Source organism: Pseudomonas sp. NPDC090755, from assembly GCF_044769005.1.
Taxonomy (GTDB): domain Bacteria; phylum Pseudomonadota; class Gammaproteobacteria; order Pseudomonadales; family Pseudomonadaceae; genus Aquipseudomonas.
On sequence record NZ_JBIVXC010000006.1, the window covers coordinates 143821 to 257775 of the forward strand.

101 protein-coding genes, 1 pseudogene and 2 riboswitches (1 of these 104 only partly in view) are annotated in these 113955 nt (G+C 64.5%); of the genes and pseudogenes, 67 read left to right on the forward strand and 35 right to left on the reverse strand.

Annotated elements, in window-relative coordinates:
* Positions 1-115: 115 nt before the first annotated feature.
* Both ACIQUS_RS11920 and ACIQUS_RS11925 read right to left on the reverse strand, forming a co-directional pair.
* Positions 116-610 carry a DUF934 domain-containing protein gene (locus ACIQUS_RS11920; RefSeq protein ID WP_403047133.1) on the reverse strand — a complete coding sequence of 165 codons (495 nt, stop codon included), beginning with the start codon at positions 608-610 and terminating at the stop codon, positions 116-118.
* A complete protein-coding gene (locus tag ACIQUS_RS11925) occupies positions 594-2246 on the reverse strand; it encodes a nitrite/sulfite reductase (protein ID WP_403047135.1) in 1653 nt (550 codons plus the stop codon). Before ACIQUS_RS11925 ends, ACIQUS_RS11920 begins: the two co-directional genes overlap by 17 nt.
* 217 nt (positions 2247-2463) lie before the next feature.
* On the opposite strand from ACIQUS_RS11925, the gene ACIQUS_RS11930 reads away from it, so the two are divergent.
* Both ACIQUS_RS11930 and ACIQUS_RS11935 read left to right on the forward strand, forming a co-directional pair.
* Positions 2464-3546 carry an ABC transporter substrate-binding protein gene (locus tag ACIQUS_RS11930; protein WP_403047138.1) on the forward strand — a complete coding sequence of 361 codons (1083 nt, stop codon included), beginning with the start codon at positions 2464-2466 and terminating at the stop codon, positions 3544-3546.
* Positions 3547-3616: 70 nt separating this feature from the next.
* Positions 3617-7693 carry an NEL-type E3 ubiquitin ligase domain-containing protein gene (locus ACIQUS_RS11935; protein ID WP_403047141.1) on the forward strand — a complete coding sequence of 1359 codons (4077 nt, stop codon included), beginning with the start codon at positions 3617-3619 and terminating at the stop codon, positions 7691-7693.
* A 233-nt stretch (positions 7694-7926) separates the two neighbouring features.
* On the opposite strand, the gene ACIQUS_RS11940 is transcribed toward ACIQUS_RS11935, so the two are convergent.
* Positions 7927-8145 (reverse strand): DUF2970 domain-containing protein, encoded by a 219-nt coding sequence (locus tag ACIQUS_RS11940; RefSeq protein WP_403047144.1) that lies wholly within the window; start codon positions 8143-8145, stop codon positions 7927-7929.
* A 99-nt stretch (positions 8146-8244) separates the two neighbouring features.
* Positions 8245-11952: a methionine synthase gene (gene metH / locus ACIQUS_RS11945; protein ID WP_403047147.1), complete on the reverse strand. Its 3708-nt coding sequence runs from the start codon at positions 11950-11952 to the stop codon at positions 8245-8247.
* Between the two features lie 155 nt (positions 11953-12107).
* Here metH and ACIQUS_RS11950 point away from each other — a divergent pair, with 155 nt between their 5' ends.
* Entirely contained in the window at positions 12108-14408 is a 2301-nt protein-coding gene (locus tag ACIQUS_RS11950) for a fatty acid cis/trans isomerase (protein WP_403047149.1), read from the forward strand.
* 125 nt (positions 14409-14533) lie between these two features.
* Positions 14534-15118: a Fe-S biogenesis protein NfuA gene (gene nfuA, locus ACIQUS_RS11955; protein WP_285862946.1), complete on the forward strand. Its 585-nt coding sequence runs from the start codon at positions 14534-14536 to the stop codon at positions 15116-15118.
* 72 nt (positions 15119-15190) lie between these two features.
* Here nfuA and ACIQUS_RS11960 read toward each other — a convergent pair whose 3' ends face one another.
* The 3 genes from ACIQUS_RS11960 to ACIQUS_RS11970 form a co-directional block, all read right to left on the reverse strand.
* A complete protein-coding gene (locus ACIQUS_RS11960; RefSeq protein ID WP_403047152.1) occupies positions 15191-16108 on the reverse strand; it encodes a LysR family transcriptional regulator in 918 nt (305 codons plus the stop codon).
* A 19-nt stretch (positions 16109-16127) separates the two neighbouring features.
* The gene (locus tag ACIQUS_RS11965) at positions 16128-17102 is read right to left on the reverse strand and encodes a quinone oxidoreductase family protein (protein ID WP_403047155.1); all 975 of its coding nucleotides are present in this window, start codon (positions 17100-17102) and stop codon (positions 16128-16130) included.
* A gap of 121 nt (positions 17103-17223) precedes the next feature.
* A complete protein-coding gene (locus ACIQUS_RS11970) occupies positions 17224-18093 on the reverse strand; it encodes an alpha/beta fold hydrolase (protein WP_403047157.1) in 870 nt (289 codons plus the stop codon).
* A 169-nt stretch (positions 18094-18262) separates the two neighbouring features.
* Between ACIQUS_RS11970 and ACIQUS_RS11975 the strand changes: the two genes are divergently transcribed.
* The 9 genes from ACIQUS_RS11975 to ureG all read left to right on the forward strand — a co-directional run bounded on the left by ACIQUS_RS11975 (position 18263) and on the right by ureG (position 24639).
* On the forward strand, positions 18263-18868 hold the full coding sequence (locus tag ACIQUS_RS11975) for a CGNR zinc finger domain-containing protein (protein WP_403047160.1): 606 nt from the start codon (positions 18263-18265) through the stop codon (positions 18866-18868).
* Positions 18869-19101: 233 nt separating this feature from the next.
* Entirely contained in the window at positions 19102-19935 is an 834-nt protein-coding gene (locus ACIQUS_RS11980; RefSeq protein ID WP_403047162.1) for an urease accessory protein UreD, read from the forward strand.
* A 9-nt stretch (positions 19936-19944) separates the two neighbouring features.
* Positions 19945-20247, forward strand: coding sequence for an urease subunit gamma (locus ACIQUS_RS11985; protein WP_403047164.1), 303 nt, complete (start codon positions 19945-19947; stop codon positions 20245-20247).
* Positions 20248-20256: 9 nt separating this feature from the next.
* Positions 20257-20574 (forward strand): urease subunit beta, encoded by a 318-nt coding sequence (locus ACIQUS_RS11990; RefSeq protein WP_403047166.1) that lies wholly within the window; start codon positions 20257-20259, stop codon positions 20572-20574.
* The gene (gene ureC, locus ACIQUS_RS11995) at positions 20571-22274 is read left to right on the forward strand and encodes an urease subunit alpha (protein ID WP_403047169.1); all 1704 of its coding nucleotides are present in this window, start codon (positions 20571-20573) and stop codon (positions 22272-22274) included. Before ACIQUS_RS11990 ends, ureC begins: the two co-directional genes overlap by 4 nt.
* A 10-nt stretch (positions 22275-22284) precedes the next feature.
* Positions 22285-22764, forward strand: a complete 480-nt coding sequence (gene ureE / locus ACIQUS_RS12000; protein ID WP_403047172.1) for an urease accessory protein UreE — start codon at positions 22285-22287, stop codon at positions 22762-22764.
* Between the two features lie 21 nt (positions 22765-22785).
* On the forward strand, positions 22786-23331 hold the full coding sequence (locus tag ACIQUS_RS12005; protein WP_403047175.1) for a HupE/UreJ family protein: 546 nt from the start codon (positions 22786-22788) through the stop codon (positions 23329-23331).
* A complete protein-coding gene (locus tag ACIQUS_RS12010; protein WP_403047178.1) occupies positions 23331-24005 on the forward strand; it encodes an urease accessory protein UreF in 675 nt (224 codons plus the stop codon). The genes ACIQUS_RS12005 and ACIQUS_RS12010 overlap by 1 nt, the downstream gene beginning before the upstream one ends.
* A gap of 10 nt (positions 24006-24015) precedes the next feature.
* Complete coding sequence (gene ureG / locus ACIQUS_RS12015; RefSeq protein WP_403047181.1) at positions 24016-24639, forward strand: urease accessory protein UreG; 624 nt, start codon at positions 24016-24018, stop codon at positions 24637-24639.
* Between the two features lie 201 nt (positions 24640-24840).
* Here ureG and ACIQUS_RS12020 read toward each other — a convergent pair whose 3' ends face one another.
* Positions 24841-25179 carry a cupin domain-containing protein gene (locus ACIQUS_RS12020; RefSeq protein WP_403047424.1) on the reverse strand — a complete coding sequence of 113 codons (339 nt, stop codon included), beginning with the start codon at positions 25177-25179 and terminating at the stop codon, positions 24841-24843.
* Positions 25180-25342: 163 nt separating this feature from the next.
* Between ACIQUS_RS12020 and ACIQUS_RS12025 the strand changes: the two genes are divergently transcribed.
* The 4 genes from ACIQUS_RS12025 (at position 25343) to chrA (ending at position 30243) form a co-directional block, all read left to right on the forward strand.
* Positions 25343-26323 carry a response regulator transcription factor gene (locus ACIQUS_RS12025; RefSeq protein ID WP_403047183.1) on the forward strand — a complete coding sequence of 327 codons (981 nt, stop codon included), beginning with the start codon at positions 25343-25345 and terminating at the stop codon, positions 26321-26323.
* 81 nt (positions 26324-26404) lie between these two features.
* Complete coding sequence (locus ACIQUS_RS12030) at positions 26405-28147, forward strand: amidohydrolase (protein WP_403047185.1); 1743 nt, start codon at positions 26405-26407, stop codon at positions 28145-28147.
* Positions 28148-28230: 83 nt separating this feature from the next.
* Positions 28231-28971, forward strand: coding sequence for a TorF family putative porin (locus tag ACIQUS_RS12035; RefSeq protein WP_403047188.1), 741 nt, complete (start codon positions 28231-28233; stop codon positions 28969-28971).
* Between the two features lie 87 nt (positions 28972-29058).
* Positions 29059-30243: a chromate efflux transporter gene (gene chrA, locus ACIQUS_RS12040; protein WP_403047191.1), complete on the forward strand. Its 1185-nt coding sequence runs from the start codon at positions 29059-29061 to the stop codon at positions 30241-30243.
* Between the two features lie 128 nt (positions 30244-30371).
* Here the strand turns inward: chrA and ACIQUS_RS12045 are convergent, their stop codons facing one another.
* The 4 genes from ACIQUS_RS12045 to ACIQUS_RS12060 all read right to left on the reverse strand — a co-directional run bounded on the left by ACIQUS_RS12045 (position 30372) and on the right by ACIQUS_RS12060 (position 34017).
* Positions 30372-30659, reverse strand: a complete 288-nt coding sequence (locus ACIQUS_RS12045; protein ID WP_403047194.1) for a hypothetical protein — start codon at positions 30657-30659, stop codon at positions 30372-30374.
* 162 nt (positions 30660-30821) lie between these two features.
* Positions 30822-31208: a hypothetical protein gene (locus tag ACIQUS_RS12050; protein WP_403047196.1), complete on the reverse strand. Its 387-nt coding sequence runs from the start codon at positions 31206-31208 to the stop codon at positions 30822-30824.
* Positions 31209-31285: 77 nt separating this feature from the next.
* The gene (gudD, locus tag ACIQUS_RS12055) at positions 31286-32626 is read right to left on the reverse strand and encodes a glucarate dehydratase (RefSeq protein WP_403047199.1); all 1341 of its coding nucleotides are present in this window, start codon (positions 32624-32626) and stop codon (positions 31286-31288) included.
* Between the two features lie 29 nt (positions 32627-32655).
* A complete protein-coding gene (locus tag ACIQUS_RS12060) occupies positions 32656-34017 on the reverse strand; it encodes an MFS transporter (protein ID WP_403047201.1) in 1362 nt (453 codons plus the stop codon).
* A gap of 319 nt (positions 34018-34336) precedes the next feature.
* Between ACIQUS_RS12060 and ACIQUS_RS12065 the strand changes: the two genes are divergently transcribed.
* The gene (locus ACIQUS_RS12065; RefSeq protein ID WP_403047203.1) at positions 34337-35062 is read left to right on the forward strand and encodes a FadR/GntR family transcriptional regulator; all 726 of its coding nucleotides are present in this window, start codon (positions 34337-34339) and stop codon (positions 35060-35062) included.
* On the opposite strand, the gene ACIQUS_RS12070 is transcribed toward ACIQUS_RS12065, so the two are convergent.
* Positions 35059-35793 (reverse strand): hypothetical protein, encoded by a 735-nt coding sequence (locus ACIQUS_RS12070; protein WP_403047206.1) that lies wholly within the window; start codon positions 35791-35793, stop codon positions 35059-35061. The two genes, ACIQUS_RS12065 and ACIQUS_RS12070, sit on opposite strands and share 4 nt — an antisense overlap.
* Before the next feature lie 126 nt (positions 35794-35919).
* Here ACIQUS_RS12070 and ACIQUS_RS12075 point away from each other — a divergent pair, with 126 nt between their 5' ends.
* On the forward strand, positions 35920-36477 hold the full coding sequence (locus tag ACIQUS_RS12075; RefSeq protein WP_403047209.1) for a MarR family winged helix-turn-helix transcriptional regulator: 558 nt from the start codon (positions 35920-35922) through the stop codon (positions 36475-36477).
* A 6-nt stretch (positions 36478-36483) separates the two neighbouring features.
* The gene (locus tag ACIQUS_RS12080; RefSeq protein ID WP_403047212.1) at positions 36484-37170 is read left to right on the forward strand and encodes an MOSC domain-containing protein; all 687 of its coding nucleotides are present in this window, start codon (positions 36484-36486) and stop codon (positions 37168-37170) included.
* Positions 37171-37230: 60 nt separating this feature from the next.
* Here ACIQUS_RS12080 and ACIQUS_RS12085 read toward each other — a convergent pair whose 3' ends face one another.
* Positions 37231-38046, reverse strand: a complete 816-nt coding sequence (locus ACIQUS_RS12085) for a gamma-glutamyl-gamma-aminobutyrate hydrolase family protein (RefSeq protein ID WP_403047214.1) — start codon at positions 38044-38046, stop codon at positions 37231-37233.
* A 284-nt stretch (positions 38047-38330) separates the two neighbouring features.
* Positions 38331-39947, reverse strand: a complete 1617-nt coding sequence (locus ACIQUS_RS12090) for a glucan 1,4-alpha-maltotetraohydrolase domain-containing protein (protein ID WP_403047217.1) — start codon at positions 39945-39947, stop codon at positions 38331-38333.
* A gap of 250 nt (positions 39948-40197) precedes the next feature.
* Here ACIQUS_RS12090 and ACIQUS_RS12095 point away from each other — a divergent pair, with 250 nt between their 5' ends.
* A complete protein-coding gene (locus tag ACIQUS_RS12095; RefSeq protein WP_403047220.1) occupies positions 40198-40488 on the forward strand; it encodes a hypothetical protein in 291 nt (96 codons plus the stop codon).
* 78 nt (positions 40489-40566) lie between these two features.
* Here the strand turns inward: ACIQUS_RS12095 and ACIQUS_RS12100 are convergent, their stop codons facing one another.
* From ACIQUS_RS12100 to ACIQUS_RS12125, 6 genes are all read right to left on the reverse strand, one after another.
* Complete coding sequence (locus tag ACIQUS_RS12100) at positions 40567-41355, reverse strand: amino acid ABC transporter ATP-binding protein (protein ID WP_403047222.1); 789 nt, start codon at positions 41353-41355, stop codon at positions 40567-40569.
* An 18-nt stretch (positions 41356-41373) separates the two neighbouring features.
* Entirely contained in the window at positions 41374-42615 is a 1242-nt protein-coding gene (locus tag ACIQUS_RS12105) for an NAD(P)/FAD-dependent oxidoreductase (protein ID WP_403047225.1), read from the reverse strand.
* 26 nt (positions 42616-42641) lie between these two features.
* Entirely contained in the window at positions 42642-43352 is a 711-nt protein-coding gene (locus ACIQUS_RS12110) for an ABC transporter permease (protein WP_403047230.1), read from the reverse strand.
* A complete protein-coding gene (locus ACIQUS_RS12115; protein ID WP_285862978.1) occupies positions 43349-44068 on the reverse strand; it encodes an ABC transporter permease in 720 nt (239 codons plus the stop codon). Before ACIQUS_RS12115 ends, ACIQUS_RS12110 begins: the two co-directional genes overlap by 4 nt.
* A gap of 103 nt (positions 44069-44171) precedes the next feature.
* The gene (locus tag ACIQUS_RS12120; RefSeq protein WP_403047233.1) at positions 44172-44930 is read right to left on the reverse strand and encodes a transporter substrate-binding domain-containing protein; all 759 of its coding nucleotides are present in this window, start codon (positions 44928-44930) and stop codon (positions 44172-44174) included.
* A gap of 31 nt (positions 44931-44961) precedes the next feature.
* Entirely contained in the window at positions 44962-45831 is an 870-nt protein-coding gene (locus tag ACIQUS_RS12125) for a MurR/RpiR family transcriptional regulator (protein WP_403047235.1), read from the reverse strand.
* Between the two features lie 151 nt (positions 45832-45982).
* Between ACIQUS_RS12125 and ACIQUS_RS12130 the strand changes: the two genes are divergently transcribed.
* On the forward strand, positions 45983-47011 hold the full coding sequence (locus tag ACIQUS_RS12130) for an Ldh family oxidoreductase (protein WP_403047238.1): 1029 nt from the start codon (positions 45983-45985) through the stop codon (positions 47009-47011).
* A 45-nt stretch (positions 47012-47056) separates the two neighbouring features.
* Here ACIQUS_RS12130 and ACIQUS_RS12135 read toward each other — a convergent pair whose 3' ends face one another.
* Both ACIQUS_RS12135 and ACIQUS_RS12140 read right to left on the reverse strand, forming a co-directional pair.
* Positions 47057-47542, reverse strand: coding sequence for a hypothetical protein (locus tag ACIQUS_RS12135; protein WP_403047241.1), 486 nt, complete (start codon positions 47540-47542; stop codon positions 47057-47059).
* 62 nt (positions 47543-47604) lie between these two features.
* Positions 47605-48666: a hypothetical protein gene (locus ACIQUS_RS12140; protein ID WP_403047243.1), complete on the reverse strand. Its 1062-nt coding sequence runs from the start codon at positions 48664-48666 to the stop codon at positions 47605-47607.
* A gap of 254 nt (positions 48667-48920) precedes the next feature.
* Here ACIQUS_RS12140 and ACIQUS_RS12145 point away from each other — a divergent pair, with 254 nt between their 5' ends.
* From ACIQUS_RS12145 to ACIQUS_RS12230, 18 genes and pseudogenes are all read left to right on the forward strand, one after another.
* The gene (locus tag ACIQUS_RS12145; protein ID WP_403047246.1) at positions 48921-49184 is read left to right on the forward strand and encodes a response regulator transcription factor; all 264 of its coding nucleotides are present in this window, start codon (positions 48921-48923) and stop codon (positions 49182-49184) included.
* Positions 49136-49363: a response regulator transcription factor gene (locus ACIQUS_RS12150; protein WP_403047249.1), complete on the forward strand. Its 228-nt coding sequence runs from the start codon at positions 49136-49138 to the stop codon at positions 49361-49363. The genes ACIQUS_RS12145 and ACIQUS_RS12150 overlap by 49 nt, the downstream gene beginning before the upstream one ends.
* A gap of 90 nt (positions 49364-49453) precedes the next feature.
* On the forward strand, positions 49454-50647 hold the full coding sequence (locus ACIQUS_RS12155) for an aromatic amino acid transaminase (protein WP_403047251.1): 1194 nt from the start codon (positions 49454-49456) through the stop codon (positions 50645-50647).
* 216 nt (positions 50648-50863) lie between these two features.
* A complete protein-coding gene (locus ACIQUS_RS12160) occupies positions 50864-52141 on the forward strand; it encodes a serine/threonine transporter (RefSeq protein ID WP_403047254.1) in 1278 nt (425 codons plus the stop codon).
* 163 nt (positions 52142-52304) lie between these two features.
* Complete coding sequence (tpx, locus tag ACIQUS_RS12165; protein WP_403047256.1) at positions 52305-52805, forward strand: thiol peroxidase; 501 nt, start codon at positions 52305-52307, stop codon at positions 52803-52805.
* Between the two features lie 219 nt (positions 52806-53024).
* A complete protein-coding gene (locus ACIQUS_RS12170) occupies positions 53025-54317 on the forward strand; it encodes an MdtA/MuxA family multidrug efflux RND transporter periplasmic adaptor subunit (RefSeq protein WP_403047259.1) in 1293 nt (430 codons plus the stop codon).
* On the forward strand, positions 54314-57415 hold the full coding sequence (locus ACIQUS_RS12175; protein ID WP_403047262.1) for an MdtB/MuxB family multidrug efflux RND transporter permease subunit: 3102 nt from the start codon (positions 54314-54316) through the stop codon (positions 57413-57415). Before ACIQUS_RS12170 ends, ACIQUS_RS12175 begins: the two co-directional genes overlap by 4 nt.
* A complete protein-coding gene (locus ACIQUS_RS12180) occupies positions 57412-60519 on the forward strand; it encodes an efflux RND transporter permease subunit (RefSeq protein WP_403047264.1) in 3108 nt (1035 codons plus the stop codon). Before ACIQUS_RS12175 ends, ACIQUS_RS12180 begins: the two co-directional genes overlap by 4 nt.
* Positions 60516-62003, forward strand: coding sequence for an efflux transporter outer membrane subunit (locus ACIQUS_RS12185; RefSeq protein ID WP_403047267.1), 1488 nt, complete (start codon positions 60516-60518; stop codon positions 62001-62003). Before ACIQUS_RS12180 ends, ACIQUS_RS12185 begins: the two co-directional genes overlap by 4 nt.
* A gap of 265 nt (positions 62004-62268) precedes the next feature.
* Entirely contained in the window at positions 62269-62775 is a 507-nt protein-coding gene (gene tssB / locus ACIQUS_RS12190; RefSeq protein WP_403047425.1) for a type VI secretion system contractile sheath small subunit, read from the forward strand.
* Between the two features lie 32 nt (positions 62776-62807).
* Positions 62808-64325 carry a type VI secretion system contractile sheath large subunit gene (tssC, locus tag ACIQUS_RS12195; RefSeq protein ID WP_403047269.1) on the forward strand — a complete coding sequence of 506 codons (1518 nt, stop codon included), beginning with the start codon at positions 62808-62810 and terminating at the stop codon, positions 64323-64325.
* An 893-nt stretch (positions 64326-65218) separates the two neighbouring features.
* Positions 65219-67057 (forward strand): annotated as a pseudogene (locus tag ACIQUS_RS12200) (ImcF-related family protein); the annotation flags it as partial.
* Positions 67030-68673: a type VI secretion system protein TssA gene (tssA, locus tag ACIQUS_RS12205; RefSeq protein ID WP_403047427.1), complete on the forward strand. Its 1644-nt coding sequence runs from the start codon at positions 67030-67032 to the stop codon at positions 68671-68673. The pseudogene ACIQUS_RS12200 and the gene tssA, both read left to right, overlap by 28 nt.
* Entirely contained in the window at positions 68670-69722 is a 1053-nt protein-coding gene (gene tssG, locus ACIQUS_RS12210) for a type VI secretion system baseplate subunit TssG (protein ID WP_403047272.1), read from the forward strand. The genes tssA and tssG overlap by 4 nt, the downstream gene beginning before the upstream one ends.
* A complete protein-coding gene (tssJ, locus tag ACIQUS_RS12215; RefSeq protein ID WP_403047274.1) occupies positions 69703-70239 on the forward strand; it encodes a type VI secretion system lipoprotein TssJ in 537 nt (178 codons plus the stop codon). Before tssG ends, tssJ begins: the two co-directional genes overlap by 20 nt.
* Before the next feature lie 12 nt (positions 70240-70251).
* Complete coding sequence (gene tssE / locus ACIQUS_RS12220; protein WP_403047276.1) at positions 70252-70683, forward strand: type VI secretion system baseplate subunit TssE; 432 nt, start codon at positions 70252-70254, stop codon at positions 70681-70683.
* Positions 70684-70701: 18 nt separating this feature from the next.
* Positions 70702-71817: an OmpA family protein gene (locus tag ACIQUS_RS12225; RefSeq protein ID WP_403047278.1), complete on the forward strand. Its 1116-nt coding sequence runs from the start codon at positions 70702-70704 to the stop codon at positions 71815-71817.
* Between the two features lie 108 nt (positions 71818-71925).
* A complete protein-coding gene (locus tag ACIQUS_RS12230) occupies positions 71926-74010 on the forward strand; it encodes a putative bifunctional diguanylate cyclase/phosphodiesterase (protein ID WP_403047281.1) in 2085 nt (694 codons plus the stop codon).
* A gap of 5 nt (positions 74011-74015) precedes the next feature.
* Here ACIQUS_RS12230 and ACIQUS_RS12235 read toward each other — a convergent pair whose 3' ends face one another.
* On the reverse strand, positions 74016-74276 hold the full coding sequence (locus tag ACIQUS_RS12235; protein ID WP_403047283.1) for a DUF1652 domain-containing protein: 261 nt from the start codon (positions 74274-74276) through the stop codon (positions 74016-74018).
* Between the two features lie 320 nt (positions 74277-74596).
* Here ACIQUS_RS12235 and ACIQUS_RS12240 point away from each other — a divergent pair, with 320 nt between their 5' ends.
* On the forward strand, positions 74597-75787 hold the full coding sequence (locus ACIQUS_RS12240; RefSeq protein WP_403047285.1) for a pyridoxal phosphate-dependent aminotransferase: 1191 nt from the start codon (positions 74597-74599) through the stop codon (positions 75785-75787).
* Here ACIQUS_RS12240 and ACIQUS_RS12245 read toward each other — a convergent pair.
* Complete coding sequence (locus ACIQUS_RS12245; protein WP_403047288.1) at positions 75780-76412, reverse strand: DUF1345 domain-containing protein; 633 nt, start codon at positions 76410-76412, stop codon at positions 75780-75782. The genes ACIQUS_RS12240 and ACIQUS_RS12245 overlap by 8 nt on opposite strands.
* A gap of 280 nt (positions 76413-76692) precedes the next feature.
* Between ACIQUS_RS12245 and xerC the strand changes: the two genes are divergently transcribed.
* Positions 76693-77607, forward strand: a complete 915-nt coding sequence (xerC, locus tag ACIQUS_RS12250; protein WP_403047291.1) for a tyrosine recombinase XerC — start codon at positions 76693-76695, stop codon at positions 77605-77607.
* 512 nt (positions 77608-78119) lie between these two features.
* On the opposite strand, the gene tenA is transcribed toward xerC, so the two are convergent.
* The 4 genes from tenA to gspG form a co-directional block, all read right to left on the reverse strand.
* Complete coding sequence (gene tenA / locus ACIQUS_RS12255; RefSeq protein ID WP_403047294.1) at positions 78120-78779, reverse strand: thiaminase II; 660 nt, start codon at positions 78777-78779, stop codon at positions 78120-78122.
* A 10-nt stretch (positions 78780-78789) separates the two neighbouring features.
* A complete protein-coding gene (locus tag ACIQUS_RS12260; protein ID WP_403047296.1) occupies positions 78790-79431 on the reverse strand; it encodes a TenA family protein in 642 nt (213 codons plus the stop codon).
* A gap of 114 nt (positions 79432-79545) precedes the next feature.
* Positions 79546-80733, reverse strand: a complete 1188-nt coding sequence (locus ACIQUS_RS12265; protein WP_403047298.1) for a type II secretion system F family protein — start codon at positions 80731-80733, stop codon at positions 79546-79548.
* A 15-nt stretch (positions 80734-80748) separates the two neighbouring features.
* Positions 80749-81171, reverse strand: coding sequence for a type II secretion system major pseudopilin GspG (gene gspG, locus ACIQUS_RS12270; RefSeq protein WP_403047302.1), 423 nt, complete (start codon positions 81169-81171; stop codon positions 80749-80751).
* A 178-nt stretch (positions 81172-81349) separates the two neighbouring features.
* Between gspG and ACIQUS_RS12275 the strand changes: the two genes are divergently transcribed.
* The 20 genes from ACIQUS_RS12275 to ACIQUS_RS12370 all read left to right on the forward strand — a co-directional run bounded on the left by ACIQUS_RS12275 (position 81350) and on the right by ACIQUS_RS12370 (position 103256).
* Positions 81350-81958 carry a lytic transglycosylase domain-containing protein gene (locus ACIQUS_RS12275; protein ID WP_403047304.1) on the forward strand — a complete coding sequence of 203 codons (609 nt, stop codon included), beginning with the start codon at positions 81350-81352 and terminating at the stop codon, positions 81956-81958.
* 237 nt (positions 81959-82195) lie between these two features.
* On the forward strand, positions 82196-88060 hold the full coding sequence (gene mnxG / locus ACIQUS_RS12280; RefSeq protein ID WP_403047306.1) for a manganese-oxidizing multicopper oxidase MnxG: 5865 nt from the start codon (positions 82196-82198) through the stop codon (positions 88058-88060).
* Between the two features lie 17 nt (positions 88061-88077).
* Complete coding sequence (locus ACIQUS_RS12285; protein WP_403047309.1) at positions 88078-90057, forward strand: cytochrome D1; 1980 nt, start codon at positions 88078-88080, stop codon at positions 90055-90057.
* Entirely contained in the window at positions 90054-90701 is a 648-nt protein-coding gene (locus ACIQUS_RS12290; protein WP_403047312.1) for an SCO family protein, read from the forward strand. Before ACIQUS_RS12285 ends, ACIQUS_RS12290 begins: the two co-directional genes overlap by 4 nt.
* A complete protein-coding gene (locus ACIQUS_RS12295) occupies positions 90698-91342 on the forward strand; it encodes an SCO family protein (RefSeq protein WP_403047315.1) in 645 nt (214 codons plus the stop codon). Before ACIQUS_RS12290 ends, ACIQUS_RS12295 begins: the two co-directional genes overlap by 4 nt.
* Before the next feature lie 5 nt (positions 91343-91347).
* The gene (locus ACIQUS_RS12300) at positions 91348-92883 is read left to right on the forward strand and encodes an ABC transporter substrate-binding protein (RefSeq protein ID WP_403047318.1); all 1536 of its coding nucleotides are present in this window, start codon (positions 91348-91350) and stop codon (positions 92881-92883) included.
* A complete protein-coding gene (locus ACIQUS_RS12305) occupies positions 92880-93524 on the forward strand; it encodes a SurA N-terminal domain-containing protein (protein WP_403047321.1) in 645 nt (214 codons plus the stop codon). The genes ACIQUS_RS12300 and ACIQUS_RS12305 overlap by 4 nt, the downstream gene beginning before the upstream one ends.
* 230 nt (positions 93525-93754) lie before the next feature.
* Positions 93755-94288: a response regulator gene (locus ACIQUS_RS12310; protein ID WP_403047324.1), complete on the forward strand. Its 534-nt coding sequence runs from the start codon at positions 93755-93757 to the stop codon at positions 94286-94288.
* 53 nt (positions 94289-94341) lie between these two features.
* Complete coding sequence (locus ACIQUS_RS12315; protein ID WP_403047327.1) at positions 94342-96045, forward strand: GspE/PulE family protein; 1704 nt, start codon at positions 94342-94344, stop codon at positions 96043-96045.
* Positions 96026-96814: a hypothetical protein gene (locus ACIQUS_RS12320; RefSeq protein ID WP_403047329.1), complete on the forward strand. Its 789-nt coding sequence runs from the start codon at positions 96026-96028 to the stop codon at positions 96812-96814. The genes ACIQUS_RS12315 and ACIQUS_RS12320 overlap by 20 nt, the downstream gene beginning before the upstream one ends.
* Position 96815: 1 nt before the next feature.
* Positions 96816-97358: a PilN domain-containing protein gene (locus tag ACIQUS_RS12325; protein WP_403047332.1), complete on the forward strand. Its 543-nt coding sequence runs from the start codon at positions 96816-96818 to the stop codon at positions 97356-97358.
* Complete coding sequence (gene pilO, locus ACIQUS_RS12330; protein WP_403047335.1) at positions 97345-97893, forward strand: type 4a pilus biogenesis protein PilO; 549 nt, start codon at positions 97345-97347, stop codon at positions 97891-97893. Before ACIQUS_RS12325 ends, pilO begins: the two co-directional genes overlap by 14 nt.
* Positions 97893-98390, forward strand: a complete 498-nt coding sequence (locus ACIQUS_RS12335) for a hypothetical protein (protein WP_403047337.1) — start codon at positions 97893-97895, stop codon at positions 98388-98390. The genes pilO and ACIQUS_RS12335 overlap by 1 nt, the downstream gene beginning before the upstream one ends.
* Entirely contained in the window at positions 98387-100216 is a 1830-nt protein-coding gene (locus tag ACIQUS_RS12340; protein ID WP_403047339.1) for a secretin N-terminal domain-containing protein, read from the forward strand. Before ACIQUS_RS12335 ends, ACIQUS_RS12340 begins: the two co-directional genes overlap by 4 nt.
* Positions 100217-100219: 3 nt before the next feature.
* Positions 100220-100693 (forward strand): type II secretion system protein, encoded by a 474-nt coding sequence (locus ACIQUS_RS12345; RefSeq protein ID WP_403047341.1) that lies wholly within the window; start codon positions 100220-100222, stop codon positions 100691-100693.
* 5 nt (positions 100694-100698) lie between these two features.
* On the forward strand, positions 100699-101073 hold the full coding sequence (locus ACIQUS_RS12350; RefSeq protein ID WP_403047343.1) for a type II secretion system protein: 375 nt from the start codon (positions 100699-100701) through the stop codon (positions 101071-101073).
* Entirely contained in the window at positions 101048-101578 is a 531-nt protein-coding gene (locus ACIQUS_RS12355) for a type II secretion system protein (protein WP_403047346.1), read from the forward strand. The genes ACIQUS_RS12350 and ACIQUS_RS12355 overlap by 26 nt, the downstream gene beginning before the upstream one ends.
* Entirely contained in the window at positions 101575-101970 is a 396-nt protein-coding gene (csgE, locus tag ACIQUS_RS12360; RefSeq protein WP_403047349.1) for a curli production assembly/transport protein CsgE, read from the forward strand. Before ACIQUS_RS12355 ends, csgE begins: the two co-directional genes overlap by 4 nt.
* Positions 101967-102386 (forward strand): curli assembly protein CsgF, encoded by a 420-nt coding sequence (locus tag ACIQUS_RS12365; protein WP_403047351.1) that lies wholly within the window; start codon positions 101967-101969, stop codon positions 102384-102386. The genes csgE and ACIQUS_RS12365 overlap by 4 nt, the downstream gene beginning before the upstream one ends.
* 27 nt (positions 102387-102413) lie before the next feature.
* A complete protein-coding gene (locus tag ACIQUS_RS12370; RefSeq protein ID WP_403047353.1) occupies positions 102414-103256 on the forward strand; it encodes a CsgG/HfaB family protein in 843 nt (280 codons plus the stop codon).
* An 86-nt stretch (positions 103257-103342) separates the two neighbouring features.
* On the opposite strand, the gene ACIQUS_RS12375 is transcribed toward ACIQUS_RS12370, so the two are convergent.
* From ACIQUS_RS12375 to ACIQUS_RS12395, 5 genes are all read right to left on the reverse strand, one after another.
* Complete coding sequence (locus ACIQUS_RS12375; RefSeq protein WP_403047354.1) at positions 103343-103582, reverse strand: DUF1272 domain-containing protein; 240 nt, start codon at positions 103580-103582, stop codon at positions 103343-103345.
* 66 nt (positions 103583-103648) lie between these two features.
* Positions 103649-104395, reverse strand: a complete 747-nt coding sequence (cobM, locus tag ACIQUS_RS12380) for a precorrin-4 C(11)-methyltransferase (protein ID WP_403047355.1) — start codon at positions 104393-104395, stop codon at positions 103649-103651.
* A gap of 27 nt (positions 104396-104422) precedes the next feature.
* Positions 104423-104824, reverse strand: a complete 402-nt coding sequence (locus ACIQUS_RS12385) for a cobalamin biosynthesis protein (RefSeq protein WP_403047356.1) — start codon at positions 104822-104824, stop codon at positions 104423-104425.
* 5 nt (positions 104825-104829) lie between these two features.
* Positions 104830-105522 carry a CbtA family protein gene (locus ACIQUS_RS12390; protein WP_403047358.1) on the reverse strand — a complete coding sequence of 231 codons (693 nt, stop codon included), beginning with the start codon at positions 105520-105522 and terminating at the stop codon, positions 104830-104832.
* 10 nt (positions 105523-105532) lie between these two features.
* The gene (locus ACIQUS_RS12395) at positions 105533-105718 is read right to left on the reverse strand and encodes a CbtB-domain containing protein (RefSeq protein ID WP_403047359.1); all 186 of its coding nucleotides are present in this window, start codon (positions 105716-105718) and stop codon (positions 105533-105535) included.
* A 97-nt stretch (positions 105719-105815) separates the two neighbouring features.
* Positions 105816-106043: riboswitch (cobalamin riboswitch) on the reverse strand.
* A 60-nt stretch (positions 106044-106103) separates the two neighbouring features.
* Positions 106104-106302: riboswitch (cobalamin riboswitch) on the forward strand.
* 95 nt (positions 106303-106397) lie between these two features.
* Between ACIQUS_RS12395 and cobW the strand changes: the two genes are divergently transcribed.
* From cobW to ACIQUS_RS12415, 4 genes are read left to right on the forward strand one after another with little or no spacing between them, the layout of a single operon-like run.
* Entirely contained in the window at positions 106398-107465 is a 1068-nt protein-coding gene (gene cobW / locus ACIQUS_RS12400) for a cobalamin biosynthesis protein CobW (protein WP_403047360.1), read from the forward strand.
* A 3-nt stretch (positions 107466-107468) separates the two neighbouring features.
* Positions 107469-111230, forward strand: a complete 3762-nt coding sequence (cobN, locus tag ACIQUS_RS12405; protein ID WP_403047361.1) for a cobaltochelatase subunit CobN — start codon at positions 107469-107471, stop codon at positions 111228-111230.
* 1 nt (position 111231) lies between these two features.
* Positions 111232-112230 (forward strand): ATP-binding protein, encoded by a 999-nt coding sequence (locus tag ACIQUS_RS12410; RefSeq protein WP_403047363.1) that lies wholly within the window; start codon positions 111232-111234, stop codon positions 112228-112230.
* Positions 112231-112277: 47 nt separating this feature from the next.
* Positions 112278-112892: a VWA domain-containing protein gene (locus ACIQUS_RS12415; protein WP_403047364.1), complete on the forward strand. Its 615-nt coding sequence runs from the start codon at positions 112278-112280 to the stop codon at positions 112890-112892.
* Positions 112893-113025: 133 nt separating this feature from the next.
* On the opposite strand, the gene ACIQUS_RS12420 is transcribed toward ACIQUS_RS12415, so the two are convergent.
* A complete protein-coding gene (locus ACIQUS_RS12420) occupies positions 113026-113292 on the reverse strand; it encodes a hypothetical protein (protein ID WP_403047365.1) in 267 nt (88 codons plus the stop codon).
* 315 nt (positions 113293-113607) lie between these two features.
* On the opposite strand from ACIQUS_RS12420, the gene ACIQUS_RS12425 reads away from it, so the two are divergent.
* Positions 113608-113955: the start of a sigma 54-interacting transcriptional regulator gene (locus ACIQUS_RS12425; protein ID WP_403047367.1), read on the forward strand. Its footprint extends 978 nt past the window's final position; the window shows 348 of its 1326 coding nt (coding positions 1-348); the start codon lies at positions 113608-113610; its stop codon lies beyond the right edge, outside the window.

The window sequence follows — 113955 nt, forward strand, 5'->3', positions numbered from 1 at the left end:
CCCGGACGGGGGGGTGTTACGCCCGCGGGGGCCCCCGGCGCGCCCCCCCCCCCCCCCCCCTGGCGGGCGGGGGCCGGCGCGCGCCCCCCACTGCCCCCGCGATCAGGCTGAAGGATCAGCGACGACGGAACAGCGGTTGCGGTTCGTCAGTGGCGGCCTGGTAGGTCACCGAAAAGTCTTGCAGGCTTTGCAGTGCTTCTTCCGGATCCTTGTCGGCACGCAAGGCGAAGGCGTCGAAACCGCAGCGTTTCATGTAGAACAGCTGGTCACGCAGCACATCGCCAATGGCACGCAGTTCACCGGTGAACTTGTAGCGATCACGCAGCAGGCGCGCATTGGAGTAGTTGCGCCCGTCGGTGAAAGCCGGGAAGTTCAGGGCGATGACCTGGAACTCGTTGGCGTCTTCGCCGATTTCTTCGGCTTCTTCATCGGCGTCCAGCCACACACCCAGGCCGCCGTCGCGGGCCTTGAGCATACGGCTGTGCTCACGCCACAGCTGCAACGGCACGATGTAGTCGTCGCAGTTGGTCACCTCGTCGATGCTGAAGTCCTTGGGCAGCAGGTGCCAGGTTTCGTCGACGATCGCGTTGTTCTTAATGATTCGCTGCATAGACGCGTTCCTTGAAGGGGTCGATGCCAATTCGCTGGTAGGTGTCGATGAAGCGCTCGTCTTCGGTACGTTTTTCAACGTAGACGGCGATCAGCTTCTCGATCACATCCGGCATGTCGTCCTGGGCGAAAGAAGGGCCGAGGATCTTGCCCAGGCTGGCGTCGCGGCTGGCGCTGCCACCGAGGGAGACCTGGTAGAACTCTTCGCCTTTCTTGTCCACCCCGAGAATGCCGATATGGCCGACGTGGTGGTGACCACAGGCGTTCATGCAGCCGGAGATGTTCAGGTCCAGTTCACCGATGTCGAACAGGTAGTCCAGGTCGTCGAAACGGCGCTGGATGGATTCGGCGATCGGGATCGACTTGGCGTTGGCCAGGGAGCAGAAGTCGCCGCCCGGGCAGCAGATGATATCGGTCAGCAGGCCGATGTTCGGCGTTGCGAAACCGTTCTCGCGAAGTTCGAGCCACAGCGCGTGCAACTGGCTTTGCTCGACGTCGGCGAGGATGATGTTCTGCTCGTGGGAGGTGCGCAACTGGCCGAAGCTGTAACGCTCGGCAAGGTCGGCCACGGCATCGAGCTGCTTGTCGGTCAGGTCGCCCGGGGCAACGCCGGTGGGCTTGAGCGACAGGGTCACGGCAACGTAGCCCGGCTTCTTGTGTGCCAGGACGTTGCGGGCGCGCCAGCGGGCGAAGCCCGGGTGCTGTTGTTCCAGCTCGCTGAAGTCGAGGTTGTCCAGCGCCTTGTAGTCCGGGTCGACGAAGTGCTTGGCCACGCGCTGGACTTCGGCTTCGGTCAGGGTGCTGCTGCCGCCGCGCAGGTGGACCATTTCGGCCTCGACCCTCTCGGCGAAGACTTCCGGCGTCAGGGCCTTGACCAGGATCTTGATGCGCGCCTTGTACTTGTTGTCGCGACGGCCATAGCGGTTGTACACCCGCAGGATCGCGTCCAGGTAGCTGAGCAGGTCCTGCCAGGGCAGGAACTCATTGATGAAGGCACCGACCACCGGGGTACGGCCCAGGCCGCCACCGACCAGGACACGGAAGCCCAGCTCGCCGGCGTCGTTGTACACCGGCTCCAGGCCGATATCGTGCACTTCGATGGCCGCGCGGTCGCTGGACGCGCCGTTGATGGCGATCTTGAACTTGCGCGGCAGGTAGGCGAATTCGGGGTGGAAGGTGGTCCACTGACGGACGATCTCGCACCAGGGGCGCGGGTCGATCACTTCATCGGCAGCGACACCGGCGAACTGGTCGGTGGTGACATTGCGCAGGCAGTTGCCGCTGGTCTGGATCGCGTGCATCTGCACGGTGGCAAGTTCAGCGAGGATGTCCGGGATGTCTTCCAGCGCAGGCCAGTTGTACTGCACGTTCTGCCGGGTGCTGATGTGGGCGTAGCCCTTGTCGTAGTCGCGTGCGATCTTCGCCAGCATCCGCGTTTGGCGGGAGGTCAGCTGGCCATAGGGCACGGCGACCCGCAACATCGGGGCAAAACGTTGGACATAGAGGCCATTTTGCAGGCGCAGGGGGCGGAACTCTTCTTCGCTCAGCTCACCGGCCAGGTAGCGGCGGGTCTGATCACGGAACTGCTTGACGCGGTCCTCGATGATCCGCTGATCGTACTCGTCGTATACGTACATAGGGGTCCTGTTCTCAAGCTGCTTGCAGCTAATCGCGCGCACGGCCGCGCACTCCCAAGCGGAGCCGAAGCAAGATAGCAGTTTGCGTTTATGCGCAAAAGTGATGTTTTTGCATATGAAAAGAACCATTTGGACTAAGTGAGATTGACTGGCATTTGGCCCGAACCGCAGTGCGGCAGGGTATGATTGGCGGTTTGATCAGCAGGAGTGAATCGGCATGCTCAAGGCCCTGTGCCGCAGCCTGTGCCTGAGCTTGCCACTGGCGACCAGCGTCCAGGCTGCCTCGGTGGTGTTTCTCAATCCGGGTTATTCCAACGAGACCTTCTGGGTCGATTACTCGCGTTTCATGCAGGCCGCCGCGAGCGACCTGGGCATGCAACTCACCGTGAAGTACAGCGAGCGGCGTGCTGACCTTGCGTTGAGCCAGGCGCGTCAGGTGCTCACGGGTACTGCGCGTCCGGATTATCTGGTGCTGGTCAACGAGCAATATGTCGCGCCGGAGATCATCCGGCTGTCACGGGACAGCGGGGTCAAGCTGTTTCTGGTCAACAACGGCCTGACCCCGGGGCAAGCCGAACTGATCGAGTCCCACCCGGAAAAATACCCGCCCGTACTTGGCACACTGACCAGCAACGATGAGCAGGCCGGTTACCAGATGCTCAAACAGTTGATCAGCCAATTGCCTGTTTCGGCGGCGGTTGAGCCTGTCGAGATGTTGGCGTTTTCCGGTATCAGCACTACGCCGGCGGCCAGGTTGCGCGAGCAGGGCATGCGCCGGGCGCTGGCCGAACACCCCGAGGTACGCCTGCGCCAGGTGGTCTATGGTGGCTGGCGCAGGGACCGGGCCCATGAGCAGGCCCGGCAGTTGCTACAGCGCTATCCGGGTATACGGCTGGTGTGGTCGGCCAATGACGAGATGGCCTTCGGTGCCATGCAGGCGGCTGTCGAAGCCGGTTATGTACCGGGCAAGGACATCCTGTTCAGTGCCATCAACAGTTCGCCAGAAGCCTTGCAGGCACGTATCGACGGGCGTTTGAGCGTCCTGCTGGGGGGGCACTTCTCCCTGGGGGGCTGGGCCATGGTGCTGTTGCACGATGATGCATTGAAGCTGCCGATCACCCGCGACGGGCGCCACGCATTCCAGGTGCCGGTGCTGCAGGTGATCGACGCCGCACGCGCCCAACGCTGGCTCAAGCTGCAGGGCAAGGTCGACTATGGGCTGGACTTCAGGCATTTCAGTGCCCAGGGGCAGGGGACTGATTACCGGTATCCCTTCCTGCGCGCACCCGTCGACTACTAGATAAATAACTACGCCCCGGGACTCTCGACAAACTGGTGTCGTACCGCTTTCCCAAAAGCAGGTACCTGCCATGACAACGCTACTTCGTCCCGCCGACCACATTGACGCGCTGATCGCCCGCCGATTGCCCGCCTGGCTTGCCCAGGCAAGCCCCGATCAACTGACCCTGTTTCACCGCAGCCTGGCACTGCAGCAGCGTGCCCAGCAGCACCTGGCACCGCTGATCCAGGCAATACCGCCACTGGATGCCTTTGCCGCACCCTTGCTGGCCGAAGCGTTGGCCGCGCACCTGGGGCGCCCGGTGGATGTCCATCGCGCGACGATAAATCTGGTCTGGCAAACGCGCAGCACCGGCCTGCAATTCATCCAGGATGCGAATTACCGTTTTTCCCAGAGCCTGCTGGCGGCAGCCTTGCACAACTTTGCGCCTGAAGAAACCAGTCCAGGGAGCTTTTCCGAGCAGAGCAGGCTGTTGGATGAGCAGGGGGGGGAACTGAATATCGCCCCCCATGTGTTTGCCCAGATCTGCCGCATGCTGGATCTGGGCAAACAGTACCAGGACGTGCTCACGGCGCAACTTTCGACCGATGCGGTCGCAGCAAACGTCAATGCGCGCTTTGAAGAAGGAATACGCGCGGACATGGAAGTGGCGGTCCGAAGTGCGCGGCTGAAGGGGGAGATCGATGAGCTCACCCAGGCGCAGATCGTGCGGTTCATCTTGCCCAGGCCTGCAGTGCCCAGTGACTACAGGGTCGTGGAGTTTCGCCAGCTGTACTTACTGGGCAAACCGATTATTGGAACCGTGGTCGCACAGGTACTGAGCGACAACAGCAAATCGGCGGTTGTGGAGGGAGTGGTTGCCTACGTGCCGGGCGATCCCATGGGGGCGGTCCGACGCTATGCCAGTTGGGCCGAGCTGTATGCCGCATTTGGCTTGCGCTTCAGACAGGATGGGTATCCTGCGTTCTTCCAGCGATTTATCCGGGAACGGGATCGCTCCGCGTTTTTCCACACACTCGAACGCCTGTTGGCATCAGGCGCTCGCAGCGAGCCGCTGGTGCTGGATGGGCGTCACTTTGCGTTGAGCGCGCCCTTGATAAAAGGCTTGCGTGCCGCTCGGCTTGACAAGATCAAGGACGATGCCGGTTTTCTCGCGATCTCCACGGCGGCGGCCGATCGTGCGGCACGTGTCGCACAAGTGAGGGGGTACCAGCAGCTCGGTCTCACCCTGCTCAACCTGGCGGCCTTCTTCTCGCCCGGCCTGGGCTTGTTGATGCTGGGCGTGGCAGCGCTGGAATTGGCTGATGACGTTTACGAAGGCTATCAGGACTGGCAGCTGGGAGATCGCGAAGGGGCACTGGATCATCTGTTCAATGTGGCGAAGACAGTGGCCATTGGTGGCGCCCTGGCCGTTGGTGGTGCGGTGGTGGGACAAGTGCTCAAGCGTTCCGCTTTTGTCGACAACCTGGTCCCGATTCGAAATGCGGCAAATCAGCCGCGGCTGTGTGCCAAGGATCTTCCTGGTTACCGGTTGAACAACGCCGAGGGTGTAGCGGGAACGGTTACCGACTGGGAGGAAGGGCAGCAATTGCGACTGTCGCAGCACACCTATCAGGTGGAACAGGACCTGCAGGCGGGCACCTGGTGCATCCGTCACCCACAGGATGCGCAGCGCTACAAACCGCGCCTGGTGCACAACGGCGCCGGAGGCTGGCGACATGAGTTCGAGCGACCCCATCATTGGGAGGGTGAAGGTTACTTGCTGCGCCGCCTGGGGCATCCATTCACCGAGGTAACGGACGAACTGGCGCACAGCCTGCTGCTGACCACAGGCTACGAGGAAGCACAGTTACGTCAACTGCTGCTGGAAAATGCCCCGGTACCGGCTCGACTGGGGGATGCCATGGACCGTTACCGGGTGTATCGGCAGTTGGAGGCGTCTGAGGGCGGCTTGTCGTTCGAACAGCAGTACCAGGCTTTGCAGGTCGACGACGAGGGGACGGGTTTGTTGCGGCGCCAGTTTCCCGGACTGTCGGTTCGGGGGGCACGCCATCTGCTGGCGTTGGCCGACCCGGCGGAGCGGGTAAGCCTGTCCGTCGGCAAAGTACCGTTGGCGTTGGCCGAACAGGCACGCTGGTTGTTACGTGAAAGTCGGATCGACCGTGCCTGTGCTGGGTTCCAGCAACGTGCGGCGGTCAATAACGACACGGTCAAGCTGGCATTGGGCATGCTCGACAAGCAGGCACCCTGGCCGCGTCATATTGCTGTCGAGGTACGCGATGCCACCCTGGACAATGTTGTCATCGCCCGATCGGGAGCCACCCGTGCGACAGAGACCCGCGTACTGTGCAGAGTCTCGAAAGGGTATCTCGCCATGGATGCCCAGGGCGCAACGCTCTCGCAAGCACGCGAGGGCGAGAGCCTGTTGGACGCCTTGTTGCGGATGCTCGACGGGCATCAGAAAGCAGCGTTGGGAGATCCCGAACTGACGGCTCAGGCGCTGGGCGAGGTGCTTGCCGGGCAGGCTGCGCGATCGCGTGAAGAGGCGGGTGTCATGATCGGTCTTGCGCCGCTGCGCGGCGGTTTCCTGCCACCCTCGCGGCTGGGTGACGGTCGCCTCGGTTATGCGCTTGGCGGGGCCGGCGCCTGGGAGTCCGAATGGCTTCGGGAAGCGGTGCGCAACAACTTTCCCGAATTTACCGAAGAGGAAGTGGAGGCCTATATCGACAAGCTTGTCCGATCAGGCGTGGACGTCTGGACCCACTTCGTCCGTCAGCCACAGTTGGCCGCGTTTCGACAGACCCTGGCCGACTGGGCTGTTCAGGGTGCAGGGGCGGCGCAGATCAAAAGCCGTCTGCGGGTTGCGGCGGCGCTGGCAGAGGCGGTAAGTACGGGGGCTGTCAGGTGGCGTGGCGGCTATGCCGTGGCCATCAGTGATGAGCGAATCGGCAGCCTGCCGCTGCTGCCCGTGCACCTCGCGTTCGGCCATGTCACTTCCTTGAGCCTGCGCAATGTCGGCTTGAGTGAGCTGCCGGATACCTTTCTGGCGAGCTTCCCCAGCCTGCGCAGGCTTGATCTGGCCAACAATCAGCTGAGTCGGGTGCCGGTGGATATCTGGCACTTGCCGGAGCTGAGTGAGGTCGATCTGTCGGGCAATCCATTGCCCAGCGACAGCCAGGCGCGTTTGCGCGCATTCTTTGCAGATGAAAGTGCTCCGGCAGAAGCTGAGCCTGCGCCATTACCCGAGCCTCAGCCGGGGCCAAGCAGGGCCACTGCGCGGGAGGACTGGCTGCAGCTCGTCGAGCCAGGCGAGCAAGCACAGCGCCAGACACTATGGGACAACCTTGCGCAGGCCCCCGACGCGCATGAGTTCATCCAGTTGCTCTCTGACCTGCGCTCCAGTGCAGACTATGTGGCACGACGGCCGCAACTCGGCAGGCGAGTCTGGCGCATGATCGAACATTGCGAGCGGCATACGCAATTGCGCAGATCGGTGTTCGACCTGGCGGGCCGGTCCCGGGGACGGCTGCCCGACGTAGGTGCTCGCTTCGACTGGCTGGAGATCCAGTTGCTGGCCACTGCGGCGGTCGGTGAGCAGCAGGGCGCCATCGCCGAGGTCGAGTTGATACGGTTGGGGCGTTCGCTGTTTCGGTTGCACGAGCTGGACGGTGTCGTTGAGCAGGACCTTTTCCGCCGGGCGCAGCGCGGTCTGGACCACGATGCCTACAATGTACGGCAAGCGTATCGTTCGCAGCTGGCGGCAGTGCTGGAGCTGCCCGTTTCGTCGTTCGACGTGACCGTGAACGCTGACGCCGGGGTGACATCCTTGCAACTGATCGCTGCCCGCGCCCAGGTGTTGAGCAATGAGCAGACCGGCCGGCTGGCGACGTCATTGAGTGAGCGGTACTTCTGGCGCGAGCATTTGCGTCGAAGCCACCCGCGGGCGTTCCGCGCCTTTTACGACCAGGCCTCGCGGCAGCGCGATGTGCTGGAGCACCAACTGCGGCGCGCCAGAATCACACCGGTTGACTACGCCCGTGGGCTGAACAGGGTTGCCCAGGCCCAGGACGAAGCCGTCAATGCGCTGGTCCTGCGCCTGACCCGTGAAGCCCTGGAACGCTTTGGTGGACGGCCGAAAAAGGGATGATTGCAAAACCCTGCTTGAGCAAAGGGCATTGCTGAACTTAACTGCTGAAGGTGAAGTGCATTCCCATAACCACTACAAGAGGCGATGCAATGGGAGACTCGACCAAAGCGGGCAAGACTGACAGCCGTGTCGACGCCTGGGCGATACTTAGCCTGATCATCCTGGCAGTGGTGACTGCCGTGTATTGGGTCAGCCATCAGTGACAGCGGGGGGAAGGAGCGGGGCGCCCGCTCCTACCGTGCCGTGAGGTGCAGGGCCAGTTGCACCAATCCATATAGAATCAATATGAACACCAGGGTAAACGCCGTGCCCATGGCAATGAAGTGCGACGCTTTGCCGTGGGTGAAGTCGCGCGCGCGGTTCTTGCCACTTTGCACCCCGAATGCCGCCGCCAGAATGCTTTGCAGCATCTGCCAGAAGGTCGGGGGTTTGCCTTGGGCGGGTTCGTCCATGAGGGGCTCCTTGTGAAAGGCATTTTCCTCAAGTGTAGACCGCATCGCGGGGCAAGCCCGCTCCTACAGGGGTAGGAGCGGGCTTGCCCCGCGACGGCGTCAGTTGTCGTAACCCAGGTTCGGCGCCAGCCAGCGCTCGCTGACGCTCAGGTCCTGGCCCTTGCGCGCGGTGTAGCTCTGCACCTGGTCCTTGTCCACCTTGCCCACGGCGAAGTACTGCGCCTGCGGGTGGGCGAAGTACCAGCCGCTGACTGCCGCCGCCGGGAACATGGCGAAGTGGTCGGTGAGGAATACGCCGCTTGGGCCGGTCTCGCCGATTTCGGTACCGTCGAGCAGGCGGAACAGGGTGGCCTTCTCGGTGTGGTCCGGGCAGGCCGGGTAACCCGGGGCAGGGCGGATGCCGCTGTACTGCTCCTTGATCAGGGCTTCGTTGTCCAGGTGCTCGTCCTTGGCGTAGCCCCAGTAGTCCTTGCGCACCTGCTCGTGCAGCCACTCGGCGCAGGCTTCGGCCAGACGGTCGGCCAGGGCCTTGACCATGATCGAGCTGTAGTCGTCGCCCTTGTCCTGGTAGGCCTTGGCCACTTCCTCGGCACCGATGCCGGCGGTGGTGATGAAGCCGCCGACGTAGTCGGTGATGCCGGATTCCTTCGGCGCGACGAAGTCGGCCAGGCAGAAGTTCGGCTTGTTGTCCGGCTTGATGGTCTGCTGGCGCAGGTGGTGCAGTTTCGCCAGCGGTTGGCCGTCGACGCCGTAGACCTCGATGTCGTCGTGGTCGACCTGGTTGGCTGGCCAGAAGCCGAGCACCGCGCGGGCGCTGATCAGCTTCTCGTCGATCAGCTTGGCGAGCATGTCCTGGGCATCCTGGAACAGCGCGGTGGCCGCTTCGCCGACCACCTCGTCGGTGAGGATACGAGGGTACTTGCCAGCCAGGTCCCAGGAGATGAAGAACGGCGTCCAGTCGATGTACTGGGCCAGTACCTTGAGGTCGATATCCTCCAGCACCTTGACCCCGGTGAAGCTCGGCACTGCAGGCTGGTAGCCGGCCCAGTCGTACTGCGGCTTGGCGGCGATCGATTGTTCGTAGCTCAGGCGTTCGGTACGGGCGCTGCGGTTGGCGGTGCGCTCGCGGACTTCGACATACTCCTGGCGGGTCTTCTCGACGAAGCCGGGCTTGAGTTCCTTGGACAACAACTGCGTGGCGACACCCACGGCACGCGAGGCGTCGGTGACGTAGACCACTGCATCGTTGCTGTACTTGGGCTCGATCTTCACTGCCGTGTGGGCCTTGGAGGTGGTTGCGCCACCGATCATCAGCGGCAGGTGGAAGTCCTGGCGCTGCATCTCGCGGGCGACGTGGACCATCTCGTCCAGCGACGGGGTGATCAGGCCGGACAGGCCGATGATGTCGCACTTCTGCTCGCGGGCGGTCTGCAGGATCTTCTCCGCCGGGACCATCACGCCCAGGTCGACGATGTCATAGCCGTTGCAACCGAGCACCACGCCGACGATGTTCTTGCCGATGTCGTGCACGTCGCCCTTGACTGTGGCCATGAGAATCTTGCCCTTGGCTTGGGGCTTGTCGCCTTTCTCGGCTTCGATGAAGGGGATCAGGTGGGCCACCGCCTGCTTCATCACCCGGGCGGATTTGACCACCTGGGGCAGGAACATCTTGCCGGCGCCGAACAGGTCGCCGACCACGTTCATGCCGCTCATCAGCGGGCCCTCGATGACCTCGATCGGACGCGCGCATTGCTGGCGGCATTCTTCGGTGTCTTCGACGATGAAGGCGGTGATGCCCTTGACCAGCGCGTGTTCCAGGCGCTTGTCGACCGGCAGCGAGCGCCACTCTTCGTTCTCCACTTCCTTGGTGGCGCCGCCGCCCTTGTAGTCATCGGCGATCGCCAGCAGGGCATCGGTGCCGTCCGGGGTGCGGTTGAGCACCACGTCCTCGACCTTCTCGCGCAGGGCGGCGGGGATCTCGTCGTAGATCTCCAGCTGGCCGGCGTTGACGATACCCATGGTCAGGCCATTCTGGATCGCGTGGTAGAGGAACACAGAGTGGATCGCCTCTCGCACCGGGTTGTTGCCACGGAACGAGAACGACACGTTGGACACCCCGCCCGAGCTCAGGGCGTAGGGCAGGTGGTCGCGGATGTAGGCGCAGGCTTCGATGAAGTCCACGGCGTAGTTGTTGTGCTCTTCGATGCCGGTGGCCACGGCGAAGATGTTCGGGTCGAAGATGATGTCTTCCGGCGGGAAGCCCACTTCGTTGACCAGGATGTCGTAGCTGCGCTGGCAGATTTCCTTCTTGCGTGCGGCGGTGTCGGCCTGGCCGACCTCGTCGAAGGCCATCACCACCACGGCGGCACCGTAGCGCTTGCACAGCTTGGCGTGATGCTTGAAGGCGTCGACGCCTTCCTTCATCGAGATCGAGTTGACGATGCCCTTGCCCTGGATGCACTTGAGGCCTGCTTCGATCACTTCCCACTTGGAGGAGTCGATCATGATCGGTACGCGGGAGATGTCGGGCTCACCGGCGATCAGGTTGAGGAACTTGACCATGGCCGCCTGGGAATCGAGCATCCCTTCGTCCATGTTGATGTCGATCACCTGGGCGCCGGCCTCGACCTGCTGCAGGGCGACTTCCAGGGCCTCGGTGTAGTTCTCTTCGCGGATCAGGCGGGCGAACTTGGCGGAACCGGTGATGTTGGTGCGCTCGCCGACGTTGACGAACAGCGAGTTGCGATCGATGGTGAACGGCTCCAGGCCCGACAGCCGGCAGGCCTTGGGAATGTCCGGGATCGGGCGCGGTTTGTACTTGGCCACGGCCTCGGCGATCGCCTGGATATGCCCCGGGGTCGTGCCGCAGCAACCGCCGATGATGTTGAGGAAGCCACTGGCGGCGAATTCCTCGACCACCACGGCCATCTCGGCCGGGGTTTCATCGTATTCGCCGAAGGCGTTCGGCAGACCGGCGTTGGGGTGTGCGGACACGTGGGTGCCGGCCTTGTCCGACAGCTCCTCCAGGTAGGGGCGCAGGTCCTTGGCGCCGAGGGCGCAGTTCAGGCCCACCGAAATCGGGTTGGCGTGACGCACCGAGTTCCAGAAGGCCTCGGTGGTCTGCCCGGACAGGGTCCGCCCGGACGCGTCGGTGATGGTGCCGGAGATCATGATCGGCAATTCGACGCCGTCGTCCTCGAACACCTGCTGCACGGCGAAGATCGCCGCCTTGGCATTGAGGGTGTCGAAGATGGTCTCGATCAGGATCAGGTCGGCGCCGCCCTCGATCAGGCCGCGGGTGGCCTCGACGTAGTTTTCCACCAGCAGGTCGAAGGTGACGTTGCGAAAGCCCGGGTCGTTGACGTCCGGGGAAATGGAGCAGGTGCGGCTGGTCGGGCCGAGCACGCCGGCGACGAAGCGTGGCTTGTCCGGCGTTTCGAGGGTCTTGGCGTCGGCCACCTGGCGGGCGATGCGCGCGCCTTCGACGTTCAGCTCATAGACCAGCGACTCCATGCCGTAGTCGGCCTGGGAAATCTGCGTGGCGTTGAAGGTGTTGGTTTCGAGAATGTCGGCACCGGCATCCAGGTAGGCCTTCTCGATGGCCGCGATCACGTCCGGGCGCGAGAGCAGCAGCAGGTCGTTGTTGCCTTTGACGTCGCTTGGCCAATCGGCGAAGCGCGTGCCACGATAGTCGTGTTCCTCCAGGCGGTAGCTTTGGATCATAGTACCCATGCCGCCATCGAGAATCAGGATGCGCTCTTTGAGTGCTTGCTGAAGTGCTTGGAAACGAGCGCTGCGGTCAGACATAGGACTACCTGGTCGGGCAAAGACAAAAGTTGCGGAATAATAACAAAGCTGCGCGGTTTTTAGACGCGTCGAGGTTTTACATGAATTTCATTCATGTTGACGTGCCGCCAGCACCGGTAGAATCGTGAAGCTTTCAAATCCAGGACATTCGGCACATGGTGCATCGATTACTTGCCGGCGCTTTCGCCCTGCTCATCAGCGGCGTGGCGTTGGGGCAAGCCCCTCAATCCAGCCCGGCTATTTCCTATACCCGGGATATCCAACCGATCTTCACCGAGAAATGCGTCGCCTGCCACGCCTGCAACGATGCCGCCTGCCAGTTGAACCTGGGCAGCGCCGAGGGGGCCTCGCGGGGCGCCTCCAAGGTGCCGGTGTACCAGGGTGACCGCAGCAAGGCCGTGCCGCCGACCCGGTTGTTCTTCGACGCCCAGAGCACCGAGGCCTGGCAGCGCAAGGGCTTCTATTCGGTGCTCGACAACCAGGGCAGCCAGGCGGCGCTGATGGCGCGGATGCTGGAGCTGGGCCACAACACGCCGTTGACACCCAACGCCAAGCTGCCCGAAGAGATCGTCCTGGGCCTGAATCGCAACAATATGTGCCCCTCGCCGGATGAGTTCGATGCCTACGCCGGTGCCCACCCCAAGGAGGGCATGCCGCTGGCGGTCACCGGCCTTACCGATGCCCAGTACCAGACCCTGCAACGCTGGCTCAAGGCCGGTGCGCCGGTGGAACACAACCCGATCCAGCCAAGCGCCAAAGAGGCCGCACAGATCGCCGAGTGGGAGGCGCTGCTCAACAGCCCAGGCTCGACCGAGGCGCTGGTCGGCCGCTGGCTGTATGAGCACCTGTTCCTGGCCCACATCCACTTCGTTGGCGGCGAGCCTGGGCATTTCTTCCAGTGGGTGCGCTCGCGCACGCCCAGCGGCCAACCGGTCGACCTGATCGCCACGCGCCGCCCCAACGATCCGCCGGGCACCGACTTCTATTACCGCCTGGTACCGGTGCAGGGCGTGATCGTGCACAAGACCCACATCACCTACCCGATGGGGCCGCAGAAGCTCAAGCGCGTCAAGCAACTGTTCTACAGTGGTGACTGGCACGCCACCGCGCTGCCCGGCTATGGCCCGCGCCACCGCGCCAACCCGTTCGAGACCTTCGAGGCGATCCCGGCCGTGGCCCGTTACCAGTTCATGCTGGATAACGCCGAATATTTCGTGCGCACCTTCATCCGTGGCCCGGTGTGCCGTGGCCAGATCGCCACCGACGTGATCCGCGACCACTTCTGGGCACTGTTCCAGGAGCCGGCCCACGACCGCTACCTGACCGATGCCGAGTACCGTGGCCAGGCCACGCCGCTGCTGGCCATGCCTGGGCAGATCGACGACGTGGGCAGCATCCTGAGCCTCTGGCACGCCTACCGCGACAAGCGCAACGAGTACGAGAAGTTGCGCCGCGATACCTATGCCGACATGCCGGCACCGAGCTGGTCGACCCTCTGGGCCGGCAACGACAACGCGTTGCTGACCATCTTCCGCCACTTCGACAGCGCCTCGGTGACCAAGGGCCTGATCGGCGATGTGCCCAAGACTATGTGGTTGTTCGACTACCCACTGTTCGAGCGCACCTACTACCAGCTGGCGGTCAACTTCGATGTGTTCGGCAACGTTTCACACCAGGCGCAGACACGGTTGTACTTCGACCTGATTCGCAACGGCGCGGAGGTCAACTTCCTGCGCCTGATGCCGGCCGATGCGCGGGGCGCAATCCTCAGCGACTGGTACCAGAACAGCGGTAAAGTGAAGATGTGGATGGACTACGAGGAGATCGACACCGACACCCCGAGCGCGCTCAAGCTCGATGCGGCCGATCCCAAGCGTGATTTCGGCCTGAGGCTGATCCAGCGCACCGGCAGCCTCAATGCCGCGCCCGACCCGATCAACCGCTGCCAGGGCGCCTACTGCTCGCGGCCGCAAATGAACGAAGTGTTCCGCGGCGTGGAGCAGGGCCTGAGCCGTCTGGTGTCGCGTCCGGCAGCGGGCCTGAAGGTGATCAACCAGCTGCCTGAGGCCACCATGCTGCGTATCGAAGGCCCGGGTGGCCAGCGCCAGGTCTACAGCCTGCTGCGCAACCGGGCCCACAGCAACGTGGCATTCATGCTCGGCGAGGCCCACCGCTACCAGCCGGGCCTGGACACCCTGACGCTGGTCCCGGGCGTGCTCAGCAGCTACCCCAACTTCATGTTCAACATTCCGGCCAGCGATGTACCGGAGTTCGTCGAGGACATGGAAGCGGCGCGGGACGACACGGCCAGGTTCGAACGTATCGTCATGCGCTGGGGCGTGCGCCGCAGCCACCCGCAGTTCTGGCAGTACTTCCATGACCTGGACCGCTACATCCAGGAGACCGACCCGGTGGAGTCGGGCGTGCTGGACATGAACCGCTACGAGAACCTGTGAGGATGGCTGCCGGGAAGGTCGCGAGACCTTTCCCGGCAGCCTGCGTTCTTTCCCTACTTAAATACTAGGACTTTGTTCGGCGGCCAGGTTGGCGTAAACTGCGCCCAAGTCTGTGAGGAACTTCCATGAGCGCCATAACTATTACCGACGCCGCGCATGATTACCTGGCCGATCTGCTGTCCAAGCAGAACACCCCGGGTATTGGCATTCGCATCTTTATCACCCAGCCGGGCACCACCTACGCCGAGACCTGCATCGCCTACTGCAAACCGGGCGAAGAGAAGCCGGAAGACACCGCCGTGGGTCTGAAAAGCTTCACCGCCTACCTGGACGCGGTCAGCGTGCCGTTTCTCGAAGACGCGGTGGTCGACTACGCCACCGACCGCATGGGTGGCCAGCTGACCATCAAGGCGCCGAACGCCAAGGTGCCGATGGTCAACGAAGACAGCCCGATCAACGAGCGCATCAACTACTACCTGCAAACCGAAATCAACCCGGGGCTGGCCAGCCACGGCGGCCAGGTCAGCCTGATCGAGGTGGTCGAGGACGGCATCGCCGTGCTGCAGTTCGGTGGCGGCTGCCAGGGCTGCGGCCAGGCCGACGTTACCCTGAAGGAAGGCATCGAGCGGACCTTGCTCGAGCGCATTCCCGAGCTCAAGGGTGTGCGGGACGTGACTGACCACAGTCAGAAAGAGAACGCTTACTACTAAGTTTGCTGGCCTCTTCGCGGGGCAAGCCCGCTCCTACCGGTAGGAGCGGGCTTGCCCCGCGATTCGTTTACGCTACCGCCAGGGCGCACCCTGGGCAAACTGCTGTTCGATCCACTGCTTGAAAGCCGCCAGCGCCGCCGTATTGAACCGCGCCCCCGGGCGAACGAAATAGATACCGGCATCACGGTCCAGTTGCCACTGTGGCAGCACGCGCAGCAGGCGCCCGCTGTCCAGGTCCTTCTTCATCATCCAGTCCCCGCCGGCAACAATGCCCAGGCCCGCACGGGCGGCGCCCAGCAGCGCCTCGTTGTCATTGCTCTGCATCGATCCGTGGATCTTCACGCTGTGCACTTCATCGTGCCGGTACAGGTGCCACTGCGGATAGCTGCGCAGGCCGGTAAAACCCAGGCAGTTATGCTCGCCCAGGTCGTCGGGCGACTGTGGCTGCCCGTGACGTTCGAGGTAGACGGGCGAGGCGCAGAGGATGCGCCGGTGATCGCACAGCTTGCGCGCCACCAGGCGGCTGTCGGCCAGCTCGCCGATGCGGATGGCGGCGTCGAAGCCTTCGCCGACCAGGTCGACGAAGCGCTCGGCATATTCGGTTTCCAGCGTCACCTGCGGGAAGGCCAGGGCGAACTCGGCCAGCAGGGTGCTGAGCCAGAGCCTGCCCAGGTTCGCCGGCAGTGCCAGGCGCAGGCGTCCGCGCACTTCGGTCGCGCCCTGGCCGGCTTCCCGTTCGGCGTCATTGATCAGGCTGGCAGCATGCTGCAGGCGTTCGACCAGGCGCGTGCCTTCGTCGGTGAAGCGCAGTTGGCGGGTGGTGCGCTCGACCAGGCGAATGCCCAGGCGCTGCTCCATCGCCCCCAGGCGCTTGGACAGCACCGAGGGATGGCGTTGCAACTGCCGGCCCGCGGCGGCGAACGAGCCGTGGGCGAACAGGGCGAGGAGCGTGGCCAGTTCATCGGCCTGGCGACTGTCGAACGGGTCCATGTCGGTAGAGCGTCTCGTTTCAGGGGGTGAGGATGATCGCGCCCTGTGACCGTCCCTGCTGCAGGTCGTCGTGGGCGTTGGCCACCTCGGCCAGCGGGTAGCTGCGCCAGATGTGCGGGGTAATGATACCTGCGGCCACCGCCATCAGCACATCCTGCGCACGATGCTGGTACTCCTGCGCCGTGGCGGTGTGGGCCGCCAGGGAAGGGCGGGTGACGAACAGCGAACCCTTGGCGTTGAGGGTGCCCATGGCCAGGGGCTCGGGCGCGCCAGAGGTCACGCCGTAGGACACCAGCAAACCCCGCGGGCGCAGGCTGTCGAGCGAGGCATCGAGCGACACCCGGCCAACCGAGTCGTAGACCACATCGACCTTGTGTCCCTGCGTGGCGTCCACGACCTGCGCGGGCAGGGTGTGCGCGTCGAACACCAGCACCTCATTGCAGCCTGCGGCCTTTGCCCGGGCCACGCTTTGCACCTTGGAGACCACACCGACCACAAAGGCGCCCAGGTGCCTGGCCCAGGACACCATCAACTGGCCGAGCGCACCGGCGGCGCCGTAGATCAGCACCCGGACACCGGGACCCACCGGGTAGGTACTCTTGAGCAGGTACTGGGCGGTAATGCCCTTGAACAGCACGGCAGCGGCATCGGTGGCCGCCAGCCTGTCGGGCAGCTTGACCAGGCGATCGGCCGGGAACAGGCGGGCGCTGGCGTAAGCCCCCAGCGGGCCGGTGGCGTAGGCCACACGATCGCCGGCCTGCACGTTGGTCACGCCCGGGCCGACAGCGGCGACTGTCCCGGCCCCTTCAAGGCCCAGGCCCGAAGGCAGGGCGATGGGCACATCGCCCTTGCGCTGGTTGACATCCAGCGGGTTGACGCCGATGGCCGCCTGTTCCAGCCAGACTTCGCCAGGACCGGGCGTTCGAGTCTCGGCGTGTTCGAGTTGCAGGACGTGCGGGGCACCGGTTTGGTGGAGGCGGATGTGCATGACCATGGCTTGGCTCCTGAAGCACTGAAGAAGAGTGTTCGAGGGTAATTACCAAGCCATGGCTCAACAATCAGGTTGATTGCAGTTCATTGCTGCAATCCATGCACGTATCCAGTAGGCGCGGCGATCAGGCCAACACTTCACCTATCCGGCGGGCGATGTACGCCGCGTGGGTCTCCAGGGCGAAATGCCCGGTATCGAGCAATTCGACCACGGCATCGGGATTGTCGCGCTTGAAGGCCTCAGCACCCGGCGGAATGAAGAACGGGTCATGCTTGCCCCAGATGATCAGCGAAGGCACCCGGGTTTCACGGAAGAACGCCTGGAACTGCGGATAGCGCTTCAGGTTGTTGGCGTAGTCGAGGAACAGGTCCAGCTGGATCTCCTTGTTGCCAGGCCGTTCCATCAACAGTGCGTCAAGGGTGTAGGACTCCGGCGCCACCCGGGTCGGATCGGCAACACCGTGCAGGTACTGCCAGCGGGTGGCCTCAAGGTTGAGCACCGCGTCGCCCACGGCCTTGCGATTGGCCGCCGAGGGCTCGTCCCAGTAGGTGCGGATCGGCGCCCAGGCGTCACCCAGGCCTTCGAGGTAGGCATTGCCGTTCTGCGAAACGAACCCGGTCACCCGTTCTGGGTGCTCGACCGCCAGGCGCAGGCCGGTCGGGGCGCCGTAGTCGAACACGTACAGCGCATAGCGGCGCAGGCCCAGGGCGTCGACGAAGGCACCCAGGGTCTGTGCCAGGGCATCGAAGCTGTAGCGGTAGTCGCGTTCGGCCGGCACTTCGGTAAAGCCGAAGCCGGGCAGGTCCGGGGCAATCAGGTGGAAGCGTTCGGCCAGCAGCGGGATCAGTTCGCGGAACTGGTGCGAAGAACTGGGAAAGCCATGGAGCAACAGCAGTACCGGCAGGCCGGGGCTGCCGGCCTCGCGATAGAACACACGGACGCCGTCGGCTTCGACGAACTGGTAGCGGATGGCGCTGGAGGCTGGAGTATTCATGAAGGCAGTCCTATGTAACCGGTTAAATTGATTTACTGGGTTACTGCGCAAACAAAAATTGCATGGGTTTTGTAACCTGTCAAATAATTTATAAGGGTTACATTGGCGGCGCGATCAACGGCGTTCCAGGCTCATCTTGTAACTTGCTAAAGACCTCAGAAGGGTTACCATGGATCTATCCCACCAGGCGGCACCGACCATGACCGACAACCTCAGCGAACCCTTTGTACTGGCTGATCACCCGGTGCTCGACATGCTCAACACCCAGGCCATCGTCGAAGGCCAGGTCACCGACTTCTGGCGCAGCGATGCCGATGTGTTGGCCTGGCTGCAACGCCTGGGTCTGCATGAGGGGTCGGCGCCACGCCTTGCCAGGGGCGTGTTGCTGGAAACGGCCCGGCGCCTGCGCGAGGCGGTGCGTGTGCTGGTCGAGCAGCGCAAGGCCGGCGGCTGGGGCGATCCGGTCGTGCTCAATGGCTTCCTGCAGCAGGCGGCCAGCCACGCCCAACTGGTCTGGAGCAGGCACGACGGCCCCCGCTTGCAGCGGGTCGCCGAACACCGCTCGGCCGAGCAGTTGCTGGCGCCGCTGGCGGAGCAGGCCGGTGAACTGATCGCCACCGGCGACTTCACCCTGGTCAGGCAGTGTGAACACAGTGAGTGCATTCTCTGGTTCTACGACCGCACCAAGTCCCATCGCCGCCGCTGGTGCAGCATGGCCCTGTGCGGCAACCGGCATAAGGTCGCCGAGCATCGCAAGCGCTTGCGCGAAGGCTGATGTCGGCCGTTTCTGGCGCAACGGATTAAACACATCCCGCTGCAACAGCGCTAACCCGGTGCAACGCATCCGTTTGGCCATTTCCTGCTGCGCGCCATTCTGGCCCGCTATGTGCTTTGCCTCCTGCATCGATTGCTGATCGATTGGTCAAACCTTCAAGTTCTTAATTCGAATACTTGAGTAAGACCAATCCTTCAAATACGTCGGACTCCGTATTTACAGGGATCAGATGCATGACGCTTGCCCAACCACTCGACCTCATGGCCGGCGATTCTGGCTGGAGTGCCGAATTGATGCTGCGCTTTGTTCGTCGCGGGGCGAAGACCTGTATTGGTGCGCGGCGGCATTTCGGTCCTCTTTTGGTGCAGCGGCCGTTCTACCCGGAGGGCGGGCCTTGCCACGTTTATGTGCTGCACCCGCCCGGTGGGGTGGTCGGGGGCGACAAGCTGGTGCTCGATGTACACCTGGAGCCCGGCAGCCATGCGCTGCTGACCATGCCCGGGGCCACCAAGTTCTACCGCAGCGGTGGCGACACCTCGACCCTCGGCCAGCATTTCCACCTGGCGCCCGGCAGCGTGCTGGAGTGGCTGCCCCAGGGCAGCATCTGCTTTCCTGGCGCCCGCGTGCGCCTTCACAACCGCTTCAGCCTCGCCCCCGGCGCTCGTTTGCTGGCGTGGGAGACGTTGTGCCTGGGGCGCCCGGTGATGAACGAAGCGTTCAGTCATGGTGCCGTGGACAGCCGCCTGCACATCGACCTGGCCGATGATCCCGGCCTGCACGAACGCCTGCGCATCGATGGCGGGCAACTGGACAAGCTCGCCGGCTACCCGTTGCAGGCGACGTTCTGCGCCTATCCGGCCGACGAATCCTTGCTCGAACAGGCCCGTGCACTGATCGACGAACTGCGCGTACCCAGCGGCGCGACCCTGCTCGGTCAACTGCTGGTGGTGCGCCTGCTGGATCACGATAACCAACGCCTGCAACTCACCCTGCAGCGGCTCTGGCATGCCCTGCGACCGGCCGTGGTCGGCCTGGCGCCATGCCCGCCGCGGATCTGGGCCACCTGAGAGAACACCATGGAGCTGACCCCGAGAGAGAAAGACAAACTGCTGTTGTTCACCGCCGCGCTGCTCGCCGAGCGCCGGCTGGCACGCGGCCTGAAGCTCAACTACCCGGAAGCCGTGGCGCTGATCAGCGCCACGGTGATGGAGGGCGCCCGTGACGGGCGTACCGTCGCCGAACTGATGAACCTGGGCCGCGAGGTGCTCAGTCGCGACCAGGTGATGGACGGTGTGGGCGACATGATCACCGACGTGCAGGTGGAAGCCACCTTTCCCGACGGCACGAAGCTTGTGACCGTGCATGAGCCGATTGTCTAGGAGCGCAGGATGATTCCCGGAGAAGTACAGGTCGCCGACGGCGACATCGAACTCAATGTCGGTCGCCCGACCCTGAGCGTCACCGTGGCCAATCACGGCGACCGCCCGGTGCAGGTCGGCTCGCATTATCACTTCTATGAGGTGAACGACTGCCTGGTGTTCGAGCGCCAAATCACCCGCGGCTATCGCCTGGATATCGCCGCCGGCACGGCGGTGCGCTTCGAGCCCGGCCAGGCGCGCAGCGTGAACCTGGTGGCCTATGCCGGCAAACGTGAGGTCCATGGCTTCCAGGGCAAGGTGATGGGCAAGCTGGAGGCGCAGGCATGAGCCGGATTTCGAGGCGGGCCTACGCCGACATGTTCGGCCCCACGGTGGGAGACCGGGTGCGCCTGGCCGATACCGAACTCTGGGTGGAAGTGGAGAAGGACTTCACGCTCTACGGCGAAGAGGTCAAGTTCGGCGGCGGCAAGGTGATCCGCGACGGCATGGGCCAGGGCCAGATGCTGGCGGCCCAGGCCATGGACCTGGTGCTGACCAATGCCCTGGTCATCGATCACTGGGGCATCGTCAAGGCCGATATCGGCGTGAAGAACGGGCGCATCTTCGGCATCGGCAAGGCCGGCAACCCGGATGTGCAGCCCGGGGTGACCCTGCCCATCGGCGCCGGCACCGAAGTGATCGCCGCCGAAGGCAAGATCGTCACCGCCGGCGGCATCGACTCGCACATTCACTTCATCTGCCCGCAGCAGGTGGAGGAGGCGCTGACCTCGGGCATCACCACCTTCATCGGTGGCGGCACCGGGCCTGCCACCGGCACCAACGCCACCACCTGCACCTCCGGGCCCTGGTACCTGGCGCGCATGCTCCAGGCCGCCGACGAGCTGCCGATCAATATCGGCCTGCTCGGCAAGGGCAATGCCTCGCAGCCCGACGCCTTGCGCGAGCAAATCCATGCGGGCGCCGTGGGGCTCAAGCTGCACGAGGACTGGGGCTCGACCCCGGCTGCCATCGACTGCTGCCTGAGCGTGGCCGACGAACTGGATGTGCAGGTGGCCATCCACACCGACACCCTCAACGAATCCGGCTGCGTCGAAGACACCCTGGCGGCTATCGGCGATCGCACCATCCACACCTTCCACACCGAAGGGGCGGGCGGCGGGCACGCGCCGGACATCATCCGCGCCGCGGCCTTCGCCAACGTGCTGCCATCCTCGACCAACCCGACCTTGCCCTACACGGTCAATACCGTCGACGAGCACCTGGACATGCTCATGGTCTGCCATCACCTGGACCCGAGCATCGCCGAGGACGTGGCCTTCGCCGAGTCGCGCATCCGCCGCGAGACCATCGCTGCCGAAGACATCCTCCATGACCTGGGCGCGTTCTCGATGACCTCATCCGACTCCCAGGCCATGGGCCGGGTCGGCGAGGTGGTGCTGCGCACCTGGCAGGTGGCCGACCAGATGAAGCGCCGGCGTGGCCCACTGGCGCCGGACAGCAGCTACAGCGACAACTTCCGGGTCAAACGCTACATCGCCAAGTACACCATCAACCCGGCGCTGACCCACGGCATCGCCCATGAAGTGGGCTCCCTGGAGGCGGGCAAGCTGGCCGACCTGGTGCTCTGGTCGCCGGCCTTCTTCGGTGTCAAACCGGCCCTGGTGATCAAGGGCGGAATGATTGCCATGGCGCCCATGGGGGATATCAACGGTTCGATCCCGACCCCGCAGCCGGTGCATTACCGACCGATGTTCGGCGCCCTCGGCGCGGCGCGCCACGCCACGCGCATGACCTTTGTGTCGCAGTCGGCGCTGGCGGGCGGCGTGCACCAGCAACTGGGCCTGCGCAGCCTGATTGGCGTTGCCAGGGGCTGTCGGCAAGTGCGCAAGGGCGACATGGTCCACAACGGCCTGCTGCCGTTGATCGAGGTCGATTCGCAGACCTACGAGGTACGCGCCGACGGCGAACTGCTGGTGTGCGAACCCGCCACCGTGTTGCCGATGGCGCAACGTTATTTTCTGTTCTGAAGGAGCGAGCATGATTCTGTTGACCCGTCGGCTGAGCGAGGCCGAACGCATCAGTGGCACCGTCACCCTGAACGTGGACACGCGGATCAAGAGCCGTGTGCGCGTCACCCTCGATGATGGTCGCGAGGCCGGCCTGATGCTTGAGCGCGGCCAGTTGTTGCGCGGTGGCGAACTGCTCGCTGACGAGCGGGGCGGTGAAGTGATCCGCGTACTGGCAGCGGCCGAGCAGGTGTCCACCGTTCACTGCACCGATCCCTTGCTGTTGGCCCGTGCCAGCTACCACCTGGGCAATCGCCATGTGCCCCTGCAGATCGAGCCGGGCCTGGTGCGTTACCAGCACGATCATGTGCTCGATGACATGGTCCGCGGCCTGGGCCTGCAGGTGACGCAGGAGCAGGCGCCGTTCGAGCCTGAGGCAGGTGCCTACCAGAGCGCCCCCCACAGCCACGCGTTTTCCGATCACCCCTTTGTTCGTGTTGCCCAGCACTGATTCTGTCAAGGAGATAGCTTCATGAGAAATACCCTCGTTCTGGCCCTTCTGCTGGTGGCCGCACCGGCTTTCGCCCACCCCGGGCACGACGCCACCCCCCTGCAGGATGGCCTGCTGCACCCGCTGACGGGCCTTGATCATTTGCTGATGCTGCTGGGCACCGGCGTGCTCGCCGCCCTGACCGGTCGCACCTTGGCCTTGCCGCTGTTGACCTTGTGCGCCATGTTCGGCGGTGCCTTGCTGGGTCACCTGTTCGGCGCTGTACCGGGCATGGAGCCGATGATCATCGGCTCGTTGCTGGTGGCGGGCGCTGCATTGCTGTTCAAGCGCCGGCAGTTGGTATTGGCCCTGGCCATGCCGCTGTTCGCCCTGTTCCATGGCTGGGCCCATGGCGTCGAGGCCAGCCCGGGGGCGTTCTGGGTGTTCAGTGCGGGCTTTGTCAGCGTCAGCGGTCTGTTGCTGGTGGCAGGCTTTGCCGTTGGCGGCCTGCTACGCCGTCATAGCGGTCTGCAAAAAGCCTTTGGCGGCGGCCTGCTGGCCGGCGCCGCAGTGGTCCTGGCCGGTTGATGAGCCGTGAACTGAAGCTGCTACGCCTGCTGCAGCTGGCCAGCCCGAACCTTCCGGTGGGTGGCTTCACCTACTCGCAGGGGCTGGAGTGGGCGGTGGAGTCGGGCTGGGTCAAAGGCGTCGATGGCTTTCGCGCCTGGCAGCGCCAGCAGGTGCACGACAGCCTTGGGTTTCTGGACTGGCCATTGCTGGCGCGGTTGTACCAGGCCTGCCTGGACCAGGATGCCGAGGCGTTCGCGCACTGGAGTCGGTTCCTGCTGGCCAACCGCGAAACCGCCGAACTGCGCCTGGAAGAACGCCAGCGCGGGATGGCCCTGGCCCGGTTGCTCGATGGCTGGCAACTGTGCCAGGCACCCGAGTGGCGCAGTTCGCTGGAATTGAGCCAGCTGGGTGGTATGGCCTGGCTGGGGGCGCACTGGGAGATCCCTTTGCGCGACCTGGCCCTGGGCCACGGCTTCGCCTGGCTGGAAGGTGCGGTGATGGCCGGGGTCAAGCTGGTGCCGTTCGGCCAGCAGGCAGCCCAGACCCTGCTGCACGACCTCGGCGAAGCACTCCCGGCGGTACTTGAAACGGCCCTGGCCCTGGCCGACGACCAGCTCGGCGCAAGCCTGCCACTGCTGGCGATCGCCTCGGCCCGCCACGAAACCCAATACACCCGATTGTTCCGATCCTGAGGAAAGTCCCATGCAAAGCTACCAGCAACCCCTGCGTGTCGGTGTCGGCGGCCCGGTCGGCTCCGGCAAGACCGCGCTGCTCGAAGCCCTGTGCAAGGCCATGCGCGATCATTATCAGATTGCCGTGGTCACCAACGACATCTACACCAAGGAAGACCAGCGCATCCTTACCGAGGCCGGCGCACTGGAGCCCGAACGCATCGTCGGCGTGGAAACCGGCGGTTGCCCGCACACCGCCATTCGCGAAGACGCCTCAATGAACCTGGCGGCGGTGGAGGCGCTGGCGCGCAAGTTCGGTAACCTGGAAGTGATTTTCGTCGAGAGCGGCGGCGACAACCTCAGCGCCACCTTCAGTCCGGAACTGGCGGACCTGACCGTCTACGTCATCGACGTGGCCGAAGGCGAGAAAATCCCGCGCAAGGGCGGGCCGGGGATCACCAAGTCGGACTTCCTGGTGATCAACAAGATCGACCTGGCGCCCTATGTCGGCGCCTCGCTCCAGGTGATGGAGAGCGACACCCGGCGCATGCGCCCCGAGCGCCCCTGGACCTTCACCAACCTCAAGACCGGCCAGGGGCTGCAGCGGGTGATCGACTTCATCGTCGAGCGCGGCATGCTGAACGCTGTGCGATAGGGGCGCCATTGGAGGGTATGGGGCTTGCGATCGCCGGCGGGAACAACTGTCTTGATTGCCTGATGGTGTAGCCGCTGCCGCCAGGCTGCGATCGGTCGCGAAGCGACCGTAAAACCTGGCGACTTCAGTCTGCCAGGTACAACGAGGTGATCGGCTTGCGCCTGCTGCGCAGTCGATCGCAGCCTCGTTCCTCGGCAGCGGCTACGGGAAGTCGTCGGCTGTACCGAAATGCACCGCCAGCCAGACCGTCGCCTGCTGGCTGTCGGTCCATTGCACCCGATGCCGGCAGTGGGCGGGAATCTCGACATGATCACCGGGCCCCAGCACCCGCTCGTGGGCCTCGTGTTCCAGGCGCAGGCCGGCCGATCCACTGAGCACCAGCACCCATTCGCCCTGTGGCTGGTCATACCAGAAGCCTGGCGGGCTGGCCTGGCCAAAGGAGACGATGCGTTCGATACGCAGTCCCGGGCGCGCCAGGAGCGGATCGAACTGTTCCTGTACCAAGGCATCGGGGAGCGGGTTGAACAGGTTGTCTGGCATCGCGGCTGGGCCCTCGTCTGATACTGCAGTGTGGTTGAAAATGACGCACAGCGCCCCCTGGCCATGGACGCTGTTGCGCCGCTGTGGCATCGTCCGGGCCCAGGTCAGCAGGGGCAGGGCAGCAGTGATGATGGCGGTCGAAGCAGGCAGCACGCAGGTGTCGATGGCAACGCTCGAAGCGTTCAATCGCTGCGTCCTTCAACTGGCCAGCCTGGCCCGGCAAGAGGGTGGCTCGCATTTTATCGCCGACGGCCTGCGCGCCTTTCGCCAATTGGTGCCGTTTGCCTCGGCCTGGTGGGGCGAGATGTCCGCGGGGGCTGCACGCGTAGCGCCGCGCAACTGGATGCATGGGCGCATCGACCTGCCGGCTTCCTTCGCCAGCGAATGGCCGCAGGTTGCGGGCATCGACAGCTTTGCCCACGACACACTGGCAAGGCCGGGGCAGGTGATACGCGACAGCGAGTTCACCGATCCTGTCGAGGCGGTCAATGACTTTGCCCGTCGCTACGACCTCTACCATTTGATGTGCATCACTTTCGAGCTGCCCGAGAGTGGCCTGAACTTCTTTGTGTGCCTGTACCGGGGCGTGAACGATGTGGCATTCGATGCCAGCGAGGACGGCCTGTTCGCGGCCTTCTGTGCCCACTTGCTGCAACTGTGGCGCTTTCAGGTCCAGGACATGATCCGGGTCGATACCGGCAACGCGGCCGCTGATTTTGGCGTGGCGCGCCTGGACGGCAGCCTCCTGTACGTGGGGGCGCGCCTGTGCGCGGCCATCGAGCGCGAAGTGCCGGGCTGGAACGGCTCGCTTCTGCCACCGCAGGTGACCGCGCAGTTGTCCAGGGTCCCGTGCGTGATGCGCCTGGGGCGCTGTGCGCTGACCCTAAGCCCCAACGCCGAGCATGTGATCCTGTCCCTGGAAGCGCCACCGCCAGGCGTGGTCCTGGCCCCCCGTGAACGCACTGCCGCGATGCTGTTCGCCGCCGGTCACTCCTACAAGGAAATTGCCCGGATCCTGTCGTTGAGCCCGGCTACGGTGCGCACCTACCTGCGCAATTGCTATGCGCAGCTGGGGGTCAAGAGCAAGGTGGAGCTTGGCTGCGCCTTACGCACGGGGGCGCCTGGCGCGGAAAAAACCACCTGACCCTCCTCATTTGCGGAGGTCCATCGAAGTGTCATGCGCGCTAGGGTGTGGTCAGCCCGATAACAACAAGAGAGCGCTTCGATGCAACGACTGATTCCCAATCTGCTGGCCGCCGCGCTGGCCTGTTCCTCACTGCCGGCACTGGCCGCCGCCGACCTGGTGCTGGTCAACGGCAAAGTGTTCACGGCCGAGCCCGGCCAGGGGCTGATGCAAGCGGTGGCGGTCAAGGACGGCAAGATCCTGCAAGTGGGCAGCGACGCCCAGATCAATGCCCTGGCCGATGCCAGCACCCAGCGCATCGACCTGGGGGGCAAGGTATTGATGCCCGGCATGATCGACACCCACAGCCACCCGGTGACGGCCGCCTTCGATAGCCTGGGGGCCAACCTGCAGGACGAGGTCAAGTCCATGCCGGAACTGGAGCGATGGATTGCTGCCGAAGTCGAGCAGGGACGGGGCCGTGCCGCCGATGTGATCAACATCACCGGGGTGAGCTCGGCCTACTGGGAGAAAAGCCGCGAGTTGGGCCAGGTGTTCAACCAGGGGCGCTGGGCGGACCAGCCGTTGGTACTGAGTGGCATCGACGGCCACACCGGCTGGGCCAACAAGGCCATGCTCAAGCGCCTGAACATCGATGCGGCGCAGGTCAGGGGGCTGTCGGAACGCGACCGCAGTTACGTCGGCCACGACCCGGACTTCACCCCCAACGGCTTTTTTTCCGAGTCGCGCTGGGACCAGGTACGCAGCCAGATTCCGCCCGCCGGCGAAGCGGTCATGCTCAAGGCCGCACGCGAAGCGGTGAGGATCAACAACCAGTACGGCGTTACCGCCTGGATGGATGCGGCGTCGAACGCCGGCAGTGGCGACTCGCTGTTCGATTTCAAACCCACCGCCAGGAGTGTCGGTGTGCTGCCGTTGTACCGCACCCTGGCCGAGCAGGGCGAACTGACCGCCCACGTGGCGGCCTTGATGATCGCCAACCCCAAGAGCCGGCCGGCGGACCTGGAGGTGTTGGCACAGGTGGCCAAGCAGTTCGACGGCGTGCCGAACCTGAGTTTTCCGGGTATCAAGGTGTTTGTCGATGGCGTGCTGGAGTACCCCGGGCAGACCGCAGCCATGCTCACGCCGTACAAGAACAGCGGCAAAGTCGGTCAGTTGCTGATCGAGCCCGAGCATTTCGGCGAACTGGTGGCGGCGGCGGAGCAGCGTGACTGGATCGTGCACATGCATGCGGTGGGCGACCGCGCGGTGCGCGAGTCGCTCAATGGCGTGGCCTACGCCCGCTCGCTCGACAGCAAGGCCCGGGCACACAGCATCAGTCACCTGCAACTGGTCGATCCCAAGGACTTCCCCCGCTTCAAGCAACTGGGCGTGATGGCCTCGATGCAATTGCTCTGGGCGACCGGGGAGAGCTACACCGTCGAGCTGGTCAAGCCTTACATCAGCCCCGAGGCCTACCGCTACCAGTACCCGGCCCGGTCACTGCAGCAGGCCGGTGCGCTGATCGCCGGTGCCAGCGACTGGCCGGTGTCCAGCCCCAACCCCTGGAACGCCATCGCCCAGGCCATCACCCGCAAAGGACCATTGGGGGTGTTGAATGCCAAGGAAAGTGTCGATCGCCAGAGCATGTTCCTGGCCTACACCCTCAACGCCGCCAAGACCCTGCGCCTGGAGCGGCAGATCGGCTCACTGGCAGCGGGGAAACAGGCCGACCTGATCGTGCTTGATCGAGATGTGTTCAAGGTCAGTAACCAAGAGCTGTCCGATACCCGGGTGCTCAAGACCTTCTTCGCCGGCAAGCAGGTGTACGGCCCCGCCTCCTGATACCTGTCCTGCCAATACCGGCTCCTCGCTGGCGAGGGGCCAGGTAGCGCCTGCCCGCATTCCCATAACAATAAGGGTTACCCATGAACGCACGTGTCCTTTGCACGGTCGCCGGCCTGCTGCTGGCACCTTTGAATTGCCAGGCCCTGACCCTGGGCGACAATTTCACCCTGGAACTGAGCCTCGCTGGCGCCAGCGACTACCGCAGTCGCGGGGTCTCGCAGACCCTCGGCGATCCGGCGTTGCAGGCCGGCGCCACCTTGATGCACACAAGCGGCCTGTACCTGGGGGCCTGGACCTCGAATGTCGATTACGGGTTCGACTACAAGACCCGCCAGGAGCTCGAGTACTACGCCGGCTACTACTGGCAAGCGACCGAGAACATCAGTCTTGACCTGGGCTACCTCAAGTACAGCTACCCCAAGGAAGGTCAGTTCAACATGAGCGAGGTCTACGCCATCCTCGATGTCTACGGGTTGATGTTGGGCGCCTATTACTCAAACGATGCGCCCAACGCCTTCGGTGAGGATCAGGACACGTTGTACAGCTACCTCGGTTACCGTCTGGCCTTGCCGGCCGAAGTCGGCCTGGAGCTGCGCGCCGGGCGCAATGATGTGAAGGATCCGGCGTTCTGGTCCACCAGCGGTGACAGCCGTGAGACCTACTACGAGTGGGAGGCGAAGCTTTCCCGCGAATTCTTCGGCGTCACCTGGGCGCTGAGCTACGTCGACACCGACCTGTCGAAAAGCGAATGCTTCAGCTGGTACGGCTACGACGATCTGTGTTCGGCCACCGTGGTGGCCAGTGCCAGCAAGACGTTCTGATCCGCTGCTGCGGGCGTGCCCGCAGCAGGCTACAACGACGTGCTGATTGAGCTATTGTGCGCTCAGTCGTCTTTTGGAAGTCAGCACATGCACGCGACTCATCCCTGCAGCCCATGGCAGGTGTTTCTCATCTTCCTGCGCCTGGGACTGACCTCCTTCGGTGGCCCCATCGCCCACCTGGGTTACTTTCGCGATGAGTTCGTCACCCGCCGTGGCTGGCTGGGTGAGCGCAGCTACGCCGACCTGCTAGCGCTCTGCCAGTTCCTGCCGGGGCCGGCCAGCAGCCAGGTGGGCATTGCCCTGGGGTTGTCACAGGCGGGCTACCGTGGCGCGCTGGCGGCGTGGCTCGGCTTTACCCTGCCGTCGGCTGCGCTGCTGACCGGCTTTGCCCTTGGGCTGGCGAGCCTTGGTCACGCCATGCCCGCCGGCGTGTTGCATGGCCTGAAGGTCGTGGCGGTGGCGGTCGTGGCCCAGGCGGTCTGGGGCATGGCGCGCAACCTGTGCCCGGACGCACCGCGCATCGCACTGATGGTCCTGGCCACCGTCCTGGTGCTGCTGGTGCCTTCGGCCTGGGTGCAGGTGGGCGTGATTGCGGCGGCGGGCGTTGCCGGTCTGGTGATGTTCAAACCGGCGCAGCGCCAGGCGCATGAGCCGTTGCCGGTCGCCGTCAGCCGGCGTGCAGGCCTGGGTTGGCTCACGCTGTTTTTTCTCCTGCTACTGGGCATGCCGCTGCTGGCCGGGCTCTGGCAGGAGCCGACCCTGAGCAGGCTGGAGGCCTTCTACCGCAGCGGTTCGCTGGTGTTCGGCGGCGGACATGTGGTGCTGCCGTTGTTGCAGGCTGAAGTGGTGTCGCCTGGCTGGGTCAGCAATGAGACTTTCCTGGCCGGCTATGGCGCAGCCCAGGCGATGCCGGGGCCCTTGTTCACCTTTGCGGCGTTTCTGGGGGCGTCGATGCAAGGGGTATACGGCGCTGTGCTGTGCCTTGGTGCTGTTTTCCTGCCGTCATTCCTGCTGGTGTTCGGTGCGCTGCCGTTCTGGGCGCAGTGGCGGCGCAACCTGCGCATGCAGGCGGCGATGCTCGGTATCAACGCGTCGGTGGTGGGGCTTTTGCTCGCGGCGCTGTATCAGGCGGCGTGGAACGCCATCCTCCAGTTGCAGGACTTTGTGCTGGCGATCGTCGCCTTGTTGGCACTGATGGTCTGGAGGTTGCCGCCCTGGCTGGTGGTCATCGGCTGTGGCGTCGCCGGCTGGCTGCTGGGTGTCCTGCCCTGAGGTGTAAAGCAGGATCAACGACAGAAAATTCCGTTCAGCCCTGAAAAGTGGCGAGCCTGCTGGCGCAAAGCACCCTGGATGAGGTGCTAAAACGCCAGTTGTTCTGATCGGTCGTCGCAGGAGGTGGCTTATCCTGCGTAGCGATCGGCCTTCATCAGCAGGCGTTCGACCTGGGCCAGTTCCCAGGTGCTGAGCAAACTCACCGGATCGGTATCGCGCGGCCAGCTATCCAGCGACCCCTCACGGCCATCGGTGCTACGGCAATACAGGCAGTGGTGCAGACGGGTACCGTCGAAGTCCAGGATCAGGTGCCAACCTTCGATTTCCACCTCATCGCCGAGACGGCGCAACGGGCGCAGTCCCAGGGCGGCGTCGCGCAGTTGCTGGTAGACCTCGCGGGGGTTGAGGGTAGGCATCGGCAGTGTGCTCGGTAATGGCATGGCCCTCAGGATAGCGCGGAGCAAGCCTGCGCCCAAAGCATCCGTGATGCTTGGTAGGAGCGGGCTTGCCCCGCGATGCGATGTGACTCACGGCCCGCGATCGCGGGGCAAGCCCGCGCCTACAGATCAAGGACATCCTCAGGCGTCGCGCAGCAAGTCCTGGGCATCGAGCAAGCGCCAGGCAATCTCCGGTCGACGCTCAAGGGCCCGGCGAATGGCGGCAGGGATGTTCTGCCGGGTCTTGCGACACAGGCCCGGCAGTTCGTCGATCTGGATGTTGAAGCCACGCATGGTTCGCACTTCATTGTCGCTGGGGCTGATCTGCAGGCGAATGCCGAGGTTCTCGTACAGCTTGCGCTGCATGTGCTCCAGGTCCGCCAGGCTCTGCAGGTTTTCCAGGCGCTCGAGCAGGCGCTTTTCCTCCTGGCGGGTCAGCAGCAGGATGCGCAGGTCCTGCAACGTCTCGCGCCCGCAATTGCAGGCGCCGGGCGGGCAGGGGGAGCGGGTCGGCAGGGTTGCATTCATGCCCCAAGCATAGCGATGGCGGGCGGCTTTTGCCCAGAGGCGAGCCGCTGCCTGTCGTCGGGCGGCTCGCCTTGTGCTCAGCGCACCAGGCAGGGTTGCTTGTTGTCGAAGCGCCAGCCCGGGATCAGGTACTGCATGGCCACGCTGTCATCTCGCGCACCCAGGCCCATGCCCTTGTACAACTCATGGGCGCGGCCCACGGCGTCCATGTCGATGTCCACGCCCAGGCCCGGCTTGCTCGGCACCTCGACATGGCCGTCGACGATCTGCAACGGGTTGTGGGTCAGCTGCTGGCCGTCCTGCCAGATCCAGTGGGTGTCGATGGCGGTGATCTCGCCCGGCGCGGCGGCGGCCACCTGGGTGAACATGGCCAGGGAAATGTCGAAATGGTTGTTCGAATGCGAACCCCAGGTCAGGCCCCAGTCATGGCACATCTGTGCCACCCGCACCGAGCCTTGCAGGGTCCAGAAGTGCGGGTCGGCCAGGGGGATGTCCACCGACTGCATCTGGATCGCATGGCCCATCTCGCGCCAGTCGGTGGCGATCATGTTGGTGGCGGTGGGCAGGCCGGTGGCGCGGCGGAACTCGGCCATCACCTCGCGGCCGGAATAGCCGTTCTCGGCACCGCAGGGGTCTTCGGCATAGGCCAGGACCTTGTGCTGGTCGCGGCACAGGGCGATGGCCTGCTTCAGGGACCAGGCGCCGTTCGGGTCGAGGGTGATGCGCGCCTCGGGGAAGCGCTCGGCCAGGGCAGTGACGGCGAGGATTTCCTCTTCGCCGCGCAGTACGCCACCCTTGAGCTTGAAGTCGTTGAAACCGTAGCGGGCCTGGGCGGCCTCGGCCAGGCGTACCACGGCTTCGGGGGTCATTGCCGCTTCATGACGCAGGCGCAACCAGTCGTCTTCGGCATCGACCTCGTTGCGGTAGGCCAGGTCGGTCTGCTGGCGATCGCCGATGTAGAACAGGTAACCGAGCATCTTGACCCGCTCCCGTTGCTGGCCTTCGCCAAGCAGGGCGGCCACCGGCACCTCCAGGTGCTGGCCGAGCAGGTCGAGCAGCGCCGCTTCCACGGCGGTGACCGCATGAATGGTGATGCGCAGGTCGAAGGTCTGCAGGCCGCGCCCGGCAGCGTCGCGGGCGGCGAAGGTCTGGCGCATCTGGTTGAGGATGCGTTGGTACTGGCCGATGGGTTGGCCGACGACCAGGCTGCGGGCGTCCTCCAGGGTCTCGCGGATGCGTTCGCCGCCGGGCACTTCGCCGACCCCGGTGTTGCCGGCGTTGTCCTTGAGAATCACGATGTTGCGGGTGAAGAAGGGGCCGTGGGCGCCGCTCAGGTTGAGCAGCATGCTGTCGTGGCCGGCCACCGGAATGACCTGCAGGCTGGTGATGACCGGGGTTTGCTGTTGTTGTGTGTTCATCAGGCGTGTCCTGGAAGGGCCAAAAGGGATCAGTGGGATTTGCCGAGGGTGGTCTGTGCCGGACTCGCCTCGAGCGGTTGTTCATGAGTTGCCCGCCGGGTACGGGCGAAGAACACCAGCACGGCGGCGATGGCCGAGGTGCCGGCCAGGCCGTACAGGCCGCCCTGGATGGAGCCGGTGCTCTGTTCGAGAAAACCGAAGGTGGTCGGGGCGACGAAGCCGCCAAGATTGCCGATGGAGTTGATCAGGGCGATGACCGCCGCTGCGATGCGCGCATCCAGGTAAGCCTGGGGGATCGGCCAGAACAACGCCGAGGCCGACTTGAAACCAATGGCGGCAAAGCACAGGGCAACGAAGGCGAAGATCGGCCCGCCGGTGGTGGACAGGAACATGCCGGCGGCAGCGATCAGCAGCGCAGTGGCCACCCACGCCTGCTGGGCACGAAAGCGAGCCGACAGCGCCGCGAAGCCGTACATCGCCAGGATCGAGATCAGCCAGGGAATGGAGTTGAAGAAACCGACCTGCAGGTCACTGATGTCGCCCATTTTCTTGATGATGCTGGGTAGCCAGAAGGTCGCTGCGTAGATGGTCAGCTGGATGCAGAAGTACAGCACGCAGAACAGCAGGATCTGGCCGTCCTTGAGCAACTGGCCGATGCTCGGTTTGACCCGGGTCTGGGCGTCGCGCTCGCGTTGCTCGGCGTCGATGGTGTCGACCAGGGCATCCTGCTCCTCGCGGCTGAGCCATTTGGCGTCGTGGGGCCTGGAGTCGAGCCAGAACCAGACGAAGAAGCACAGGAATACCGAGGCCAGGCCTTCGATCAGGAACATCCACTGCCAACCATGCAGGCCCAGGCCTTCGATCTGCAACAGCGCCCCGGCCAAGGGGCCGGAAATCAGCGAGGCCAGCGCCGAGCCGCTGAGGAAGATGGCAATGGCCTTGCCGCGTTCGACACCCGGCAGCCAGCGGGTGAAGTAGTAGATGACACCTGGGAAGAAGCCGGCTTCGGCGATGCCCAGCAAGAAACGCAGGATGTAGAAGTGGGTTTCGTTCTGGATGAAGGCCATCAGTGTCGCCACGATGCCCCAGGTGAACATGATCCGGGTCAGCCAGATCCGTGCACCGACCTTCTGCAGGAGCATGTTGGAAGGGACTTCGAACAGGGCATAGCCGATGAAGAACAGGCCGGCGCCCAGGCCATAGGCGGCTGCGCCGATGCCCAGGTCGTGCTCCAGGTGGGTGCGGACAAAGCCGATGTTGACCCGGTCGATGTAGTTGACGATGAACATGATGACGAACAGCGGCAGTATGTGGCGCTTCACCTTGGCCACGGCGCTGGCCAGGGTGGGGTCGCGCTCGGCTGCCGTCGATGCAGGGCGTTGAGTAGTCACGTTGCCAATCTCCCACTCGTTGTTGTTATGCGGGGTTGTCTGTTGGTGGCGATTTTTCGGGCATGATGCGCATCATGTTGCTAGACATCGTACAAGTGGTTTTTCGACTGCGCAATCGCTCTGCACGATTTTTTATCGCTTGCGTGCAATGAAATTGGGCTTATAGGGGAAGTGTGGCGCTGTGTGGCATATTTGTCAGCAGCATTGGAGGTCGTGAATCTGATGGATGTCATACAAGTTGATTGTTGTCTGGCCTCTACCTGATCCCCGGGCGGTGGTAAGCTCGGTCTGGCGTCAATTTTCCTCGCACAGGTACTTCATGGACAACCTCACTTCAGGCAACGGTGTTGCGCGGCGACGGGCAGGCAGCCTGGCCCACGAGCTGGTCGAACAGTTGAGCCAGCGCATCCTGTTGGGGCAACTCAAGCCGGGGGAGAAGCTGCCTTCGGAAACCACCATCGTGCGAGAGCATGGGGTCAGTCGCACCGTGGTGCGCGAAGCGCTGTCCAGGTTGCAGGCCTCCGGGCTGGTGGAAACCCGTCATGGCATCGGTACCTTCGTGTTGGCGCGTGAGACCTCGATGGGGCTGCGCCTGAATGTCGATACCGCCGCCAGCGTGCGCGGCATTCTCGAATTGCGCATGGGCCTGGAGGTTCAGGCCGCCGCCCTGGCTGCGGCACGGCGCAGCGACGAGCAGTTGCGGCAGATGCGCAAGGCCCTGGACGATTACCAGGCGTCGCTGGAGAACAACGATTGCTGCGTCGAGCAGGACAAGCGCTTCCACCAGTTGATCGCCGAAGCCACCGGCAACCGCTACTACACCGACATCATGCAGCACCTGGGTACTTCGATGATCCCGCGCACCCGGGTCAACGCCGATGAGCGGGGCGATACCGACTTCTCGCAACTGGGCTACCTGGCTAACCTTGAGCACGAAGCGATACTCGCCGCGATCGCTCGCCAGGATCCGGATGCGGCGCGCGCCGCCATGCTGCTGCACTTGAGCAACAGCCTGGCGCGGTTGTCCGGTCGCGGTAGCGCTTAATTGTCCTTGAGCTTCCAGGTGCCTGGCAGTGACAGGTCGCCGGAGCTGATATCCCACACGCTGCTCACGCACAGCAGCGGGTTGTGCAGGTCGGCATTGACCTTCAGCGCGGCGGTCACACCGTCGTAGTTGAAACTCTGCGGGAAGCCCACGGCGGCCAGTGGAACGCTGATCCGTGCGGCATTGTTGTCCAGGCTCAGGTCGTAACCGGGGGAGTCGATGTAGATCGGTGCTCCGGGCCAGGTGGCCGGCAGCTTCGGTTTCACCCCTTCGGGAATATCGCGCACCTTCAGCCCGCTCGGGCCGCAGCTTGCGTCCTTGCTCAGCACCACCCAGTGCGAGTGCCACAGGCCGCCGTCGTTGTCGTTCTTGCCGTCGCGGTTTTCGTCCAGTTTCGGCGTGTCGTCGAAGTCCGGGTGCGAGGTCAGGGCCAGGGCCAGGATACCGGCCTGGGCCTCGAAGCCGACACTACTGCTGTCAAGGCTGGTGGGCCAGACATAGCTGTACACCTCGGCGCCGGCAAAGGCGCCCTTGGCGGTGGGCAGGCGGCTGCCGGCCTTGCCGTCGACCAGTTGCTCGAATACCAGGTTGTCGCCTTGCTTGAAGACCCGGGTCTGGACCAGGTCGAAGGCGGCCTCGGCATTGCCCTTGGCGCTGTCGATGCCTGGACTTTCATGGGCCCAGGCCTGGGTGGCGAGTAGGCCGAGAGTGAAGGCTAGGGTGCGTTTCATGGGGTGACTCCTTTGTGGGTTTATGGTTTCGATTCGATACCAAGCAGCCTAAACCCATGCTGCGCTTTGTCAATATGGTTTTTATTCGATACTATCTATCGAGATCATTAACCGAGGCCGCCTGCCGTGCTATTCGACCTGTTGGAAAGGCTGTCGAGCCTGACCCGTGTCTGGTTTCGCCAGCACCCGCTGCTGGCCGACCTGCAGCCGATCCAGCTCAGCGCCTTGCTCTACCTGTCGCGCTGCAACCGTTACTCCAATACGCCCCTCGCGGTCACCGAGTACCTGGGGCTGACCAAGGGTACGGTGTCGCAATCGCTCAAGGCCCTCGAGGCCAAGGGCCTGATCGTCAAGACCCAGGACCAGGCCGACAAACGCAGCGTGCACTTGAACCTGACCGAGCCCGCGCGCGCGCTGCTTGGCGCGGTCATGCCGCCGCAATTCCTCGCCACCGCCAGCGCACGCATGGGTGAGCGTGCCGCTGACCTGGAGGCGCTGCTGGCTGACCTGCTGCGCACCATCCAGCAGCACGAGGATGTGCCGGGCTTCGGCTTGTGCAAGACCTGCCGCTTTCACCGCAGGACCGCCACCGGTGGTTTTTGCGAACTGACCCAGGAGCCGCTGGCCCCAGCCGAGCGTGAACTGATCTGCCGCGAGCACCAACTCGCCGAACTGACGGAGTGAGTGCTGATGAAGCTTGAGACCATCCTGACCGGCAAGGCCGTGCCCTACACCCGCCCAGGTTCCTGCAGTGCCATCGCCAAGCTGCCCCGCAGTGGCGCGCTGGCCGTGACCGAACTGGGCCTGGCCGGTGACGAGCAGGGTGACCTGCGGGTGCATGGCGGTAAGGACAAGGCGATCCATCATTACCCCCGTGAGCACTATGCGCAGTGGCGTGCCGAGCTGGGCGAGCATCCGCTGTTGCAGGCGCCAGGGGCCTTTGGCGAGAACTTCAGCAGCCATGGCCTGACCGAGGCCGAGGTCTGCCTGGGCGACCGCTTTCGTGCGGGCACGGCATTGCTGGAGGTGTCCCAGGGGCGTCAGCCGTGTTGGAAGCTCAATGATCGTTTTGCCGTGAAGGATATGTCGCTGCGGGTCCAGCAAAGTGGTCGTACCGGCTGGTATTACCGGGTGCTGGAAGAGGGGGTTGTGGCGGCGGGGTCGGCTTTCGAGCTGATTGCGCGGCCCTGGCCGCAGTGGTCGGTGGCGCGCTTGTCGGCGGTGTTGTTCGACCGGCAGGTCAATGCCGAGGTGATTCGCCAGTGTCTTGAGTTGCCGCTGGCGCCATCCTGGCGCAGGACACTGGAGCGTCGCCTGGAAAAGGCCGAGGTGGAGGATTGGGCGCCGCGGTTGCAAGGGCCCGCGACAAGCGTTTAAACGCATCGCGGGGCAAGCCCGCTCCTACGCCCGGTAGGAGCGGGCTTGCCCCGCGATTCATTACGCCGCCGAACTAAAGGTCTTTACACCCTGGGCCTTCGCTACCTGCTTGCGGCAGGCCTCACCGAAGGCTTCGAACATTTTCACCGAGTCCGGGTTCTTCGCTGCTTGCCACTCCGGATGCCATTGCACGGCAAACAGGAACGGCGACAGGCTGGGTGCGTGGATCGCTTCAACCAGGCCGTCTTCGGCCCAGGCCAGTGGCTCGATGCCCTTGCCCAGCTTGTTCAAGCCCTGGCCGTGCAGCGAGTTGACGCGGATCTCGTCGCTCTTGAGCAACGTGTGCAGCCAGCTGCCTTGCTCCAGACGCACGCCGTGGACGGCGCTGTACTGGACGTCTACCGGATCCTCGGGGTTTTCCCGGTGATCGTTGAAGCCAGGCTCGGCGTAGACCTTCTGGTGGATGTCACCGCCCAGGGCCACGTTGATTTCCTGCATGCCGCGGCAGATGCCGAAGATCGGCAGGCCACGGGCGAGGGCAGCTTTGACCAGGGGCATGTCGAACAGGTCGCGATCGCGGTCCTGGCCCTTGCCCGGGGTCTGGTTTTCCTGGCCGTACAGGGCCGGGTCGATGTTGCTGCCGGCACCGGTCAGGTACACGCCATCGGCCATGTCCAGGTAGGTTTCCAGGTCTTCGATGCCGCAGCAGGTCGGTACTAGCACCGGTACGCAACCAGCATGTTCAACCAGCGGCACGATGTATTTGTGGGTCATGACCTGATAATCGTGACCTTTGCGCTCCTGGGCGCCCATGGTCATCAGGACGACGGGTTTGCGAAGTGTTTGTTTCTTATTGCCAATGTTGCTGTTGGGCATATGTCACCTTGGGACAGGCGCGGCCTGTCATTATTGTGCAGGTGCGCAACTTGAACCCTGCGCTACCTGAGGTTTCGAGCACTGCCGGAACGCCGCTTGGGGCCAGTATTTCCGGTCGAAACCTGTATTAAGCTTGCCAGAGCCGTTTAATATGTCAAACGACTTCAGATTGCGCGGGCGAAGCTTGTCATTGCTTGAATGCAATGATCGGGCTGCAGGCAAAAGAGACTGCAGAGGTTGGGGGGGAGCAAGGGTCAATAATAATTAACGGCTTACGGGGCTGTTCAAAACCGGCCGGAGGTGGCCGCTCCCGCAGTCGGCATCGCCGTGTTGTTGGCGCCGGGCTGCCACTTGAGTGGTGGACTTTGCGCGTCGCTTTCCCGGCGTACGATGCATTTCCATTGCAGCTCCGGCTGTGCAGGCACCCTGATCATGCCCTTCCACAGCGGGTACTCGCTGGTGTCGTCCAGGCGCACGGCGTGGGCCGGGTTCCATTCGCCCAGTTCCGCCCCGGTGCCGACGGCATAGACACTTTCACCCGGTTGGGTGTGGCCCTCGTAGCAACTGAACAGCACGGGCACAGAGGGCTGCACCTCTGCGCTGCGCCACAGCCTGATCCGACCGTTATCGTGGGTCAGTGCCTGGGTGAACTGTGCCGGGGCGGACTGCAGGTCGGCGTCCAGGGCCATGAGCACTGTGCCCTGGGTGCCGGTGGTCCTGGCGACCAGCCCACTGTAGTTGTCGAGGAACTCGATCGGCGAGTCGGCCTTGATGCCTGCCTCGCGACGTAACCCGATCAATTGGCGAATCAGGTCGCCCCGAGACCAGACGTACATGTCCGGCCAATACACGGTGGGGGTTCCCGGGCTTGAGAGGATGTAGGCATAAGCCAGGTTGCGTTGTTCCTCAGGCAAGGCCCAGTGGTGTTGCCCGTTATTGGCGCCGGGCGAATAGCCGGTGTCATGGTTGTCGACGAAGGTCACCGCCACCTCGCGCCAGCGCGGTTCGGGGTTGCCATTGAGGCCATGGCGCCACTGGCGGATGTCGCCGCTTTGCATGCGGTTTTTCAAGGCGAAGTCGAACACGCTGCAGTTGGCGCGGCTGGACCAATCCTTGAGTGCATCCTGCCAGTCCTTGTCGTGGCGCCAATCGGTGGGCGGGTATTCGTTGGGGGCCTTCCAGAGCTCGCCGACACAGAAATCAAGGCCGGGGATTCCTTGCATCCAGCTGTCGACGCGTTCGGCGGCATAGCCTTTGACGAAATCGAAACGCAGCCCGTCGGCGCCATAGTGGTCGCGCAGGTTCTCGAACTCCTGGCGAAACAGGCCGTAGACCACCGGGTTGGCGGTGTTGAGGTCGGCATCGCCCTGCATGAAGCCTTCGCCGTCGTCGCAGGCCGGGCAGTCGTTGCGCCAGAACTGGCCGTTGTTTTTGCGCAGATCGGTTTTCAGATCGGGCGATGTGCCGGCACTATGGTTGGGCACCACGTCGTAGATCACCTTGACGCCCGCCTGGTGCAATGCCTTTACCGCCAGCTTGAGTTGTTCGTCATTGCCGTAGCGGCTGTTTTTGTCGAAGTCACGCCAGAAGTAACCTTCACCGCCGCCGGATACGCCGTTCGGATCCCCCCAGTGGGATTCGTCGCGCCAGGGGGGTGGCATCCAGACTGCGGTAAAACCGTCTGCACCGATCTGCTTGGCCGCCTTTTCAAGGCTTGAATACCAGGTGCCGGACCGGCTCGAATTCCAGTGAAATCCTTGCAGCAGGATCTCGTCGCCGCCGTCATAACGCACGCCTTGAGGGCTGGCACTGCGATTGTCCTGTGCCTGGGACCAGTCCAGCGGAGCGAGTAGTGCTGGAAGTAATGCAATCAAGTGCCACGGGCCGACGCGAGTGTTCATGGAGCGGTCCTCGAAACAGGTGTGACTGTGTGCATGCTAAGAGGCGGGGGCAGGGGCGTAACCTGGCATTTTTACCAGGTGCGGATCGAGCGCTGGCTTTGGCGCACTGGCCCTGCGCTACCTATACTGTGTCCTTCGGCAACAGCCCGCTGTCGTTGACCGGGTCGAGACGCCTCTGATCCTGTGGTCGTGCCTTTAGTAGTCGGTGGATGCGAGTCGTCATCTCTCAACGCTACATGGGGTTCACGTCATGGATATCGTCAGTCTGGTGGTTCAGATCATTGCCGGTGTGGTGGGTGGCAACGCCGTCGGCATGAGCAAGCAAGGCATGGGGGCGGGGCTCAACTCGATCGTCGGGGGCATCGGCGGGGTGGTGCTGGGGCAGATCGTCGCGGCGATTACCGGTGAGCCGGGTGCTGCGGCGGCGGGCGGGGCAGTGGACCTGCCGTCGCTGATCAGCAGCGCTGTCGGCGGCGGTGCCGGTGGTGCGGTGCTGACCTTTATCGTGGGTTTGATCAAGTCGAAGATGCATCCGCAGTAAGCCCGATCGCGGGGCAAGCCCGCTCCCACTGAGAGATGGTCTGTGGGAGCGGGCTTGCCCCGCGATCAGGTCTACCCGTCAGTGCAGGATTTGTGCGAGGAACCCCTGCGCCCGCGCACTCTGCGGATTGTTGAAAAACGCTTCGGGGCTGGCGTCTTCGATGATCTGCCCGCCATCGAGAAACAACACGCGTTCGGCCACCTGGCGGGCGAAGCCCATTTCGTGGGTAACGCACAGCATGGTCATGCCGGTGTCGGCCAGTTTCACCAGCACGTCCAGCACTTCGGCCACCATTTCAGGGTCCAGCGCCGAGGTCGGTTCGTCGAACAGCATGATCTTGGGCTTCATGCACAGCGCCCGGGCAATGGCCACCCGCTGCTGCTGGCCACCGGAGAGCTGGCTGGGGTATTTGCCGGCCTGGCTTTCGATGCCCACCTTGTTCAGGTAGAAACGCGCACGCTCCTCGGCCTCCTTGCGCGACAGGCCGCGCACGGTCATGGGCGCCAGGGTGCAGTTGTCCAGCACGCTCATGTGCGGGAACAGGTTGAAGTGCTGGAACACCATGCCGATTTCACTGCGGACCTCGGCGGCCTGGCGGGTGGTCAGGGCCAGGTCCGTGTCGTGGACACGGATGGTGCCGCCTTCGGCGATTTCCAGGCGGTTGATGCAGCGGATCAGGGTCGACTTGCCCGAGCCGGAGGGGCCGCACAGGACGATGCGCTCGCCCTCGCGCACGTTCAGGTTGATGTCGCGCAGCACATGGAAGGCACCGTAGTGCTTGTTCAGGCCTTCGATGGTCACCACGACCTTGCGCAGGTCGGAGTGCGGGACAGGGGTGGAGGCTGCAAGGCTCAGTGAAGCGGTCATGTTGTTATTCTCCCGCGATCAATTGAAGCGTGCCGCGCTGTAGGGCGCAGGGTCGGTAAAGGTGTCGGCGCCGGTCATCATTTCCGCCAGCAGGCGGCCGCTGACCGGGCCCAGGGTCAGGCCGTGGTGGGCGTGACCGAAGTTGAACCACAGGCCCTTGTGGCGCGCCGCCGGGCCGATCACCGGACGCATGTCCGGCAGGCAGGGGCGGCGGCCCAGCCAGGGCTTGGGGTCGAGGCGCTTGCCCAGCGGGAAGATCGTGCGGGCGAGCACTTCACAGCGCTGGAGCTGGATCTCGTTGATGGCATCGCTGCTGGCGGCAAACTCGATGCCGGTGGTCAGGCGGATGCCCTGAGCCATGGGCGCCAGGACATAACCGCCCTGGGCGTCACAGATCGAATGCTTGAGCTCGGCGCCATCGCGGCCCTGGTAATGCATGTGATAGCCGCGTTTGATTTCCAGCGGGATCGTGTACCCCAGCGGCCTGAACAGATCGCCCGACTGCGGGCCGAGGGCGACTACCACGTCTGGAGCGGTGATCGGTCCCTGGCGGCTGTCGACCTGCCAGTCGCTGCCGACCTGGCGCAGGGTGCGTGCATCGCCATGGATGAACTGGCCGCCGCGTTTGACGAACAACGCCGCATAGCCACGGGTCAGGCCGCCGGGGTTGGTGACGGTCTTGGGGTCGAGCCAGTGGATGCCGCCGACCACGTTTTCGGTCAGGTCCTGTTCGCGCTCACGCAACTGCCGGCGATCGAGGATCTCGTAGCTCAGGCCGAACGACTTCAGGGCATGGGCATCGGCCTGGGCCTTGTTGAATGCGGCGTCGTTATGAAACACCTCGATCCAGCCATGGGCCTTGACCAGGTCGGCCAGGCCGGCCGCCTTGATAAGGGCATCGTGTTCTTCCACGCAGCGCTGTACCAGCGGCAGCATGGCCCTGGTGGCCACAGCCAGGCCCGCGGCGGAGGAGTTCTGCCAGTACTTGAACAGCCAGGGGGCGATCTTTGGCAGGTGCATCGGGCTGTAGCGCACGTCGGATTGGCGGTTCAGGCCATAGCGCAACAGGCTCGACAGCTCCCGCGGGAAGGCATAGGGAATGACGCTCGAGCGTTCGATCAGCCCGGCGTTGCCGTGGCTGGTGCCGCTGCCCGGCTCCTCGCGGTCGATGAGGATCACCTTGCGGCCGCGGGCCTGCAGGTGCAGCGCCGTGCTGACGCCGACGATGCCGGCGCCCAGAACGATGGTTTGACAGTGCATTGGAACGGTCCTCACAAATCAGGCAATCAGCGCAGGTGGCGGCCCAGTCGGGCTTCGATGTGTTTGAGGCTGCGCCGCACGATCTCGACGATCAGCAGGTAGAGCACGGCGGCCCACAGGTAGATCTGGAAGTCGAAGCTGCGCGAGAAGGCAAGCTTGGTCACCCCCATCAGGTCGTAGATGGTCACCAGCGAGGCAATGGCGCTGGCCTTGATCATCAGGATCAGTTCATTGCCCAGCGGGCCGATGGCGACGATCAGCGACTGCGGCAGGATGATCTTGAAGAAGGTGGTCGAGCGCTTGAGGCTCAGCGCCTTGGCCGCTTCGTACTGTCCGGGGGCGACGGCCAGCAGGGCGCCACGGAAGATCTCGGCCTGGTAGGCGGCGGTGTTGAGCACGAAGGCCAGCAGGGTGCAGTACCAGGCTTCGCGGAAGAACCACCACAATCCGACGTCCTGCCAGAAACCCTTGAGCGAGCCCAGGCCGTAGTACAGCAGAAACAGCTGGGCCAGCAGCGGCGAGCCACGGAAGAAGTAGATGTAGCCGGCGCTCAGGCGTTGCAGCAGCAGGTTGTTGGACAGGCGTGCCAGGGCCAGGAGCATGCCCAGCAGCGCGCCGAGGGTGAAGGATATGGCGACCAGTTTGGCGGTGACCAGCAAACCGTCGATAAAGCGTGGACCGTAGCGTTCCAGCAGGTCGGGGTCGAGAACGAAGGCCAGCAGTTGATCGAAACTCATGTCCGGGCACTCCGCAGGTGACGGCTGAAATACTGCTCGATGAACACGAACACCCGACCCGACAGCGCCGAGAACAGCAGGTAGCCCAGGCATGCCACGCCGTAGAAGAACATCGGCTCCTTGGTCACGCTGACTGCAAGGTTGGTCTGGCGCATCAGGTCGACCAGGGAAATGGTCGAGACCAGCGAGGTGTCCTTGAGCAGCGACAGCCAGTTGTTCGACAGCCCCGGCATGGCGATGCGCACCAGTTGCGGGAAGATCACCTTGCGAAAGGTCGTGGCCTTGCTCAGGCCCAGGGCCTGGGAGGCTTCATACTGGCCTTTGGCGACGGTCTTGAAGGCGCCCAGCCAGATTTCGCTGGAAAAGGCGGCGAACACCAGGCTGAAGGCGATCATCGCAGCGAGGAAGGTGTTGATCATCACCTCGCCCTCATAGCCCATGGCCAGGAGGATTTTCTGCGCGGCGATCTGGCAGCCGTAGTAGATGATCAGTAGCGTGAGCAGCTCGGGCAGGCCGCGGAACACGGTGGAAAATACCGTGGCCACGGCGCGGGGAAAGCGCTTGGGCGAGCGGGCCATCAGGGCCACGCCCAGGCCCAGGGGCAGGCCGATGGGCAGGCAGGCCAGGGCCAGGGAAATGGTCACCAGGGCGCCGGCCAGCAGGGCCTGGCCCCAGCCGCCGCTGGCGAAAGATAACAGGGACAGTTGTTCGAGCATGGGCGAACCCTCTCGGTTCAAGAGTGTGTGGTGCTGGGGAGGGTTTCATCGCGGGGCAAGCCCGCTCCCACAGAGGGTGGGAGCGGGCTTGCCCCGCGATCGGTCACTGATAGATATCGAAGTCGAAGTAACGACTGGCGATCTTCTGGTAGGTGCCGTTGGCGACGATGTCGTCCAGGGCCTTGTTCAGGCGCTCGCGCAGGGCCTGGTCGTCCTTGCGTACGGCGATCGCGGCGTCGGCCTTGGTGCCGTTGACGTCGCCGAGGATCTTGCAGCAGTCCTTGCCGGCCTTGCCCAGCCACTCATGCAGCGGGAACTTGTCGGCGATCACGCCGTCCAGGCGCCCGGCAGCAAGGTCCGCGTTGGCTTCATCGAGGGTCGGGTAGAGTTTGACGTCGGCACCGGCCTTGCCGTACACGTCTTCGGCGTAGATCGCCTGGGTCGAGGAGGACTGCGCACCGACCGTGTAGCCCTTGAAGCTGGTCTGGGCGTCGGTGATCTCGCTGTCCTTGGCCACGGCGACCGACAGTGGGGTCTTGTAGTAGTGATTGGTGAAGGCGATCTTCTTGCGTCGCTCCTCGGTGTCGATCATCGACGCCACCACCGCGTCGTATTTCTTGGCCATCAGCGCCGGGATGATGCCTTCCCAGTCCTGGGCCACCAGGGTGCACTCGACCTTCATCTGCTCGCACAGGGCCTTGGTGATATCGATATCGAAGCCGTGCAGTTGGTTATCCGAGTCCACATAGTTGAAGGGTGGGTAAGCGCCTTCGGTGGCGAACCTCAGGGTTTCGGCCTGGGCCATGGTTGCGCTGGCGAGCAGCAGGGCGCACGCGCCTGCAAAGCGGATAACGGGTTTCATGTCACACCTCGATCTGTTGTTTGCACTCTTGCTATTGTTTGCTCGTTGACGTGTAGCCAACGAATTCATTGTGTAGAGCGGCAGTTGCTTCCAAGCGTTTTTCAACATCCGGTCCTAGCTTCTTGCAGACCTCGTTGACCATCAGGTGCGCCCACGACAGCATCGTCGCGGTCGACTCCCAGAACAGATTGAACTCGGTGGGGATGCGAAATACCTCATCGGCGTTGGCATCGGCCCAGTCACAGAAGGTGTCGGTAACCAGTGTTACCGGGATGCCCGTTTCCCGTGCCTTGCGACACAAGGTCAGGGCGTGGCGTGAGTAGCGGCGCGCCTCGAACACCACCAGGGCGCACTCGGTGGGCTCGGCCAGCAACACTTCGCCGAAGTGCCCGGCGCTGCCGTCGACCACCTGCACGCCGTCGCGCAGGTACTGCAGCAGGTGGGCCATGCACTGGGCGATGCCGCGCTCGGTCTGAAAGCCGGCGACGAACACCCGGCGCCGCTGCGCCAGGCGCTGGCTGACCGCTTCCCAGGCCGGGGTGCGGCTGTATTCGTAGACCCGCACCAGCGCCCCGACTTCCTGTTCGAGGCTGCGGGCGATGCCGGCGGCATCCTTGCCCTGCCGTTGGCGGAATTCTTGCAAACGATCACCGACCAGCCAGGGGCCATCGCCCAGGTCGTCCTTGAGATCGTGCTTGAGCGCCTTGAGGTGCTCATAGCCCAGCGCACGGCAGAAGCGCCCGACACTCGATTCGCTGACGCCGATCTTGGCCGCGAGGCTGGCCGAGGTTTCGAAGGGCAGGTCGGTGAGGTGGGCGAGCATGTAGCTGGCGATCTTGCGACCCGAAGCCGCCGCATTGTGCAGGCTGTTTTCCAGGCGTTGCTTGATCGGTTGGCTCACGGGCGATTCTCGAAGGCGATTACACTTGGAAACAGAAAATGAATGTTTTCTGTCATCAAGTCAATATTTGACAGTTTGCTGTCACTGCGCGAGAGTTCCAGGCCTTGCCCTGCGCTGTAAGCCCATACCAAATCCAATAAGGGAGCTTCAGATGTCCGCACGTCCCGACACCGCTGTCACGCAGATTGCCTTTGCCGATTTGCAGGCCCTGCTGCACCGCATCTTCGTTCGTCATGGCTGCAGCGAAACGGTGGCCGCCAGCCTTGCCTTCAACTGCGCCAGTGCCCAGCGTGACGGTGCGCACAGCCACGGTGTGTTCCGGATTCCCGGTTACGTGTCGACCTTGGCCAGCGGCTGGGTCGATGGCCGGGCGGTGCCGGTGGTCAGCGATGTCGCCAGTGGTTATGTCAGCGTCGATGCCCAGGGTGGCTTCGCCCAGCCCGCGTTGGCGGCCGCCCGCGCTCTGCTGGTGGAGAAAGCGCGCAGTGCCGGTATCGCCGTGCTGGCGATCCACAATTCACACCATTTCGCCGCACTCTGGCCGGATGTCGAACCTTTTGCCGACGAAGGCCTGGTGGCCCTGAGCGTGGTCAACAGCATGACCTGCGTGGTGCCCCATGGCGCGCGCAAGCCACTGTTCGGCACCAACCCGATTGCCTTTGCCGCACCTTGTGCCGGCAGCGATCCGATCGTCTTCGACATGGCCACCAGCGCCATCGCCCACGGTGACGTGCAGATCGCTGCGCGCAAGGGTGAGCTGTTGCCTGAAGGCATGGGCGTGGACAGCGAAGGGCAGCCGACCCGTGAGCCGGGCAAGATCCTTGACGGCGGGGCGCTGCTGCCGTTTGGCGGGCACAAGGGCTCGGCGCTGTCGATGATGGTCGAGTTGCTGGCGGCAGCGCTGACCGGCGGGCATTTCTCCTGGGAGTTCGACTGGGCGCAGCACCCGGGCGCGAAAACCCCATGGACGGGGCAACTGATTATCGTCATTGACCCGAGCAAGGCTCAAGGCAATCGCTTTGCCGAGCGTAGCCGGCAACTGGTGGAGCAGATGCAGGCAGTGGGTTTGACCCGTATGCCCGGCGAGCGTCGCTACCGCGAGCGTGAAGCCTCGGCCCGTGACGGGGTGAGCCTGACGCCGCAGGAACTGGCGCAGTTGCAGGCCATGGCGCAGGACTGAGTGCCCAGGCCCCATCGCCAGTCGGGCTGACGATGGGGCCTGTCCTTACAGGCCTTTGGGTTTCCAGTTACTGGTATTGCTGTGTCCATCCTTCAGCGGGTGGCGGTAATGGTTGCAAAAACCCTCGGGGTTGGTGGACGCGCCAAAGCCCGCCGCGTTCTGCACCACTTCGTAGCTGTTGGTACCCGTCCAGGTCACAATCCAGGGGATACGCACTCCACAGTCGAAGTCGCGCTTGCCAGGGCGCAATGGGTTGAGCGATGTGCAGAACTGTTGCAGCGTCGCCAGGTCCATGAACATCACGGTATTGGGGTACTGGTGACCGAACTCTTCAACCCTGGCCTGGAGGGTGATACCCGCGCGGTGTGTCACCGCTTCGCGCGTGTTGTCGATTGTCTCGTTGAGGATGCGCATCGCCTCTGCAGGCACTTCAAGATCGCGTTGTATCAGTTGGTTGTAGAGATCGTCAGGTCGGCGCTGGCCAAGGATCCGGACGTGTTTGACCAGAAAATCGGATGTGCAGTTACACATGGTGGTTTCCTCGCGGCAGCCCTTGCGGGCTGCGCAGTGCAGGCTGATTGAACGGGCGCGTGTCAGTGCTCCAGATCCTTGGCCGACGTCTTGCCCGGCCACACGCCGGTCATCTGGATTTCCCGGCTCCCGGTCAACCACTGGCCCAGCGGGCTGGGCCAGCTGAAGCTGTAGTTATCGCTGTTCATCATGCCTTTGAAGGTCACTTGGGCAGTGATGTTGGTGGCGTTGAGCGGAATGTTGCCCACGGTTTTCGACAGGCCGCCACTTAGGCTGAACGACTGGTGCTGCTTTCCTGACGGCGTGTCGTAGTCCAGGGTAATGGCGGTGATGTAGGTGCAACCGGGTTTGTTGTTGAACAGAATCTCCAGTCCACCCAGGCGGTTGATCCAGTTGGGGATCAGCAGCTCGCCGTCGAATGACGCGAAGGTGTAGGCGATCGGAATCGACTGAGTGGCCAGTGTGCCGGCCTTGTCGGGCCACAAGTGCTGGTCGACGCTCTTGGTCTGATTGGTCGAAACGTAAGAGCCCTTGGCGTCGGCACTGGCCAGCAGGTCTTGCACACCGCCCACGGAACCTGTGATGGAGAACGACGAGCTGTTGTCCTGCGAGCCGACGTTCAGGCCGCTGGTGGCGTAGATCACACTGGTGACCACGCCAAAGCCCTGGGCGATACCGTTGCTGGACGCCATGCTGACCCGGTTGGCCTGGTCTTTGAGCCATTGCAGGGTCTGCGGTTGGGTCAGCACCGTGAGGTCGGCCAGGTAGTCCTCAGAGGCGATACCAAACTCCGAGGCGATGGAGCCGGTGGAGGCAAAATCCCACTTTACCTCGGTGCCGGCGGTGATCTTGGTGCCGGTTTCCGGATCGGTCGCTGAACCGTCCAATGCCACGCTGCTCTGGCTGCGTTTCACATTGCTCGACGACAACTTCCATTGGTTGGGGGCATTACGGGTGCTGACGGTCAGCCCGGGGGCTTGTTCCTGCACCAGCGTGAAGTCACCACTGTCGGGAGAAACAAAGCCGACACAGCCGACCTTGAGTTTCTGGTCGAGGGTCCAGTTGCCCCAGTACGCGGCACGGCCATTGCGGATCAGGTCGGTAAACGAGCGGTTCCAGTTCATGATGCGCATTCCTTTTCCGTTGAGTGTTCGAGTGGGCCGAACAGCGACTCGCAGCGACATTCCCTGCCGCCGACCACCGGGTTGAATAACGTCGGCAGCTGAATCGTCCGTCTGTCACCGATCCTGGAACATTCGGCAAATGCGGTATGCAACGGGGTTTTTGGCGCCACTTGACAGGGGTAGGGCAGCTCCTAGGCTTGCTTTTCAAGTGCGGGCAGACCTCGGTGCAGTTGCGAACGGTTCAGGGAGCGAACATGCGATTGAGTGAGCGGGAAACCGTGGTGCTTTCGTTGGTTGCACGTGGATTGACTGACCGGGAAGTTGCAGAGCAACTGTCCATCGCGTTTTCGACCGCACGCAAACACCGCGAGAACCTGCTCGACAAACTCAAGGTCGGCCGCGCCAGCGCACTGGTGGCGATCCATCTGTGCCTGGGCATGGCCCAGGCCCGCAAAGGTCGGCGACGCCGTTGTCGGCACGTGAACAGCACGTGCTTGGCTGCCTGTCCCAGGGGCTGAGCGACAAGCAGGTGGCCCGTGCGCTGGGCATCAGCGACCAGACCGCGCGCACGCATCGACGCAACATGCTCGGCAAGACGGCGACGGCCAATGTCTGCGCGCTGTTGTACCTTGCCTACCGTGAAGGCTGGCTGCCCTGGCCAGTGCAAGGGGCTGGCGTGCATGAATGCATTGATTAGTTGCACCCGGGGACATGTTCCTTCGGCGCCGCTACAGGTATTCTCGCCACAGTCCTTTACGAATTGCCCAGAACCAAGGAGCTGCACGCTGTGTTCAAACATGTCGATGCCTATGCCGGCGACCCGATCCTCTCCCTGATGGAGACCTTCAAGGCTGACCCACGGGCCAACAAGGTCAACCTGAGTATCGGCCTGTACTACGATGCCGCAGGCGTGGTGCCACAGCTGGCTGCCGTTGGCGAAGCCGAGCGGCGCATGGCCGGGCAGCCTCACGAAGCCTCGCTGTACCTGCCGATGGAAGGCCTGCACAGTTACCGCCAGGCGATCCAGGCGCTGCTGTTCGGTGCCGATCATCCGGCGGTGCAGGGCGGTCGCGTGGCCACCGTACAGACCGTCGGCGGTTCCGGCGCGCTGAAGGTCGGTGCCGACTTCCTCAAGCGCTACTTCCCCGACTCGCAGGTATGGGTCAGCAATCCGACCTGGGACAACCACCGGGCGATCTTCGAAGGCGCAGGATTCAAGGTCAATACCTACCCGTACTTCGACCAGGGCTCCCGTGGCCTGGACTTCGACGGCATGCTCGCCACCCTCAAGACCCTGCCGGCCAACAGCATCGTGCTGCTGCACCCGTGCTGCCACAACCCCACCGGTGTCGACCTGAGCCAGAGCCAGTGGCAACAGGTGATCGAAGTGGTCAAGGCTCGCGAGCTGATTCCGTTCCTCGACATCGCCTACCAGGGCTTCGGCGAGGGCCTGGCCGAAGATGCCTATGCCATCCGCGAAGTGGCCCGCGCCGGCGTGCCGTGCCTGGTCAGCAACTCGTTCTCGAAGATCTTCTCGCTGTACGGCGAGCGGGTAGGGGGCCTGTCGGTGGTCTGTGACGATGCCGACACCGCGCAAAGCGTGCTCGGCCAGCTCAAGGCCACCGTGCGTCGCAACTACTCCAGCCCGCCCAGCTTCGGCGCCCAACTGGTGGCCGCGGTGCTTGGCGATGCCACGCTCAATGCCCAGTGGGCGGCGGAAGTCGAGCAGATGCGCCTGCGGATCCTGGACATGCGCCAGGGCCTGGTCGACGCCCTGGCGGTGCTGCTGCCGGGCCAGGACTTCCAGTTCTTCCTGGAACAGCGCGGCATGTTCAGCTACACGGGCCTGAGCGTTGCCCAGGTGCGTCGCCTGCGTGACGAATTCGGCGTGTACCTGATCGACAGCGGCCGGGTGTGCATGTCCGGCCTGCGCCCGGACAACCTGCAGCAGGTGGCCGAGGCGATTGCTGCGGTTCAGTAATCGTCTTTAGTCCTGTTCGCGGGGCAAGCCCGCTCCTGTAGGAGCGGGTTTGCCCCGCGATGTTTCTGGTAAAGGTGCAACCGCTCCTCGGAAGGGGCTTCTCAAGTGCAACCTTTGAGCGCACAATCGCGCCCCTCTTTTATGGCTGGGGTGCGTGAAGCGTCTGTTTCGCCACTCTCAGCGCTGTTGCAGTCTTGCGAGTGGAGTTGCACCCGGATGAATGAGCAGGCCCCGAGCGTTGAACAACGCTTTGAATCGACCCCAGCCACCCTCGGCAGCTGGTCCCGTCACGACACCACCTGGATGCTGGGCCTGTTTGGCACGGCCATCGGCGCCGGAACCCTGTTCCTGCCGATCAACGCCGGGCTCGGTGGTTTCTGGCCTTTGCTGATCCTGGCACTGCTGGCCTTCCCCATGACCTACTACGCACACCGCGGCCTGACCCGCTTCGTGCTCTCCGGTCGTGACGGCGCCGATATCACCGAAGTGGTCGAAGAGCATTTCGGCATCAAGGCCGGTGCCCTGATCACCCTGCTGTACTTCTTCGCCATCTTCCCGATCCTGCTGATCTACAGCGTGGCCCTGACCAACACCGTCGGCAGCTTCATGGAGCACCAGCTGCACATCGAGCCGCCACCGCGCGCCGTGCTGTCCTTCGTGCTGATCCTCGGCCTTCTGGCGATCGTGCGCTGCGGCGAGCAGGCCACGGTCAAGGTCATGAGCCTGCTGGTCTACCCGTTCATCGTCGCCCTGGCGTTCCTGGCGGTGTTCCTGATCCCGCACTGGAGCGGCGGCATCCTCACCACCGCCAACGAGCTGCCATCGGGTTCGGCCTTCCTCCACACCCTGTGGCTGGCGATTCCGGTGATGGTCTTCTCCTTCAACCACTCGCCGATCATCTCGGCCTTCGCCGTTGACCAGAAACGCCGCTACGGTGCCCACGCCGACGAGCGCAGCGGGCAGATCCTGGGCCGCGCCCACCTGCTGATGGTGGCCATGGTGATGTTCTTCGTGTTCAGCTGCGTGCTGACCCTGAGCCCGGCGCAACTGGCCGAAGCCAAGGCGCAGAACCTGTCGATCCTGTCGTACCTGGCCAACCACTTCAGTAACCCGACCATCGCCTTTGCCGCCCCGCTGATCGCCTTCGTGGCCATCGCCAAGTCGTTCCTGGGCCACTACATCGGTGCCAGCGAAGGCCTCAAGGGCCTGATCGTCAAGAGCGGCAAGCGTCCGGGCGCCAAGGCCCTGGACCGTATGACCGCGGCCTTCATGCTGGTGATCTGCTGGATTGTCGCCACCCTCAACCCGAGCATCCTGGGCATGATCGAGACCCTCGGTGGCCCGGTGATCGCCGCGATCCTGTTCCTGATGCCGATGTACGCCATCCGCAAGGTGCCGGCGATGCGCAAGTACAGCGGGCAGATGTCCAACGTCTTCGTGGTTGCCGTGGGCCTGGTGGCCATCTCGGCCCTGGTGTACTCGCTGCTGGGCTGATGATGTGAAGCGCTCCGGAAGCTGGATTGTCAGCTTCCGGAGACGCGCTTTGTCCACAAAAGTTGTCTGGCAATACAACAATTTATCATCTCGCCCATAGGTGCCCGGGCACTTTCATGATTAACTCTGGTCCTTAACTCACCCCCGCATAAGGACTCAGCTCATGGCTCAAGTGACTCTCAAAGGCAACCCGGTTCAGGTCAAGGGCGATCTGCCGAAAGTCGGCGCCCAGGCGCCAGCGTTCTCCCTGGTCGGTGCCGGCCTGGCTGACGTGACCCTGGCGAGCCTCGCCGGCAAGCGCAAAGTGCTGAACATCTTCCCGAGCGTCGATACCCCGACCTGCGCTACTTCCGTGCGCACCTTCAACAAAAAGGCCAGTGAACTGAACAACACCGTGGTGCTGTGCATTTCCGCCGACCTGCCGTTCGCCCAGGCGCGTTTCTGCGGCGCCGAAGGCTTGGAAAACGTCCAGAACCTGTCCACCCTGCGTGGCCGCGAGTTCATCGAGAACTACGGCGTTGCCATCGCCGACGGCCCGCTGGCCGGCCTGACCGCCCGCGCCGTGGTGGTGCTGGATGAAAACGACAAGGTGCTGCACAGCGAGCTGGTTGGCGAAATTGCCGACGAGCCGAACTATGATGCTGCCCTGGCAGTATTGAAATGATCTGATCGCGGGGCAAGTCTGCTCCCACTGTGGGAGCGGGCTCGTACCGCGATCATGCTGTTAGCAATTGTTACGGCCTGGACCTAGTCCAGGCCGTTTTCATTTACAGTTCATTGTCTTAGCAACGTAAGCCCAAGGTAAATTGCCGGTAAAGGCGCTTTGCTTATCCGCGTTCAGTGCTTATCGTTCAGCCTCCTCAAAAGAATTCTTATTCGCACAATGGTCGATCAACCGATGCTTTCTCGTTCCCGTTCCCCTCGTCGCTGGCTTGTCGGCCTGCTGATCCTGCTGCTGGTCGCCGGTCTGTGCTGGTGGCTGTGGCCTGCGCCTGCAGCCCACAAGGCCGCGGGCGGGCTGGGCGGGCCGGGGGGCAAAGGCGGGCGGCCGGGCTTCGGCGCCTTTGCCGGTCCCGTGCCGGTGCGGGTGGCACCGGCCACCGTGGGTGACTTCCCGGTCTACCTCAAGGCCCTGGGCACGGTCACCGCGACCAACACGGTCAACGTGCGCAGCCGGGTCGCCGGTGAGCTGGTCAAGGTCAACTTCCAGGAAGGGCAGAAGGTCAAGGCCGGCGATCTGCTCGCCGAGATCGACCCGCGCAGCTACCAGATCGCCCTGCAACAGGCCGAAGGCACCCTGGCGCAGAACCAGGCGCAACTGAAGAACGCGCAGATCGACCTGGCGCGCTATAAAGGCCTGTACGCCGAAGACAGCATCGCCAAACAGACCCTCGACACCCAGGAGGCGCTGGTCGGCCAGTACCAGGGCACGATCAAGACCAACCAGGCTGCAGTGGGCGATGCCCGGCTGAACCTGGACTTTGCACGCATCCGCGCGCCCATTGCAGGTCGCCTGGGCCTGCGTCAGCTGGACGTCGGCAACCTGGTGGCGGCCAACGACACCACCGCCCTGGTGGTGATCACCCAGACCCAGCCGATCACTGTGGCCTTCACTTTGCCCGAGTCCGAACTCGGCACCGTGCTGGCGCGCTACCGCAGCGGCGCCAGCCTGCCGGTGGAAGCCTGGGACCGTGGCGACGTCAAGCAGCAGGCGGTCGGCGTACTGCGCAGCCTGGACAACCAGATCGATACCACCACCGGCACCCTCAAGTTCAAGGCACGATTCGAAAACCAGGACGAGGCGCTGTTCCCCAACCAGTTCGTCAACGTGCGCCTGCTCGCCGACACCCTGAAGAACGTGGTGTTGGCTCCTTCGGCGGCGATCCAGTTCGGCACCGATGGCACCTTCGTCTATGTGCTGGAGGGCGACAAGAAGGTACGTATCCGTGCGCTCAAGGTGGGCGCCAGCGACGGTGACAACACCGTCATTCTCGAGGGGCTGGCCAAGGGCGATCGGGTGGTGCTCGAAGGCACCGACCGCCTGCGTGACGGCAGTGACGTGGAAGTGGTCAACGACAGCACCGAAGTCCCGACCACCCCCGGCCAGCACCTGCAGGGCCAGGGCGACAAGGATGCCTCGGCTGACGCAGGCAAGCAGGGCAAGGCCGGCGCATGAACCTTTCGCGGCTGTTCATCCTGCGCCCGGTGGCGACCACCCTGAGCATGCTGGCCATCGTCCTGGCCGGCCTGATTGCCTACAAGCTGCTGCCGGTGGCGGCACTGCCCCAGGTCGATTACCCGACCATCCGCGTCATGACCCTGTACCCGGGCGCCAGCCCGCAGGTGATGACCAGCGCAGTGACCGCGCCGCTGGAGCGCCAGTTCGGGCAGATGCCGGGGCTGACCCAGATGGCCTCCACCAGTTCCGGTGGGGCCTCGGTGCTGACCCTGCGCTTCAGCCTGGACATGAACATGGACGTCGCCGAGCAACAGGTGCAGGCTGCGATCAACGCCGCCACCAACCTGCTGCCGAGCGACCTGCCGGCACCGCCGGTGTACAACAAGGTCAACCCCGCCGATACCCCGGTGCTGACCCTGGCCATCACCTCGCAGACCATGTTGCTGCCCAAGCTCAACGACCTGGTCGACACCCGGGTGGCGCAGAAGATCGCCCAGATCAGCGGCGTGGGCATGGTCAGCATCGCCGGCGGCCAGCGCCAGGCGGTGCGGATCAAGGTCAACCCCGACGCCCTGGCCTCGGCGGGCCTGAACCTGGCCGACGTGCGTACCCTGATCGGTGCCTCCAACGTCAACCAGCCCAAGGGCAACTTCGACGGCCCGACCCGGGTATCGATGCTTGACGCCAACGACCAGCTGCGCTCCCCCGAGGAATACGCCAACCTGATCCTGGCCTACAACAACGGCGCGCCGCTGCGCCTGAAGGATGTCGCCGAGATCGTCGACGGTGCCGAAAACGAGCGCCTGGCGGCCTGGGCCAACCAGAACCAGGCCGTGCTGCTGAACATCCAGCGCCAGCCCGGGGCCAACGTCATCGAGGTGGTCGACCGGATCAAGGCCATGCTGCCGACCATCACCGACAACCTGCCGGCGGGCCTGGACGTGATGGTGCTCACCGACCGCACCCAGACCATCCGCGCCTCGGTCAAGGACGTGCAGCACGAATTGCTGATCGCCATCGCCCTGGTGGTCATGGTCACCTTCCTGTTCCTGCGCCGCATGAGCGCCACCATCATTCCTTCGGTGGCGGTGCCGCTGTCGCTGATCGGCACCTTTGCGGTGATGTACCTGGCCGGGTTCTCGATCAACAACCTGACCCTGATGGCCCTGACCATCGCCACCGGCTTCGTGGTGGACGATGCCATCGTCATGCTGGAGAACATTTCCCGGCATATCGAAGAGGGCGAGACGCCGATGCAGGCGGCGCTCAAGGGCGCCCGGCAGATCGGATTCACCCTGGTCTCACTGACCTTCTCGCTGATCGCCGTACTGATCCCGCTGCTGTTCATGGCCGACGTGGTCGGTCGCCTGTTCCGCGAGTTCGCCATCACCCTGGCGGTGGCCATCCTGATTTCCCTGGTGGTGTCCCTGACCCTGACGCCGATGATGTGCGCGCGCCTGCTCAAGCGCGAGCCCAAGGAAGACGAGCAGGGCCGCTTCTACCGTGCCAGCGGTGCGTTCATCGACTGGATGATCGAACACTATGGCCGTGGCCTGACCTGGGTGCTGCGCCATCAGCCGCTGACCCTGCTGGTGGCCGTGGCCACCCTCGGTCTCACCGTGGTGCTTTACCTGGCGGTGCCCAAGGGCTTCTTCCCGGTGCAGGACACCGGGGTGATCCAGGGCATTTCCGAAGCGCCGCAGTCGATCTCCTTTGCCGCCATGAGCCAGCGCCAGCAGGAGCTGAGCGCGGTGATCCTCAAGGACCCGGCGGTGCAGAGCCTGTCGTCCTACATCGGTGTGGATGGCGACAACGCCACCCTCAACAGCGGGCGCCTGCTGATCAACCTCAAGCCCCACGGCGAGCGCGACGTCACCGCGGCCCAGGTGATCAACCGCCTGCAGCCGCAGCTCGACAAGCTGGTGGGCATCCGCCTGTTCATGCAGCCGGTGCAGGACCTGAGCATCGAAGACCGGGTCAGCCGCACCCAGTACCAGTTCAGCCTGTCGTCCCCCGACGCCGAGCTGCTGGCGCAGTGGAGCGGCAAGCTGGTCGAGGCCCTGCAACAGCGCCCGGAACTCACTGACGTGGCCAGCGACCTGCAGGACAAGGGCCTGCAGGTGTACCTGGTGATCGACCGTGACGCCGCCAGCCGTCTGGGCATCAATGTCGCCGACATCACCAACGCGCTGTACGACGCCTTCGGCCAGCGGCAGATCTCCACCATCTACACCCAGGCCAGCCAGTACCGGGTGGTGCTGCAGGCCGAGGCCGCCACCACCCTCGGGCCGCAGGTGCTGGAGCAGATCCACGTCAAGGCCGTCGACGGCGGGCAGGTGCGCCTGTCGAGCCTGGCGCGCATCGAGCAGCGCCAGGCGCAACTGGCCATTGCCCATATCGGCCAGTTTCCGGCGGTGATGATGTCGTTCAACCTGGGCGAAGGCGTGGCCCTGGGCGACGCGGTCAAGGCCATCGAGCAGGTGCAGCAGGAGATCGGCATGCCGGTCGGTGTGCAGACCCGCTTCCAGGGCGCGGCCGAAGCCTTCCAGGCCTCGCTGTCGAGCACCTTGCTGCTGATCCTGGCGGCGGTGGTGACGATGTACATCGTCCTCGGCGTGCTCTACGAGAGCTACATCCACCCGGTGACCATCCTCTCGACCCTGCCGTCGGCGGCGGTGGGCGCCTTGCTGGCGCTGATCCTCTCGGGCAACGACCTGGGCATGATCGCCATCATCGGCATCATTCTGCTGATCGGTATCGTCAAGAAGAACGCGATCATGATGATCGACTTCGCCCTGGAGGCCGAGCGCAACCAGGGCATGGACCCGCAGCAGGCGATCTACCAGGCGGCGCTGCTGCGCTTCCGGCCGATCCTGATGACCACCCTGGCGGCGCTGTTCGGGGCCATTCCGCTGATGCTCGCCACAGGCTCGGGCGCCGAGTTGCGCCAGCCCCTGGGCCTGGTGATGGTCGGCGGCTTGCTGGTCAGCCAGGTGCTGACGCTGTTCACCACCCCGGTCATCTACCTGTACTTCGACCGCCTGGCGCGCCGCTGGCGTCGTCAGCCTGACGCCGTGGCGCAGGCCAAGCCATGAACCTGTCAGCACCCTTCATCCGTCGCCCGGTGGCGACCATGCTGCTGAGCCTGGCGATCATGCTGCTCGGTGGTGTCAGCTTCGGCCTGTTGCCGGTGGCGCCGCTGCCGCAGATGGACTTTCCGGTGATCGTGGTCCAGGCCAACCTGCCGGGGGCCAGTCCCGAGGTCATGGCCTCCACCGTGGCGACGCCCCTGGAACGTTCCATGGGCGCCATCGCCGGGGTCACCACCCTGACCAGCAACTCCAGCCAGGGTTCGACCCGGGTGGTGCTGGCCTTCGACCAGGACCGCGATGTCGACGCCGCCGCCCGCGAGGTGCAGGCGGCCATCAACGCCTCACGCAACCTGCTGCCCAGCGGTATGCGCAGCATGCCGACCTACAAGAAGATCAACCCGGCCCAGGCACCGATCATGGTCCTGGCCCTGACCTCTGAGGTGCTGCAAAAAGGCCAGCTGTACGACCTGGCCTCGACCATCCTGTCCCAGAGCCTGTCCCAGGTGCCGGGGGTAGGGGAGGTGCAGATCGGCGGCAGTTCGCTGCCGGCGGTGCGTATCGAGCTGGAGCCGCAGTTGCTCAACCAGTACGGCGTGGCCCTGGACGACGTGCGCCAGACCATCGCCAACGCCAACCAGCGCAGGCCCAAGGGCTTTATCGAAGACGGCCAGCGCAACTGGCAGGTGCAGGCCAACGACCAGCTGGAAAAGGCCAGGGACTACGAGCCCCTGGTGATCCGTTACCAGGACGGTGCGGTATTGCGCCTGAGCCATGTGGCCAAGGTCAGCGACGCCGTGGAGAACCGCTACAACAGCGGCTTCTTCAATGACCAGGATGCCGTGCTGCTGGTGATCAACCGCCAGACCGGGGCCAACATCATCGAGACCGTGGCCAGGATCAAGGAACAGCTGCCGGTGCTCGAGTCGCTGATGCCGGCCAGCGTCCAGCTCGATATCGCCATGGACCGCTCGCCGGTGATCACCGCGACCCTCAAGGAAGCCGAGCACACCCTGCTGATCGCCGTGGCCCTGGTGATCCTGGTGGTGTTCCTGTTCCTGGGCAACCTGCGTGCCTCGCTGATCCCGACCCTGGCGGTGCCGGTGTCGCTGGTGGGCACCTTCGCGGTGATGTACCTGTGCGGTTTTTCGCTCAACAACCTGTCGCTGATGGCGCTGATCCTTGCCACCGGCCTGGTGGTGGACGATGCCATCGTGGTGCTGGAGAACATTTCCCGGCATATCGACGAAGGCGTATCGCCGATGCGCGCTGCCTACCTGGGCGCCAGGGAAGTCGGCTTCACCCTGCTGTCGATGAACGTGTCGCTGGTGGCGGTGTTCGTCTCCATCCTGTTCATGGGCGGTATCGTCACTTCGTTGTTCCGCGAGTTCTCCATCACCCTGGCGGCGGCGATCATCGTCTCCTTGCTGGTGTCCCTGACCCTTACGCCGATGCTTTGCGCCCGCTGGTTGAAGTCACACACGCCAGGGCAGCAGACCGCGTTGCAACGCTGGAGCGAGCACCTCAACGAGCGCATGATGGCCGGCTACGGCCGCAGCCTGGACTGGGTGATGCGCCACCGGCGCCTGACCCTGGCGAGCCTGCTGGTGACCATCGCGGTGAACATCGCCCTGTACGTGGTGGTACCCAAGACCTTCCTGCCGCAGCAGGACACCGGCCAGTTGATCGGTTTTGTCCGCGGCGACGACGGCCTGTCGTTCCAGGTCATGCAGCCGAAGATGGAAATCTACCGCCGCGCCTTGCTCAAGGATCCGGCAGTGGCCAGCGTCGCTGGTTTCATCGGCGGCAACAATGGCACCAACAACGCCATGGTGCTGGTCAAGCTCAAGCCCATCAGCGAACGCAAACTGTCGGCGCAGAAGGTCATCGAGCGCCTGCGCAAGGAAATGCCCAAGGTCCCGGGCGGTCGGCTGTTCCTGATGGCCGACCAGGACCTGCAGTTCGGTGGCGGCCGCGAGCAGAGCACCTCACAATTCCTCTACACCTTGCAGAGCAGCGATCTGTCGGCATTGCGTGAGTGGTACCCGAAAGTGGTCGCCGCCTTGAAGGCCTTGCCGGAGCTGACCGCCATCGATGCCCGCGACGGCGGCGGCACCCAGCAGATCACCCTGGTGGTCGACCGCGAACAGGCCAAGCGCCTGGGCATCGACATGAGCATGGTCACCGCCGTGCTGAACAACGCCTACAGCCAGCGGCAGATTTCGACCATCTACGACAGCCTGAACCAGTACCAGGTGGTGATGGAGATCAACCCCAAGTACGCCCAGGACCCGCGTACCCTGGAGCAGGTCCAGGTGATCACCGCCGATGGCGTGCGCGTGCCGTTGGCCACCTTCGCTCATTACGAGAACAGTCTGGCCGACGACCGCGTCAGCCACGAAGGCCAGTTCGCCGCCCAGAACATCAACTTCGACGTCGCCGAAGGCTACAGCCAGGACCAGGCCATGACCGCCGTGGAGCGGGCGGTGGCCAAGGTCGGCCTGCCCGAGTCGGTGATCGCAAGGCTCGGCGGCACCGGCGATGCCTTCACCAAGAGTCAGGAGGGCCAGCCGTGGATGATCCTCGGCGCCTTGCTGGCGGTGTACCTGGTGCTGGGCATCCTCTATGAGAGTTACATCCACCCGCTGACCATTCTCTCGACCCTGCCGTCGGCCGGGGTAGGGGCCTTGCTCACGCTCTACGTGGTCGGCAGCGAGTTCAGCCTGATCTCCCTGCTGGGCCTGTTCCTGCTGATCGGCGTGGTGAAGAAGAACGCCATCCTGATGATCGACCTGGCCCTGCAACTGGAGCGCCACGAGGGCCTGAGCCCGGAACAATCGATCCGCCGCGCTTGCCTGTTGCGCCTGCGGCCGATTCTGATGACCACCGTGGCGGCCATCCTCGGCGCGCTGCCGTTGCTGCTGGGCCAGGCCGAAGGCGCCGAGATGCGCCAGCCGCTGGGCCTGACCATTATTGGCGGGCTGGTGTTCAGCCAGGTCCTGACGCTATTCACCACCCCGGTGGTCTACCTCTACCTGGACCGCCTGCGCCACCGTTTCAACCGTTGGCGCGGCGTGCGCACCGACGCTGCTTTGGAAACCCCGCTATGACCCGACGTCCGCTTCTCTCCGACCGCTCGCTGCAGCCACTGCTGGGCACCCGAGGCTCGCGCCTGCTGGCGTCCAGCTTGTGCCTGGCGATGCTCAGTGCCTGCACACTGAGCCCGGACTACCATCGTCCCGACAGCCCGACCCCTGTGCAGTTCAAGCATGCCGCCGGCTGGACCCAGGCCAACCCTTCCGATGCGCTGGAGCGCGGTGCCTGGTGGGAGCTCTATGGCGATGCCCGGCTCAACGGCCTGGTCGAGCAGCTCAACGCCGGCAACCAGACGGTCGCCCAGTCCGAAGCCCAGTATCGCCAGTCCCAGGCCCTGGTGCGCAGCGCCCGTGGCGCGCTGTTCCCCACGATTGACCTGAACGCCGGCAAGACCCGCTCCAGTCAGGGCACCGGCAGTTCCAGCTCCAGCCTGAGCAACAACAGCAGCGGCATTCGCAACACCTACAGCACCACCCTGGGCGTGAGCTGGGAAGCCGACCTCTGGGGCAAGCTGCGCGACAGCCTGGCGGCCAATCAGGCCAGCGCCGAGGCCAGCCTGGCCGACATGGCCGCCATTCGCCTGAGCCTGCAGTCGGAGCTGGTGCAGAACTACCTGCAATTGCGGGTGATGGATGAGCAGAAGCGCTTGCTCGAAGCCACGGTGCAGGCCTACCAGCGTTCACTGACCATGACCGAAAACCAGTACCGTGCCGGCGTCTCCGGCAAGGACGCGGTGGCCCAGGCGCAAACCCAGCTCAAGACCACCCAGGCCGACCTGGTCGACCTGGTCTGGCAGCGTGCCCAGTTGGAAAACGCCATCGCTGTGCTGCTGGGCAAGGCGCCGGCCGACTTCAGCCTGGCCGACAGCCAGGACATCCCGGCGCTGCCAGACGTACCGCTGGCGCTGCCGTCGCAACTGCTCGAACGCCGGCCGGACATCGCCTCGGCCGAGCGCCAGGTGATGTCGGCCAACGCCAGTATCGGCATAGCCAAGGCCGCGTACTTCCCGGACCTGACCCTGAGTCTCAATGGTGGCTACAGCAGTAGCAGCTTCAACGACTGGATCAGTGTGCCCAACCGCTTCTGGTCGGTCGGCCCGCAACTGGCCATGACCCTGCTCGACTTTGGCCAGCGCTCGGCCGAAGTCGACCGCAGCGAGGCGTTCTACGACCAGACCGTGGCCCAGTACCGCCAGACCGTGCTCGACGGCTTCAAGGAAGTGGAAAACTACCTGGTGCAGCTCAAGGTCTACGAAGACGAAGCGCGCATCCGCCGCGAAGCCCTGGACGCCGCTCGCGAATCCCTGCGCCTGACCAACAACCAGTACAAGGCCGGATTGATCGCCTACCTGGACGTGGTCAACGTGCAGACCACCGCGTTGAGCAACGAGCGCAGCGTGCTGAACCTGTTGCAGGGGCGGCTGGTGGCGAGTGTGCAGTTGATTGCGGCATTGGGCGGCGGCTGGGATTCGCAGGCGGCCTTTGCTGACGGGCGTTGAGGCGGGGTGCGCACTTCATGAGTACGCGGTCACGTCGCCGTGGCAAAGTGTTTCTAAGTTCTTCTATTGAAACATTAACGCATGAATTACATGGGAGCATCCGATAGTTGTGTAGGGTGTTTCTCTATCGTTCTTTTTGGGTGGAATGATTCCTCGATAAGTCCCAAAGTTGTAAGGGTGGCATTCACATCCAGTACGGGCGTGAATACCAGTTCCAATTGGGGTAGATGGCAGCATTCACGTGCTGCCGGTAATCGGGGTGGTTATGGCTTCCAGCAGCTTTCAAAACGAAGTGCCCAAGGCACGGGTGAATATCAAGTTAGACTTGCATACCGGTGGTGCCCGAAAACATGTCGAGCTTCCGCTCAGGCTGATGTTGATGGGTGATTACAGCAACGGTAAAGAGCAACGCCCGTTGTCTGAACGAAACAAGCTCGACATCAATAAGCTGAATTTTGACAGCGTCATGGCGCAATACGCGCCTGGCCTGAAGCTGTCCGTTGAAAATACGCTTGCCAATGACGGCACGGACACGGCCGTCGAGTTGAACTTCCAGCGTATGAAAGACTTCGAGCCGGAGCAGGTTGCGCGCCAGATTCCGCAGCTTCGCGCGCTGCTGGCCATGCGCAATCTGCTGCGCGATCTGAAGTCGAACCTGCTGGATAACGCCACATTCCGCCATGAGCTTGAGCGGATCCTCAAGGACGAAGCACTGAGTAATGAATTGCGCGATGAACTGGCCGCCCTCGGCAGTCATCAAGGCAATCGTTAATCACCCAGGTCTGAATTACAGGAAGTTCAATAATGTCCGTAGAGCAATCCTCCACTGTATCCCGTGGCGCTGAAGTGCTGCCTGAAAGTAACCAGGGTGTCTATGCAGCGCTGTTCGACAAGATCAATCTAAGTCCTGTTGCGGAACTTGAAGGTATCGATGACTTCCAGAATGAAGAAGCATTGTCCGAAGTGTCCGCCGAAAAGCGTGTAACTGCTTCTGTCAGTGTGTTTCTGGAGTTGCTCAATCGATCGTCGCGTAAAGTGGAGCGCCTGGACCGGGCGCTGCTGGATATGCATATCGCCGCGCTGGATGCGCAAATCAGCCGCCAGCTCGATGCGGTGATGCACCATTGCGACTTTCAACGCGTCGAGTCGACCTGGCGCGGGGTGAAGTCGCTGATCGACCAGACCGACTTTCGCAAGAATGTGCGCATTGAGCTGCTGGATATCAGCAAGCATGACCTGGCACTGGACTTTGACGATGCGCCGGAAATCGCCCAGAGCGGTTTATACCTGCATACCTACACCCATGAGTACGATACGCCGGGCGGCGAACCGATTGCGGCGGCCATTTCCAACTACGACTTTGACTGCAGCCCGCAGGATGTTGCCTTGCTGGGCAATATCTCCAGGGTATCGGCGGCGGCGCACATGCCGTTCGTTGGCGCAGTGGGGCCGGCTTTTTTTGGCAAGCAGACCATGGAGCAAGTTGCCGCCATCAAGGACATCGGCAACTACTTCGATCGGGCGGAGTACATCAAGTGGAAGGCCTTTCGCGACAGCGACGATGCCCGCTACATCGGCTTGACCATGCCACGGGTGCTGGGGCGCCTGCCCTATGGTCCCGACACCGTTGCGGTGCGTAGCTTCAACTACATCGAGAGCGTCAGCGTACGAATAGAGAGAAACGAAGGAGCTAAACAGATAGGCATCTATTTGCCCGATGTGGAGTTTGCAGCCGCTCGGTTGCTTTACCCCACCGAGTTTGAGGGGGGCATAAATGCCTATCAAGGTATCAGGCAGAGTGATTATGTGAGTGAAGCCGGTAAGCGCGCCTACGACTGGAAGGAGTCCCAATGGACTGAAGCCGGCTGGACATTGATCCGTCGAGTGGAAGGCGAATTCATTGAGGTGCCGGAGCGCGGTTTCTTCCCCAGGGGCGAACCTGGTGAGCTATACAGCTGGCCCGAACGCGAAGCGCAGTTTAGCCGTGCTTGTGGAGAGAAACAGCGCCATCCCGGAGGAACACTTCAATACGCTATGGCAGGAGGTCTGGGCCGAGGCAGGTATATGCCAGCCGGCTACCCGGCTCGATGGCTGCGGTTTATCGGTCGTGGATCATTGGCTGGATCAGCGTATCCGCGAGCAGGCGTTGCTTTTGGTGGTGGCTTTGCAGCTAGCGCCTGCCGAAGTGGCAGGCTGCGCCGAGTCGGCCGTTGGCATGCTGTTCGGCAATCGCTTGACCCAAACAGTCCTGCAACCCCTGGCCAATCCGGGTTGCGCGGCGCCTTGGCTTGCCATTGCCAGCGCCGTGGAGTCGCAGGGTAACGAAGCGACGCCACATTTCATTTTCAGCGGGGATAACACCATCGACGGGCGATTGTGGTGCTCGGTAGTGATGCCTGCCTCTGAACATCAGGAACAAGCAGCAGATGGATGATAATCGTGCAATAGGTTGGTGGCTGGCCGGGCTGGTGCTGTTGATTGCATCGACACTGTGTTTGCTGGTCTGGTGGCAGCCGCAATGGCTGGGGATCTACCCGGACTCGGCTGAGCAGTTGGCCTGGTGGTTGATCACTTTTGCCGTGTGTGTGCTGGTATTGGGGTTTGTCGCAGGTTATCGGCTGTTGGGGAGAAAGGTAGGACGCCTGGCTTTTCACCATCAGCAGCATGGAGACGATTTCATGCCTGCCGCAAGCGTCACACCGGAAGAGAAAGCGACTTCGGAGTCGGCGCTGCGCAAACACCTGCGCGACCACTACGGCCTGCTCTGGCGCCACAACGTCCGCCTGCTCCTGGTCGTCGGCGAACCCGAGCAGATCAAGGCCATCGCCCCTGGTCTGGCCAAATATCAGTGGCTCGAAAGCGACAACACCCTGCTGCTGCACGGCGGTAGCCTGCAGGCCGAGTTCAGCGCCGACAACCTTGAGTTGTGGCGAGCGCTGAGCCGCTGGCGTGCCCTGGACGGCGTGGTCTGGGTGCTGGACACGGCGCAGAGCCAGGATGCCACGGCGCTGGCTATCGGCGCCCGGCGCCTGCGCAGCCTGGCCAGGGTCTTGCGCTGGCAGTTGCCGTTGCACCTGTGGCAGGTCTGCGCCAGCGCCTGGGAACAAACCGGGCGTCCCTCCCAGGCGGTGGGCTGCCGCTTGCCGGCGCGCGTCACCCCGGAGCAGTTGCAAGTGCAGTTGACCGGTCTGCAACCCCCCTTGCGCGCGTTAGGCATGGCGCAGGTGCAAGCCAACGGGGCCCATGACTTTCTCCTGCGTCTGGCCCGCGACCTGCAGGCCGAGGGCATCGGTCGTTGGCAGAAGGCGCTGGCACCGCTACTCGGCGAGTTCGTCCGCAGCGTGCCGTTGCGCGGGTTGTGGTTCAGCCTGCCGCTGGCGGCGGTGGACAAGCACGGGCTCGACCATCATTGGCCGCAGAATCCGGCCTGGGCCGGGGTGCTCGGCGACAGGCGTGCAGCGGCCCGCCGCCTGGGCTGGCCGCTGCCACGCATCGGCTACGCCCTGGCGCTGGGCCTGGCCGCGGTGTGGGGCGCCGGGTTGCTGCTGTCGTTCGCCAGCAACCGCGCCTTGATCCTGCAAGTCCAGGGCGCGCAGGCCACCTTGCAGCAACCGGCAGCCACCGGTGCCGGACAGGTCCAGGCGCTCAATGCGCTGGTACGTGAACTGGACCGCCTGGCTTACCGCCATCAACACGGCGCGCCCTGGCACCAGCGCTTGGGCCTCAACCAGAACCCGGCGCTGCTCGACAGCCTGTGGCCGCGTTATGTCGAAGCCAACCAGCGCCTGCTGCGCGACCCGGCGGTGGCCCGGCTGCAGCGCCAGCTGCAGGCCCTGGTCAACCTGCCTGCCGACAGCCCCGCCCGCGCCGAACGGGCCGGCGCGGCCTACGACCAGCTCAAGGCCTACCTGATGCTGGCACGACCGGACAAGGCCGACGCGGTGTTCCTGGTCAAGACCCTGGGCGCCGATGAGCCGGCCTTGTGGCAGTTCTACGGCGCGCACCTGGCCGCGCATTCGGACTGGGCCATCGAGGCCGATGGCGCGCTGGTCGCCCAGGTCCGCCAGCTGCTGCTCGGCCAGTTGGGCCAGCGTAACGCCGAGGCCAGCCTGTACCGACAGGTGCTCGACCAGGTCGGCCCGCAGTACCCGGCCCTGGGACTGGCGCAGCTGGTCAGCGACACGGATGCGCAGCTGCTGTTCAGCGCACGCGCCAGTGTGCCAGGGGTATTCACCCGCCAGGCCTGGGAAGGCCAGGTGCGCGCAGCGATCGAGACGATCGCCAGTGCCCGCCGCGAGCAGATCGACTGGGTGCTCAGCGACACGCCCGCCGAGATCGCCGACACCCTGAGCGCCGAGCAGTTGCGTGAGCGCCTGACGGCTCGCTACTTCGAGGACTACAGCAACGCCTGGCTGGGTTTTCTCAACAGCCTGCGCTGGCGTCCGGCCGACAGCCTGGGCGAGGTCATCGAGCAGTTGACCCTGATGAGCGATGCGCGCCAGTCGCCGCTGCTCGCGCTGATGAACAGCCTGTCCTACCAGGGCCAGGCCGGCAGCCGCAGCCAGGCCCTGGCCGATTCGCTGCTGCAGTCGGCGCGCAACCTGGTCGGCGAGGACCCTTCGGGACGGGCCGAGCATCTGCCCGCCGGCCCCCTGGCCCCGACCTTCGGCCCGCTGCTGAGCCTGCTGGGCAAGGACAGTGAGGCCGATGGCGGCAGCGACCACCTGAGCCTGCAGCGCTTTCTCACCCGGGTGACCAGCGTGCGCCTCAAATTGCAACAGGTGAGCAACGCCAGCGATCCCCAGGCGATGACCCAGGCCCTGGCGCAGACGGTGTTCCAGGGCAAGGGCGTGGACCTCAGCGACACCCGCGACTACGGCAGCCTGATCGCCGCTAGCCTCGGTGCGCAGTGGGGCGGGGTGGGCCAGACGCTGTTCGTGCAGCCGCTGGAGCAGGCCTGGCAGCGGGTGCTGCAACCCGCGGCGGCGGGTCTGAACCGCCAGTGGCAACGCGCGATCGTCAGCGACTGGCAGGGCGCGTTCACCGGCCGCTACCCGTTCGCCGCCACCCGCAGCGATGCCTCGCTGCCGATGCTCGGGCAGATGACCCGGGCCATGGCGACGATTTCCAGCGCATGCGCGAGGAGGTCAACAAGCTGTCCGGGGCGGACACCGAGCGGGTAGTGCAGTTGGCGCAAAAGCTGCTCACGCAGACCTGCAAGGACCTGCGGGTGGCCATCTACTACCTGTGGGCGCGCCTGCACCGCGACGGCGAGCCCGGGCTGGCCGACGGGCTCAGCCTGCTGGCCGCCTTGATCGAGCGTTACCCGGCCACGGTACTGCCCACCCGGGCCAACAGCCGCAAGGCAGCCCTGGAGTGGCTGGCCAGCGCCAAGGTGCTCGATAGCCTGTCGCGCTATCCGCAGGTGGTCAAAGCCGAAGCGCAACGCACGGTCGCGGCCCTGGCCTGGCTGGAGCATGGCCTGGCGGCCTGGCCGCAAGACCAGCGTCCCGCGCTGGGTGAGCTGTGCCGTGCGCTGTCCTCGCGCCTGGCGCACAGCGGCGGCGTTGACGCGGTGTTACCGCAGACCGGTGCCAGTCAACCGGGCCCTCAATTGCCCGGGCCGAGCCTGAGCCCGATCAAGTCCGGGCGCGACCTGCTCGATGCCGGCCGGGCCATGGCCGGCTATCTGCATGAGCAACCCCAGGGCTGGCTGGCGGCGCATCGTCTGATGAAAAGCCTGCGCTGGGACACGGTTCACCAGACACCGCCCCAGGATGCCAACGGCATCACCCGTCTTGCGCCACCGCGCAGCGAGTACCGGGCGCAACTCAAGCGTTTGCACCTGCAGCAGCGCTGGGATGACTTGCTCGAACAGGCGCAGCGGATGTACGTCGAGGGTGCGAACCACTTCTGGCTCGACTTGCAGTGGTACCTGCACCAGGCACTGGGCAAGCAGCCGGCGCCGGCAAACAGTTGGGCCGTTATCGTCGAACGCGACCTGGGCATGTTCCTCGAACGCCTGCCGGGCCTGGACATACAGTGCTGGAGCGACGGCAGCCCGTTCGCCGACCCGACCACCCGCGAATGGATTACCCAGCACGTCAGTGGCAATCGTCAACAGCAGTGGCTGCCCGCATCCATGGCTGCACCGACCTCGGCGGACAGCGACATCCTTGCCTGGGAGGACGAGGCCCTGGCGCAGGCTGACCGCGAGGGGGTCGAGCAGGCGCTGGGCTGGCTTGCCGAGCGGCCCGACATGCGCACAGGCCGCCAGCGCTGGCTGTTGCGCTTGCTGATGGCGCGGGTGGGCTCGAATTTCCTGCCCATGCTCGATAGCGCTGAAGTGCTGCGCGGCACCCTGGCGCTCTACGACTGGGAGGGCGGTGAGCTCAATCGTCGGCGGCTGGAGGCCATCGTCGAGGTCAAGCATCACCTGATCCAACGTTTCGAAAAGGGCTTCCTGCTGCGCGGGGTGGACATCGAGATAACCCTGGATGCCAACGGCTTTTGCGGTGAGGGCGACATCAGCCTGTTTGGCGAAATGCTCAACCGCTTCTTCGCCCTGTACGCCGATATTCACCTGTTCAATCAGCTCACCTTGATCCTGCAACCGTCCGGCAAGTGCTTGCAATGGAGCGAGAATCATAGCCAGCGAGTTCCCGGATGAAGGTCGAGGATTTACTGCAAGCGCTACGGGGACGCGTGAGTGAAGCCAACCTGTTTCGCTTTTGCCAGTTGCTGGAGCAGGCCATGCCCGATCGTCCTCCATTGGGGAGCAGCACACATCCGGCCGATGATCCGGTGCGCTTTCGGCCAGACCCCGGCATGGGGTTTCCGGCGGGCGAGCTGAAGGCCATTGAAATGGACGGGCAGCCGGCGACGGTGCGTACCCGCCTGCTTGGCCTGTATGGGGTCGACTCACCCTTGCCGACCGCCTACCTGGACGACATTGCCCAGCGTCGCGAGGGGCACGCGGCGCTCGAGGCCTTTCTGGATATCTTCAACCACCGGGTCTTTACCCAGTTTTACCGTATCTGGCGCAAGTACTCGTATCCCGCCACGTTCCAGGCCGGGGGCGGCGATGCGACGTCGCAGTGTCTGCTGGGGCTTGTTGGCCTGGGAATTCCCGGGACTGGCGAACAGGTTGCCACGCCAATGTCGCGTTTTCTGGCCTTGCTCGGCGTGATGCGGCTACCGACGCGCAATGCTGAAGGCGTGGTTGCCCTGGTCAAGCTGCTTGCCCCCAATACCCGGGCCCGGGTGACAGCACACTGGCCCCGGAAAATCATCCTGGCGCAGCCGGCGCAGTTGTCCCGCAGTCGCCCGACGGGCCTGGCGCAACGCGCCCCGCTAGGGGGTGTCGGCCATGACGCCAACAGTGAGCTGCGCCTTGAGCTGTTCACCGAGGATCAGGAGGAGGCGCGTGGCTGGTTGCCCGGGGGCCAATTGCACAGCGACTTGCTGGTGCTGCTTCGGGTGTACCTGGGATGGCGTTGCACCGCCAGGCTGCAACTGTCGCTCCCGGTGCGCTGCCTGGCGCCCGCTGCACTGGGGCGTGCCCCCGTGCTGTTGGGCATGACCGCGGTGCTGGGGCCGGGAAGTGCCGCCGGGCAGCCGTCACAGCACGACACCCTCACCATCAACCTTGGCCGGTATACCGGCCTGCACAGCAACCCTCGGAGCAGGGAGGTCCATCATGTGGCGTACGGTATCTAATTCATTGTGGCTGGCCGCGCTGGCTGCATCGCTTGGCGGTTGCGGCCTGTCGCAGACCCTGACCGACAGCAGCACGTCGGCAGCCCGGTCAATTTTCTACACGCAGGTCAAAACGCTTCACCTGGATTTCAGTGGGCGGGTCGCAACGAACAGGGACGTGGCGGACATGAGCGACCTGTCAGTGCCGACCGTGGTGCGTGTCTATCAATTGCGCGAACGCAAGGTCATGGAGCGGGCCACCTATGACGGCCTGTTGCACAGCAGCACCACGGTGCTGGGCGCCGACCTGCTGGATGAACGGGCCGTGGTGGTGAAACCCGGCGAAGGCGCGCAGATGAGCATACCCATGAACCCAGACGCACAGTTCATCACGGTGGTGGCATTGTTTCGAACGCCCGACACCGACAGGGACACCTGGCGCCTGACACTGAGCCGCAACGACCTCGACCCGGACCAGCCTCGAGTGATCGAGCTGAGCGAGGATCGACTGACCCTGCGCCCCGTGATCAAGCAATGAGGATGACGTGAAGTGAACCCATCGCTTTATGAAGTGCTCCTGCAAAACTTCGACGGTGAGCTGGCGCTCGATCAGGTGGCCGAAGCGGACCAACTGACCGTGTCGGTGCTGGACAACCTGCAGCGCATTCTCAACAGCCGGGCCGGTACGCTCAGCCATCTTCCGGATTACGGCCTGCCGGACATGGGCATGATCCTGCAGGGTTTGCCCGCCACGGCGCACCGGCTGATGAACACCATGGTCGAAACCCTGCTCAAGTACGAACCGCGCCTGGTGGCGGTGAGCGTTGAGTTGCTGGCGCAAGCGCACCCCGGCCATCTTGAGTACCGGCTCGATGCGCAACTCAAGGGCGGGGCGCGACTGTTGTTCGGCACGACCCTGGCATGCGAAGGCAAGGTGCTGGTACGTCACCTGAAGCGACAGCATGACCTGTCGACATCGTGAAGCGGCAAGGGAGGCTGGATGACGGCAGTGATTGAGTGGCATCTTCGACTCGGCGGCGACCCGGGCGCTTACAGGGAATTCATGCTGTTGCGTACCGAACTCGCCAAACTGGGACATCCGGCGTGCCCGGATGTGGACTGGCTGAAGGTGGAGCAGCTGTGCCTGGCATTGTTCGACAAGAATGGCGCGCAGTTGCAGACAGTGGCTGCGTTCGTGCTGGCGCGAAGCCGGCGCAACGGCCTGGAGGGCATGAATGAGGGCGTGGCCCTGCTGGAAGCACTTGGCGGTGAGTGGGCGCGACTCTGGCCGCCCAGAGCGTCGGAGCGCCTGGACATCCTGTTCTGGTTGTTCACGCAATTGCAGTCATTGTTGCGCACGCTGGCGCTGACGCCGGGCAGCCTGCCTGCGCTGGTACGACTGGGTAGCGCGCTTGAATACCTGAGCACGACGCTCGATCGCCAGGTGCGAACGCCAATGCTTTCGCTACAAGCATTTCGTCAGCACGTCGCAATCCTTGTGCAGCGCCTTGAGTCGTCGCACAGCCCCACGGCAGCTGTGCCGGCGTCGATGAGCAGGGAAGCGCCGGCTTTGATGACGCCGAACATGGTCTTTACCCCTTCGCCCAGTGTGGAATTTCCGATATTTCGCCTTGCAAGCCGACGAAGGCCCTGGGGGGCGTGGGTGTTTGCCTTGGCCAGTTGCCTGGCAGTGGCCGGCGGCTTGGGATGGCAGTACGTACTGAGTAGCCAGGACCGCGTACAGGGGAGACCTGAGCCGGTGCGCCTGAGCAGCTTGCGCCTGTTCGATGCCGGCAGCGCCGAACTCAAGGGCGGGGCGACCAAGGTGCTGATCAATGCGTTGGCCGACATCAAGGCGCAGCCAGGCTGGATGATCGTGATTTCCGGGCATACCGATACCCGTGGCGACCCGCAAAAGAACCTTCGACTGTCACAGGACCGGGCCCTGGCAGTACGTGAGTGGATGCAGCGCATGGGCGACATTCCCGACAGTTGTTTTGCGGTACAAGGCCTGGCCGCCAGTCAACCGATCGCCAGCAACGAAACCGAGCTGGGACGCTCGGTCAACCGGCGGGTCGACATACAGTTGCTGCCGGTAGCAGGGGCGTGTGGCTAGCCGACGAACACCCGCGAAAACCCGTGCGTTTCGCCAAAGCTTGAGTACAATCATCGGCTTTTTCCCGGGCCAGATCTGTGCCCGGTTCCTGGGTTGTGGAAGGCTTTCATGCTAATCGGTAGTTACTCTTCTTCGCTGGTGTTGATTTCACTGTGCGTGGCCATCCTTGCCTCCTATACCGCGCTTGACCTGACCGGGCGCATCGCCACCGCCAAGGGCAGGGCGGTGTACCTGTGGATCAGCGGTGGCGCGCTGGCCATGGGCTTTGGCATCTGGTCGATGCACTTTATCGGCATGCTCGCCTTCAGCTTGCCGATCCCCCTGGGCTACGACCTGACCCTGACCCTGTTGTCGCTGCTGATCGCCGGCCTGTCGTCGGGGTTCGCCCTGTGGCTGGTCAGCCAGCCGAGCCTGCCCTGGCTGCAACTGGGCCTGGGCGCGCTGATCATGGGCGCCGGGATCAGCAGCATGCATTACACCGGCATGGCCGCGCTGCTGATGACGCCGGGCATCGACTACGACCCGACCTTGTTCGGCCTGTCGCTGGTGATCGCCGTGGGCGCCTCGGCGGCGGCCTTGTGGATTGCCTTCCGGCTGCGCCAGCAAACCTTGTATGTCCGCCAGATCCGCGGTGCGGCGGCGGTGGTGATGGGCTTTGCGATTGTCGGCATGCACTACACCGGCATGGCGGCGGCGAACTTTCCCGAAGGCAGTTTCTGCGGCGCGCTGGGCACCGGCCTGAGCGGCAACGGCCTGGACTACCTGGTACTGATCACCACCCTGGCCGTGCTGGCGGTGGCGCTGTTGACCTCGGTGCTCGATGCCCGCCTGGAAGCGCGTACGGCCGAGCTCGCCCGCTCGCTGACCCTGGCCAACCAGGAACTGACCCAGCTGGCCCTGCATGACACCCTGACCGGCTTGCCCAACCGCACGCTGCTGGCCGACCGTATCGACCAGGCCATCGCCAAGGTCACGGCGCAGGGGGGCTGTTTCGCACTGATGTTCATCGATCTGGATGGCTTCAAGCCGGTCAACGATGCCTTCGGCCATCACATGGGCGACCTGCTGCTCAAGGAGGTGGCGCAGCGCCTGCGCGGTCACCTGCACAACCAGGACACCCTGGCGCGTATCGGCGGCGACGAGTTCGTGCTGCTGGTGGAGTTGCAGGATCCCGACGATGCGGTGAGCGTCGCGGCCAAGCAGGTCAATCTGATTTCCCGGGCCTTCCGCGTGGCCGAGCAGAACCTGCAGATTTCCGCGAGCATCGGCATCGTGCTCTACCCGGGCAACGGCCAGGACCAGCATGAGCTGCTGCGCAATGCCGATGCGGCGATGTACCACGCCAAGAGCGCCGGCAAGAACGGTTACAGCTTCTTCGATGTGTCGATGAACAGTAATGCGCGCCTGCAGTTGCAACTGCTGCAGGACCTGCGCACCGCGCTGGATCAAGGCCAGTTCCGGCTGTTCTACCAACCCAAGTTCGACGCTCGGCACTGCCAGCCCATCGGTGCCGAGGCGCTGCTGCGCTGGGAGCACCCTCAGCATGGCCTGTTGCTGCCGGACCGCTTTATCGTGCTGGCGGAAAAGACCGGGTTGATCATCCCCATCGGCGAGTGGGTGCTGGACGAAGCGTGCCGGCAGATGCGCGCCTGGATCGACCAGGGCTACAGCGACTGGCGCATGGCGGTCAATCTCTCGGCCATCCAGTTCTGCCATGCCGGCCTGGTCGACAGCGTGGCCCGGGTGCTGGCCCGTCACCAGCTGCCGGCCAACAGCCTGACCCTGGAGATCACCGAAACCACGGCCATGCACGATGCCGATGCCAGCCTCGAGGTCTTGCAGAAGTTGTCGGACATGGGCGTCGACCTGTCCATCGACGATTTCGGCACGGGCTATTCGAGCCTGATGTACTTGAAGCGTCTGCCGGCCAATGAGCTGAAGATCGACCGCGGCTTTGTCCGCGACCTGGAGCAGGACAGCGATGACGCGGCGATTGTCTCGGCCATCGTCGCCCTGGGGCAGGCGCTGGGCTTGCGGATTGTCGCCGAAGGGGTGGAAACCGACCGCCAGCAGAGCTTCCTGACGCGCCTGGGCTGCGATTCGTTGCAGGGGTATCTGCTCGGCCAGCCAATGCCGGCCGAGCGTTTTATGCGTGATATCGAGCGGGCCCGCGAGAGCCTGGCGGTGGACTGACGCCTTTAGCCTGCGGCGCGCAGGTTGCAGGAGGGCTGGAATGCCTCGAGTTCGGCTTCGACGGCTTCGATGATGCGTTCGACGTCGGCAGCCGGCATGAGCGTGGCACAGGGGATGCCGGCGACGGCCAGCAGGGTTTCACCGGTGGCCCGGTCGAACAGGCGCGCAATCATGCTGCGCGGCGCGTCCATGCTGGCCTCGAACCCCAGCGGATGAAAGTGCCAGCGCATCATCTGGCAGGCGCTGGGAAATGTCAGTTTGTTCATACCAGCCTCCTTGTAGGGTGAACAACAGGTGGGCGGATCGAGGTGCGCAACAGGTCCCCGGGGACCCTGGAGAGCCCCCTAACCATAGCACTGCTGACACCAGTGTCTGCCCGTGACGATGACGGTTTGTCGATTCCTCGCAGCAGGTTCCGCCCTGTGCGGCACCCCCATGACACGGGCTCGAAAACGGCAAACGTTTGCCGGCAATATTTCCCTGCGCCGGCACTGGGCGTTCTGCTATTTTTACCGGCAGTCGGCTGGGATGCTTGCCTGGGTAACTTTCGGACCAATGGCACCCAGGCTCAGTCAAGGAGACCGTCATGCGTTATTCCGCGCTCACCCAACGTATCGCCGGTGACGGTGCTGCTGCCTGGAACATTCACTACCGCGCCGTCGAGCTGCAGGAGCAGGGGCGGGAGATCTTCCTGCTGTCGATCGGCGACCCGGATTTCGACACGCCCCCGGCCATTGTCGACGCGGCCATCGACAGCTTGCGCGCCGGTCGCACCCACTACGCCGACATCCGCGGCAGCCTGGGCCTGCGCCAGGCCATTGCCCGCCACCACACTCGCCACAGCGGCCAGCCGGTCGACCCGCTGGACGTGGTGGTGCTGGCGGGGGCGCAATGCGCCTTGTATGGCGTGGCCCAGTGCCTGTTTGACCCCGGTGACGAGGTGATTGTCGCCGAACCCATGTATGTGACCTACGAGGCGGTGTTCGGCGCCTGTGGGGCGCAGGTGGTGCCGGTGGCGGTCGAGCCCCGGCAAGGCTTTCGCGTCGACCCGGCGGAGGTGGCGGCGCGGGTGACGCCACGCACCCGGGCGCTGCTGCTCAACAGCCCGCACAATCCCTCCGGCGCCAGCCTGCCCAAATCCACTTGGGAGCGCCTGGCGCGGATCTGCATCGAGCACGACCTGTGGCTGATCTCCGATGAGGTCTACAGCGAGCTGCTGTACGAAGGCGAGCATTTCAGCCCGGCCAGCCTGCCGGGTATGGCCGTGCGCACGGCGACCATCAACAGCCTGTCCAAGTCTCACGCCATGTCGGGCTGGCGGGTAGGCTGGGTGATCGGTCCGCAGGCGTTGGGCGATCACTTGAGCAACCTGGCCTTGTGCATGCTTTATGGCTTGCCGGACTTCGTCCAGGACGCCGCCCAGCTGGCGCTGGAGCAGGACCTGCCCGAAGTGCGGCAGATGCGCGACACCTACCGCGAACGCCGTGACCGGGTCTGTGCCAGCCTCGCCGATTGCCCCGGGGTGCGGGTGCACAAGCCCGATGGCGGCATGTTCGTGATGATCGATATCCGCGAGACCGGCCTGGGCGCCCAGGCCTTTGCCGAGCGGCTGCTTGAGGAACACGGGGTGGCGGTGCTGGCCGGCGATGCCTTCGGGCCCAGTGCGGCCGGGCATCTGCGCCTGGGCCTGGTGCTCGATAGCGAGCGGCTGGAGCAGGCCTGCCAGCGCATCGCCCGCTGTGCCATGCAGGTGCTGGAAGGCCGGGCCTTCAGTTGAGCAGGGTGGCGGCCAGGTTGATGGTAAAGCCCAGAATCGCGGTATTGAAGACAAAGCCTACCAGTGAATGGGCCAGCACCACCCGGCGCATCTGGCGACCGGCCACGCCCACGTCCGAGGTCTGTACCGCCACGCTCAAGGTGAACGAGAAGTAGTGGAAGTCCCAGTAGTCGGGGTGCCGTTCACCGTCGATGAAACGCAGCAGCGGCGTGTGTTCCCGGGCGGTGTAGAACAGATGGGCGTAGTGCAGGCTGAAGATGGTGCCGATCAGCAACCAGGAGCCGGCGACAGTGAACCCGGTATAGGCATAGCGCAATGGCCCCGACCCGCCGCCCGCCAGTTGCAGGATCACCGCAGCCAGGCTGGCGATCGCCGCGACGCTGATGGTGAACAACACAAGGCCCGCGTTTTCATCCTCGATACTGGCCACCTGACTGACCTTTTGCGCGCTGGCGTGCAGGGTCAGCCACAGGATCAGCAGCAGGTACAGCCATACGCCGACATTCCAGCCGATCAGGACATGCTCGACCCAGTCGCTGGCCGGCACCAGCCAGCCGGACAGCAGGCCGGTGAGGGTGGCGATGGTCAGGCGCGGGTGGCTGCGGGTCAGTCGATGAAAAGCCATGGTGCCTCAAGGCCGGGGATCCTTGTGCAACTGTAGCTGCAAGCCAGCGCCCGGGTAGGCGAAAGGCCGGCGAGGGAGCGCTGCAGCAGGTGGCCATGATTTTGCCCTCAATCGATTCCAGGGGGAGTGATGAGGTACCATCGCACCCTGTGCCAGGCAGAAATGGCTTGCCAATCAAGGATCTGGTCTTGATGCGGGTCACCACGACCTGCTGTGGTTCGAGTCAGGGTGACAGGATGAAGTCACGCTGGCCTCAGTTCAGCTCTACAGGATTCCCGGTTTGTCCGATTCACTGCAAAACCCCTTGCTGCAATACCTCGCCCGCCTGGCACCGTCCAGCCAGCTGACCATGAAGTACATCCTCCAGGACGCCGCCGACCGCCTGGGGTTCGAGGATTGCGACATTGCCGAGGTGCCCTGGCACCAGCTCGAACCCGGGCATGTCACCGCCCTGGTGGCGGCCTTGCGTGCCGACGGTTATGCGCCGAACACCTCGTCGCTGTACGTCAATGCCGTGCGCGGGGTCATGAATGAGGCCTGGCGCCTGGGCCAGGTCAGCCAGGACCAGCTGTTGCGCATCCGCACGGTCAAGCCGGCCCAGGGCACGCGCCTGCCCGCTGGCCGCAACCTCAAGCGCAGCCTGATTCGCGAGCTGATGGAGGCCTGCGCCGCCGACCCCCGGCCCCAGGGCCTGCGCGACGCGGCGGTGATCGCCTTGCTGTACGGCACCGGTATGCGCAAGTCCGAGTCGGTCAACCTGAGCCTGGCCCAGGTCGACTTCAATGAGCGCAGCCTGCAGGTGCTGGGCAAGGGCAACAAGCAGTTGATCAAGTACGCGCCAACCTGGGCGTTCGACAAGCTCAATGCCTGGTTGGCGTTCCGGCGAGAGCAGTTGCCCGAGGGCCAGGCCGACGACGACTTCCTGTTCAACCGCATCCGTCGTGGCAGCCATATCACCCGCGAGCGCATCACCAAGCATGCGATCTACTACATCGCCCGCCAGCGTGGCACACAGGTTGGGGTGAAGATCATGCCCCACGACTTTCGCCGGTCCTTCATCACCCGGGTGATCGAGGAGCATGACCTGTCGATTGCCCAGAAGCTGGCGCACCACACCAACATCCAGACCACCGCCAACTACGACATGCGTGACGACAACGAACGGCGCCGGGCGGTGGATCGTTACGACTACTGACTGTAAGCGCAACTGCCGTGGTTACCTAATGGTGTAGCCGCTGCCGCCAGGCTGCGATCGGTCGCGAAGCGACCGTAAAACCTGGCGAGTTCAGTCTGTCAGGTACACCGGGGTGGTCGGATTGCGCCTGCTGCGCAGTCGATCGCAGCCTCGTTCCTCGGCAGCGGCTACCCCTGTAGCAACAACTGCCTTGATTGCCTGACGGTGTAGCCGCTGCCGCCAGGCTGCGATCGGTCGCGAAGCGACCGTACAACTGGCGAGTTCAGTCTGTCAGGTGCACCGGGGTGGTTGGATTGCGCCTGCTGCGCAGTCGATCGCAGCCTCGTTCCTCGGCAGCGGCTACCCATGCAGCAACAACTGCCTTGATTGCCTGGCGGTGTAGCCGCTGCCGCCAGGCTGCGATCGGTCGCGAAGCGACCGTAAGACCTGGCGACTTCAGTTTGTCAGGTACAACGAGGTGACCGGGTTGCGCCTGCGCCGCAGTCAAGCCGCTACCGCTGTAGGCGCGGCGGTTACACTGCGTCCAGGCCCATCTGCCAGAAGTCGGCCTCCAGGCGCGAGGCCTGGGCGAACACCTTGACCAGTTCCCCGAAGCGCTGTTCGGTCATGGTCCGTGCCGCCAGTGTGTCCAGGTGTGCCCGCGCTGCGGTGGCCACGCCCTGGTAGCCGCTGCCGGCGTATTCGCCGATCCACTCCCGGTAGGGATGATCGGCCAGGGCCTCGATGCCGTCGGGGCTCAGGTTGCGGCCGATCTCGGCATAGCCGATCACGCAGGGTGCCAGGGCCACATGCAGGTCGAGCAGGTCACCGGCGGCGCCGCAGTCGAGCACGAAGCGGGTGTAGGCGACAGTGGCCTGGTGTTCCGGGGTGGCGGCCAGGTCGTCGGCACTCAGCCCCCAGCGCTCGCACAGGCGCACGTGCAGCGCGGTCTCGTCGAGGATGGCCGCCAGCCCCGCCTGGGCGGCGCGGATATCGTCCAGGGTGCGGCTCTTGTAGGCGGCCAGCGCCCAGGAACGGGCGAACTGGATCAGGAACAGGTAGTCCTGCACCAGGTACTTGCGAAAGGCCGGCTGGGCCAGGGTGCCGGCGCCCATCTGGCGAACGAAGGGGTGGTCGACGTAGCTGTTCCAGTCGGCGCTGGCGGCCTGCTTGAGGCGCTCGAAAATATCCATGGTTCGATCCTTAGATGTCGTAGGCGGCGTCGAAGAACGCCTGTTCCAGCTTCACGGCGCGCAGGAAGAAGTCGGTGCTGGTCTGCTGTTCGGTCGCGCCGACCCGGTCCAGTTCAGCGCGCAGGAAGGCGACGAAGGCCTGGAAGTCCGGGTTGTCGTGCAGGGTGATCCATTCGGCATGCTCGAAGCGTGGCGGCAGCGACCCTTTGGCGCGCAGGGCCCAGTCCAGGTACAGCCCTTCGGCAACGTTGAGCACCGCCAGCGCTGCGGCGTAGGAACGGCTGGCCGCCGCTTCGCGCATCAGCGCCTTGAAGCCTGCGGTGGGCGCCGAGTCGGGCGCGTCGCGGCGTTGTGCGTCACTCACGCTCAGGGCCTGGAAGGCTCGCAGGAAATAGGTGTTCTCTTCACCCGAGATCACCCCGGTGAACCGGCCCAGGCGAATGCGTGCCTCGAAGGTGTCGGCGGTGGCGATGGCGGCGCCGAGCAGGGTCAGGAAGGCATCGATGAAGCGATGGTCCTGGATCAGGTAATTGATCATCACGGCATCGTCCACGGTGCCGGCCATCAGTTCGTTGACGAAGCGGTGCTCGATGGAGCGGGTCCAGCCCGGTTCGCTCAGGCGGCGAAGGGTATCGGTGAAGCGTTCGGTCATCCTGCTGTCCTCGGGGGAAGGTGGCAGCGAGACCGCGAGCGGCAGGCGAGGGCGGCCTCGCAATGAGACCGGCCGATTGTATACAGCAAGTGCGAATGATTGTCACGCCAGCCGCTAGTGGATGCTCGACGCCAGCTCGAAGATCGGCATGTACATCAGGATCACGATAAAGCCGATCAACAGACCGATGAAGGTCATCAGCAGGGGTTCGAACAGGCGCACGAACCATTCGATCCAGCGGCTGATCTCTTCGTCGTAGAAATCGGCGCTGCGCTCCATCATCTGCCCCAGGTTGCCCGATTGCTCGCCGGCGCGCAGCAGGCGCAGCGACACCGGGGTCACCAGTTGCCCGACTTCCAGCGCCGCCGACAGCGAAAGGCCTTCGCGCACCCGCTCGCAGGCCAGTTCCAAGCGCTGGCTGGCCGCCGCACCCAGCAGGCCGCGGGCCATGCCCATGGCGGTCAGGATGGGAATACCGCCTTGCAGAAGGATCCCCAGGGAGCGATAGAAGCGCGCCAACTCGTACATCACCAGGCGCCGGTGCAGGGCCGGCAGGCGTTCGAGCTGGCGGTTAAGCCAGCGCCGCACCCGCGGGTCGCGGCGCAGCAGGAACAACCCCGCCAGCGTCCCGGCAAAGCCCATGGCCAAGGGCGCCTGATGGGCATGCAGGAACATCCCGGCCTGCATCAGCAGCCGCGAGAGCCACGGCAGTTCGGTGCCCAGGCCTTCGAACACCAGGCTGAAGCGCGGTACCACATAGCCCAGCAGGAACAGCACCACGCCACCGCCCACCAACAGCAGCAAGAGCGGGTAGATCGAGGCACTGATGATCTTCTGCCGCACTTCGTCCATGCGTTGGCGGTAACTGACATAGCGCCCCAGGGCATCGCCCAGGGCGCCGGTCTTCTCGCTCGACTGCACCAGGGCGACGTACAGCGGCGGAAACACGCTGGGCAGCAGGGCCAGGGACTGGGAGAAGGACTTGCCTTCGTACAGCAGCCGCACCAGTTCACCCAGGGTCTTGCGCGCCTGCGCCGCCGACTCCTTTTCGGCCAGGCTTTCCAGGGCGTCGATCAGCGGCAGGCCGGCGTTGAGCAGGGTGGTCAGCTCCTGGCTGAACAGCACCAGGTCGAACACCTCGCCACGGCGCCAGCGCAAGCGGGCGAAGCGTTCGCAGTTGCGCACGCTGACCACCCGCAAGCCTTGCTGCTCGGCTTGCTGCCGGGCTTGTCCTGCGTCCTGGGCGTCCAGCGTCAGCAGGACCACCCCGGTTTTCCCCAGTGCCTTGAGCTCGAAGCGCATGTGCCGTTCCTCCGCCTACTGCCAACTGGTGATCTCGGCGTTCTCGCCTTCGCCGCCGGGTTGGCCGTCCTTGCCCATGGAGAGCAGGTCGTACTCGCCGTTTTCACCGGGTTGGCGATAGATGTAGTTACGCCCCCACGGATCTTGCGGCACTTTCTTCTGCAAGTAGGGCCCCGACCAGCGGGTCTCGTCGCTGGGGGCGATGACCAACGCCTGCAAGCCTTGCTCGGAATTGGGGTAATGCCCCACCTCCAGCCGGTACAGGTCCAGGGCCTTGCCCAAGCCTTCGATCTGCGCCCGGGCCACCTTGGCCTCCGAGCGCCCCAACTGACTGAAGTACTTGGGTGCGACGATCCCGGCGAGCAGCCCCAACACCACCAGTACCACCAGCAGTTCGAGCAGGGTGAATCCCTGTTGTGCGCGTTTTTTGTCGTTCATGCCAAAGGCCCTCCTTCGTGCGCCTGCAAGGCCCCATGCAATTGTTGTGCGCGTCTGCCCCGAGCCTTTGCGCCACGGGCACGGCAAGGCGGCACAGTGCTTGCGTCAGTAGGTCCACGCCTCGGCAATCGGGGCATATGCCCCACTTTTCGGGGGACGCAACGGGGAGGGCGGTACGATGCGCTGGCTCACTGCGGGAATCTTCTTCTGGCTTGTCTGGACCCAACCGGCCCAGGCCGATTTCTACATTTCGATCAAGGCCGATGGCAGCTACGTGCTGACCAACGTCCACCGACCCGGACGCCAGTATGAACGGGTCATTACTGAACAAGCGGGGTCGAGCCTGGCCGGCAACGGCCAGGCGCAACTGATCACCGGCCTGCCGTACGCCGAGCTGGTGGCTGCGGCGGCCAAGGCCAACGACCTGCCGCCGGCGCTGCTTCATGCGGTGATCCATGCCGAGTCGCGCTACAACCCCAATGCCCGCTCACCCAGCGGAGCCGCCGGGCTCATGCAATTGATGCCGGGCACGGCCAAGGAGTTGGGGGTCAAGAACGTCCTGGATCCGCGCTCCAACGTGCAAGGCGGGGCGCGCTACCTCAAACGCATGCTGACCCTGTTCGACAACGACATCACCCTCGCGGTGGCGGCCTACAACGCCGGCCCCGACGCGGTGATGCGCCGTGGGGGGATCGTCCCGCCCTATGCCGAGACCCAGCGTTATGTGCCCAAGGTGCTGCGCCAGTACCGGCGCTTGCAGGGGCTGTCGCAGGATGCGCCGTTGTGACCGGCGATGGGCAAGGCTGCGCCTTGCATCGCTGGCGCTGCCAGCTCCCACACAAAAGGCTGCGCAGCAGCCCCGGCAAGGAAGACCGGTCTTTCCCTAAATGTGGGGAATTGCGGGGAATGACCCCCAATTGAGATTCAATACGAAATGCAAGTTACTGATAAAAAACAATAAAAGCTTCTGGCACGGCACTTGCTCCAGCCTCCCCAGAGAACCAGGCACCAGCGGAGGTGCACCATGATCCCGATAAAAGGCTCCGTCCTTAGTTCATTGTTGCTCACCGCCGCCCTGGGCTGGCAGGCGGACAGTGAGGCGGCCATCAGTTGCAATCGCACGCTGGTCGCCAACGTCGTCGCCCTCGATCAACCGCTGATGTTCAACCGCCTGGGGGCGCAGAATGCCAACGGCATGATGTTCGCCCTGGCCCGCGATGTGGTCGACGAACATCAGGTGTCCCTGGCCCATGGCGGGGCGGCAGTGCCGGGCAAGGTCAGCCTGCGTCCGGACAAGCGCCCACGGCCCATCGTGCTGCGGGTTGCCGCCGGCGACTGCCTGACCGTCAACCTGCAGAACCTGCTGGCCTACCAGGCCAACCCGAACAAGCACGGCATCGATCACGAAGAAGAGAACGAAGGCGAGGAGAACGAGGCAGAGGAGAACGAAGGTGGCGAAGACGTTGAGCAGGGCGGTGGTGAAAACTTTGTCGCCGACGAGCAGGTCACCGACCGTCATGTGGGCTTCCAGGTCAACGGCCTGCAGGCGGTCAACAGCGTCGGTGACATTGCCGCCAACACCGGCCGCAACGGCAACTTCCTGATTGCTCCCGGTTCCACCCGTTCCTATACCTTGTACGCCGAGCGCGAAGGTGCCTTTGCCGCCACCAGCCAGGGCGCCACCTTTGGGGGTGAAGGGACCGCCGGCAACGTCTCCAATGGCCTGTTCGGGCAGATCGTGGTACTGCCGAAAAATGCCCGCACCTACCGCAACACCCTGACCGAAGAAGAGATGCGCCTGGCCACCACCGGCCGCGCCCCCACCGGCCAGCCCATCGTCGACTACGAGGCCCGCTATCCGCAGCGTGAGCCCTGGATCCGTGAAGGCAAGGCCGGATCGAAGATCATCGCCATGATTGATGGCAACGAAATCATCTCCAGCGAAAGCGACGCGGTGGTCATGGGCCCCAACACCGATGGCAGCTTCCCGCCTTCGACCTATCCGCTGGAAAGTCTCGGCAAACGCAACCCGGCGATCCCCAACCGCCTTGAGCCGTTCCGTGACTTCGCCGCGCAGTTCACCGACGAAGCGGCCTCCACCCAGGCGTTTCCCGGTTACTGGGCAGATCCGGTGATGGGGCATGTGCTGGAGCCGACCCGCGACTCGTTCATGATCAACTACGGCTCCGGCGGGATGGGCGCCGAAGTGGTGGCCAACCGCCTGGGCGTAGGGCCGATGCATGACTGCCTGTCGTGTGCCTACGAAGAGTTCTTCCTGAGCGCGCACACCGTCGGCGACGTGGCCATGCTGGTGGACGTGCCGGCCAACGTAGGGCTTGAGAACATCCGCCCGGGGCAAACCCCGAATGCCGACCAGGTCGGGGTCAAGGCCAGCATGGCCCTGTATCCGTCGGAGCCTGCCAACGTCAACCACAGCTATATCGGTGACTTCGTCAAGTTCCGCAACACCCACAATGGCCACGAGCAGCACATCTTCCACCTGCACGGGCACCAGTGGCTGTTCAACCCCAACGACGACAACTCCGACTATGTCGACGCCCAGGGCATCGGCCCGGGCGTGGGCTACACCTATGAAATCGCCAACGGCGGTTCGGGCAACCGCAACCGGGTAGCGGGCGATGCCATCTACCACTGCCACTTCTATCCGCACTTCGCCCAGGGCATGTGGAGCATGTGGCGGGTGCACGATGTGTTCGAGGAAGGTACTCGCCTGGAAGTCTCGAGCGAAGGGCAGGACGGTTTCCACAGCACGCCGTTTGCCCTGCGCAGCGGCAAGCCGGCTGCCGGTGCCCGTGCCTTGCCGGACGGCGAGATCGTTGCCGGTACGCCGATTCCGGCCATCGTACCGCTACCTGGCAAGGCCATGGCGCCGATGCCGGGCAAGGTTGCGGTGATACCCAAACTGGCACCGACCCTGGTCGCCGAGAACGATGACGACGAGGACGAGGAAGAGGGCGATGACGACAGCGGCCAGCATGAAGCCGCACCAAGGGCCATCGGCTCGCTGGTCCTGGTCGATCGCAACGACACCAACGCCGACGGCAGCCTGAAAAACCCAGGCTTCCCGTTCTGGATCGGTGGCATGGAGAGCACCGTGGGCCAACGTCCGCCAACCCCGCCGCTGGACATGCTCGACCCGGACAAGGCCAAGGCGCTGAAAAACAGCGGCAACGCCCTGTGGGCCAACCTCGACCCGAACCAGGTCGGCGGCTGGGACGGCGGCCTGCCACGCCATGCACTCGATGGCATGGCCGCCGGCGGTGAAGCCGATGTCACCACCACCGCGCTGGATTTCACCAAGCAGATCACCAAGGCCAAGGCGGTGTTCCTGCCGGAAGAGGGCACCGATGTCGAGCAGGCGGCCATGAGCTTCCATGCCAAGCTCGATCACCCCAGCTACGCCCTGGTGCCAGGCGCGGCGCCCGTGCCGCGCAACTTCCGCACCAACGGCGCCTTGCCCACCGCCGGTGCCCCATACTACGAACCTTGCATGGACGACCGCGCCAAGCGCCTGACCCAGGCCAGCCCGGTGGGTGAGTACGCCAGCGGCGAGCGCATGGACGGCATGACCTTCACCGGCTCATCGCCGTTCACCGCCGACCGTCCGCGCATCTACAAGGGTGCCAACATCCAGTTCGACGCGGTGTACAACAAGGTCGGCTACCACTTTCCGCAGGCGCGCATCATCGCCCTCTGGGAGGACGCCTGGCAGGTGATCAACAAGCAGCGCCCACCAGAGCCCCTGGTGATGCGCATCAACACCTTCGACTGCGTGATGTACCAGCACACCAACCTGATTCCGTCCTTCTATGAGATGGACGACTACCAGGTGCGTACCCCTACCGACGTGATCGGCCAGCACATCCACCTGCCCAAGTGGGACCTGACCGCCGCCGACGGCTCGGCCAACGGCTGGAACTACGAAGACGGCATTCTCTCGCCCGGTACCGTGGTCGAGCGTATCGATGCCATCCGCGAGTTCAACCAGTGCCAGACCGGTGACCCGCGTGAAGGCACGGCCGAGTGTCCGGTGGCCAAGGCGCACCCGTTCTTCGGCAAATACGGACGCGCCGACTGGATGGGCGCCCGCACGGCCATGCAACGCTGGTTCGCGGACCCGGTGGTCAACGTGTTCAACGTCGACCGTGGCCTGGGCACCATTTTCACCCACGACCACCTCGGCCCATCGACCCACCAGCAACTGGGCCTGTACGCCACCGTTCTGGCGGAACCGGCGAACTCCACCTGGTACCACGCCGAAACCGGCGAGCAGCTGTACAACCCGGCGCTGCGCGAAGACGGCGGGCCGACCTCGTGGCAGGCAGTGGTCAAGACCGGCGATCATGATGGTGACGGTCGCAACGACAGCTATCGCGAGTTCTTCCTGGAATACAGTGACTTCCAGCATGCCTACGAGGCCGGTGTGTATGTCGGCGCCGGCCCTGACGGCATCCCCAACGCCCAGGCTTACCCGGCCACCGCCGACAGCTTCCGCTACGCCATCAACCCCCCTGTGCGCCAGGCCGCGTCGAACCTGCTCGAAGCGGTGGTCGAGTCCCGTGGCGGCCTGAATCCTGGATGCCCGTCTCGGCCTTGCCCGCAGGCCATCTCGGTGGATGACCCGGGCATGTTCGTCGTCAACTACCGCAACGAACCGCTGGCCCTGCGCGTCTTCGACCCCAACAAGGTCGCACCCGACGGCAAGCGCGGCATGCAGGCCGACGGCTACGGCGGCGACCTGGCGTACGCCATGCAAAGCCGTACCGACCGTGCCATCCAGGCGATGAACATGTCGCCGGCGCTGATCACCTCGGCGGTCGGCCCGACCGGTGGCACCACGCTGTTCCCACCGCACATCAACAAGGGCGGTGCCGAGGCGGGCGACCCCTTCACGCCGATGCTGCGTACCTACTCCGGCGACAACGTGCGCCTGCGCATGCACGCCGGTGGCCATGAAGAGGAGCACAACGTGACCCTGCACGGCGTCAAGTGGCTGCAGAACGGCTCGGGCTTCGGCAACAGCTCCAACTCGGGGTGGAAGTCCTCGCAGATGGTGGGCATCTCCGAACAGCTGGGCTTCATGGCACCGGTGTCGATGATCTCCAGTTCCGCTTCGCCCAACGGCGACTACCTGTATTCGCTGGACGCCGCCCATGAAGGCTACTGGAACGGTATCTGGGGGATCATGCGCAACTACACTACCCCGCGCACCGACCTGTTCGCGCTGCCGAACAACCCGATGCCGATGGCGGCGCGCAATACCGTGGCGTTCGACGGTATCTGCCCACGTTACACCGCAAACCCCAACGGCATCGGTACCCGGCCCACCACCCAGCGCAGCTATGAGATTGTCGCGGCCCTGGCCAACGACATCCTCGGCAACCCGCTGGGCGTGAGCATCAACGACCCGGCCGGCGTCGGCCAGCATGTCGGCGGCCCGCTCAAGGCCAACGGCGGCACCCTGGTCTACAACAGCCGGCGCACCAGCATCCCACAGGTGACCGTGACCGATCCGGAAGATGGCGAGACCTTCACCATCGGCGGTCACAGCGGGCCGTTGCACGATCCGACCGCCATCCTCTATGTGCGCAAGGGCGACCTGGACCCAATCACCGGCAAGCTCAAACCTGGTGTACCGATCGAACCGCTGGTGCTGCGCGCGGCGGCCGGCGAGTGCCTGAAGGTCACCCTGGAGAACCGCCTGCCAATGGTGATGCCGGACCTGCCCAGCACCGCGGTGATGCAAAACGTGGTCAAGCGTGACCGCCACGGCAGCGAAGGCTCCACCGCCTTCAACAACAACCTGATGAGGCCTTCCAGCCACGTCGGCCTGCACACCCAGTTGCTGGCCTACGACATCACCAAGTCGGACGGTGTCAACGTCGGCCAGAACCCGGTGCAGACCGTACCGCCACGGGCCGGCACCAGCGGCGCCTACCCGAGCAAGGTGTACCAGTACTACGCCGGTCACCTGGAACGCGAAGGCAAGCCGGTGCTGCAACAAGGGCGCACGGTGGACAACATCAACACCACGGCGATCGAGTTCGGCGGCCTGAACATCACCCCGGCCGATGTCATCAAGCAGGGCCAGAAGGGCCTGATCGGTGGCATGAGCATCCTGCCGCAAACCGCGACCTGGACGGAGGACACGGCCAGCCGCGCCTCGGCCACGGTGCAGGTACCGGGGCAAACGGCCTACCGCGACTTCGCCACCCTGTGGCAGCGCTCGCTGAACATGCGCTGGGCCGACGGCCGGCCGGTCGAAGGCATCGCCACTGAAGGCAATGGCGTACCGGGCGATCCGAAGGACAACTCGAACATGGCCATCAACTACAAGACCGAGCCGCTGTGGTTCCGCTTCGGCCTGGCGCCGGATGCGCCGTTCGGGCATGCCGACGGCCATGGCTGGGCGGATGTTCCCAACGCCCATATGGCCTACAGCAACGCCCTGGTCGGCAGCGACCCGCAGACCCCGGTGCTCTGGGCCAAGCCCGGCCAGCCGTTCCGCAGCCATGTGCTGATGCCTACCGGTGGCAGCCGTGGCATCACCTACCAGCTCGACGGGCACCTGTGGCCACTGCACAACTACCAGGCCGAGAAATCCGATGTGTCGGGCTATCCTATGAACCTGCCAGGCATCGGCTCGGTGCGCTTCGGCTTCAACCCGCAAGCGATGTACATCGGCGCCCAGGAGAGCGTGCTGCCGGCCGCGCACTTCAGCTTCATGTCCTCCAGTGCCGGGGGCGGCAACGCCGTACCGGGTGACTACCTGTTCCGCGACTACGCCGCCTACGGCAACGTCTCGGGACTCTGGGGGATCCTGCGGGTCACCGAGGAAGCTCCACCGGCTACGCCACCAGCGCAGTAATCAAAGGGGTAGAGGTCATGATCAAGAAGAACAGACCGTTGTACCTGGGACTGATGACCGGCCTGACGCTGATGGGCCTGGGGATCGCTTATGAAAGCTTGTGGTGCGACCCGCGCGAAGCGCTGGTCGAGAGCGATCCACAAGCCCTGCACCGGCTGAGCCGCGACGGTGTCAACGTCGAGTTCGAGGCAAGGCCGCTGGGCAGTGGCGGGGTGCTGACCGAGGGTGCGTTTGCCAATGTGCGCTTCAAGATCACTGACCAGAACAGCGGCCAGCCACTGTCGGGGGTATCCCCCGGCGCCTGGCTGGACCCGGCCCTCACCGGTGACGCGGCCAAGGACCGCGACAAGAGCTGCAAGGCGCGCGTGGCGATGTTTCTCAAGAGCAGCATCGGTGCGCGTCCCTTGCTCGACCTCAATGGCTACTTCCTGCTGGTGATGAACAAGGACGCCAGCCTGACCGTGATCGACCCGTCGGTGTCGGTGGGCGGCGTCACCAGCACCCTGGCGCGCATCGAGCTGCCGGGCCAGCCCATGGACTGGGTGGCCGCCGGCGACGACAAGCAGGTATTCGTGTCGATGCCCGAGCGTGGTGAGGTGGCGCTGATCGATACCGAAACCTTCCAGCGTGTGGCCAACCTCGGCGCCGGCAAGCAGCCGCTGCGCCTGGCCATGCAGCCCGACCAGCGTCTGTTGTGGGTCGGCAACAATGCCAGCGACCCGGCCGAGAGCGGCGTGACCGTGATCGATGTGCCGAGCCGCAAGGCCATGAAATTCTTCGCCACCGGTGCCGGGCACCACGAAATCGCCTTCAGCGCCGATTCGCGCTATGCCTTTGTCAGCAACCGCGACAGCGGCACCCTGAGCGTGATCGATGCCAGTGAGATGCGCCTGGTCAACACCCTGAAAGTCGGCTCGCACCCGCTGTCGGTGGCCTATTCGCCACTGTCCCAGGCGGTGTATGTGACCGACGGGCGCGACGGCACCATCAGTGTGGTCGATGCCCGAAGCCACACCCTGCGCCACCTGATCGAAGGCCAGCAAGGCCTGGGGCCGATGCGCTTCAGCAAGGACGGACGCTTCGGCATCGCCCTCAATACCCTGGAAAGCCAGGCGCTGGTGGTCGATGCCAGTACCGACCGGCTGATCCACAGCCTGCCGGTGTCTGCCGAACCCTACCAACTGACCTTCACCAGCGCCTATGCCTATATTCGCGGGCTGGCATCGCCCAAGGTCACCATGGTCAATCTTGGCAGCCTTGGGGAAGGGCGCCAGCCCATCGTCCAGGGGTTCGATGCCGGACCCGCCGCCCCGCGCCAGGCCGGCAACCTGCCGCTGGCCCAGGGCCTGACCGTGGCCCGGGACGAGAACTCGGTGTTCGTGGTCAACCCGGTGGACAACACCACCTACTTCTACGCCGAGGGCATGAACGCACCGATGTCCGGCTATGCCAACCGTGGCGCCAACGCCCGCGCCGCCCTGGTGGTTGACCGCAGCCTGCGCGAAGTGGCACCCGGGGTCTACAGCTCGACGGTCAAGTTGCCGGCCTCAGGCACCTTCGATGTGGCCTTCCTGCTCAACCAGCCGCAGATCATCCATTGCTTCAGCACGGACGTGGCAGCCTCGGCCACCGCGCCGCACCGGCAGACGCCGCGGGTAGAGTTCATGCTCGATTCCTCGGTGGTGGTGCAGGGCCGGCCCTTTACCGCGCGCTTTCGCATCGTCGAGGGCAACGGAGCACCGCGTAACGGCGTCAAGGACCTGAGCGTGCGCTACTTCCTCGCGCCGACCTCGCGTGCGCGCAGCAGCGCCGTTCAGGAAGTGGGTGACGGAATCTACGAGGCCCCGCTGGAAATGGCTGAAAGTGGTGCCTGGTACCTGCATGTACAGGCCCCGTCCCTGGGCAGCGGCTTTGCCGAGAACAACTACACCAGCCTGCGGGTCCTGCCCGCTGCGGCTCAACAAGCGTCTGAATCGGGTTCAAGGAGTGTACGATGAAAATGCTCGATCGCTGCAGACTGTTCAGCCTTTGCCTGCTCGCCGCCAGCTGTGGCCTGGCCCAGGCCCACGGAGGTGTCGACCATAGCGCCCACGGCGCGCCTGCCGCCCACCAGGAGAAGACCTCGGTGCGTTTCGCCGATGTCCAGCTGCTGGACCAGAACGGCATGCCGGTGCGCCTGGAGAAGGATCTGGTGGGTGACCACCTGGTGGTCATGGGGTTCATCTACACCAGCTGCACCACCGTCTGCCCGGTGGTGTCATCGATCATGGCCAAGGTGCAGAAGCAGCTCGGCGGACGGGTGGGGGAGGACGTGCAGCTGGTGTCGATCAGCGTCGATCCGCAGCGTGACGATCCCAAGCGCCTGCAAACCTACGCCAAGACCTTCCAGGCCGGGCCCGGCTGGAGCTGGCTGACGGGTACGCCCTACGCCGTGAGCGAAACCCTCAAGGGTTTGGGCAGCTTCAGTGCCAACCTGGGTGAGCACCCGCCGCTGATCCTGGTGGGCGACGGTCGCAGCGGCAAATGGACGCGCTTCTATGGCTTTACCGACCCGGCGCTGCTGGTCAGCGAAATCGACCGCCTCAGCGCCAAGCGCGTGCATGCCAAGCACACCGCCATTGCCCAGGAGCAGCAGCCATGAGCACCGCCAACCGCACCCGGCACGGCATCGCGTGGCTGGCGCTGAGCGCCTGCCTGTGCTTGCTTGGTCCGCAGGCCCTGGCCCATGAAGGCCACCAGCCCGAGGCCCCCAAACCCGCGGCGGTGACACCGACCGCCGGCACCCATGATGCCCAGACCTATTTCACCGACACCCTGGTGCAGGACCAGAACGGTCGGACCTTGCGTTTCTACAGTGATGTGCTCAAGGACAAGGTGGTGATGCTCAATGTCATCTTCACCCACTGCAACGATGCCTGCCCGCTGATCACCCGCAAGCTGCGCGAGGTGCGCGAGGCCATGGGCGAGGAGGCGGCGAGCAAGGTCACCTTCATCTCGGTGAGCAGCGACCCGGTGAACGACACCCCGCAGGTGCTCAAGGAATTCGCCCAGAAGCAGGGGGTGGATGGCCCCAACTGGCTGTTCCTGACCGGTGACAAGGCCAATATCGATCTGGTGCTGGGGCGCCTGGGGCATTTGATCCCGAGCCCCGAGCAACACTCCACGCAACTGATCGCCGGCGACGTCGGCAACAAGCGCTGGAGCAAGATCCGCCCTGACGCACCGCCCCTGGCGATCGCCCAGCGCCTGCAACTGTTGTCGCAACCGTTGGCCGGGCGTTGAGCCTCATGAACCGCCTGGTGCGCATCGGGACCCTGGCGATGTTGCTGGTTGCCACCAGCCTCGTCCAGGCCCTGGACCTGAGCCCTGCGGAACTGGCCGGCAAGCGCCTGTACCGCGAGGGCCTGTCCAGCAGCGATGCGCAAGTCTCGGCACGGGTGGGCGCGGCGGACATGCTGGTACCTGCCAGCGTGGTGCCCTGCGCCAGTTGCCACGGTGCCGACGGCCTGGGCCGAGCCGAGGGCGGCGTGCGCCCGCCGAACCTGAGCTGGCAGCGCCTGGCGGTGGGGCAGGGGCAACGTCAGGTCAATGGGCGCACCTACCCGGCCTATACCGAGACCAGCCTGGCCCGGGCGATCCAGGAGGGCCGCGACCCGGCCGGCAATCACCTGGACCCTGCGATGCCACGGTTCGTGTTGAGCATGGCCGACCAGCGCAACCTCACGGCTTACCTCAGGCGCCTGACCGATGACCGCGATCCCGGGGTGCAGGACACGGTCCTGCGCCTGGGCACCTTGCTCCCGACCCAGGGGCCGCTTGCCGCGTCGGCCCGGGTGGTGGCGGCGGTACTCAACGACCGCATCGAGGCGCTCAACCAGCAGGGTGGCATCCACGGTCGCCAGCTGCAGTTGATCAGCCTCGATCCCGGCCCGGACCCGACAAGTGCCGAACAGGCCTTGAACCAATTGCTGGAGCACGATCAGGTGTTCGCCCTGGTCGCGCCCCTGGCACCGGCCTTGGAGCCGACCCTGGCGGCACGCTTGGAGCAGGCGCGGGTGCCGTTGATCGGTGCGACACCGGCGTTGACCACCAGCTTGCAGATTTTCGACCCGTTGCCGGGCCTGCGTGAGCAGCTGTTGAGCCTGGCCGACTATGCCCAGGCCAACCTGGCGCTTGAGCGCGCCGACACCCGGATTGTCTATGCCGATGCGTCCCAGCAGGACCTGGCCCGGCGTCTCGGGCAGGAACTGCAGCGCCGCGGCTGGAGCGGGATCCAGGCAGGGCCGCTGGATGAACAGGCGAGCAACGCCCAGGCGATCTTCTTCCTGGGCCAGGCCGACGGGTTCACACACCTGACCGAGCTGTTGCAACGCGCCGGTCGCACGCCGTACCTGTTGGCCGCCTCCAGCCAGGTGGCCGGGCAGTTGCCGCAGCTGCCCCAGGCCTGGTCCGGGCGCGTGTTCCTGGCCTATCCCTTTGTGCCCGGCGACTGGACGCCGGCCGGCCGCCAGGCGCTCGATGGCTTGCGCCAGCGCCAGGGCCTGGATGGTCGCCAGGGGGCGCTGCAGGTGAGCACCTGGTGTGCCATGCAACTGCTGGGCGATGCGCTCAAGCGCATCGGCCGCGACGCCAGCCGGGAGAAGCTGGTGCTGGCCCTGGAAAGCCTGCATGACGTGCAGACCGGCCTGACCCCACCTTTGGGGTTCGGCCCGGGACGGCGCCAAGGGCTGGCCGGCGCCCATGTGATTACCGTGGAAATGCCCGGGCCTGTGTTTCGGCCGGTGGCTGCCTATCGACCCGTTAGCGAGGTGAACACGCCATGAAGCTGCTCTGCCTGTTGTTGTGCGTGCTGGCCCTGCCACTGCAGGCCCAGGAGGGGCTGCCCGCGGCCCGGGTCAATGGCGTGGAAATCAGCCAGCTGCGCCTGGAGCGCTATTTTGTCGAGTACCTGGAAGACCAGGGGCGGGCGCTGACCAGCATTCGCAACCCCAGCGTCTACAAGCGCCTGCGCGACCAGGCCCTGACCGACCTGATCGACAAGGAATTGCTGTGGCAGGAAGCCCAGCGCCAGGGGATCAAGGTCGATGACCATGAGATCACCGCGCAGATCGATCAGCTGCGTCAGGCCATGGGCGGTGCGCAAACGTTTGAGCGGCGCCTGGCCGACGCCGGTTTCGACAGCCAGAGCTTCGCCGAATACATGCGCCACGAGCTGGCCGCGCAACAGGTGTTCATGCAGGCCTCGCAGGTTCCCGAGCCCGGTCCTGAGCAGGTGCGAGCCTTCTACAAAGCCAATGAGAATTCTTTTCAAGCGCCCCAGAACCAAAGTGCCACTGGCCCTGTCGAAGAGGAGCAGGGACTGGAGTTGGCAAAACGCATCCTCATCGATCAGCAACAGGCGCAGGCACGCTGGGCCATGCTGCAGCGTCTTCGAGACGCCGGGCAGGTGCAGCGACTTGACTGATGACGCATCTGACCCCCCAATGTTGGGGATATCAGTAGGGGCAAAGTGCCAGCCGGTCCCCGGCATTGGGGGAGAGGCGAGGGGCTATTTGCGTCTACGCTTAAAGAATCAACGACATAGCACAGTGATTAGCGCCGTCTCATGTCTGGCACGAAGCATGCGTAAGCCTGTACAAGGTCGCACTTCGCCAGACCGGGAAACCGGGCCTGTGATGCTTCAAGGAGTCGACCTTGGTTAACACAGTATTGGTAGTCGATGACGAGCAGACCCTTGCGGGCAATATCCAGGCTTACCTGGTTGCGCAAGGCCTGAACGTCCACGTTGCCTACGACGGGGAGAGTGCCATCGGACTGGCCGCCAGCATCCAACCCGACGTAATAGTGCTCGATTATCGCTTGCCCGACATGGAGGGGTTTCAGGTACTGGAGACGGTGCGGCAGAGCAGGAACTGTCATTTCGTGTTGATCACAGCCCATCCGACCGCCGAGGTCCGTGAGCGTGCCAACCAGCTGGGTGTCAGTCATATCCTGTTCAAGCCTTTTCCCTTGGCGGAACTGGCCCGCGCAGTCTGCGACCTGATCGGTTTCAAGCGGCAAGAGAAGCGCGAAGGCAATGAGGACACGGGGTTCGTCGAACGACGCCAGAGCAGGAATGAGAGTTTCCCGCTGCAGTTGTTCGATGGTAGTTGGGTCCTGGCTGATCGCCGACGTAATGGCGTAAGGCCGCCAGGGCCGGACGACGACCAACTGCTCACCGGGGAGTAACGCGCGAGCAGACCAGACATTGGCTTGCCGCGCTCCGCGCTGGAGAGCAAGCCATGGAATCGTTGTCGCTCGCTGTCGTTCCCGCCAGGTCCAGTGCCCCCGCACCCCTCGGCCGCGAGTTGCTCGCCCAGGCCAGGGCTCTGGCCGAACAAAGCGGCGAACGCCTGCTCGATACCCTGCAACAACTGAGCGGCCTGAACGCCGCCGATCTTGTCACCGCCCTTGGCCTGACCCTGCATTACCCGGTGCTCGACAGCCAGGCGCTGTTCGCCGCCGCGCCGCTGTTCGACCGGGTTAGCCTGGCCCAATGCCTGAAACGCGAGTTCATTTTCCTGGAGCATGACGGCCAGGCCCTGGGTGTATTCGCCGATCCTTTCGACGCGGCCCGCCTGGCCTGGATCGACGAATGCCTGCAGGGCGCACCGCTGTACCTGGTCACGGCCGCCGACCTCACCGGCTACCTGGCCCGCCACGAAGAAAGCTTCCACGCCGTGGATTCGCTGGACACCGAAAGCGACGCCGTCAGCGAACTCGACACCGTGCAGAGCCTGTCGCTGGCCAGCATCAGCGAAGACCAGAGCCGGGTGGTCAAGCTGGTCAACTCGACCCTCTACGACGCCCTGAAAATGCACGCCAGCGACATCCACCTGGGTGTCACCGGCAACGGCCTGGTGATCAAGTACCGCATCGATGGCGTGCTCAACAGCATCAGCAAGGTCAGCGGCAGCGAGTTCGCCGATCAGGTGATCTCGCGGATCAAGGTCATGGCCGAGCTGGACATCGGCGAAAAACGCGTGCCCCAGGACGGTCGCTTCAAGATCGGCATCAGCGCCCGGCAGATCGACTTCCGGGTCTCGATCATGCCGAGCATCTTTGGTGAAGATGCGGTGCTGCGGGTGCTCGACAAACAGGACCTGGCCGATCGCGTCAGCGGCGTGCAGCTGCAGGCCCTGGGCTTCGAGGACCACACCCTGCGCAGCCTGCGTCGGCTGGCCAACGAGCCCTACGGCATGATCCTGGTCACCGGCCCCACCGGCAGCGGCAAGACCACCACCCTCTACGCCATGATCAGCGAGATCAACCACGGCGTGGACAAGATCATCACCATCGAAGACCCGGTGGAGTACCAGTTGCCGGGTGTGCTGCAGATTCCGGTCAACGAGAAAAAGGGCCTGACCTTCGCCCGCGGCCTGCGTTCGATCCTGCGTCACGACCCGGACAAGATCATGGTCGGCGAGATCCGCGACCCGGACACCGCACAGATCGCCGTGCAGTCGGCGCTCACCGGCCACCTGGTGTTCACCACCATCCACGCCAACAACGTCTTCGATGTGATCGGCCGCTTCAGCCAGATGCAGGTCGATCCCTACAGCTTCGTTTCCGCCCTCAATGCCGTACTGGCCCAGCGCCTGATCCGCCTGGTCTGCCCGCACTGCGCAACCCGCCATCAGCCCAGCGAAGAGGAACTGAGCCTCTCGGGTCTGGAAGCCGGGCAGGTCGGTGATTACCACTTCGTACACGGCAGCGGATGCGGTCAGTGCCGTGGCAGCGGTTATCGCGGGCGCACCGCGATCGCCGAACTGCTGCACCTGGACGACGAGCTGCGGCAGATGATCGTCGAACGCAAACCCCTGTCGCAGATCCGCGCCCTGGCCTGTCAACGTGGCTTGCGCCTGCTGCGTAGCTCCGCACTGGAACTGGTGCGTGATGGCCGGACCACCCTGGAGGAGATCAATCGTGTCACATTTGTCGCCTGATCGATTTGTCGCCGTGCTCGGTGCCCAGGGGGTCGGCCTGTCCCGCCTGCAGGGCCAGGAGCAGGAATGGCTGGGTAGCCTGGGCTTTATCGCCGAACGCAGCCAGGCCACCACCCAGGCCCTGGATACCCTGCACAGCCTGCTGGCCGAGCAGCGTTGCAAGGGGGCCCAGTTGCAGGTGCTGCTGTCGGCGCAGTACTGCCGCTTCTGCCTGGTGCCCTGGAGCGCCGCCATCAACCGGCCGGACGAGCTGTACCAGTATGCCCGGGCCTGTTTCGAGAGCCATTACGGCCAGAGCCTGGACGGCTGGCGCCTGGTGGTGTCACCCGAGGCCGCAGGCATCGCGCGCATCGCCACGGCCGTGCCGGAAGCGTTGCTGCAACGGCTCAATGACCACTGCCGCGACCTGGGCCTGCGCCTGCGTTCGGTGCGGCCGTACCTGATGGCCGCCTACAACCGTTTTGCCGAACAACTGGGGCACGGCGACTTCCTGTTCGTGCTCGCCGAGCCACAGCGCAGTGTCTGCCTGCTGGCCCAGAACGGCACCTGGCAACAGGTCAGCGCCCAGGGCGGTGGCGACAGCGATGCCGCCCTGCAAGCCCTGATCGCCCGCCAGTGCGAACTCAACGCCGGTGAGCGGCAACTGCCGGTGTTCCTGCATGCGCCAGGTCGCCAGGAGCAGCCGCCGTCCCTTGAGGGGGTGCAGTTGTGCGAACTGAACGGTCAGGGCGGCGACGTGCTGTGCAGCATGTCCCGGGCGGTGGCCTGAAATGCGCCGCCTGGAACTGGACTTCCAGCCCCGGCGCACGCCCCTGGCGGCCTGGGTGGTGCTGGGCGTCGGCGTCAGCCTGGTGCTGGGGGCCGTGGTCCTGCAGCAGAACGTCAGCCAGCAGCAGGCCGGGTTCGAGCAGCAACTGCATCAGGTCGAACAGCAACTGGGCAAGCGTCCACAGCAGGGCAGTGCACTGACTCCGGCACAGAACCGTGAGCAGAGCGAGAAACTGGCGCAGATGCGCAGCGTCTCGCAGCAACTGCAAAGGCCCTGGGAGCGCCTGTTCAACATGCTCGAAGCCATGCCCCAGGACGACGTGGCGCTGCTGACCCTGACCCCCGACGCGCGCAAGGGCCAGGTGCGTATCAGCGCCGAAGCCCGCGACCTGGAAGCCATGCTGGCCTTCCACAAGCGTCTGGAAGCCAGCGACGAGTTGCGCGATGTATCGCTGCTCAACCACGAAATCATGGTCAAGCAGCCCGAGCATCCGGTGCAGTTCAACCTGTCCGCCACCTGGGAGACTGGCAATGCACATCCCTAGCCTGATACTCCACGAGCGTGCGCGGCAGGTTGGCGTGATCGGCCTGGCCGGTGGGGCGCTGGTCCTGCTGGCGCTGCTCTACGGTGCCCTGGCAGTGCTGCCGCAATGGCAGCAACTGCAACAACTGCAGGCCCAGCGCGAGCAAGCCGACGAGCAACTGCAACAGCTCAAGCGCGGCGCCTTGAAACTGCCACAGGTGCCCCAGCGCGAACTGGAGGACTTCCACAAGCAGCTGCCGGCCCAGCCCCAGGCCACCGTGGCCATCGACCGGATCTACAGCCTGGCCAAGTCCGAGCGCATCAGCCTGTCCCGCGGCGAGTACGCCCTGGGGGTCGATCCGAAGACCCAACTGGCGCGCTACCAGATCCTCCTGCCGGTGCGCGGCAGCTACCCGCAGATCCGCCGCTTCGTGCACGCCTTGCTCGGCCAGCTGCCGGCGCTGGTGCTCGAAGACGTCGACCTGCAGCGCAAGAAGATCGGTGACAGCGAGCTGACCGGTCGCCTGCGTATGACCCTTTATCTGTCGAGGTCATGATGAACACTCAACGCCGCCTGGCCTGGCTGGCCTTTCTCGGATCCGCAGCCGTACTGGCCTGGGTACCGGGTTACTTCTTCACGGACGATGGCGAGGGCAGCGATGCGCCAGCGACTGTCAGCAAAGAAGCCGCGCTGGCCGCGCAAGCCGCCAGCAAAGGCGCAGCGACCCCGGCGCTGCAACCGAGGGACCTGTTCCCGAGCAAGCACTGGAAACCGGCCGCCCAGCTGGCGACTGTCACCGAACAACCCGTGGCGGTTGCGCCGGTGGCCGTGGCCCCGGCGGCGCCGGTCCTGCCCTTTCAATTCGTCGGCCGTCTGGATGATCGCGACGACCAGCAGGTCTTCCTGCAAAGCGGCGAAAAGCTGTACGTCGTGCGGCGTGGCGACGTGATCGATGACATCTACCGGATCGAGCACATCTCCGCCACGGAGCTGAGCCTGGTCTACCTGCCGTTGCACCTGTCCCAGACCTTGTCTGTAGGGAGCGCACCATGATTTCGTCCAGGCACTGCAACAAAGCACCGTATCTGATGCTGGCACTGTGCGTCGCCCTGGCCGGCTGCGGCACCTCCGCCGCACGCAAGGACGGCCAGGCGCTGATCAACGAAGGGCAGTACGAAGCCGGCGTTGCCCGGCTGGAAGAGGCCCTCAAGGAGAACCCGCGCGACACCGAGCTGAACATCGCCCTGGTCCAGGGGCGCAAGCAGTCCATTGAAGAACTGCTGACCCAGGCCGACAGCGACCGCAGCCGCCACGACTTTGCCGGGGCGCGCATGGCCTATGGCCGGGTACTGACCCTGGAGCCGAACAACCGCCGCGCCCAGGAAGCCGTGCGCCAGATCGAGCAGATGCGCAACCTCGGCGAGCGTGTCGCCCTGGGCCAGGCTGCCCTGCGCGCAGGTGATCTGTTCGGCGCCGAACGGCACATGCGCGAAGTGCTGCAACTGGACCCGCAGAACGAGGGCGGCCTGGCCCTGCGCAAGGACATCGAACTGGTGCAGAGCCGCACCGCCCAGCCCAACCCGATACTTCGGACCAAGCTGGAACGGCCGGTGACCCTGGAGTTCCGTGATGCCAACCTCAAGACCATCTTCGAGGTGCTGTCCCAGGTGGCCGGGCTCAACTTCATCTTCGACAAGGACCTGCGCCCGGACATGAAAGCCACCATCTTCGTGCGCGATGTACGCATCGAAGACGCCGTGGCCCTGCTGCTGGAGCAGAACCAGCTGCACCAGAAAGTGGTGAACGACAACACCCTGCTGATCTATCCGGACTCGCCCCAGAAGACCAAGGATTACCAGGAGCTGGTGATGCGCACCTTCTACCTGACCAGCATCGACTCCAACACCGCGCTGAACATGGTCAAGACCATGCTCAAGACCCGCGACGTGTTCGTCGATGAGCGTCTGAACACCCTGACCATGCGTGACACCCCCGACGCCGTGCGCATGGCCGAGAAGCTGTTGCAGTCCCAGGACCAGTCCAACCCGGAAGTGGTGCTGGAAGTCGAAGTGATGGAAGTCGCCCGTTCGCGGATCCTCGAACTGGGCCTGCAATGGCCCAACACCTTCGGGATCCTCAACAACGACGGCAACCCGGTAAGCACCATCGATCAGCTGCGCGGCATCAACTCCGAGCGCATCACCTTCTCGCCATCGCCCCAGGCCAAGATCAACGCCCAGGACAACGACATCAACACCCTGGCAAGCCCGGTGATCCGGGTCAGCAACCGCGAGCAGGCGCGCATCCACATCGGCCAGCGGGTGCCGATCGTCAGCGCCACCTCGGTGCCGTCGACCCAGGGGCCGGTGATCACCGAAAGCATTACCTACCTGGATGTCGGTCTGAAGCTCGAAGTGACCCCGGTGGTGCACCTGAACAACGAAGTGGCGATCAAGGTGGCCCTGGAAGTCAGCAACGCCAAACCGCTGGAACCTACCCGCCAGGGCACCATCCCGGTACAGGTCGACACGCGCAATGCCCAGACCAGTCTGCGCCTGCATGACGGCGAAACCCAGGTACTGGCCGGCCTGATGCGCAACGACCAGGGCGCCAGCGGCAACAAGATCCCGGGTCTGGGCGACATCCCGGGCCTTGGTCGGCTGTTCGGCAGCAACCGCAACGACAAGAGCCAATCGGAGCTGGTGCTGTCGATCACCCCGCGGATCATCCGCAACCTGCCGTACCAGAGCCCGTCGGACATGGAGTTTCGCACCGGCACCGAAACCAGCATGCAGATCCGCAACATCAGCCCCAATCCGAGCCTGGAGGTCGATGAAAATCAACCGGTAGCGGCGGTACCGACCGCGGTGAGGCCCTGAATCATGAAACGCTCGATGGCGGGTTTCAGCCTGATCGAAGTGATGCTGACCCTGGCGCTGCTCGGGTTGCTGGCCTCGATCGCCGCACCGCTGACCGAAACCCTGGTGCGCCGTGGCAAGGAGCAGGAGCTCAAGACCGCGCTGTACCAGATTCGCGATGCCATCGACGCCTACAAGCGCGCCTTCGACGCCGGCTACATCGAGAAATCGCTGAACGCCAGCGGTTACCCGCCGAGCCTGCAGGTGCTGGTGGACGGGGTACGTGATGTACGCAGTGCCAAGGGTGCCAAGTTCTACTTCCTGCGGCGCATTCCCCGCGACCCCCTGGTGGCGCACAAACGCGACGACGAAGGCGGCTGGGGCCTGCGCAGCTACGACAGTTCCGCCCAGAACCCGCGCGATGGCGAGGACGTCTTCGACGTCTACTCCAAGGCGCCGGGCAAGGGCCTCAACGGCATCGCCTACGGGCAGTGGTGAGCAGCATGAAACGTAACCAAGGCTTCACCCTGATCGAGTTGCTGGTGGTAATGGCGATCATCGCCACCCTGATGACCATCGCCATGCCGCGCTATTTCGAAAGCCTGGAGACCTCCCGCGAGGCGACCTTGCGTCAGAGCCTGGCGGTCATGCGCGAGGCCCTGGACCATTATTATGGAGACACCGGCCGTTACCCCGAATCGCTGGAGCAACTGGTCGAACAACGCTACCTGCGCAGCGCCCCCATGGACCCGATCACCGAGCGCCGCGACCTGTGGCAGGTGGTGGCACCCCCGGAAGGGGTGGCCGGTTCCGTGGCCGACATCAAGAGCGGCTCAACCGGGAGGGCGCGTGATGGCAGCCTTTATGCCGAGTGGTAGCGCCGCCGAGGCGGGCTTCACCTACCTGGGGGTGCTGTTGCTGATTGCTGTCACCGGCATCGCCCTGGGCTCGACCGTGACCTTGTGGTCGACCGCCTCCCTGCGTGACCGCGAACGCGATCTGCTGTGGGTCGGCGGCCAGTACGCCCAGGCGCTGCGCAGCTACTACCGCAACTCGCCGGGCCTGGCCCAGTACCCACAGACCCTGGACGAACTGCTGGAAGATCCACGCTACCCCGGCATCAAGCGCCACCTGCGCCGTCTCTACGCCGACCCGATCACCGGCAGCGACGACTGGGGCCTGGTGCGTTCGATCGACGGGCGCATCACCGGGATCTACAGCCGCTCTCAAGAGATGCCGCTCAAGCAGACCGGCTTCGCCGCCCAGTGGTCCGACTTCGAAGGCCTGAGTCATTACGCCGACTGGCAGTTCGTTGCCGAGAAAGCCTTCGCCGACACCGCCGCCGGCGCCCGCAAGGGCATTGCCCAGGGAGACGGACCATGAACCGCCGCCTTACCGCCTGCGCCTTGGCCCTGGTGCTGCTGGCAGGCACCGCCCGCGGCGGCGCCGAGGACGAGATGATGGGGTTTATCGTCGACAACACCATCTCGCACATCGGCCACGACTTCTATTACAGCTTCGCCGAGCGGCTGCGTGCCACCAGCCGCCTGGATTTCAACCTGGTGGTACGGGAGCGGCCGGACGCACGCTGGGGCAGCCTGGTGACGGTCGAGTACGAGCAACGTGTGGTCTACCGGCGGTTCCTGCCACCCAACACCACAGAACTGAAGGATGCCGCCTATGAAGCGGCTGACCTGGTCAAGGCGCAGATCATCCAGCGCAAGCTGCAGATGATGCTGCAGGACACCACTGATCTTGAGAGGGATGAGCTATGAACAACAAAAACACCTGCCGCCTGGCCTCCCTGGTCTTGCTGGCGGCCCTGGGCAGCCAGGCCCAAGCCACCGAGCTGGTCTACACCCCGGTCAACCCGGCCTTCGGCGGCAACCCGCTCAACGGCACCTGGCTGCTCAACAACGCCCAGGCCCAGAACGACCACGACGATCCGGCAATCAAGGACAGGGCCTCGGCCTTCGCCGGCACCTCGGCCCTGGAGCGTTTTACCAACCAGCTTGAGTCGCGTCTGCTGTCGCAACTGATGGACACCATCAACAACGGCAACACCGGCAGCCTGCAGACCGACGCTTTCATCATCAATGTCATCGACGATTCCGGGGCGTTGAGCATTCAGGTCACCGACCGGGCAACCGGCGAAATTTCGGAAATTTCGGTCAACGGCCTGAACCCTTGACGGGTGGGGCAATGGGGAGCGACAGCCATGAAACGATTTCTGACCGCAGTATTGATGTTGGCCGCGCTGCAAGGTTGCAGCCTGCGCGAACCGATGCCAGCCGAACAGGACGCGGATATTCCGACCCTGACACCACGGGCCTCGACTTACTATGACCTGATCAACATGCCACGGCCCAAAGGCCGGCTGATGGCCGTGGTCTATGGCTTTCGCGACCAGACCGGGCAATACAAGCCGACCCCGGCCAGTTCCTTTTCCACTAGCGTCACCCAGGGCGCGGCGAGCATGCTGATGGATGCCCTGCAGGCCAGCGGCTGGTTCATGGTGCTGGAGCGTGAGGGGCTGCAGAACCTGCTGACCGAGCGCAAGATTATCCGCGCTTCGCAGAAAAAGCCCGATACCCCGGTGAACATCCAGGGTGAGTTGCCACCGTTGCAGGCGGCCAACCTGATGCTCGAAGGCGGCATCATCGCCTACGACACCAACGTGCGCAGCGGCGGGGAGGGCGCGCGCTACCTGGGTATCGACATCTCCCGCGAGTACCGGGTCGACCAGGTGACGGTCAACCTGCGGGCGGTGGATGTGCGCAGCGGCCAGGTGCTGGCCAACGTCATGACCAGCAAGACCATCTACTCGGTTGGCCGCAGTGCCGGGGTGTTCAAGTTCATCGAGTTCAAGAAACTGCTGGAAGCCGAGGTGGGCTACACCACCAACGAACCGGCGCAATTGTGCGTGCTGTCGGCCATCGAGTCGGCGGTGGGGCACCTCCTGGCCCAGGGCATCGAGCGGCGCCTGTGGCAGGTGGCCGGCGATGGCAGTGGCGACAAGGCGGTGCTGGACAAGTACCTGAGCCAGTATCAGGTGCCATGATCGTTGGCGCAGGGGCCCCTGTAGGAGCGGGCTTGCCCCGCGATTGCGATGTGTCCATTGCATCGCATCGCGGGGCAAGCCCGCTCCTACACGCAACCCTGTTCTTTAACGATACGCTTGGTCGATGCCGGATACTTCACCAGCTTGGCCGCCGCCCGCGCCGGTCGCCTGACCAACTCACCCCCGCAGTTGGGGCACTGGCCTTTGAGCTGGCGCTCGTTGCAATCGACGCAGAAGGTGCATTCGAACGAACAGATCAGCGCCTCCTGGCTGTCGCCAGGCAGGTCGCGACCACAGCATTCACAGTTGGGGCGCAGTTCGAGCATGATCAGGTCCTCTGAAGGTGGGCGGAACCGGCAGTGTGCTACCAGGCCGATCCCGCGACAATACCTTCAAGGACGATACAGGTGGGCATGACTGGCGCGGTACAGCGCCGACTCTGAAAAACTGTCACTGGCCAGCACCCGTCCGACCAGAATCAGCGCCGTGCGCCGGAAGCCCTTGGCCTCCACCTGCCGGACAATCCCGTCCAGGGTGCCGAGCACCCAGTCCTGGTCCGGCCAGGTGGCGCGGTGCACCACGGCGATCGGGCAGTCGCCGCCATAGTGCGGACGCAGCTCCTCGACAATCCTGTGCAGGTGCTTGACGCCCAGGTGAATGGCCAGGGTGCTGCCATGGCGGGCCAGGTCCGCCAGTTGCTCACCCGCGGGCATCGGTGACTTGTCGCCATAGCGGGTGAGAATCACGGTCTGGGCGATGTCCGGCAGGGTCAGCTCGCAGCCGAGCAGGGCGGCGCTGGCGGCCACCGCAGTAACGCCGGGGACGATCTCGTAGGGAATGCCCAGCTCACGCAAATAGCGGATCTGCTCGCCGATGGCGCCGTACAGGCTCGGGTCGCCGCTGTGCACCCGGGCCACGTCCAGGCCCTGGTCGTGAGCCTCCTTGATGGCCTCGATGATCTGCGCCAGGTGCAGTTCGGCGCTGTTGATGACGGTCCGGGCGCTGTGCCCTTCGAGTACGGCAGCCGGTACCAGGGAGCCGGCATAGATGATCACCGGGCAGCGATGGATCAGGCGCTGGCCCTTGACGGTGATCAACTCGGGATCGCCGGGGCCGGCGCCGATGAAATAGACGGTCATGCGAGGTCCTTGGGAAGAAAGCGCGGATTATCCGCCAACGCCTGGGGCGCTGGCCAATGCCAGGCTGGCGTCGGCCAGCAGGGTACGGGTGACGCACAGCTGCGCCGTGCCTGCGAAGTGCTCGGCCAGGGCCAGCGCCGCGCTTTCGGCAACGCCGTAGCAACCGCTGTGTTGGTAGGCGACCGCTGAGCGATGGCTCAGGCGCTGCTCGAAGGCCGCCAGGTGTGCAGCGCTGAAGAACAGCAACGGTACCTTGAGGTGCCGGGCCAGTTGCTCCAGCCCGGGTTCATCCTGCTTGAGGTCGATGCTGGCCAGGCCCGCGACGGCGTCCAGGGGCAAACCGTGGGCCTTGAGGGTCTGGTCCAGCAGGCTGCCCAGCGTGTCGGCCGGGCAACCCCGTCGGCAACCCAGGCCGACGTACACCTGCATGGTGATCAGGCCTGTTCCGAGCGACGGTACAGCCAGGCGCTGAGCAGGCCCAGGGCCAGCCAGAACGCGGCGTTGGTCAGCAGGGAGGCGACCTTGAACTCGGCTTCCAGTGCTTCTGGAGCAAGCATTTCGTGCACTTCAGGTTGCGGTGCGCCAATCACATGGGGAATCACCAGCAGTACCGCACCCACGACCTTGAACAGCCAGTTGCGGGCAAACGCGATCAGGGCCAGTCCCACGGCGGTGGCGGCAGCGGTACCTACCCACCAGGTCTGGCGCTGGGCCAGGTCGGCTGCGGCGGTGCCCGGCAGTTCGGGCGGCAGGCCCAGGGTCGGCGCCAGGCAGAATACGGCAAAGCCGCCCAGGCCCCAGAGCGCGCCGCTGAGCACGGTCTTTGGCGCACGCAGGGTGTAGAGCGCGGCCAGGATCAGGGCAAAACCGACCGCCACCACCAGGTTGCCACCGGTGGTCGACAGCACGCGCTGCCAGCCATCTTCCGGTGCCCAGGCTTCGCTGTCGTGGTGATGGTCGGCGGCAACCCCGGGCGCGTGCTCGTGGGCTTCGACGGCCGGTGCGGCGCTTTCATAGGTTTCTGCCTGAAGAATCAGCGGCGCGACCCAGAAACTCTGCAGCAGGGTCAGCAGCAGGGCGGCCAGCAGGCCGGCAAAGCCTGCGGTGCGAGCGATACGCTTGATCATCGATGGCTACTCAGTGGCAAGGGAAGGCGGCGCTGTGACGGGTGTCGTGGGCGGCATTGTGGACCGCTTCGATATGCGAGAAGCCGGCGAAATACACCAGGCACAGGCCCAGCAGCGAGGCACCGACGGCAACCCGCAGGCGCTGGCTGAGGCTGGACGGGGTAACGGCGGAATGACTGGCGGTACTGGTACGCATGGCGCTTTCCTCTGGGTGTTGTCGGGCAACAGGCAAGCGCAACAATCCCCTGCACGAGGACCGTCCAGGGGATCAACAGCGCCCGCCCACCGCGGGTTTGTCAGAATCGGAATTGGGCCGGTCTCCGGGCTGGCGAGGGCAGGCTGATAGCCGGGCCACAGGCGTCACCTTCCCATGCCGGACTACGGGCACAGTGGTTCTGACGCTTTTCTCGCTTACCGTTGCGGGGGCAGCACCGGACTTGTCGGGCCTGTCGATCGACAGGCACTGACGCACCGGTTTCCCGTTTCACCCAGTCAAGGGCACCCAAACGAATGGCATTAGCAAATCACGGGGGCGACCGGGCGTCAATCGTGACAGCAGTTGACCGCTCACCGGGCACTGCGTAGCCTAGCCGCTTCGAGGTTCTTCGGCAGCGGCCGAAGCTAAGACGGGAACGCGGTAAAAGCCGCGGCTGCCCCCGCAACTGTAAGCATTGAAGCGTTCGACACAGCCACTGCATCGCTGCGGGAAGGCGTCGTTCGACCGGCCCATCGGCCGGTGCAGTGCAAGCCAGGAGACCTGCCTCGAACAGTTTCCGACATTAAACCGGGCGGGGTGATCCGGTGGCGAACGCGCCCAGGTAAACGTACCTGCGGCTCTCGTCGCGCATGCCCGCCATCCTGCCAAGGGCATCGACATGAAAACACTGGCCAAACTCCCCGTCACCATCGTTACCGGCTTCCTCGGCTCGGGCAAGACCACGCTGCTGCGGCACATGCTCGACAACGCCCAGGGGCGGCGCATCGCGGTGATCGTCAACGAGTTCGGTGAGCTGGGCATCGATGGCGAGATCCTCAAGCAGTGCAGCATCGGCTGCACCGAGGAAGAGGCCAGCGGCCGGGTTTATGAACTGGCCAACGGCTGCCTGTGCTGCACCGTGCAGGAAGAGTTCTTCCCGGTGATGCGCGAGCTGGTGGCCCGCCGTGGCGACCTGGATCACATCCTCATCGAAACCAGCGGCCTGGCCCTGCCCAAGCCCCTGGTCCAGGCCTTCCAGTGGCCGGAAATCCGCAATGCCTGCACCGTCGACGCGGTGATCACCGTGGTCGACAGCCCGGCGGTGGCCGCCGGCACCTTCGCCGCCTACCCGGACCAGGTCGATGCCCAGCGCAAGCTCGATCCGAACCTGGACCACGAGTCGCCCCTGCACGAGCTGTTCGCCGACCAGCTGGCCAGCGCCGACCTGGTGGTGTTGAACAAGGCCGACCTGATCGCCGCCGCCGACCTGGCCAAGGTCCGCGCCGAGGTGCAGGAAGAACTGCCGCCGGCGGTCAAGGTGATCGAAGCCAGCAATGGCCGCCTGCCACTGGACGTGCTGCTGGGCCTGGGCGCCGAGTCCGAAGTGCACATCGATGGCCGCCGCACCCATCATGATTCACACCATGACGGCGACGACCATGACGATCATGACCATGACGCCTTCGACTCGATTTCCATCGAGCTGCCCGAGGCCGATGAGAGCCTGCTGCTCGACGCCCTGACCCAGTTGGTGGTGCGGCACGGCATCCTGCGGGTCAAGGGCTTCGCCGCCGTGCCCGGTAAGCCGATGCGCCTGCTGATCCAGGGCGTGGGTACCCGTTTCGACAAGCATTTCGATCGCGCCTGGCGCAGCGAAGAGCCGCGTACCACGCGCCTGGTGCTGATCGGCCAGGAACTGGATGCTGCACAGCTGGAAGCGAGCCTGCGCGCCGCCCTGGGCGCCTGATCCATGCACCTGCTGCGGACCCAGCCCGGTGGTTTCGTACCGGACGACAGCATTGCCGACCTCGGCCAGACCCCGGCCGAGCTGGTGATTCTCTGCAGCGGTGACTCGCACCTGGCACTGCTGGCCGAAACCGCCCGGCAGTTGCCCGAGGATTATCCCAGCCTGCGCCTGGCCAACCCTATGCAGGTGCAGAACCACGCCTCGGTCGACCTTTATGTCGACGAGGTGCTGCGCCATGCCAAGGTCATCCTGGTGTCGCTGCATGGCGGGGTGGGCTACTGGCGCTACGGTGTCGAGCAACTACTGGAGCTGGCCAACCGTGGCGTGAAGCTGATCCTGGTCCCTGGCGACGACCACCCGGACCCGGAGCTGACTGGCCTTGGCAACGTACCGGCCGAGCAGGCCGAACGGCTCTGGCACTTTTTGCGCCAGGGTGGCAAGGCCAACGCCCTGAACCTGTTCAACTGCCTGGCCAGCCTCTGGCTCGGGCGCGACTACCCCTGGGCTGAACCGCAGCAATTGCCACGCACGGCGGTTTATCACCCCAACAAGGCCGCTGCCGAACTGCAGGACTGGTTCGGCCAGTGGCAGGTCGAACAGCCGGTGGTGCCCATCCTGTTCTACCGCTCGCACCTGCAGGCGGCCAACACCGCCTTTGTCGATACCTTTTGCCAGCGCCTGCAACAGGCCGGGCTCAACCCCTTGCCGATTGCCGTGGCCAGCCTCAAGGAGGCCGGCTGCCTGGCCCAGGTCGAAGACTGGCTGGAGCAGGTCGACGCCGCGCTGATCATCAACACCACAGGCTTTGCCCAGTCGAGCCCGGAACAGCCCCACCTGCGACCGTTTCGCCGGGACATTCCGGTGCTGCAGGCCATCTGCGCCCAGGACAACGAACCTGGCTGGCAGGCCAGCGAGCAGGGCCTGGGTGCCCGTGACCTGGCCATGCATATCGTCCTCCCGGAGCTGGACGGGCGCATCATCACCCGGCCGATCAGCTTCAAGGACCTGGCCTGGCGCAGCGAACGCAGCCAGTCGGATGTGGTCTGCTACCGGCCCCACCCCGAGCGCATGGACTTTGTCGCCGAACTGGCCCGGCGCTGGTGTGCACTGGCGCAGTTGCCCAACCGCGACAAGCGCGTGGCCCTGGTACTGGCCAACTACCCGACCCGCGACGGGCGCATCGGCAACGGCGTGGGCCTGGACACCCCGGCAGCGGCGCTGAACATCCTGCGTGCCTTGCAGGCCCAGGACTATCCGCTGGCAGACCTGCCCGACAGCGGCACGGCGCTGATCCAGGCGCTGCTGGGCGGCGTGAGCAACGACCTCGACAGCCTCGACCAGCGCCCTTGCCTGCAAAGTATGGCCCTGGACGATTACCTGACGGCGTTCGCCGCCTTGCCAGAGGCTAATCAGGAGGCGGTACGCCAGCGCTGGGGCGAACCGCAGCAAGACCCGATGTTCCGCAACGGTCGGATGATGGTCGCCGGCCTGCGCTTTGGCCTGACCTTCGTCGGTATCCAGCCGGCACGGGGCTATCAGTTGGACCAGAGCGCGGTCTACCACGACCCCGACCTGGTGCCGCCGCATGGTTACCTGGCGTTCTACTTCTGGCTGCGTCACGGCTTTGCCGCCGATGCGCTGATCCACGTTGGCAAGCACGGCAACCTTGAGTGGCTGCCGGGCAAGGGCGTGGGTCTGTCCGACAGTTGCTGGCCCGATGCCTTGCTCGGGCCGCTGCCGAACATCTACCCCTTTATCGTCAACGACCCGGGCGAGGGTGCCCAGGCCAAGCGCCGCACCCAGGCGGTGATCATCGATCACCTGATGCCGCCGCTGACCCGTGCCGAAACCTACGGCCCGCTGCGTCACCTGGAGGCGCTGGCCGACGAGTACTACGAGGCCCAGTTGCTCGACCCGCGCCGGGCCGCCGAGCTGCAACGCGACATTCTTGAACTGGTGCGCAGCAACCATATCGACCGCGAGTTGCAGCTCGAAGGCGAGCTCGATGATGCTGCTGTGTGGTTGCCGCGCCTGGACACCTACCTGTGCGACCTCAAGGAGTCGCAGATCCGTGACGGCCTGCATGTGTTCGGCGAGTCGCCGGCCGGCCGCCTGCGCAGCGATACCTTGCTTGCTTTGCTGCGGGTGGCCCGTGGCGATGGCCGTGGCGCCAATGCCAGCCTGCTGCGGGCACTGGGCAAGGCTTTGGCGCTGGGCTTCGATCCGCTGGACTGCGACCTCGGCCAGCCTTGGGAGGGGCCGCGTCCAGCGCAGTTGCAGGCGCTTGGCAACGATCGCTGGCGCACCGCGGGCGACACGCGCGAGCGCCTGGAAGCGTTGGCCTTGATGCTGATCGAGCAGAGCCTGGCCGGTGTGGCGCAAGTGCCACAGGATGAGCCATGGGGCGAGGTGCGTGCCGTGTTGCAAGCCCTGGTCGACACCGTTGCGCCTCAACTGGACGCCTGCGGCCCCGCCGAGCTGCAAGGGCTGCTGGCCGCCTTGCAAGGGCGCTTCGTACCGGCCGGTCCCAGCGGCGCGCCCAGCCGTGGGCGGCTGGACGTGCTGCCGACCGGGCGCAACTTCTATACCGTCGACGTGCGCAACCTGCCGACCACCACCGCCTGGCGCATCGGTTTCGCCTCGGCCAACCTGATTCTCGAACGCCATCTGCAGGAGCATGGCGATCACCTGCGTCAGTTGGGCCTGTCGGTGTGGGGCACGGCGACCATGCGCACCGGCGGCGACGATATCGCCCAGGCCATGGCGCTGCTCGGCGTGCGTCCGGTGTGGGCCAGCGGCAGCCAGCGGGTCGATGACTTCGAGATCCTGCCCCTGAGCCTGCTCGACCGGCCACGGGTGGATGTGACCTTGCGGGTGTCGGGGTTCTTCCGCGACGCCTTCGGCAACCTGATCAAATTGTTCGACGCCGCCGTGCAAGCGGTGGCGGCACTGGACGAACCCGACGACCTCAACCCACTGGCAGCACGAGTGCGCAGCGAGCGGGCAGAACTCGAGCAGCAGGGCATGAGCGGCGAGCAGGCCGCACGCCAGGCCGGCTGGCGGATTTTTGGCGCCAAACCGGGCGCCTATGGCGCCGGCGTGCAGAACGCCATCGACGGGCGCCTGTGGCACGACCGCCAGGACCTGGCCGAGGTCTACCTCAACCACGGCGGTTATGCCTACGGTACGGCCGACCAGGGTACCCCGGCACGGGCCGACTTCGCCCGGCGCCTGGGTCAGGTGCAGGCGGTGATCCAGAACCAGGACAACCACGAGCACGATCTGCTCGATTCCAACGACTATTACCAATTCCAGGGCGGCATGCTGGCCGCGGTGGAGAGCCTGGGCGGCCAGGCCGTCGCCAGCTACCACGGCGACCACAGTCAGCCGGACCGTCCGCGTATCCGCACCTTGAAGGAAGAGCTCAACCGGGTGATCCGTGCCCGCGCGCTCAATCCCAAATGGATCGACGGGGTCAAGCGCCATGGCTATAAAGGTGCCTTCGAACTGGCGGCCACCGTCGACAACCTGTTCGCCTTCGATGCCACCACGCACCTGATCGACGATCACCATTACCAGTCGCTGGCCGACGCCTATGTGCTCGACGGCCCGACCCGCGACTTTATCCGCCAGCACAACCCCGAGGCCCTGCGCGATATCACCGAGCGCCTGCTCGAAGCCCAGCAGCGCGGCCTCTGGGAGCAGCCGGGCAGCTACCGCCAGGCCCTGGAAGAACACCTGCTGGACGGCGAGGAAGAGACTTGAGATGACTGAACCTGCACATTTTCCCCTGTCTGCCGTGGTCGGTGCCGATGAGCTGAAGCTGGCCCTGTGCCTGACAGCCATCGATCCGAAGATCGGCGGCGTGTTGATCGAAGGCCCGCGCGGGATGGCCAAGAGCACCCTGGCCCGGGGCCTGGCCGACCTGTTGGGCGACGGGCCGTTCGTGACCTTGCCACTGGGCGCCAGCGAGGAACGCCTGGTCGGCACCCTGGACCTGGATGCCGCGCTGGGGCAGGGCAAGGCGCAGTTTTCGCCGGGGGTGCTGGCCAAGGCCGACGGCGGCGTGCTGTATGTCGATGAAGTCAACCTGTTGGCCGATCACCTGGTCGACCTGCTACTGGATGTAGCCGCCAGTGGTACCAACCGGGTCGAACGTGACGGTATCTCTCATCGTCACAGTGCGCGTTTCGTGCTGATCGGCACCATGAACCCGGAAGAGGGCGAACTGCGTCCGCAGTTGCTCGATCGCTTCGGCCTCAACGTCGCCCTGCACGGGCAACCGGCCCCCGAGGCGCGCGGGCAGATCATTCGCCGGCGTCTGGATTTCGACACTGATCCGCAAGCCTTCTGCGCCCAGTGGGCAGAGGCTCAGGCACAACTGCGCGAGCGCTGCCAGCGCGCCCGCGAGCAACTGGCGCAGATTGCGCTGGACGATCAGGCCCTGGCGCAGATCACCGAGCGTTGTTTCGCTGCCGGGGTCGACGGCCTGCGCGCCGACCTGGTCTGGCTGCGCGCCGCCCGGGCCCATGCCGCCTGGCGCAGTGCCGGGCAGATCGAGGCGCAGGATATCGACGCGGTGGCCGAGTTCGCCCTGCGCCACCGTCGCAATGAACAGGCCCCGCAGCCGCCTTCCTGCGCCCAGGCGCAAGGCAGTCAGGCGTCGCCGGGGCAGCAGGCGCAGGGCACCTGGGGCGAAATGCCGCCCCAGGCCACGCCCACAGGTGTGCGGCGCGAGGTGCCGAACTGGGCAAAAAAGCCCTGAGCATCCGTCGGTCGAGCGCGGCGGATGCCAGGCCCCGGCCCGGTAGCTTGAATACAGGCGCCCGCGGCCGCTCCCGCGAAGCGCTGCAAGGCGCGGTCGCCTGGCCGGCCACCTTGCTCAAGGGCCGGCCGCGTCAGCGTCGCGACTTGTGCTGGCAACAGCGCACGGCCAGCGCCCATGAACTGTGGCTGGTGATCGTCGATGCCTCGGCCTCGACCCGGCGTCACCAGGCCTTGAGCCAGGCCAAGGGCTTGCTCGCCGGTTTCTTCGACCAGGCCTACCGGCAGCGGGCACGCCTGGCCTTGCTGACCGCCAGCGGTAACGCCCCGCAGTGGCAGCGTCATGGTCTCAAGGCCTCGGCCGCCCTGCAGCCCTGGCTCGACAGCCTGGGTGCCGGTGGCGGAACCCCGTTGCTGGCCGCCCTGGAGCAGGCCCGTGACTGGCTGCAGGCGCGGCAACGGCGTTATCCGCAGGAACAACAACGGTGCCTGGTGCTGACCGACGGCAGGCTCAAGGCCTGGCCGGTGTTGCAGCCAATGCCTTGCCCGAGCCTGGTGGTGGATATCGAGCGTTCGCCCGTACGTCTGGGACGCGCGCAGTTATTGGCGCAGCAGTTGGAAGCCGACTACCGGTCGATTGAAAGTTTTAAACGGATTGAATAACAAGGGCACGTACCGAACAGTACGTGAGGGTGTTGCGGTGTAATGTCGCAGTGTCGGATTCGGGCAACTAGCAAGTTGCCCGGCGCGCACCCTGGAGATACGCGCCGCTTATCAACTCAAGTGTCGATGCAACTTACTTGGGCATCGACCAGTCTTGCAGCTTGCAGCCTTTTTGTTTCAGTTCGGCGCGCATTTCTTCGATCAGGCCAGCCAGGCGTGCAGGGTCCGAATAGATGCTGCTGGAGACCTGCTTGGCACCCAGGCGGGTGCTGGTCCGGTCAATCACGGCCAGGCTCAGTACACCGGTGCCATTGGGCGAGTCCCAGGCAACACAGTGATAGGGTTCGAAAGCGTGGTCGGCAATCAGCAGTGCTTCGTTGACACGCAGCGGAGCATTCATGGGTTCGGTCTCTCTGTGGGCCCAAACATCTATATAACCGCAAGCGTTTGCGGTGAGTTACTTGTACTGATGCACGCAATGCCGGGTCGAGTCACACGCCCATCGAAAATAATTGATCGGCTGTAAAAAAAACCGTGTTAGGCGCGCCGCCTCAGACGTTGAAAGTTCAGGAAAATTCCCTGGATCGAGCACGCTTTCTATGCTTTGCAGACAGACGGTAGTGGGCGATTGACGCATCGTTGCTACTGTTACAAACGGGCCTGCCAACTTGCTGTTTCTACTTAAAATTCCAACAATTGGCGCCAAGGAAAGGTCATGCTTGAACCTGCATCCAACCGCAGCCTGCTGATCGTCGACCCTTGCGATGATTGCCACAGATTATTGCCAGGCCTGCGCAGTGTCGGCTGGGATGTTCGCAGTTGTACGCTTTCGTCAGCGCTTGAGTATCCTTGCGATGTCGGCCTGCTGCGCCTGCAGGCTTCACACCTGCGTCATCCCGATGCAGTCAAGGACCTGATCAGCCGTAGCAACACCGAATGGATTGCAGTGCTCAGCCCCGATGAATTGCGCATGCAGAACGTCGGTGATTTTGTTTGCGAATGGTTTTTCGACTTTCATACCTTGCCGTTCGACGTGTCCCGGGTGCAGGTCACCATTGGCCGG

Coding starts and splice junctions, on each gene's coding strand:
- ACIQUS_RS11920 (WP_403047133.1), bottom strand. CDS start 610: ATGCAGCGAATCATTAAGAACAACGCGATCGTCGACGAAACCTGGCAC.
- ACIQUS_RS11925 (WP_403047135.1), bottom strand. CDS start 2,246: ATGTACGTATACGACGAGTACGATCAGCGGATCATCGAGGACCGCGTC.
- ACIQUS_RS11930 (WP_403047138.1), top strand. CDS start 2,464: ATGCTCAAGGCCCTGTGCCGCAGCCTGTGCCTGAGCTTGCCACTGGCG.
- ACIQUS_RS11935 (WP_403047141.1), top strand. CDS start 3,617: ATGACAACGCTACTTCGTCCCGCCGACCACATTGACGCGCTGATCGCC.
- ACIQUS_RS11940 (WP_403047144.1), bottom strand. CDS start 8,145: ATGGACGAACCCGCCCAAGGCAAACCCCCGACCTTCTGGCAGATGCTG.
- metH (WP_403047147.1), bottom strand. CDS start 11,952: ATGTCTGACCGCAGCGCTCGTTTCCAAGCACTTCAGCAAGCACTCAAA.
- ACIQUS_RS11950 (WP_403047149.1), top strand. CDS start 12,108: ATGGTGCATCGATTACTTGCCGGCGCTTTCGCCCTGCTCATCAGCGGC.
- nfuA (WP_285862946.1), top strand. CDS start 14,534: ATGAGCGCCATAACTATTACCGACGCCGCGCATGATTACCTGGCCGAT.
- ACIQUS_RS11960 (WP_403047152.1), bottom strand. CDS start 16,108: ATGGACCCGTTCGACAGTCGCCAGGCCGATGAACTGGCCACGCTCCTC.
- ACIQUS_RS11965 (WP_403047155.1), bottom strand. CDS start 17,102: ATGGTCATGCACATCCGCCTCCACCAAACCGGTGCCCCGCACGTCCTG.
- ACIQUS_RS11970 (WP_403047157.1), bottom strand. CDS start 18,093: ATGAATACTCCAGCCTCCAGCGCCATCCGCTACCAGTTCGTCGAAGCC.
- ACIQUS_RS11975 (WP_403047160.1), top strand. CDS start 18,263: ATGGATCTATCCCACCAGGCGGCACCGACCATGACCGACAACCTCAGC.
- ACIQUS_RS11980 (WP_403047162.1), top strand. CDS start 19,102: ATGACGCTTGCCCAACCACTCGACCTCATGGCCGGCGATTCTGGCTGG.
- ACIQUS_RS11985 (WP_403047164.1), top strand. CDS start 19,945: ATGGAGCTGACCCCGAGAGAGAAAGACAAACTGCTGTTGTTCACCGCC.
- ACIQUS_RS11990 (WP_403047166.1), top strand. CDS start 20,257: ATGATTCCCGGAGAAGTACAGGTCGCCGACGGCGACATCGAACTCAAT.
- ureC (WP_403047169.1), top strand. CDS start 20,571: ATGAGCCGGATTTCGAGGCGGGCCTACGCCGACATGTTCGGCCCCACG.
- ureE (WP_403047172.1), top strand. CDS start 22,285: ATGATTCTGTTGACCCGTCGGCTGAGCGAGGCCGAACGCATCAGTGGC.
- ACIQUS_RS12005 (WP_403047175.1), top strand. CDS start 22,786: ATGAGAAATACCCTCGTTCTGGCCCTTCTGCTGGTGGCCGCACCGGCT.
- ACIQUS_RS12010 (WP_403047178.1), top strand. CDS start 23,331: ATGAGCCGTGAACTGAAGCTGCTACGCCTGCTGCAGCTGGCCAGCCCG.
- ureG (WP_403047181.1), top strand. CDS start 24,016: ATGCAAAGCTACCAGCAACCCCTGCGTGTCGGTGTCGGCGGCCCGGTC.
- ACIQUS_RS12020 (WP_403047424.1), bottom strand. CDS start 25,179: ATGCCAGACAACCTGTTCAACCCGCTCCCCGATGCCTTGGTACAGGAA.
- ACIQUS_RS12025 (WP_403047183.1), top strand. CDS start 25,343: ATGGCAACGCTCGAAGCGTTCAATCGCTGCGTCCTTCAACTGGCCAGC.
- ACIQUS_RS12030 (WP_403047185.1), top strand. CDS start 26,405: ATGCAACGACTGATTCCCAATCTGCTGGCCGCCGCGCTGGCCTGTTCC.
- ACIQUS_RS12035 (WP_403047188.1), top strand. CDS start 28,231: ATGAACGCACGTGTCCTTTGCACGGTCGCCGGCCTGCTGCTGGCACCT.
- chrA (WP_403047191.1), top strand. CDS start 29,059: ATGCACGCGACTCATCCCTGCAGCCCATGGCAGGTGTTTCTCATCTTC.
- ACIQUS_RS12045 (WP_403047194.1), bottom strand. CDS start 30,659: ATGCCTACCCTCAACCCCCGCGAGGTCTACCAGCAACTGCGCGACGCC.
- ACIQUS_RS12050 (WP_403047196.1), bottom strand. CDS start 31,208: ATGAATGCAACCCTGCCGACCCGCTCCCCCTGCCCGCCCGGCGCCTGC.
- gudD (WP_403047199.1), bottom strand. CDS start 32,626: ATGAACACACAACAACAGCAAACCCCGGTCATCACCAGCCTGCAGGTC.
- ACIQUS_RS12065 (WP_403047203.1), top strand. CDS start 34,337: ATGGACAACCTCACTTCAGGCAACGGTGTTGCGCGGCGACGGGCAGGC.
- ACIQUS_RS12070 (WP_403047206.1), bottom strand. CDS start 35,793: ATGAAACGCACCCTAGCCTTCACTCTCGGCCTACTCGCCACCCAGGCC.
- ACIQUS_RS12080 (WP_403047212.1), top strand. CDS start 36,484: ATGAAGCTTGAGACCATCCTGACCGGCAAGGCCGTGCCCTACACCCGC.
- ACIQUS_RS12085 (WP_403047214.1), bottom strand. CDS start 38,046: ATGCCCAACAGCAACATTGGCAATAAGAAACAAACACTTCGCAAACCC.
- ACIQUS_RS12090 (WP_403047217.1), bottom strand. CDS start 39,947: ATGAACACTCGCGTCGGCCCGTGGCACTTGATTGCATTACTTCCAGCA.
- ACIQUS_RS12095 (WP_403047220.1), top strand. CDS start 40,198: ATGGATATCGTCAGTCTGGTGGTTCAGATCATTGCCGGTGTGGTGGGT.
- ACIQUS_RS12100 (WP_403047222.1), bottom strand. CDS start 41,355: ATGACCGCTTCACTGAGCCTTGCAGCCTCCACCCCTGTCCCGCACTCC.
- ACIQUS_RS12105 (WP_403047225.1), bottom strand. CDS start 42,615: ATGCACTGTCAAACCATCGTTCTGGGCGCCGGCATCGTCGGCGTCAGC.
- ACIQUS_RS12110 (WP_403047230.1), bottom strand. CDS start 43,352: ATGAGTTTCGATCAACTGCTGGCCTTCGTTCTCGACCCCGACCTGCTG.
- ACIQUS_RS12115 (WP_285862978.1), bottom strand. CDS start 44,068: ATGCTCGAACAACTGTCCCTGTTATCTTTCGCCAGCGGCGGCTGGGGC.
- ACIQUS_RS12120 (WP_403047233.1), bottom strand. CDS start 44,930: ATGAAACCCGTTATCCGCTTTGCAGGCGCGTGCGCCCTGCTGCTCGCC.
- ACIQUS_RS12130 (WP_403047238.1), top strand. CDS start 45,983: ATGTCCGCACGTCCCGACACCGCTGTCACGCAGATTGCCTTTGCCGAT.
- ACIQUS_RS12135 (WP_403047241.1), bottom strand. CDS start 47,542: ATGTGTAACTGCACATCCGATTTTCTGGTCAAACACGTCCGGATCCTT.
- ACIQUS_RS12140 (WP_403047243.1), bottom strand. CDS start 48,666: ATGAACTGGAACCGCTCGTTTACCGACCTGATCCGCAATGGCCGTGCC.
- ACIQUS_RS12145 (WP_403047246.1), top strand. CDS start 48,921: ATGCGATTGAGTGAGCGGGAAACCGTGGTGCTTTCGTTGGTTGCACGT.
- ACIQUS_RS12160 (WP_403047254.1), top strand. CDS start 50,864: ATGAATGAGCAGGCCCCGAGCGTTGAACAACGCTTTGAATCGACCCCA.
- tpx (WP_403047256.1), top strand. CDS start 52,305: ATGGCTCAAGTGACTCTCAAAGGCAACCCGGTTCAGGTCAAGGGCGAT.
- ACIQUS_RS12170 (WP_403047259.1), top strand. CDS start 53,025: ATGGTCGATCAACCGATGCTTTCTCGTTCCCGTTCCCCTCGTCGCTGG.
- ACIQUS_RS12175 (WP_403047262.1), top strand. CDS start 54,314: ATGAACCTTTCGCGGCTGTTCATCCTGCGCCCGGTGGCGACCACCCTG.
- ACIQUS_RS12180 (WP_403047264.1), top strand. CDS start 57,412: ATGAACCTGTCAGCACCCTTCATCCGTCGCCCGGTGGCGACCATGCTG.
- ACIQUS_RS12185 (WP_403047267.1), top strand. CDS start 60,516: ATGACCCGACGTCCGCTTCTCTCCGACCGCTCGCTGCAGCCACTGCTG.
- tssB (WP_403047425.1), top strand. CDS start 62,269: ATGGCTTCCAGCAGCTTTCAAAACGAAGTGCCCAAGGCACGGGTGAAT.
- tssC (WP_403047269.1), top strand. CDS start 62,808: ATGTCCGTAGAGCAATCCTCCACTGTATCCCGTGGCGCTGAAGTGCTG.
- tssG (WP_403047272.1), top strand. CDS start 68,670: ATGAAGGTCGAGGATTTACTGCAAGCGCTACGGGGACGCGTGAGTGAA.
- tssJ (WP_403047274.1), top strand. CDS start 69,703: ATGTGGCGTACGGTATCTAATTCATTGTGGCTGGCCGCGCTGGCTGCA.
- ACIQUS_RS12225 (WP_403047278.1), top strand. CDS start 70,702: ATGACGGCAGTGATTGAGTGGCATCTTCGACTCGGCGGCGACCCGGGC.
- ACIQUS_RS12230 (WP_403047281.1), top strand. CDS start 71,926: ATGCTAATCGGTAGTTACTCTTCTTCGCTGGTGTTGATTTCACTGTGC.
- ACIQUS_RS12235 (WP_403047283.1), bottom strand. CDS start 74,276: ATGAACAAACTGACATTTCCCAGCGCCTGCCAGATGATGCGCTGGCAC.
- ACIQUS_RS12240 (WP_403047285.1), top strand. CDS start 74,597: ATGCGTTATTCCGCGCTCACCCAACGTATCGCCGGTGACGGTGCTGCT.
- ACIQUS_RS12245 (WP_403047288.1), bottom strand. CDS start 76,412: ATGGCTTTTCATCGACTGACCCGCAGCCACCCGCGCCTGACCATCGCC.
- tenA (WP_403047294.1), bottom strand. CDS start 78,779: ATGGATATTTTCGAGCGCCTCAAGCAGGCCGCCAGCGCCGACTGGAAC.
- ACIQUS_RS12260 (WP_403047296.1), bottom strand. CDS start 79,431: ATGACCGAACGCTTCACCGATACCCTTCGCCGCCTGAGCGAACCGGGC.
- ACIQUS_RS12265 (WP_403047298.1), bottom strand. CDS start 80,733: ATGCGCTTCGAGCTCAAGGCACTGGGGAAAACCGGGGTGGTCCTGCTG.
- gspG (WP_403047302.1), bottom strand. CDS start 81,171: ATGAACGACAAAAAACGCGCACAACAGGGATTCACCCTGCTCGAACTG.
- ACIQUS_RS12275 (WP_403047304.1), top strand. CDS start 81,350: ATGCGCTGGCTCACTGCGGGAATCTTCTTCTGGCTTGTCTGGACCCAA.
- mnxG (WP_403047306.1), top strand. CDS start 82,196: ATGATCCCGATAAAAGGCTCCGTCCTTAGTTCATTGTTGCTCACCGCC.
- ACIQUS_RS12285 (WP_403047309.1), top strand. CDS start 88,078: ATGATCAAGAAGAACAGACCGTTGTACCTGGGACTGATGACCGGCCTG.
- ACIQUS_RS12290 (WP_403047312.1), top strand. CDS start 90,054: ATGAAAATGCTCGATCGCTGCAGACTGTTCAGCCTTTGCCTGCTCGCC.
- ACIQUS_RS12295 (WP_403047315.1), top strand. CDS start 90,698: ATGAGCACCGCCAACCGCACCCGGCACGGCATCGCGTGGCTGGCGCTG.
- ACIQUS_RS12300 (WP_403047318.1), top strand. CDS start 91,348: ATGAACCGCCTGGTGCGCATCGGGACCCTGGCGATGTTGCTGGTTGCC.
- ACIQUS_RS12305 (WP_403047321.1), top strand. CDS start 92,880: ATGAAGCTGCTCTGCCTGTTGTTGTGCGTGCTGGCCCTGCCACTGCAG.
- ACIQUS_RS12315 (WP_403047327.1), top strand. CDS start 94,342: ATGGAATCGTTGTCGCTCGCTGTCGTTCCCGCCAGGTCCAGTGCCCCC.
- ACIQUS_RS12325 (WP_403047332.1), top strand. CDS start 96,816: ATGCGCCGCCTGGAACTGGACTTCCAGCCCCGGCGCACGCCCCTGGCG.
- pilO (WP_403047335.1), top strand. CDS start 97,345: ATGCACATCCCTAGCCTGATACTCCACGAGCGTGCGCGGCAGGTTGGC.
- ACIQUS_RS12335 (WP_403047337.1), top strand. CDS start 97,893: ATGAACACTCAACGCCGCCTGGCCTGGCTGGCCTTTCTCGGATCCGCA.
- ACIQUS_RS12340 (WP_403047339.1), top strand. CDS start 98,387: ATGATTTCGTCCAGGCACTGCAACAAAGCACCGTATCTGATGCTGGCA.
- ACIQUS_RS12345 (WP_403047341.1), top strand. CDS start 100,220: ATGAAACGCTCGATGGCGGGTTTCAGCCTGATCGAAGTGATGCTGACC.
- ACIQUS_RS12350 (WP_403047343.1), top strand. CDS start 100,699: ATGAAACGTAACCAAGGCTTCACCCTGATCGAGTTGCTGGTGGTAATG.
- ACIQUS_RS12355 (WP_403047346.1), top strand. CDS start 101,048: ATGGCAGCCTTTATGCCGAGTGGTAGCGCCGCCGAGGCGGGCTTCACC.
- csgE (WP_403047349.1), top strand. CDS start 101,575: ATGAACCGCCGCCTTACCGCCTGCGCCTTGGCCCTGGTGCTGCTGGCA.
- ACIQUS_RS12365 (WP_403047351.1), top strand. CDS start 101,967: ATGAACAACAAAAACACCTGCCGCCTGGCCTCCCTGGTCTTGCTGGCG.
- ACIQUS_RS12370 (WP_403047353.1), top strand. CDS start 102,414: ATGAAACGATTTCTGACCGCAGTATTGATGTTGGCCGCGCTGCAAGGT.
- ACIQUS_RS12375 (WP_403047354.1), bottom strand. CDS start 103,582: ATGCTCGAACTGCGCCCCAACTGTGAATGCTGTGGTCGCGACCTGCCT.
- cobM (WP_403047355.1), bottom strand. CDS start 104,395: ATGACCGTCTATTTCATCGGCGCCGGCCCCGGCGATCCCGAGTTGATC.
- ACIQUS_RS12385 (WP_403047356.1), bottom strand. CDS start 104,824: ATGCAGGTGTACGTCGGCCTGGGTTGCCGACGGGGTTGCCCGGCCGAC.
- ACIQUS_RS12390 (WP_403047358.1), bottom strand. CDS start 105,522: ATGATCAAGCGTATCGCTCGCACCGCAGGCTTTGCCGGCCTGCTGGCC.
- ACIQUS_RS12395 (WP_403047359.1), bottom strand. CDS start 105,718: ATGCGTACCAGTACCGCCAGTCATTCCGCCGTTACCCCGTCCAGCCTC.
- cobW (WP_403047360.1), top strand. CDS start 106,398: ATGAAAACACTGGCCAAACTCCCCGTCACCATCGTTACCGGCTTCCTC.
- cobN (WP_403047361.1), top strand. CDS start 107,469: ATGCACCTGCTGCGGACCCAGCCCGGTGGTTTCGTACCGGACGACAGC.
- ACIQUS_RS12410 (WP_403047363.1), top strand. CDS start 111,232: ATGACTGAACCTGCACATTTTCCCCTGTCTGCCGTGGTCGGTGCCGAT.
- ACIQUS_RS12420 (WP_403047365.1), bottom strand. CDS start 113,292: ATGAATGCTCCGCTGCGTGTCAACGAAGCACTGCTGATTGCCGACCAC.